The 114,299-nt window shown below is 59.3% G+C and carries 104 protein-coding genes; 58 read left to right on the top strand and 46 right to left on the bottom strand.

Annotated features, from left to right (window positions below; translation table 11 throughout):
• Positions 1-146: 146 nt before the first annotated feature.
• Genes hemL through JJD74_RS09295 form a run of 3 tightly spaced genes read right to left on the bottom strand, consistent with a single transcriptional unit; the run spans position 147 to position 2,887 of the window.
• On the bottom strand, positions 147-1,430 hold the full coding sequence (hemL, locus tag JJD74_RS09305; protein ID WP_200613207.1) for a glutamate-1-semialdehyde 2,1-aminomutase: 1,284 nt from the start codon (positions 1,428-1,430) through the stop codon (positions 147-149).
• Positions 1,431-1,447: 17 nt separating this feature from the next.
• The gene (gene thiE, locus JJD74_RS09300; protein ID WP_047303580.1) at positions 1,448-2,071 is read right to left on the bottom strand and encodes a thiamine phosphate synthase; all 624 of its coding nucleotides are present in this window, start codon (positions 2,069-2,071) and stop codon (positions 1,448-1,450) included.
• A gap of 18 nt (positions 2,072-2,089) precedes the next feature.
• Positions 2,090-2,887 (bottom strand): hydroxymethylpyrimidine/phosphomethylpyrimidine kinase, encoded by a 798-nt coding sequence (locus tag JJD74_RS09295; protein WP_200613205.1) that lies wholly within the window; start codon positions 2,885-2,887, stop codon positions 2,090-2,092.
• A gap of 313 nt (positions 2,888-3,200) precedes the next feature.
• Here JJD74_RS09295 and JJD74_RS09290 point away from each other — a divergent pair, with 313 nt between their 5' ends.
• The 4 genes from JJD74_RS09290 (at position 3,201) to JJD74_RS09275 (ending at position 9,690) form a co-directional block, all read left to right on the top strand.
• Complete coding sequence (locus JJD74_RS09290) at positions 3,201-5,555, top strand: hybrid sensor histidine kinase/response regulator (RefSeq protein ID WP_200613200.1); 2,355 nt, start codon at positions 3,201-3,203, stop codon at positions 5,553-5,555.
• Positions 5,556-5,649: 94 nt separating this feature from the next.
• On the top strand, positions 5,650-7,299 hold the full coding sequence (locus JJD74_RS09285) for an acyl-CoA dehydrogenase family protein (RefSeq protein ID WP_200613184.1): 1,650 nt from the start codon (positions 5,650-5,652) through the stop codon (positions 7,297-7,299).
• 183 nt (positions 7,300-7,482) lie between these two features.
• On the top strand, positions 7,483-8,982 hold the full coding sequence (amn, locus tag JJD74_RS09280) for an AMP nucleosidase (protein WP_200613181.1): 1,500 nt from the start codon (positions 7,483-7,485) through the stop codon (positions 8,980-8,982).
• A gap of 72 nt (positions 8,983-9,054) precedes the next feature.
• Positions 9,055-9,690: a pseudouridine synthase gene (locus tag JJD74_RS09275; RefSeq protein WP_234451697.1), complete on the top strand. Its 636-nt coding sequence runs from the start codon at positions 9,055-9,057 to the stop codon at positions 9,688-9,690.
• Here the strand turns inward: JJD74_RS09275 and JJD74_RS09270 are convergent.
• Together JJD74_RS09270 and JJD74_RS09265 are read right to left on the bottom strand one after the other, a co-directional pair.
• A complete protein-coding gene (locus tag JJD74_RS09270) occupies positions 9,685-9,894 on the bottom strand; it encodes a DUF2788 domain-containing protein (protein WP_042561226.1) in 210 nt (69 codons plus the stop codon). The genes JJD74_RS09275 and JJD74_RS09270 overlap by 6 nt on opposite strands.
• Before the next feature lie 197 nt (positions 9,895-10,091).
• The gene (locus JJD74_RS09265) at positions 10,092-10,571 is read right to left on the bottom strand and encodes an Lrp/AsnC family transcriptional regulator (protein WP_042561225.1); all 480 of its coding nucleotides are present in this window, start codon (positions 10,569-10,571) and stop codon (positions 10,092-10,094) included.
• Between the two features lie 454 nt (positions 10,572-11,025).
• Between JJD74_RS09265 and JJD74_RS09260 the strand changes: the two genes are divergently transcribed.
• The gene (locus JJD74_RS09260) at positions 11,026-12,027 is read left to right on the top strand and encodes a DUF6515 family protein (protein ID WP_200613178.1); all 1,002 of its coding nucleotides are present in this window, start codon (positions 11,026-11,028) and stop codon (positions 12,025-12,027) included.
• 48 nt (positions 12,028-12,075) lie between these two features.
• Here the strand turns inward: JJD74_RS09260 and JJD74_RS09255 are convergent, their stop codons facing one another.
• On the bottom strand, positions 12,076-12,963 hold the full coding sequence (locus JJD74_RS09255) for a cation diffusion facilitator family transporter (RefSeq protein ID WP_200613175.1): 888 nt from the start codon (positions 12,961-12,963) through the stop codon (positions 12,076-12,078).
• Between the two features lie 15 nt (positions 12,964-12,978).
• Positions 12,979-13,398 carry a hypothetical protein gene (locus JJD74_RS09250; protein ID WP_042561222.1) on the bottom strand — a complete coding sequence of 140 codons (420 nt, stop codon included), beginning with the start codon at positions 13,396-13,398 and terminating at the stop codon, positions 12,979-12,981.
• Positions 13,399-13,763: 365 nt separating this feature from the next.
• Here JJD74_RS09250 and hrpB point away from each other — a divergent pair, with 365 nt between their 5' ends.
• Positions 13,764-16,283, top strand: a complete 2,520-nt coding sequence (gene hrpB, locus JJD74_RS09245; RefSeq protein WP_200613172.1) for an ATP-dependent helicase HrpB — start codon at positions 13,764-13,766, stop codon at positions 16,281-16,283.
• Between the two features lie 56 nt (positions 16,284-16,339).
• Here hrpB and JJD74_RS09240 read toward each other — a convergent pair whose 3' ends face one another.
• From JJD74_RS09240 to JJD74_RS09230, 3 genes are all read right to left on the bottom strand, one after another.
• Positions 16,340-17,260 carry a hypothetical protein gene (locus JJD74_RS09240; protein WP_200613169.1) on the bottom strand — a complete coding sequence of 307 codons (921 nt, stop codon included), beginning with the start codon at positions 17,258-17,260 and terminating at the stop codon, positions 16,340-16,342.
• 66 nt (positions 17,261-17,326) lie between these two features.
• On the bottom strand, positions 17,327-18,406 hold the full coding sequence (locus JJD74_RS09235) for an endonuclease/exonuclease/phosphatase family protein (protein WP_200613166.1): 1,080 nt from the start codon (positions 18,404-18,406) through the stop codon (positions 17,327-17,329).
• A gap of 75 nt (positions 18,407-18,481) precedes the next feature.
• On the bottom strand, positions 18,482-19,156 hold the full coding sequence (locus JJD74_RS09230; RefSeq protein WP_042561202.1) for a YciC family protein: 675 nt from the start codon (positions 19,154-19,156) through the stop codon (positions 18,482-18,484).
• Positions 19,157-19,334: 178 nt separating this feature from the next.
• Between JJD74_RS09230 and JJD74_RS09225 the strand changes: the two genes are divergently transcribed.
• The 3 genes from JJD74_RS09225 to JJD74_RS09215 all read left to right on the top strand — a co-directional run bounded on the left by JJD74_RS09225 (position 19,335) and on the right by JJD74_RS09215 (position 21,337).
• On the top strand, positions 19,335-20,072 hold the full coding sequence (locus JJD74_RS09225) for a DUF2076 domain-containing protein (RefSeq protein ID WP_200613380.1): 738 nt from the start codon (positions 19,335-19,337) through the stop codon (positions 20,070-20,072).
• Between the two features lie 138 nt (positions 20,073-20,210).
• Positions 20,211-20,690, top strand: coding sequence for a LabA-like NYN domain-containing protein (locus JJD74_RS09220; RefSeq protein WP_042561201.1), 480 nt, complete (start codon positions 20,211-20,213; stop codon positions 20,688-20,690).
• A 41-nt stretch (positions 20,691-20,731) separates the two neighbouring features.
• Positions 20,732-21,337 carry a 3'-5' exonuclease gene (locus tag JJD74_RS09215; protein ID WP_042561200.1) on the top strand — a complete coding sequence of 202 codons (606 nt, stop codon included), beginning with the start codon at positions 20,732-20,734 and terminating at the stop codon, positions 21,335-21,337.
• A gap of 123 nt (positions 21,338-21,460) precedes the next feature.
• Here the strand turns inward: JJD74_RS09215 and JJD74_RS09210 are convergent, their stop codons facing one another.
• Complete coding sequence (locus JJD74_RS09210; RefSeq protein WP_200613163.1) at positions 21,461-21,913, bottom strand: Lrp/AsnC family transcriptional regulator; 453 nt, start codon at positions 21,911-21,913, stop codon at positions 21,461-21,463.
• 164 nt (positions 21,914-22,077) lie between these two features.
• Here JJD74_RS09210 and yedA point away from each other — a divergent pair, with 164 nt between their 5' ends.
• Together yedA and JJD74_RS09200 are read left to right on the top strand one after the other, a co-directional pair.
• Entirely contained in the window at positions 22,078-23,013 is a 936-nt protein-coding gene (gene yedA / locus JJD74_RS09205; protein ID WP_042561198.1) for a drug/metabolite exporter YedA, read from the top strand.
• Between the two features lie 65 nt (positions 23,014-23,078).
• Positions 23,079-24,416: a DEAD/DEAH box helicase gene (locus JJD74_RS09200; protein WP_042561197.1), complete on the top strand. Its 1,338-nt coding sequence runs from the start codon at positions 23,079-23,081 to the stop codon at positions 24,414-24,416.
• A gap of 69 nt (positions 24,417-24,485) precedes the next feature.
• Here the strand turns inward: JJD74_RS09200 and JJD74_RS09195 are convergent, their stop codons facing one another.
• Positions 24,486-25,733, bottom strand: a complete 1,248-nt coding sequence (locus JJD74_RS09195) for a TIGR03862 family flavoprotein (protein ID WP_200613160.1) — start codon at positions 25,731-25,733, stop codon at positions 24,486-24,488.
• Positions 25,734-26,028: 295 nt separating this feature from the next.
• On the bottom strand, positions 26,029-26,949 hold the full coding sequence (locus tag JJD74_RS09190) for a histone deacetylase family protein (protein WP_047303524.1): 921 nt from the start codon (positions 26,947-26,949) through the stop codon (positions 26,029-26,031).
• Positions 26,950-27,031: 82 nt separating this feature from the next.
• Here JJD74_RS09190 and JJD74_RS09185 point away from each other — a divergent pair, with 82 nt between their 5' ends.
• From JJD74_RS09185 to JJD74_RS09175, 3 genes are all read left to right on the top strand, one after another.
• Positions 27,032-27,601 (top strand): GNAT family N-acetyltransferase, encoded by a 570-nt coding sequence (locus JJD74_RS09185; protein ID WP_047303522.1) that lies wholly within the window; start codon positions 27,032-27,034, stop codon positions 27,599-27,601.
• Between the two features lie 109 nt (positions 27,602-27,710).
• Complete coding sequence (gene tesB / locus JJD74_RS09180; protein ID WP_047303520.1) at positions 27,711-28,580, top strand: acyl-CoA thioesterase II; 870 nt, start codon at positions 27,711-27,713, stop codon at positions 28,578-28,580.
• A complete protein-coding gene (locus JJD74_RS09175; protein ID WP_200613156.1) occupies positions 28,577-29,170 on the top strand; it encodes an HAD family hydrolase in 594 nt (197 codons plus the stop codon). The genes tesB and JJD74_RS09175 overlap by 4 nt, the downstream gene beginning before the upstream one ends.
• 137 nt (positions 29,171-29,307) lie before the next feature.
• Here the strand turns inward: JJD74_RS09175 and JJD74_RS09170 are convergent, their stop codons facing one another.
• Positions 29,308-30,258 (bottom strand): alpha/beta hydrolase family protein, encoded by a 951-nt coding sequence (locus tag JJD74_RS09170; RefSeq protein ID WP_042561191.1) that lies wholly within the window; start codon positions 30,256-30,258, stop codon positions 29,308-29,310.
• Positions 30,259-31,140 (bottom strand): KPN_02809 family neutral zinc metallopeptidase, encoded by an 882-nt coding sequence (ypfJ, locus tag JJD74_RS09165; RefSeq protein ID WP_200613153.1) that lies wholly within the window; start codon positions 31,138-31,140, stop codon positions 30,259-30,261. It lies immediately after the preceding gene.
• 294 nt (positions 31,141-31,434) lie between these two features.
• On the opposite strand from ypfJ, the gene JJD74_RS09160 reads away from it, so the two are divergent.
• Positions 31,435-32,313 (top strand): DMT family transporter, encoded by an 879-nt coding sequence (locus JJD74_RS09160; protein ID WP_047303516.1) that lies wholly within the window; start codon positions 31,435-31,437, stop codon positions 32,311-32,313.
• A gap of 101 nt (positions 32,314-32,414) precedes the next feature.
• Here JJD74_RS09160 and JJD74_RS09155 read toward each other — a convergent pair whose 3' ends face one another.
• On the bottom strand, positions 32,415-33,752 hold the full coding sequence (locus JJD74_RS09155; RefSeq protein WP_200613150.1) for an MFS transporter: 1,338 nt from the start codon (positions 33,750-33,752) through the stop codon (positions 32,415-32,417).
• A gap of 269 nt (positions 33,753-34,021) precedes the next feature.
• Here JJD74_RS09155 and quiC point away from each other — a divergent pair, with 269 nt between their 5' ends.
• A complete protein-coding gene (quiC, locus tag JJD74_RS09150) occupies positions 34,022-35,923 on the top strand; it encodes a 3-dehydroshikimate dehydratase QuiC (protein ID WP_047303351.1) in 1,902 nt (633 codons plus the stop codon).
• Between the two features lie 102 nt (positions 35,924-36,025).
• Positions 36,026-36,703 carry a TetR family transcriptional regulator gene (locus JJD74_RS09145; RefSeq protein ID WP_047303349.1) on the top strand — a complete coding sequence of 226 codons (678 nt, stop codon included), beginning with the start codon at positions 36,026-36,028 and terminating at the stop codon, positions 36,701-36,703.
• A gap of 76 nt (positions 36,704-36,779) precedes the next feature.
• Here JJD74_RS09145 and JJD74_RS09140 read toward each other — a convergent pair whose 3' ends face one another.
• The 4 genes from JJD74_RS09140 to JJD74_RS09125 form a co-directional block, all read right to left on the bottom strand.
• Positions 36,780-37,634, bottom strand: coding sequence for a shikimate dehydrogenase (locus JJD74_RS09140; protein ID WP_200613148.1), 855 nt, complete (start codon positions 37,632-37,634; stop codon positions 36,780-36,782).
• The gene (gene aroQ, locus JJD74_RS09135; protein ID WP_042561186.1) at positions 37,631-38,080 is read right to left on the bottom strand and encodes a type II 3-dehydroquinate dehydratase; all 450 of its coding nucleotides are present in this window, start codon (positions 38,078-38,080) and stop codon (positions 37,631-37,633) included. Before aroQ ends, JJD74_RS09140 begins: the two co-directional genes overlap by 4 nt.
• Positions 38,081-38,350: 270 nt before the next feature.
• The gene (trmA, locus tag JJD74_RS09130) at positions 38,351-39,430 is read right to left on the bottom strand and encodes a tRNA (uridine(54)-C5)-methyltransferase TrmA (RefSeq protein ID WP_200613145.1); all 1,080 of its coding nucleotides are present in this window, start codon (positions 39,428-39,430) and stop codon (positions 38,351-38,353) included.
• A complete protein-coding gene (locus tag JJD74_RS09125; protein WP_042561184.1) occupies positions 39,427-40,722 on the bottom strand; it encodes an NCS2 family permease in 1,296 nt (431 codons plus the stop codon). Before JJD74_RS09125 ends, trmA begins: the two co-directional genes overlap by 4 nt.
• A 222-nt stretch (positions 40,723-40,944) precedes the next feature.
• Between JJD74_RS09125 and JJD74_RS09120 the strand changes: the two genes are divergently transcribed.
• A complete protein-coding gene (locus JJD74_RS09120; RefSeq protein WP_047303491.1) occupies positions 40,945-41,394 on the top strand; it encodes a DUF4879 domain-containing protein in 450 nt (149 codons plus the stop codon).
• Between the two features lie 66 nt (positions 41,395-41,460).
• Positions 41,461-42,012, top strand: coding sequence for a DJ-1 family glyoxalase III (locus JJD74_RS09115; RefSeq protein WP_047303489.1), 552 nt, complete (start codon positions 41,461-41,463; stop codon positions 42,010-42,012).
• A gap of 5 nt (positions 42,013-42,017) precedes the next feature.
• On the opposite strand, the gene JJD74_RS09110 is transcribed toward JJD74_RS09115, so the two are convergent.
• The 3 genes from JJD74_RS09110 to JJD74_RS09100 all read right to left on the bottom strand — a co-directional run bounded on the left by JJD74_RS09110 (position 42,018) and on the right by JJD74_RS09100 (position 43,937).
• On the bottom strand, positions 42,018-42,305 hold the full coding sequence (locus JJD74_RS09110) for a HigA family addiction module antitoxin (RefSeq protein ID WP_047303344.1): 288 nt from the start codon (positions 42,303-42,305) through the stop codon (positions 42,018-42,020).
• 14 nt (positions 42,306-42,319) lie between these two features.
• The gene (locus JJD74_RS09105; protein WP_115146588.1) at positions 42,320-42,598 is read right to left on the bottom strand and encodes a type II toxin-antitoxin system RelE/ParE family toxin; all 279 of its coding nucleotides are present in this window, start codon (positions 42,596-42,598) and stop codon (positions 42,320-42,322) included.
• A 100-nt stretch (positions 42,599-42,698) separates the two neighbouring features.
• Positions 42,699-43,937, bottom strand: coding sequence for an MFS transporter (locus JJD74_RS09100; RefSeq protein WP_200613142.1), 1,239 nt, complete (start codon positions 43,935-43,937; stop codon positions 42,699-42,701).
• 407 nt (positions 43,938-44,344) lie between these two features.
• Between JJD74_RS09100 and JJD74_RS09095 the strand changes: the two genes are divergently transcribed.
• The 3 genes from JJD74_RS09095 (at position 44,345) to JJD74_RS09085 (ending at position 47,050) form a co-directional block, all read left to right on the top strand.
• Positions 44,345-45,790, top strand: coding sequence for a cytochrome ubiquinol oxidase subunit I (locus JJD74_RS09095; protein ID WP_042561181.1), 1,446 nt, complete (start codon positions 44,345-44,347; stop codon positions 45,788-45,790).
• 3 nt (positions 45,791-45,793) lie between these two features.
• Positions 45,794-46,801, top strand: coding sequence for a cytochrome d ubiquinol oxidase subunit II (cydB, locus tag JJD74_RS09090; RefSeq protein WP_042561180.1), 1,008 nt, complete (start codon positions 45,794-45,796; stop codon positions 46,799-46,801).
• 81 nt (positions 46,802-46,882) lie between these two features.
• Positions 46,883-47,050, top strand: coding sequence for a DUF2474 domain-containing protein (locus JJD74_RS09085; RefSeq protein ID WP_080896061.1), 168 nt, complete (start codon positions 46,883-46,885; stop codon positions 47,048-47,050).
• Positions 47,051-47,119: 69 nt separating this feature from the next.
• On the opposite strand, the gene JJD74_RS09080 is transcribed toward JJD74_RS09085, so the two are convergent.
• Together JJD74_RS09080 and JJD74_RS09075 are read right to left on the bottom strand one after the other, a co-directional pair.
• Positions 47,120-48,244 (bottom strand): methyltransferase, encoded by a 1,125-nt coding sequence (locus JJD74_RS09080; RefSeq protein ID WP_200613138.1) that lies wholly within the window; start codon positions 48,242-48,244, stop codon positions 47,120-47,122.
• A gap of 175 nt (positions 48,245-48,419) precedes the next feature.
• The gene (locus tag JJD74_RS09075) at positions 48,420-49,133 is read right to left on the bottom strand and encodes an autoinducer binding domain-containing protein (RefSeq protein ID WP_042561178.1); all 714 of its coding nucleotides are present in this window, start codon (positions 49,131-49,133) and stop codon (positions 48,420-48,422) included.
• Between the two features lie 318 nt (positions 49,134-49,451).
• On the opposite strand from JJD74_RS09075, the gene JJD74_RS09070 reads away from it, so the two are divergent.
• Positions 49,452-50,228: a ferredoxin--NADP reductase gene (locus JJD74_RS09070; protein WP_200613135.1), complete on the top strand. Its 777-nt coding sequence runs from the start codon at positions 49,452-49,454 to the stop codon at positions 50,226-50,228.
• 45 nt (positions 50,229-50,273) lie between these two features.
• On the opposite strand, the gene mscL is transcribed toward JJD74_RS09070, so the two are convergent.
• Positions 50,274-50,687: a large-conductance mechanosensitive channel protein MscL gene (gene mscL, locus JJD74_RS09065; RefSeq protein WP_042561176.1), complete on the bottom strand. Its 414-nt coding sequence runs from the start codon at positions 50,685-50,687 to the stop codon at positions 50,274-50,276.
• A gap of 285 nt (positions 50,688-50,972) precedes the next feature.
• Here mscL and JJD74_RS09060 point away from each other — a divergent pair, with 285 nt between their 5' ends.
• Genes JJD74_RS09060 through radA form a run of 3 tightly spaced genes read left to right on the top strand, consistent with a single transcriptional unit; the run spans position 50,973 to position 54,532 of the window.
• Positions 50,973-52,514, top strand: coding sequence for a catalase (locus JJD74_RS09060; protein WP_200613133.1), 1,542 nt, complete (start codon positions 50,973-50,975; stop codon positions 52,512-52,514).
• Between the two features lie 59 nt (positions 52,515-52,573).
• Complete coding sequence (locus tag JJD74_RS09055; protein ID WP_200613130.1) at positions 52,574-53,119, top strand: ankyrin repeat domain-containing protein; 546 nt, start codon at positions 52,574-52,576, stop codon at positions 53,117-53,119.
• 45 nt (positions 53,120-53,164) lie between these two features.
• A complete protein-coding gene (gene radA / locus JJD74_RS09050) occupies positions 53,165-54,532 on the top strand; it encodes a DNA repair protein RadA (protein WP_008084632.1) in 1,368 nt (455 codons plus the stop codon).
• A gap of 112 nt (positions 54,533-54,644) precedes the next feature.
• Here the strand turns inward: radA and JJD74_RS09045 are convergent, their stop codons facing one another.
• Entirely contained in the window at positions 54,645-55,013 is a 369-nt protein-coding gene (locus JJD74_RS09045) for a PilZ domain-containing protein (RefSeq protein WP_200613127.1), read from the bottom strand.
• Between the two features lie 159 nt (positions 55,014-55,172).
• On the opposite strand from JJD74_RS09045, the gene JJD74_RS09040 reads away from it, so the two are divergent.
• From JJD74_RS09040 to yjiA, 3 genes are all read left to right on the top strand, one after another.
• Positions 55,173-57,239: a carbon starvation CstA family protein gene (locus JJD74_RS09040; RefSeq protein ID WP_042561172.1), complete on the top strand. Its 2,067-nt coding sequence runs from the start codon at positions 55,173-55,175 to the stop codon at positions 57,237-57,239.
• Between the two features lie 15 nt (positions 57,240-57,254).
• Positions 57,255-57,452, top strand: a complete 198-nt coding sequence (locus JJD74_RS09035; RefSeq protein WP_042561171.1) for a YbdD/YjiX family protein — start codon at positions 57,255-57,257, stop codon at positions 57,450-57,452.
• 163 nt (positions 57,453-57,615) lie between these two features.
• On the top strand, positions 57,616-58,587 hold the full coding sequence (yjiA, locus tag JJD74_RS09030) for a GTPase (protein ID WP_042561170.1): 972 nt from the start codon (positions 57,616-57,618) through the stop codon (positions 58,585-58,587).
• 122 nt (positions 58,588-58,709) lie between these two features.
• Here the strand turns inward: yjiA and JJD74_RS09025 are convergent, their stop codons facing one another.
• The 5 genes from JJD74_RS09025 to morA form a co-directional block, all read right to left on the bottom strand.
• Positions 58,710-59,420 (bottom strand): GntR family transcriptional regulator, encoded by a 711-nt coding sequence (locus JJD74_RS09025; protein ID WP_200613123.1) that lies wholly within the window; start codon positions 59,418-59,420, stop codon positions 58,710-58,712.
• Between the two features lie 24 nt (positions 59,421-59,444).
• A complete protein-coding gene (locus tag JJD74_RS09020) occupies positions 59,445-60,149 on the bottom strand; it encodes a FadR/GntR family transcriptional regulator (protein ID WP_042561168.1) in 705 nt (234 codons plus the stop codon).
• Positions 60,150-60,233: 84 nt separating this feature from the next.
• A complete protein-coding gene (locus JJD74_RS09015) occupies positions 60,234-61,547 on the bottom strand; it encodes a C4-dicarboxylate transporter DctA (protein ID WP_200613120.1) in 1,314 nt (437 codons plus the stop codon).
• A 328-nt stretch (positions 61,548-61,875) separates the two neighbouring features.
• Complete coding sequence (glyA, locus tag JJD74_RS09010; protein WP_042561166.1) at positions 61,876-63,129, bottom strand: serine hydroxymethyltransferase; 1,254 nt, start codon at positions 63,127-63,129, stop codon at positions 61,876-61,878.
• A gap of 210 nt (positions 63,130-63,339) precedes the next feature.
• Entirely contained in the window at positions 63,340-67,188 is a 3,849-nt protein-coding gene (morA, locus tag JJD74_RS09005; protein WP_115146539.1) for a cyclic di-GMP receptor MorA, read from the bottom strand.
• 287 nt (positions 67,189-67,475) lie between these two features.
• Between morA and ettA the strand changes: the two genes are divergently transcribed.
• Both ettA and gdhA read left to right on the top strand, forming a co-directional pair.
• Positions 67,476-69,140, top strand: a complete 1,665-nt coding sequence (gene ettA / locus JJD74_RS09000) for an energy-dependent translational throttle protein EttA (protein WP_042561164.1) — start codon at positions 67,476-67,478, stop codon at positions 69,138-69,140.
• A gap of 346 nt (positions 69,141-69,486) precedes the next feature.
• Entirely contained in the window at positions 69,487-70,824 is a 1,338-nt protein-coding gene (gdhA, locus tag JJD74_RS08995; RefSeq protein ID WP_200613117.1) for an NADP-specific glutamate dehydrogenase, read from the top strand.
• Here the strand turns inward: gdhA and JJD74_RS08990 are convergent.
• The 4 genes from JJD74_RS08990 to JJD74_RS08975 form a co-directional block, all read right to left on the bottom strand.
• Complete coding sequence (locus JJD74_RS08990) at positions 70,809-71,315, bottom strand: GreA/GreB family elongation factor (RefSeq protein WP_047303327.1); 507 nt, start codon at positions 71,313-71,315, stop codon at positions 70,809-70,811. The two genes, gdhA and JJD74_RS08990, sit on opposite strands and share 16 nt — an antisense overlap.
• Before the next feature lie 70 nt (positions 71,316-71,385).
• Entirely contained in the window at positions 71,386-71,742 is a 357-nt protein-coding gene (locus tag JJD74_RS08985) for a hypothetical protein (protein ID WP_200613114.1), read from the bottom strand.
• A 155-nt stretch (positions 71,743-71,897) separates the two neighbouring features.
• The gene (locus JJD74_RS08980; RefSeq protein ID WP_200613111.1) at positions 71,898-73,751 is read right to left on the bottom strand and encodes an Lnb N-terminal periplasmic domain-containing protein; all 1,854 of its coding nucleotides are present in this window, start codon (positions 73,749-73,751) and stop codon (positions 71,898-71,900) included.
• Between the two features lie 96 nt (positions 73,752-73,847).
• Positions 73,848-74,336 (bottom strand): DUF3015 domain-containing protein, encoded by a 489-nt coding sequence (locus JJD74_RS08975; protein WP_042561159.1) that lies wholly within the window; start codon positions 74,334-74,336, stop codon positions 73,848-73,850.
• A 277-nt stretch (positions 74,337-74,613) separates the two neighbouring features.
• Between JJD74_RS08975 and JJD74_RS08970 the strand changes: the two genes are divergently transcribed.
• Both JJD74_RS08970 and JJD74_RS08965 read left to right on the top strand, forming a co-directional pair.
• On the top strand, positions 74,614-77,052 hold the full coding sequence (locus JJD74_RS08970; protein ID WP_047303324.1) for a Lon protease family protein: 2,439 nt from the start codon (positions 74,614-74,616) through the stop codon (positions 77,050-77,052).
• A 324-nt stretch (positions 77,053-77,376) separates the two neighbouring features.
• Entirely contained in the window at positions 77,377-77,697 is a 321-nt protein-coding gene (locus tag JJD74_RS08965) for a PA4575 family protein (RefSeq protein WP_042561157.1), read from the top strand.
• On the opposite strand, the gene JJD74_RS08960 is transcribed toward JJD74_RS08965, so the two are convergent.
• Positions 77,694-79,523 (bottom strand): hypothetical protein, encoded by a 1,830-nt coding sequence (locus JJD74_RS08960; RefSeq protein WP_200613108.1) that lies wholly within the window; start codon positions 79,521-79,523, stop codon positions 77,694-77,696. The genes JJD74_RS08965 and JJD74_RS08960 overlap by 4 nt on opposite strands.
• 163 nt (positions 79,524-79,686) lie before the next feature.
• Between JJD74_RS08960 and JJD74_RS08955 the strand changes: the two genes are divergently transcribed.
• The 3 genes from JJD74_RS08955 (at position 79,687) to JJD74_RS08945 (ending at position 81,353) form a co-directional block, all read left to right on the top strand.
• Positions 79,687-80,175, top strand: coding sequence for a TIGR00645 family protein (locus tag JJD74_RS08955; RefSeq protein WP_042561155.1), 489 nt, complete (start codon positions 79,687-79,689; stop codon positions 80,173-80,175).
• 131 nt (positions 80,176-80,306) lie between these two features.
• Entirely contained in the window at positions 80,307-80,612 is a 306-nt protein-coding gene (locus JJD74_RS08950) for a DUF6482 family protein (RefSeq protein ID WP_200613105.1), read from the top strand.
• 123 nt (positions 80,613-80,735) lie between these two features.
• On the top strand, positions 80,736-81,353 hold the full coding sequence (locus tag JJD74_RS08945) for an FKBP-type peptidyl-prolyl cis-trans isomerase (RefSeq protein WP_042561153.1): 618 nt from the start codon (positions 80,736-80,738) through the stop codon (positions 81,351-81,353).
• 130 nt (positions 81,354-81,483) lie between these two features.
• Here JJD74_RS08945 and JJD74_RS08940 read toward each other — a convergent pair whose 3' ends face one another.
• The 3 genes from JJD74_RS08940 to JJD74_RS08930 all read right to left on the bottom strand — a co-directional run bounded on the left by JJD74_RS08940 (position 81,484) and on the right by JJD74_RS08930 (position 83,401).
• Positions 81,484-81,741 (bottom strand): PA4570 family protein, encoded by a 258-nt coding sequence (locus JJD74_RS08940; protein ID WP_042561152.1) that lies wholly within the window; start codon positions 81,739-81,741, stop codon positions 81,484-81,486.
• Positions 81,742-81,946: 205 nt separating this feature from the next.
• Positions 81,947-82,288, bottom strand: a complete 342-nt coding sequence (locus JJD74_RS08935) for a zinc ribbon domain-containing protein YjdM (protein WP_042561151.1) — start codon at positions 82,286-82,288, stop codon at positions 81,947-81,949.
• A 144-nt stretch (positions 82,289-82,432) separates the two neighbouring features.
• Positions 82,433-83,401 carry a polyprenyl synthetase family protein gene (locus tag JJD74_RS08930; protein ID WP_007909817.1) on the bottom strand — a complete coding sequence of 323 codons (969 nt, stop codon included), beginning with the start codon at positions 83,399-83,401 and terminating at the stop codon, positions 82,433-82,435.
• 240 nt (positions 83,402-83,641) lie between these two features.
• Here JJD74_RS08930 and rplU point away from each other — a divergent pair, with 240 nt between their 5' ends.
• The 6 genes from rplU to JJD74_RS08900 all read left to right on the top strand — a co-directional run bounded on the left by rplU (position 83,642) and on the right by JJD74_RS08900 (position 89,569).
• Entirely contained in the window at positions 83,642-83,956 is a 315-nt protein-coding gene (gene rplU / locus JJD74_RS08925) for a 50S ribosomal protein L21 (RefSeq protein ID WP_003230856.1), read from the top strand.
• A 35-nt stretch (positions 83,957-83,991) separates the two neighbouring features.
• Complete coding sequence (gene rpmA, locus JJD74_RS08920; protein ID WP_003176049.1) at positions 83,992-84,249, top strand: 50S ribosomal protein L27; 258 nt, start codon at positions 83,992-83,994, stop codon at positions 84,247-84,249.
• A gap of 193 nt (positions 84,250-84,442) precedes the next feature.
• A complete protein-coding gene (gene cgtA / locus JJD74_RS08915) occupies positions 84,443-85,666 on the top strand; it encodes an Obg family GTPase CgtA (RefSeq protein ID WP_115146542.1) in 1,224 nt (407 codons plus the stop codon).
• Positions 85,667-85,803: 137 nt separating this feature from the next.
• Complete coding sequence (gene proB, locus JJD74_RS08910) at positions 85,804-86,922, top strand: glutamate 5-kinase (RefSeq protein ID WP_042561149.1); 1,119 nt, start codon at positions 85,804-85,806, stop codon at positions 86,920-86,922.
• Between the two features lie 10 nt (positions 86,923-86,932).
• The gene (locus tag JJD74_RS08905; protein ID WP_042561148.1) at positions 86,933-87,400 is read left to right on the top strand and encodes a CreA family protein; all 468 of its coding nucleotides are present in this window, start codon (positions 86,933-86,935) and stop codon (positions 87,398-87,400) included.
• A 129-nt stretch (positions 87,401-87,529) separates the two neighbouring features.
• Positions 87,530-89,569, top strand: coding sequence for a toxin-antitoxin system YwqK family antitoxin (locus JJD74_RS08900; protein ID WP_200613102.1), 2,040 nt, complete (start codon positions 87,530-87,532; stop codon positions 89,567-89,569).
• Between the two features lie 126 nt (positions 89,570-89,695).
• Here JJD74_RS08900 and rpsT read toward each other — a convergent pair whose 3' ends face one another.
• Positions 89,696-89,968: a 30S ribosomal protein S20 gene (gene rpsT / locus JJD74_RS08895; RefSeq protein ID WP_003228351.1), complete on the bottom strand. Its 273-nt coding sequence runs from the start codon at positions 89,966-89,968 to the stop codon at positions 89,696-89,698.
• A gap of 252 nt (positions 89,969-90,220) precedes the next feature.
• On the opposite strand from rpsT, the gene murJ reads away from it, so the two are divergent.
• From murJ to ispH, 6 genes are all read left to right on the top strand, one after another.
• On the top strand, positions 90,221-91,759 hold the full coding sequence (gene murJ / locus JJD74_RS08890; RefSeq protein ID WP_042561146.1) for a murein biosynthesis integral membrane protein MurJ: 1,539 nt from the start codon (positions 90,221-90,223) through the stop codon (positions 91,757-91,759).
• Positions 91,760-91,888: 129 nt separating this feature from the next.
• Positions 91,889-92,827 carry a bifunctional riboflavin kinase/FAD synthetase gene (ribF, locus tag JJD74_RS08885; protein ID WP_200613099.1) on the top strand — a complete coding sequence of 313 codons (939 nt, stop codon included), beginning with the start codon at positions 91,889-91,891 and terminating at the stop codon, positions 92,825-92,827.
• A 13-nt stretch (positions 92,828-92,840) separates the two neighbouring features.
• Positions 92,841-95,672, top strand: coding sequence for an isoleucine--tRNA ligase (gene ileS / locus JJD74_RS08880; protein WP_200613096.1), 2,832 nt, complete (start codon positions 92,841-92,843; stop codon positions 95,670-95,672).
• Positions 95,665-96,177, top strand: a complete 513-nt coding sequence (gene lspA / locus JJD74_RS08875) for a signal peptidase II (RefSeq protein ID WP_042561143.1) — start codon at positions 95,665-95,667, stop codon at positions 96,175-96,177. Before ileS ends, lspA begins: the two co-directional genes overlap by 8 nt.
• A 7-nt stretch (positions 96,178-96,184) precedes the next feature.
• The gene (gene fkpB, locus JJD74_RS08870; RefSeq protein WP_200613377.1) at positions 96,185-96,622 is read left to right on the top strand and encodes an FKBP-type peptidyl-prolyl cis-trans isomerase; all 438 of its coding nucleotides are present in this window, start codon (positions 96,185-96,187) and stop codon (positions 96,620-96,622) included.
• A 138-nt stretch (positions 96,623-96,760) separates the two neighbouring features.
• Positions 96,761-97,705 carry a 4-hydroxy-3-methylbut-2-enyl diphosphate reductase gene (gene ispH / locus JJD74_RS08865; RefSeq protein ID WP_042561141.1) on the top strand — a complete coding sequence of 315 codons (945 nt, stop codon included), beginning with the start codon at positions 96,761-96,763 and terminating at the stop codon, positions 97,703-97,705.
• Here ispH and JJD74_RS08860 read toward each other — a convergent pair.
• Entirely contained in the window at positions 97,677-98,231 is a 555-nt protein-coding gene (locus JJD74_RS08860; protein ID WP_047303304.1) for a GspH/FimT family pseudopilin, read from the bottom strand. The genes ispH and JJD74_RS08860 overlap by 29 nt on opposite strands.
• Positions 98,232-98,361: 130 nt before the next feature.
• Here JJD74_RS08860 and JJD74_RS08855 point away from each other — a divergent pair, with 130 nt between their 5' ends.
• The 7 genes from JJD74_RS08855 to thiO are packed head-to-tail and all read left to right on the top strand — an operon-like array spanning position 98,362 to position 105,133.
• A complete protein-coding gene (locus JJD74_RS08855; RefSeq protein WP_200613093.1) occupies positions 98,362-98,835 on the top strand; it encodes a GspH/FimT family pseudopilin in 474 nt (157 codons plus the stop codon).
• Complete coding sequence (gene pilV / locus JJD74_RS08850; RefSeq protein ID WP_200613089.1) at positions 98,832-99,281, top strand: type IV pilus modification protein PilV; 450 nt, start codon at positions 98,832-98,834, stop codon at positions 99,279-99,281. Before JJD74_RS08855 ends, pilV begins: the two co-directional genes overlap by 4 nt.
• Positions 99,278-99,991: a PilW family protein gene (locus JJD74_RS08845; RefSeq protein WP_200613069.1), complete on the top strand. Its 714-nt coding sequence runs from the start codon at positions 99,278-99,280 to the stop codon at positions 99,989-99,991. The genes pilV and JJD74_RS08845 overlap by 4 nt, the downstream gene beginning before the upstream one ends.
• Before the next feature lie 11 nt (positions 99,992-100,002).
• The gene (locus tag JJD74_RS08840; RefSeq protein WP_200613065.1) at positions 100,003-100,482 is read left to right on the top strand and encodes a pilus assembly PilX family protein; all 480 of its coding nucleotides are present in this window, start codon (positions 100,003-100,005) and stop codon (positions 100,480-100,482) included.
• Entirely contained in the window at positions 100,469-103,558 is a 3,090-nt protein-coding gene (locus JJD74_RS08835) for a pilus assembly protein (protein WP_200613058.1), read from the top strand. The genes JJD74_RS08840 and JJD74_RS08835 overlap by 14 nt, the downstream gene beginning before the upstream one ends.
• Positions 103,559-103,573: 15 nt before the next feature.
• On the top strand, positions 103,574-103,975 hold the full coding sequence (locus tag JJD74_RS08830; protein WP_047303296.1) for a type IV pilin protein: 402 nt from the start codon (positions 103,574-103,576) through the stop codon (positions 103,973-103,975).
• A 57-nt stretch (positions 103,976-104,032) separates the two neighbouring features.
• A complete protein-coding gene (gene thiO / locus JJD74_RS08825) occupies positions 104,033-105,133 on the top strand; it encodes a glycine oxidase ThiO (protein WP_047303294.1) in 1,101 nt (366 codons plus the stop codon).
• A gap of 91 nt (positions 105,134-105,224) precedes the next feature.
• Here thiO and JJD74_RS08820 read toward each other — a convergent pair whose 3' ends face one another.
• The 4 genes from JJD74_RS08820 to JJD74_RS08805 form a co-directional block, all read right to left on the bottom strand.
• Positions 105,225-106,571, bottom strand: coding sequence for a sigma-54-dependent transcriptional regulator (locus JJD74_RS08820; protein WP_200613054.1), 1,347 nt, complete (start codon positions 106,569-106,571; stop codon positions 105,225-105,227).
• Positions 106,568-108,157 (bottom strand): sensor histidine kinase, encoded by a 1,590-nt coding sequence (locus tag JJD74_RS08815; RefSeq protein ID WP_200613050.1) that lies wholly within the window; start codon positions 108,155-108,157, stop codon positions 106,568-106,570. Before JJD74_RS08815 ends, JJD74_RS08820 begins: the two co-directional genes overlap by 4 nt.
• Positions 108,147-108,380, bottom strand: coding sequence for a PP0621 family protein (locus JJD74_RS08810; protein WP_200613047.1), 234 nt, complete (start codon positions 108,378-108,380; stop codon positions 108,147-108,149). The genes JJD74_RS08815 and JJD74_RS08810 overlap by 11 nt, the downstream gene beginning before the upstream one ends.
• A 126-nt stretch (positions 108,381-108,506) precedes the next feature.
• Entirely contained in the window at positions 108,507-109,523 is a 1,017-nt protein-coding gene (locus tag JJD74_RS08805; RefSeq protein ID WP_042561129.1) for an outer membrane protein assembly factor BamD, read from the bottom strand.
• A gap of 151 nt (positions 109,524-109,674) precedes the next feature.
• Between JJD74_RS08805 and rluD the strand changes: the two genes are divergently transcribed.
• The 3 genes from rluD (at position 109,675) to clpB (ending at position 114,052) form a co-directional block, all read left to right on the top strand.
• A complete protein-coding gene (gene rluD, locus JJD74_RS08800) occupies positions 109,675-110,637 on the top strand; it encodes a 23S rRNA pseudouridine(1911/1915/1917) synthase RluD (RefSeq protein ID WP_042561128.1) in 963 nt (320 codons plus the stop codon).
• A complete protein-coding gene (pgeF, locus tag JJD74_RS08795) occupies positions 110,634-111,356 on the top strand; it encodes a peptidoglycan editing factor PgeF (RefSeq protein WP_042561127.1) in 723 nt (240 codons plus the stop codon). The genes rluD and pgeF overlap by 4 nt, the downstream gene beginning before the upstream one ends.
• A 131-nt stretch (positions 111,357-111,487) precedes the next feature.
• Positions 111,488-114,052: an ATP-dependent chaperone ClpB gene (clpB, locus tag JJD74_RS08790; protein WP_042561126.1), complete on the top strand. Its 2,565-nt coding sequence runs from the start codon at positions 111,488-111,490 to the stop codon at positions 114,050-114,052.
• Positions 114,053-114,299: the final 247 nt, after the last annotated feature.

Here is a 114,299-nt window from a genome sequence, read left to right as displayed (position 1 = left end):
ATCCTTACAAAGTCTTTACTCGTTTTTCTGCTGCGCGGGGAATATATCGCCCACTTCAGGCGGATATTTAGCAGAGGCGTCGGAAAAACAGCTCGGGTGTAGGTGAAAGCTGACGCTGGCAATGGCCAACGTCAGCGGTTCGGCGATTATTTCAGTTTGGCGAAGGCGCGCTCGGCTGCATCCAGAGTCAACTTCAACTCGGCTTCGCCGTGGGCGATAGAAGTGAAACCGGCTTCGAATGCACTCGGCGCTAGGTACACGCCGCCTTCCAGCATCAGGTGGAAGAAGCGACCGAACAAGGCAGCGTCACTGGCCATCACGTCTTCAAAGGTGACGATGTCGTCGGCACCGCTGAAGTACAGGCCGAACATGCCGCCGGCCTGAGTGGTCACGAACGGAATACCCGCTGCGTCAGCGCGTTGTTGCAGGCCGTCGAGCAGGCGCGTGGTGTAATCGGTCAGTTCGTCGTGGAAACCCGGACGGCTGATCAAGCGCAGAGTGGTCAAACCGGCAGCCATGGCCAGCGGGTTACCCGACAGCGTACCGGCCTGATACACCGGGCCCAGTGGCGCGATGCGTTCCATTATTTCGCGCTTGCCGCCGAAACAGCCGACCGGCATGCCGCCACCGATGATTTTGCCGAAGGTGGTCAGGTCTGGTTTCACGCCGTAGTAAGCCTGCGCCCCACCGAGGGCCACGCGGAAACCGGTCATCACTTCGTCGAAAATCAGCACAACGCCATGCTTGTCGCACAGCGAGCGCAGACCTTCGAGGAAGCCCGGCGCTGGCGGTACGCAGTTCATGTTGCCGGCCACTGGCTCAACGATGATGCAGGCGACTTCTTCACCGACTTCGGCGAGCATTTTTTCCACGGCGTCGATGTCGTTGAACGGCAGGGTCAGCGTGTGTTTGGCGAACGCGGCCGGTACACCTGCCGAGCTCGGAACGCCTTGGGTCAGTGCGCCGGAACCGGCCTTGACCAGCAGGCTGTCGGAGTGACCGTGGTAGCAGCCTTCGAATTTGATGATGCTGTCGCGGCCGGTGAAACCACGAGCCAAGCGGATGGCACTCATGGTCGCTTCGGTGCCGGAGCTGACCATGCGCACCATGTCCATCGACGGCACCAGCGAGCAGACCAGGTCGGCCATCTCGGTTTCCATCGAGGTCGGCGCACCATACGACAAGCCGTGCTGCAGTTGATTGCGCACCGCGTCCAGCACGTCCGGGTGGCTGTGGCCAAGAATCATCGGGCCCCACGAGCCAACGTAATCGACATAACGCTTGTCGTCTTCGTCAGTGACGTAGGCGCCTTCGGCGTGTTTGAAGAACAGCGGCGTGCCACCCACGCTCTTGAACGCGCGAACCGGTGAGTTCACGCCACCGGGAATGTGTTTCTGGGCATTGGCAAACAGGGTTTCGGAACGAGACATGATCGGGCTCTCAAAAATCAGGATTTGAACAATTCATTGAATGCGCGGGCGCGGCGGGTCACTTCGGCGGTGCTGTCGGCACCAAACAAGCCGTGGACCACAGCAAGCAAGTCGACACCGTGGGCCACCAGCGGCGCAGCGTTGTCGAGGGTGATGCCACCAATCGCGCAGATCGGTAGATGCAGCGCACGTTTGGCTTCGTCGAGCAGATCAAGGCTGCAGGTCGGTGCACCGGGTTTTGTGTTGGAATTGAAGAAACGACCGAAGGCGACGTAACTCGCGCCTTCCTTGGCAGCCTGTTGCGCCAGTTCGATTTGCGCGTGGCAAGTCGAGCCGATGATCGATTTCGAGCCGAGCAGGGCGCGGGTTGGTGACAGCGGGCCGTCGGTCTGGCCCAGGTGTACACCGACGTTCAGGCGCGCGGCCAGTTCGGCGTCGTCGTTGATGATTAGCTGCGTCTTGTAGCGTTCGCACAGATTGCGCAGCGCCTCGGCCTCGCGCAGACGACGGGCTTCGTCGCTGCTCTTGTCGCGGTATTGCAGCAGAGTGACGCCGCCTTCCAGCGCCGCCTCCACGTACGACAGGAACTTGCCGGCCAGCAACTGGCTGTCGGTAATGGCGTACAGGCCACGTAGTTTCATCAGGCAGACCTCACGACGTTACGAGCAGAAATCCAGCGGCAGGCGACGCGGGACAAACTGGCCTTTGCCCAGCTGTTCGGCATCGCGCAGGGTGCGCCAGGTGTAATCCAGTGCACTGCGCACGGCGCTGGCGAGGTTTTCACCTTGCGCCAGGCGACCGGCCAAGGCACTGGCGAGGGTGCAGCCAGAACCGTGATAACTGCCCGGCAAGCGCTGGCAGTAAAAGGTTTCACGCAGACCGTCGCGGTTGTACAGGCGATTGTGGATTTCAGTTTCGTCGCCGTGGCCACCGGTAATCAGCAGGTTCTTGACGAACGGCAGAAGTTTTTCAGCGCACTCGTCCGCGGTGCCTTCGGGCAGTTCGGCAAGGATGCGCGCTTCGGGAAGATTGGGGGTCGCGATGATCGACAGTGGCAGCAGGCGTTCGCGCATCGCATAGCCGACTTCGTCCTTGCCCAGACGTCCACCGCCGCCGGCGCGCAGTACCGGGTCACAGACCACCGGCAAATGCGGGTGCGCCGACAACAGTTCGACAACGGTGTCGACCATTTCCAGCGAACCGAGCATGCCCAGTTTGACCGCAGCGACTTCGGAGTCGTTGAGCACGGCGTTGGCCTGGGCCAATACCCACTCACGGTCGAGGACGCGAAAGTCAGTGACGTTGACGGTGTCTTGCACGGTCAGGGCGGTGACGGCCGGAGCCGCATGGCAACCCTGCGCGAGCAGGGCTTCGATATCTGCCTGCAAGCCGGCGCCACCACTGGGGTCGTGGCCGGAGAGACAGAGGACAACGGGGCGGGAGCTGTAGATATTCATGGTGCGCGAGCTTACCACCAAAGCTGATTTTCGGGTGTGGCTGGCGCAGCAAGATCAAAAGATCGTCCGATCGCGGCCCGAGTCGTTGGAGGATCTTTTGATCTACCTGACTAATCAAACAGCTCTAGCTCGCTGCTTTGCTCTGAAACGCCCGTTCTAGAGCCTTTATAGGAAAATTCCGATGGTGCTCAATGGCCATCAACAGCTATGCTAGTCTGGATCCAAACCAATAACAGGTAACACCGGTTTTACGTCTACTCACAAGGAATGGGGGGCTTCCTGACACAACCGGACGAGCCACGCTGGGGCTTCAATGCGCTATCTGCTGATGTTGCTGTTCTGCTTGCCCCTCATGGCGAGCGCCGTCGAATTCGACGAATTCACCCAGAGCCTCCCTCTGGGCCGGTCACTGCAAGTGTTCGAAGACCCGAGCGGTCAGGCGAGCATTGCCGATGTCCGCGCGCAGGCTGCTGCCGGCAATTTCAAAGCCCACGACAAAGCCACGCTCAATGCCGGGTACTCACGCTCGGCATTCTGGCTGAAGATCGACCTGCATTACCGCCCGAGCAATCCTGGCGCCCAGCGCACCTGGCTGCTGGAGTTGGCGTATCCGCCGCTCGACCATCTCGACCTGTATCTGCCCGACGCCCATGGCGACTTTCACCTGATCCGGCAAACCGGCGATGCCTTGCCGTTCGCCAGTCGTGAGATCCGCCAGAACAACTATCTGTTCGACCTGACGTTCGCGCCGGATCAACAGCAAACCGTGTACCTGCGACTCGCCAGCGAAGGCTCGATCCAGGCGCCGGTGACGTTGTGGTCGAGCACCGCGTATCTCGAAGACCAGCCGGTGCGCCTGTACGTGCTGGGCATCATTTATGGCGTGCTGCTGGGGATGGTGGTCTACAACCTGTTCATCTACCTGAGCGTGCGAGACACCAGTTACCTCTATTACATCTTCTACATTGCCTCGTTCGGGCTCTATCAGCTGTCGGTGAATGGTGCGGCGGTCGAGTATTTCTGGCCGAACAATCCGTGGTGGGCCAACGCCGCCACCCCGTTCTTCATCGGTTGTGCGGGGTTGTTCGGCAGCCAGTTCGCCCGCAGCTTTTTGCAGACCAGGACGCACAGCCGCTGGCTTGACCGCTTGCTGATCGCCTTGATCGCATTCGGCGCGCTGGTGGTTGGTCTGTCGTTGATGGCCAGTTACGCCTTGGCCCTGCGCCTGGCAACAACGTTGGCGCTGACCTTCACTGTGGTGATTTTCGCCGCCGGGATTCTGGCCTGGTGCCGCGGCCTGCGGGTGGCGCGCTACTTCATCATCGCCTGGTCGGCGTTTCTGCTCGGTGGCGTGATCAACACGCTGATGGTGCTGGGCTTGCTGCCGAACGTGTTCCTGACCATGTACGCCAGCCAGATCGGCTCGGCCATCGAAGTGGCGCTGCTGTCGCTGGCATTGGCCGATCGCATCAACGCGATGCGCGAGCAACAGGCGCAGACTCTGTTCGATGCCAGCCAGAAACTTGAAGTGCTCAACCAGCAACTGGCCCGCAGCAACAAGCTCAAGGATGAATTCCTCGCGACCCTGACCCACGAACTGCGCACGCCGATGAACGGTGTGATCGGCTCGCTGGAACTGATGCAGACCGTCGACCTCGACCCGGAACTTGAGCAATACCAGCAAACTGCTGCCGGTTCCGCCCGGGACATGATGCGCATGGTCAACGGCATCCTCACCCTTACCGAATTGCAGGCCGGCAAGCTCAAGGCGACACCGGGCAGCTTCAGCCTGCGCGGCGTGGTCGAGGCATTACGCGTGCAATTTGAAAGTAATGCGGCGAGCAAGTCGCTGGACTTCAAAGTCGACGTGCTGCCGACCCTGCCGGATCGCCTGAACGGCGACAGCACGAAACTGGCGCAATGCCTGGAATGCTTGCTGGATAACGCGATCAAGTTCACTCGCGTGGGCGGTCTGGCGCTACGTGTTAGCGGCAAACCGACGACGGACAATCGTATGGCGCTGTCGTTTGCGGTGATCGACACCGGTATCGGCTTCACTGATCTGGGCGAGGCGACGATGTATCAACGCTTCTTCCAGCTCGACGGGTCGATGACCCGTGAGTACGGCGGCTTGGGCGTGGGTCTGGCGATTTGCCGACAGTTGGTGGAATTGCTCGGCGGCAAGCTCACCCATCGTTCCGAACCCGGTCGCGGCAGCCGTTTCCAGCTGGACGTCGAGTTCGAATTGCCGGTGGTCGAACCTGCGCCAACAGCGGCGCCTGCCCGCGATTGCATACGCGCACCGCAGGATTGCACTGTGCTGTTGGTCGATAACAACAGCGTCAACCAGCTGGTGATGCGCGGCATGCTGCTCAAGCTCGGTTTTCGCGTGCGCGCCGCCGATAATAGTGCGGCAGCGCTCGATTACCTGCAGCGCGAGAGCTTCGACGCGGTACTGATCGATTGCCAGTCGCCTGCCCAGGACGGCGCGGCATTGTGCTGCCAGATACACACTCTGCCGGGTTGCGCGCATCTGCCGGTGTTCATGTTGGCGCTGAGTGCCGACCGCGAGATGTGCAGCCCTGGCGCGGTGATCGATTACCTGAACAAACCGGTTAAATTCGAAGATTTGCAGGCAGCGCTGGAGCGGCGCGTGCTCTGCTGCTGATAGGGTAAAAGCGCCGCAAAAACGGCTGATATGACACTTTGTTCGGCGTGGGGGCGGTGCTTAACTGACCTTCTCGCTGAAGAAGGAACCCGTCATGAACCTGCATCAGTTCGCCGAAACCCACGAAGTCACCAACCAGCCGCCGTCGCTGGACGGCAGCAACCTGTACCGCATTGATCTGCCGTTGCAGGAGTGGTCGCGCCGGTTTGGCGCCGGTTGGGCCGAATCGCGAATTGATGCCTACGGTGCTCTCGCTGGCGGGCCGCTGATGGAAGCCGGGTTCCTCGCCAATCAGAACAAACCGGTATTCGCCAGCCATGACCGCTACGGTCATCGCATCGATCTGGTGGAATTCCATCCCGCTTATCACGAGCTGATGCGCACGGCCATCGAGCATGGCCTGACTTCCTTGCCATGGGCCCACCCGCAGGACGGCGCCCACGTTGCCCGGGCCTCCATGAGTTACCTGCACAGCCAGGCCGAGGCCGGCAGTGGCTGCCCGTTGACCATGACGTTCGCCAGCGTTCCGGCCCTGCGTTTGCAGCCGAACCTGGCCGAGCAATGGCTGCCGAAAATCCTCGCCACCGAATACGATCCGCGCAATGTCGGCATGGCGCACAAGGCCGGGGTCACCATCGGCATGGCGATGACCGAGAAACAGGGCGGAACCGACGTGCGCGCCAATACCACCAAAGCCTATCCGGTCGGTGCCAGCGGGCCGGGCGAGGCCTATGAACTGGTCGGGCACAAGTGGTTCTGCTCGGCGCCGATGTGCGATGCGTTCCTCACGCTGGCGCAGACCGACAAAGGCCTGACCTGTTTTCTGCTGCCGCGCCATCGTCCCGATGACACGCGCAATCAGTTCTACATCCAGCGCCTGAAAAACAAACTCGGCAATCAGTCAAACGCCTCCAGCGAGGTGGAATTTCGCGGGGCGCTGGCGTGGATGGTCGGTGAAGAGGGGCGCGGCGTGCCGACCATCATCGAGATGGTGGCCATGACCCGTTTCGATTGCATGGTCGGCTCCAGCGCGCTGATGCGTCAGGCGCTGACCCAGGCCAGCCATCACTGCGCGCACCGCAAGGTCGGCGGCAAACTGCTGAGCGAACAGCCGTTGATGCAGAACGTGCTGGCCGATCTGGCGCTTGAAAGCGAGGCCGCACTGGCCCTGAGCCTGCGCATGGGCAAAGCGCTCGATCATCTGGATGATCGCCACGAAGCGCAATTCGCCCGGTTGGTGACGGCGGTGGGCAAATACTGGGTCTGCAAACGCGCGCCGGCCATGATCAACGAAGCCGCCGAATGCATGGGCGGTGCGGGTTATGTCGAAGACAGCATCCTGCCGCGACTGTACCGCGAGGCGCCGGTCAACTCGACGTGGGAAGGCTCGGGCAACGTGCAGTGCCTCGACGTGTTGCGCGCCTTGTCGAAAGAGCCGGGCGTGCTGGATGTGTTGTTCAGCGAACTGGGTGACGGCCATGGCGATAAACGTCTGGCCGCGCATATTCAGCAGTTGCAGGCGCAGTTCAAGGATACGAGCGACATTCAATACCGGGCGCGGCAGTTGACTGAGGATATTGCGCTGGGGCTACAGGCCAAACTGTTGCTGGAGGCGGGGAATTCGGCGGTCAGTGATGCATTTATTGCCAGTCGTCTGAGTGGTGGCGGACGAGTCTACGGCGCGCTGCCGCGTGGACTGGACGTTGAAGCCATCGTCGCCCGCTCGACCCCGCAACGTTTCTGACCCATAAAAAATTCCCCCTGTGGGAGCGAGCCTGCTCGCGAAAGCGGTGTATCAGTCGACATCTTTATTGAATGACCCACCGCATTCGCGAGCAGGCTCGCTCCCACATGGGATCTTCATTGATTTAAAGATTTCGGTACGCCCATTACGCCACTGTTCCCGTCACGCCACGATGCAGGCAAGATGAAGCTCTGCAAGCCAGAACACAGGAAGCTGATCGTGACCGAAGCGTTTATTGTCGTTCAAACCGCCGAACAAGCCGTGGATCGTCTGGCCGAGCTGCATGAGCGGGCCACCTCTGCGCTGAACTCGGCGCTCAAGCGGTACCTCAAGGATCGCGTCGAGCCCGACGCCGAGCAGCGTGCTCAGTTTCGTTATCCCGAACTGCGTTTGACCTATCACTGCCAGGGCGAAGTCCCGCAGACCACCCGCGCCTACGCCAAGGTGCAACTGCCGGGCACCTACAGCGTCACCGTCACCCACCCGGCGGCCTTTCGCAAATACCTGCTCGAACAACTTGTGCCGCTGATGCATGACTTCACCGTGACCGTGGAAGTCGGCGTCAGCCAGCAAAACATTCCGTATCCATACGTGGTTGAACAGGGCGACGAACTGGCCGGCTCCGGCGTGACGGCAGCGGTGCTGGCGCGCGTTTTCCCGAGTACCGATTTGTCTGCCGCCACCGATGGGATCGCCGACGGTCTCTACGATTGGGAAAATACCGATCCGCTGCCATTGGCGCTGTTTGATGCGGCGCGTGTGGATTTCTCGCTGCGCCGACTGGTGCATTACACCGGCAGCGACTGGCGTCATGTGCAGCCGTGGATCCTGCTGACCAACTATCACCGTTACGTCGACCAGTTCATCGTCCATGGTCTGGAGCAATTGCGCAGCGATCCGCGTTTCGTGCGCATGGTGTTGCCGGGCAACGTGATCATCGAAAAGAGCATGGATCACGGCGAAGCCTCGGCGATTGCTGCCGGTGTGGTCTGGCACCGCTACCAGATGCCGGCCTATCACCTGATCGCCAGCGATGGCCACGGCGTGACCTTGGTCAATATCGGTGTCGGCCCGTCCAACGCCAAGAACATCACCGACCATTTGGCGGTACTGCGTCCGCATTGCTGGCTGATGATCGGTCACTGCGGCGGCCTGCGTCAGTCGCAGACCATCGGCGATTACGTGCTGGCCCACGCCTACATGCGTCGCGACGGTATTCTCGATCGCGTCGTGCCGCCCAACATTCCGATCCCGGCACTGGCCGAAGTGCAAATGGCGCTGCAACAAGCGGCAGCCAATATCACGGGCGAGAAGGGCGATGATCTGAAAAAACGCCTGCGCACCGGCACCGTGCTGACCTACGACGACCGTAACTGGGAACTGCGCTGGGCCCAGGAGCGACCGTTGATCAACCTGTCCCGTGCCGTGGCGGTTGACATGGAAAGTGGCACGATTGCCGCGCAGGGTTATCGCTTGCGAGTGCCGTATGGCACGTTGCTGTGCGTTTCGGACAAACCGCTGCACAGTGAAATCAAGCTGCCGGGTTCGGCCAACGCCTTTTACGAACGCGCAGTCAGCCAGCACTTGAAGATCGGCATCGAAGCGGTCGATCTGCTGCGCACCGAACTCAACTCGCTGCACTCGCGCAAACTGCGCAGCTTCGACGAACCGCCGTTCCGTTAACGGTTAGTCGTGGTCATTTGGCGATCCGGGCACTAGCATTGTCAGCCCTGATCGCCAGATGTTGTTTTGCCCATGTCCCGTCCTCCGCGTCCACCTTCCCGCCGTCCCGGCGCGAAGCCTCCGTCTTCTGCCCCTCGCCGTGTCGCCAAGGCGCCGCCGACCGAGCCGAAGCTGATCCTGTTCAACAAACCGTTCGATGTGCTGACGCAATTCAGCGACGGTGAAGGGCGGGCGACGCTCAAGGATTACATCGACGTGCCGGGCATCTACCCGGCCGGGCGTCTGGACCGAGACAGCGAAGGTTTGCTGCTGCTGACTAACGATGGCCAGTTGCAGGCGCGGATCGCAGACCCGAAACACAAGCTGGCGAAAACCTATTGGGTGCAGGTCGAAGGCGAGCCGACGGACGAGCAGTTGCAGCGTCTGCGTGATGGCGTCGAGTTGAATGACGGCATGACCTTGCCCGCCGAGGCGCGCCAACTCGATGAGCCAGAGCTGTGGCCACGCAACCCGCCCGTGCGCTTTCGCAAGAGCGTGCCAACTAGTTGGCTGGAACTGGTGATTCGCGAGGGACGCAACCGTCAGGTACGGCGCATGACTGCCGCGGTCGGGCTGCCGACGCTGCGGTTGGTGCGGGTCAGGATTGGTGACTGGACGATCGACGGTCTCGATCAGGGCCAGTGGGCGGAGGTGCCGGCGCGCTTATAGAGCGCCGGATTCGATCAGGCCGATCACCACGCTCTTGATGATGAACGCGGCCACACCCAGGCCCAGCACGAAGAACAGAATGAGCGAGCCGAAGCGACCGGCCTTGGACTTCTTCGCCAGATCCCAGACGATGAAACCCATGAAAATGATCAGGATGCTGACCAGACCGGTCATCATCCACTCTTCGAGTAGTGCAGGATCCATCGGACATCTCCGGCGCGGGGCGGGGTAAAGGGCGGCGGCGATTATACGCCATGGGCAATTGCTGAATCATTGACCTGCGTCGGTGTGCCACACCTCTTCAGTCACCGCTCCCCCCTGTAGGAGCTGCCGAAGGCTGCGATCTTTTGATTCTGTTTTTAAAAGATCGCAGCCTTCGGCAGCTCCTACAGGGAGAGATTTCAGCTACGCAAATGAGTCAGCGGCAACTCGGTGCTGTTCAACACCTGATTCAGCACAAAGCTTGAGCGAACGCTTGTTACGCCGTCGATGCGGGTGAGGTGACCGAGCAACAGCTTCTGATAGTGATCCATATCTGGTACCACCACTTTCAACTGGTAATCAGCATCCACCCCCGTCACCAGGCTGCACTCCAGCACCTGCGGCAACGTGCGAATCGCCGCTTCGAAATTCTCGAAACGCTCTGGCGTGTGCCGGTCCATGCCGATCAGCACGTAAGCCGTCAGGCTCAGGCCGAGCATCTTGCGGTCCAGTAGCGCCACCTGACGCGAGATATAGCCGTCGTCTTCCAGCTGTTTGACCCGGCGCGAGCAAGGCGAGGGTGACAGACCGATGCGCTCGGCCAACTCCTGGTTGGAGATGCGGGCGTCGCGTTGCAATTCCGCCAAAATGCTCAGGTCGTAACGGTCGAGTTTGCTCATCAATCTGTCCTTGGTTGTAACTATTGCGGAGGATTATCTATCCAGGGTGAAAAATTGCGCAAGTGATGTTTATTTGAGCAATCTTCGCAATCCTCTGTCGCGGCCTCAGGCTTATTCTTATCACCAGAATCACTGCTCGGTAACACAGTCCACGCGGCCCGCCCAATCAGGCCTGCCGCGGCCGCCACCCCCACCGGGGTTGGGCCGGCCCCCGAGCTACGCACTGTCCACAAGACGGCGTGAGGTGAGCCGACGTCAAAAGCGTCGAGCCAGGACGAAGTTCTCTAAAGGGAGGCCGACGGGTCTCCCTTTTTTCTTGTGCGCGATTTACTGCTGCGCCGCTCAATAAATAAGTTGCGTGACTGATAACCTGTTGCAGAACCCGGTGTGTGTTTCCCCGGTCTTAGCTACAGGCCACTCCAATCAAGGTCTCTGAGCCGCAGTGAGGAATTTCATGAAGTCGCGCATCTGGCAGCTGGCCGGTGTTGGTTTGCTGTGTATGAGTGTCGGTGCGCAGGCACTGGCCGATGAGCCGCAAAATCGTGCCCCCGACGGCGGCGGTCGCGGGCCGGAACATCAGGGCAATAATCAGGGCCATGGCGGCGACAATCAGCAGCGCCCGCAGAACAACGAAATCATCCGTGGCGACAACAGCCGCCAGTTCGAGCACAACGGTCAGCAGAACAACGGCCAGAACCAGAACCGCCCGGCCTACAACCCCAACCCGGTGCGCCAGCCCCCTCCACCGCCGCAGCTACCGGCCAACAGCCTGCCGATCCAGCCGCGCCCCGACGCCGTGCGCCAGACCCAGGAACCGCGTCAGGGTTACTACCGCGATGAGCGTCCGCAAAACGGCTACAACAATCAGCATTGGCAGACCGGCAATCGGCCCAACGACAACCACTGGCCGGGACGTCCGGACGGTCACGGCACTGGTTGGGGACCCGGCCCGCAATATCGCCCGGGGCATGTGATCGATCGCTTCCCCGATCGTGACTATCGCGTGCCTTATCGCGGTCAGGACTACTTCTATTCCGGCGGCTATTGGTATCGCCCGCAAGGTCCGCGCTACATCGTCGTGCAACCGCCGCGCGGGATTCGTACGCAGTACTTGCCGGATTACGCCCGTGAAGTGTGGGTCGGTGGGTCGCTGCTGTTCCTCGCTGCCGGCTCGTACTACGCGTATCAGCAAGACACGCAGGATTACATCGTGGTCGCGCCGCCCGTGCAGCAGCAACAGCCGCAATCCCAGGGCTACGACGTCGAGGCCTATCCGGCCAATGGACAGTCGCCGCAGCAGGTGCAGCAGGACGGATACCAGTGTTATCAGTACGCGGTGCAGCAGAGCGGTTTCGATCCGCGCACCGCGACGTATCAACCGGCGCCCGAGGTGGTCCAGGCCTACCGTCAGGCCCAGGGCAATTGCCTGAGCAGTCGCGGTTATCAGGTCAGATAGAAGCCGCTACGCGCTGCAAGTTTCGAACTACAAGCTTGAAGCTTGAAGCTAGCGGCTTGTAGCTGCTTTGATCGGGTCTGCGTGCACCAGCACTTCGGCTCGCGGGTAGGCTTTGTGAATGGCATCGGCGGCCTGATCGCTGATGCCGTGCGCGACGGACAACGTCAGCTCCCCCGGCAATTCCAGATGCAATTGCACAAACCAGTGGTTGCCCGAGATCCGTGTGCGCAAGTCATGCGCGCCCAGCACCCCCGGCACACTGCACGCCAGTTCGAGCATGTGCTGGCTGACGTCCGTCGGTAGTTCCTCGTCCATCAACACTGAGAAACTTTCTCGGGCGATCTGCACCGCGCTCCACAGGATGTAGACAGCAATCCCCAGACCGAACCACGCATCCAGTTGCTCAAAACCAAACCCGGCCAGCACCAGCGCAATCAGAATGCTGCCGTTTAGCAGCATGTCCGAGCGGTAATGCAACGAATCGGCGCGCACGGCATTGGAGCCGGTCGCCTTGATCACCCGATGCTGCAACACCAGCAGCGCCAGCGTAAGCAGCAGGGAAAACACGATCACGCCGATGCTCAGCCAGGGCGCGCCCAGCGGCTGCGGATTGTTCAGCCGCTCATACGCCTGAAATGCGATCAACACCGCACTGCCACCAATGAACAGTGCCTGCGCCATGCCGGCCAGCGACTCCGCCTTGCCGTGGCCATAGCGGTGATCGTCGTCCGCCGGACGTAACGCGTAGTGCACTGCCAGCAGATTGAGCAACGACGTGACGCCGTCCAGCGCCGAGTCAGTGAGGCCGGCGAGCATGCTCACCGAACCGCTCAGCCACCAGGCGATGGCTTTGGCGACGATCAGCGTGCAGGCCACCGCCACCGAGGCGCGGGTGGCCAACCGCAGCAGGCGGGCGTGTTCGGGCTTGGAGATCATGGGCAGGGTGATTCCTTATGCGGCAGGTTGCAGGCCGAACATCGCCAGTTGCTGAGTGCTGCCCTTGTGCTGGATCAGGCGTGGATCGTCCAGCGGGAAGTTGCGCCCCAGTTCCGTTTCGAGAATAGCCTGCAACTTGTGGTTATCGACCTGACCGTCCGGGCCGACGGCTTGCTTGAGCTTGGCCGGATCGATTTGTGCAGTATGACCTGGCTCGAAATAGATCGCGCCAGTGGCGAAGTCGACAGCAAATGCGATCAGCCCGGGGATCACGTAGAACAGCAGCCCGACCGCATCGAGCACGGCAATCGCCGGGTCAATCTTGCCGTCGATCTGGCCGCGACGATCCGGATAGAAAATCGAGCCGCACGCGGTGATTTGAGTGAGCAGGGTGGCGACCAGCACGCCGCCGATCAGGCGAAAAGGTAAACGCATGGGAAATATCTCCTGAGTCATCTAATAACGAAGCGTCGTCGTGTGAAGTTAAGACCCTGACGAACGCCAAGCAGTTCGCCGTTATACTCGCCGCTGGCAGGGCGTGCCCACAGTAAATTGCGGCCTCGTCTCACCCCTACCGAAATATGTTGAGGATTGAAGTTGTTTTCTCCAGATCGACACCGCGTGAAGGCTGATGAGTCCTGTCGGGGTTCGGCCCTCCGGGCTAAAGCTGTGAGCGCGCCATGCTGCGTTGCGGGACTTGGCAAGGAAACGACCCTTACCTTCGTCCCGCGCCTTGCCTGGCACGCTCACATCTTTAACGTGACTCGCCATTTACTGTGGGCACGCCCTGGGGAGCCAGCATGATTTCTTTGCCGATCGATGAAGTTTTACCCGCCCTGCGTGAAGCGTTGGCGACACGCCACGAAGCCGTGCTCGAAGCACCGCCCGGCGCCGGTAAAACCACCCGCGTGCCCTTGGCGCTGCTCAATGAAGCCTGGCTCGATGGGCAAACCATCCTCATGCTTGAGCCTCGTCGTCTGGCGGCGCGTGCCGCAGCGGAACGACTGGCCAGTGAGTTGGGCGAGAAGGTCGGGGAGACCGTCGGGTATCGCATTCGTCTCGACAGCAAGGTTGGCCCCAATACCCGCATCGAAGTGGTCACCGAAGGCATTCTCACTCGCCGCTTGCAGGATGACCCGGCACTGGAAGGCGTGGGTCTGCTGATCTTTGACGAATTCCACGAGCGCAGCCTCGACGCCGATCTGGCATTGGCCCTGAGTTTGAACGGTCGAGAGCTGTTTCGCGCTGAACAGCCGCTGAAGATTTTGCTGATGTCCGCAACGCTGGAAGGCGAACGCCTGGCCGGTTTGCTCGACGACGCGCCGATCCTGCGCAGCGAGGGCCGCATGTACCCGGTGACAATGCGCTGGGGCCGGCCGTTTCAGCCTGGCGAATACATTGATCAACGCGTGACGCAGACGGTACTCGAAGCGCTCAATGATGAAACCGGCAGCGTGCTGGTGTTTCTGCCGGGGCAGGCGGAAATCCGTCGAGTCCATCAACAGCTGAGCGACGCCATCGGTGAGCGCAGCGACGTGTTGCTCTGTCCGTTACACGGTGAGCTTGATCTGAACGCGCAACGAGCCGCCATCGATCCGGCTCCACCCGGTCAGCGCAAAGTGGTGCTGGCGACCAACATCGCCGAAACCAGTTTGACCATCAACGGCGTGCGCGTGGTGATCGATGCCGGGCTGGCACGGGTGCCGCGTTTCGACCCGGGCAGCGGCATGACCCGCCTCGACACTCAACGCATTTCCAAAGCCAGTGCCACCCAACGCGCAGGCCGGGCAGGGCGACTGGAACCGGGTGTTTGTTATCGCTTGTGGTCGCAGGATCAACACGAGCAACTGGCGGCCTACGGCAGTGCGGAAATTCTCTCGGCAGATCTGGCCAGCCTTGCGTTGCAACTGGGGCGCTGGGGCGTGACACCGGCCGAACTGGTCTGGCTCGACGTGCCGCCGGCAGCGGCTTACGCACAGGCACAGGATTTGTTGCAGCGTCTGGGTGCGCTGGACGGCGAGGCGCTGACTGCGCACGGTCAGGCCATGGCCGAGCTGCCAGCGTATCCGCGTATCGGCCACTTATTGCTGCGCGGTCAGGCGTTGGGGCTGGCGACGATGGCTTGCGATGTCGCCGCGCTGCTGGGTGAACGCGATATCTTGCGCGGCGCCGGGGCCGACCTGCACAGCCGACTGGTCCTGCTTTCGGGCGAAGAGCGCGCAACCCGTGGCGCGCAGGGCGGCGTGCAGCGAGCGCGGCAACTGGCACGGCAATATCGCGGTTACCTGCGCGGTAAGGCGAGTGAGCCGGTCAACGATCCGGATCATCCGCGCTGGCTCGGCGCTTTGCTGGCGCTGGCCTATCCCGACCGTGTCGCCCAACAGCGCCGCGCCGGTGGCGCTGAATATCGCTTGGCCAATGGTCGCGCCGCGCTGTTCGCCGAAGCCGACAGCCTGATGAAAGAACCGTGGATCGTCATCGCCGACCTCGGCAGCCGTCAGGGCCAGCGCGAAGAACGGATTTATCTGGCGGCGGATTTTGATCCGGCGCTGTTCGATTCGGTGCTGGCCGAGCAGGTGCAGTGCGTCGATCAACTGGATTGGGACGAGCGCGAAGGTGTGTTGCGCGCCGAGCGTCAGCGCAAGGTCGGTGAGCTGATCCTCAGTCGTGAACCGTTGACCGGTCTCGATGAAAGCGCACGCAGTCAGGCACTGGTCAATCTGGTGCGGCGCAAGGGGCTTGAGTTGCTGCCATGGACACCGGAACTGCGTCAGTGGCAGGCGCGTGTCGCCCTGTTGCGGCAGTTGGATCTGCAGACTCAAGACGCAAGCCAATGGCCGGACGTCAGCGATGTCGCGCTGATGAAATCCCTTGAACACTGGCTGATGCCGTATCTGGGCAAAGTTTCGCGGCTCAGTCATTTCGCCAATCTGGATCTGTCGAGCATCGTCCGCAATCTGCTGCCGTGGCCTCTGCCGCAACGGCTGGATGAGCTGGCGCCACATCATCTGAGCGTGCCGTCGGGTTCGTCGATTCGCCTGGATTACAGCGAGTTTCCGCCGATTCTGGCGGTGCGTTTGCAGGAGTTGTTCGGGCTGGCCGAAACCCCGCGAGTCGCTGGCGGCAGGCAAGTGGTCAAGCTGCATCTGCTGTCACCCGCGCGGCGTCCGGTGCAGGTGACGCAGGATCTGGCCAACTTCTGGCGCAGCACTTATGCCGAGGTGAAGAAGGATTTGAAGGGACGGTATCCCAAGCATTATTGGCCGGATGATCCGTTGGTGGCCGAGGCCACTGCCCGGGCCAAACCTCGTGGCACCTGAAGAACAAAAGATCGCAGCCTGCGGCAGCTCCTACAGGATGTGAGTCGGCCAACAATTCATTGCTGCGAGAAAACGGTCTTTACCCAACCTTGCAGCGTGTATTTCTCATAGATGGGTGCAGGGATGTCCACGTACGGGGCTGTGATGAAGTGCTCCGGAATCACCGGGCCGTTTTCGTCGATGACCAGAATGTTTGCCGGATTGTAGAAGTCATAATCGACAACACTCTTGTTGGTCGTGATGACCTTTTTTCGCGAGGCCATGGCTTCAAAAAAGCGAAAGCTCAAACCGGTCTGACCCGGCTTGGAAATGTCCAGAATGATCCGCGAGCGCTTGACCAGCTCGCCCACAGATTCCAGCGACATTCGCTGCTCGAAGAACGTAATGCCCGGATGAGCCCCCGGGATCGGTTTGCACTGCACCAGAAACCTGTAATCGGTAATGCCGAGTCGATCGAACTCATTCGCCAGACCTTCAAGTGCCGGCACCCGGTCCTTGCCGGCCATCACCACAAACGCCGAGTAATCGCCGGGTGCACCGTCGGCAACATAGTCGTCGTAAATGAAATTGTGCAGTTTTTTCAGACCGTGGCTCTTGGCGTTTTCCGGATCAAATGAAAACACCTCGTCATAACTGGCCAGCTCTTCGCGGCTCATCGGCCAGCGACTGAAGCTGTCGTACAGATAAGCGATCTTGCGGTCTGAGGCGCGCAATCCTGTCGCCAACTGCTTCGGATCGATTTGCGCCGGGTTGATGATGAGGGCAACGTCGAATCGCCCGCCTGCACCTATGGCGCGTTTGACCTGGCGCAACTGGGTCCAGCGCTTGAGTGCGCGACGGATGATCTTGGGGGCTCGATCGAACGTGTTGGCCATCGCCGACGTATCAATGAAGCACACGTCGTTATCCTTCCTCAGATGGTCAGCCAGTTTACGGGCATAACCGCCGATGTCCTTGCACATCAACAAGATTTTCATGCGTCTTCCATGTTGTAAATTCGAAGGCCGAAGCCGTGTAATCGGGCCGTTGGAGCAATGCCGTTGCTATGGGGTGGCCGGGAGCAGAAAGCGGGCAATCACTGGCAAGTGATCGGAAATGCGCAAGGTATCGTCCTGGCGCACCATCGCTTCAACCCGTTTGATCTTCGGGCTGTAGAACAGATAGTCGACCGTGCGATCCGGGCCGTTGAGGCCGGGATCGTTGGGGTAGTGCGTCAGCCACTGGGCGCGATTGATGCCGCTGGCTTCATTGTTGGTCGGGATCATCGGGTATTTGTCCCACAGCAGATGTAACTCGCTGTCGGCGGCGTAGGGCGTGCGCTGCTCTGCGGGCAAACGGCGATATTGGCCGATCGGCAGCAGGTTGAAATCGCCGCCGACCAGCCACAGCAAACCCTGGCTTTCATACTTGTCGAGTACCTTGGCCATGGCCGTCACCTGCGCCTGCAAGGTGTCATTCGGTTGGCTGGCGCGTTCCAGATGCGTATTGAATACGGTCAGTTGCCCGCCATCGCTGAGCGGCAGACGGGTCGAGAGCAGGGCGTTTTTAGGCTGGAACTGGCGGCTGATGAAATTGCTCGAAGCCACCGGTAATTGCAGACGTTCGGCGTGTTCGATGCGGTAGCGGCTCAGGGTCGCCAGTTGCCGGCCGACGCTGCCAAAGATGTGGGGTTCGGGGACGAAGTCGGCTTTCCAGTCAAACGCGCTGACGCTGCACGGATACAGATCGGCGACCCGCTCCTGCAACAGCTTGAGCTGATCCTGATAGTCGCTGGCCTTGGCGCCGTCATCCAGTTCCTGCAACAGCACCACATCGGGTTGCTCGTCGCGGATCACCCGCGCCACTTCATCGAGACTGAAGGCCATGTCTTCCAGGGTCGGCGCTTCGTCATTGCCCTGGGCCAGATCATTCCAGAACACGTAACGCTTGCCGGCCAGGTACTGCACGTTCCAGGTCATGACTTTCAGCGCTTGCCCGGGCACCAGCGCAGGCGGGGTGCCGGTGCAACTGACCGGCAGGGTTTCCCGGGTGTCGGGGCGCCAGGTCAGGCTGAACAACAGCGCGCCGATCAGAGCGATGGCGAGCACAACAAGCAACAGGGTGTAGCGCAGCAGACGGGTCATGGCTCGGCTTATAGCGTTACAGAAAGTGGCCCCGAGCATACCCGAGTGCGCGCCCGTCGCCCAAGGCCAAAGCGATCAGACTGCGCCACTACGTTTGTCAGGCAGTTCGCTGATCAGCATGAACAGGCGAAACAGCACCACGCTGGTGAACAGTTGCAGGAAGCTGTGGGCACTGTCGATCAGTACGGCGATCACCGGGTTTTGCGGCTCTGGATAAACCGCCAGGCTCGCTCCTTTGAGCAACCACAGCGGTGTCATCACGCAGAGAATGCACAGCAGGATTCGCCAGAAATGCCCACGGGTCAGGCGCAGGCTTTCTTTCATGGCGTGCAATGGATTGAGGCCGCGCAGGACCAGCAGGTATTCGCCGAACGCCAGCATCACCATGAGGATCAGACCCGGCAGGAAATACAGCGAAATGCCCAGCAGGATCAGCAAGGTGTTCAGCGCCGTCAGCAAGGCGAAGCGCGGCCACAGGGTGGCAGCCATCGCCAGCAGGTCGCGGTTGCGCGGCGACTCGCCACGACTGCGGGCATCGAGAAACAGAATCAGCGCGGCGGTATACAACGGATAAATCACCAGGCCGACGATGATGCTGCTCGCCGCAAAGCTTTCCGGCCCGGTGGCGCGATCGACCACCTGTTGCAAAAAGGCTTCGACGATCACCAGCGGCAGGCACAGCTGCACGATGCTGACCAAATGGCGTTTGAAAAAAAACAGAGAGTCGCGCAGCACTTCGAAGGCATTCATCAGTCGGTATCGCAGGTCGAAAACAGTGGCTCACTTTAACCGATGATGTGCGGCGCGGCACAAACGTAAACATTCGGTAAAGGTCGTTGAAACGTCCTGTCACCGTCGCCATTACAGGTGAGCACCCCGTCCAGTGTGGACGAGGGCAATGTTTTCCCCGGCAATCTACGAGGTCGCCATGAACAGCGAAGAGCAAACCCTGATCGATGGATTGTTTTCCCGGCTGCAACAGGCCGAAACGGAAGCAGCCCCGCGCGATGCCCAGGCCGAGGCGCGGATCAAGGAACACCTGACACGCCAACCGGCGGCAGGTTATTTCATGACCCAGGCGATTCTGGTGCAAGAGGCAGCGCTCAAGAGCCTCGACGAACAGAACAAGCAACTGACCCGGCAAGTCCAGCAGTTGCAGGCCGAACTGCAATCGGCCAAGGCCCAAGGTGCGGCGCCGAGCGGTGGCGGTGGTTTTCTGTCGAGCATCTTTGGCGGCGGCACTTCGCGTCCGGCACCGGCCCAGAGCACTCCGGCATCCACTGGCGGCTGGCGTGAACCGGCACCGCAGCAGAACTTCAATACGCCCGCGCCGCAACAGAGCTTTGGCGCACAGTCGCCTAACTACGCGCAACAAGCGGCTCCGGCGGCAGGCAACAGCTTTCTCGGTGGCGCATTGAAAACCGCCGCTGGCGTGGCCGGTGGTGTGATGCTGGCGCAAGGCATCAGCAGCCTGTTTCATCACAATCAGCAGCCGGAAGAAATTGTTGAAGTGATCAAGGAAGAGCCGGCGCAGGTTGCAGATCAGAGCAACAGCGGTTGGGGCGATGACCAGCGCGTGGCCGGAAACGACCAGGGTGGGGTTGCCGATACCGACTACAGCGATGACAACTCATCGTTCTTCGATGACGACGATTCCTTCGTCTGACTCACCATTCGTCCGGAGCCCCTGAGGGCTCCGGACTGATTATTCGCGTCACCTTCCTTCGGGCTGGCATACTGAGCGCCATTTTCGGGCCTGGCGCCTGATCCCGCTTCGTGCGCTTGCGCGCTCACAGGAACTCCGGTGAAAAAAATCGCAGTGTTCGCCGACGTGCAGAACCTCTACTACACCGTGCGTCAGGCCTATGGTTGCCACTTCAACTACGCGGCGCTGTGGGCAGACATCAGCAAGGACGGGCAGATCGTCGAGGCCTACGCCTACGCGATCGACCGTGGCGACAGCAAGCAGCAGCAGTTCCAGCAGATCCTGCGCAACCTCGGCTTCATCGTGAAGCTCAAGCCTTACATCCAGCGCAGCGATGGCTCGGCCAAGGGCGACTGGGACGTGGGCATCACCCTCGACATCATGGACGCCGCCGACCACGTCGACGAAGTTGTCCTGGCCTCCGGTGATGGCGATTTCGACATGCTGCTGGAACGCATCATCAGCAAACACGGGGTTCAAGCGGTCGCTTACGGTGTTCCCGGCCTCACCGCCAACTCGCTGATCCGCGCCGCCAGCCGTTATGTGCCGATCGAAGGCGCACTGCTACTGAAGAATTGAGCGGTTACTGAAGAATTGATTTGTACGGAGTTGAACCCGGTTTGGAACGCATTGCAGTCATCGACTTTGAAACCACTGGCCTCTCGCCAAACAGCAGTTGTCGCGCCACGGAAATTGCCGTGGTCATGCTGGAAAACGGCCGCATCGTCGAGCGTTACCAGAGCCTGATGAACACGGGTGTACGCGTCCCCGCTTTCATCGAACAACTGACCGGCATCAGCAACGCCATGCTGCGCACCGCGCCGCCGGCGGAAAAAGTGATGAACGAGGTCAACGAGTTTGTCGGCTGCACGCCACTGGTCGCGCACAACGCTTCGTTCGACCAGAAGTTCTGGGACTTCGAGCTGGGGCGGATCAAGCGCACACGCCTGCAAAACTTCGCCTGTTCGCTGCTGTTGGCTCGTCGCTTGATGCCGGCAGCGCCGAACCACAAACTCGGCACCCTCACCACGTTCGCCCGCCTGCCCCACACGGGTCAGGCGCACAGGGCGATGGCGGATGCGGAGATGGCGGCGAACTTGATGGCGCACCTTGCGGATGAGTTGCGCAGCAAGCACGGCGTGCGCGAGTTATCCCATGACCTGCTGTGCAAACTGCAGAAAGTCCCGGCCGCCAAAGTCAGCGAACATCTGCAGCGCTATCGCTGATCCCAAAATCACCGAAGCTTGCCTTTAGGAGCTGTCGAGTGAAACGAGGCTGCGATCTTTTGATCTTGTTTTTAAGAGCAAGATCAAAAGATCGCAGCCTGCGGCAGCTCCTACAGGAGAGCTCTACTTGCCGTTGCTTTCGATGTGCCCGAGCGGCACGCGCTTTTCGATGGCGCTCGACAGCACAATCGACGTCTTGCTGAACCCGAACTTCGCCACACGATTGATCAACTCCTCCAGCTCTGGCATCGAGCCCACCGCGGCCTTCATGATCACGCACGGATCGCCCGTCACTCGAAAACACTCGGTCAGTTGGGGGATTTTCACCAGTTCGTCGTAGACCTTCTGACTGCCGTTCTGGTGCAGACGCAGTTCGATCACGCACTGAATCGGCAGGCCGATTTTCGCCAGATCGATTTTTGCCTCATAGCCGGTGATCACTCCCGCTGCTTCAAGCTTGGCCACACGCTCCGCCACGGCGGGGGCGGAGAGGTTCACTTTGCGCGCCAGGTCGGCGTAGGACGCTCGACCGTTTTCGAGTAGGGCGCTGAGCAGCATGCGGTCGTATTTGTCCAAGGGGTGAACTCCTGAAATCGGCAGACTTTCGAAATCGTGGTTTATGCCGTTGATCTCCGTGCTTTCCAAAGTGTACCGGCGCGATAAACAGGTTTTGTAACTTATTTTTGCCGGCTGGCCTTTCTAGAATATCCAGTCTCCTGACGCTGACTGTCGAGTTGCTCATGTCTGCCCTGCGCCGTTTTTCCTTGCCGCTGATCGCTGCTTTTTTTGCGTTGTATGTGATTTGGGGATCGACCTATCTGGTGATCCGCATCGGCGTCGAATATTGGCCGCCGCTGATGCTGGGCGGCGTGCGCTTTGTGATTGCCGGCGCGTTGATGTACGGCTTCCTGCGCTGGCGCGGGGCACCGGCGCCGACGTGGGCGCAGTGGAAAGCGGCGGGGATCATCGGGATTTTGTTGCTCAGCTTCGGTAACGGCGCGGTGAGTGTGGCCGAGCACTCGGGGGTGGCTTCGGGAGTTGCTGCGTTGGCGGTGGCGACGGTGCCGCTGTTCACGTTGCTCTGCGGTTATTTCTGGGGCGCGCGTAATACCCGTCTCGAGTGGGCCGGGGTGGGCTTGGGCATTGTCGGCATCGCCATGCTCAACATGGGCTCGAATCTGCAATCGAGTCCGCTGGGTGCGGCGTTGCTGATTTTTGCGGCGGCGGCGTGGGCATTTGGTTCGGTGTGGAGCCGGCATCTGCCGCTGCCGCAGGGTGCGATGGCCAGTGCCGTGGAAATGCTGGTCGGCGGTGTGGTGCTGCTGATCGGTAGCACGCTGAGCGGCGAACATCTGCAAGCGCTGCCGCCGATTGAAGGCTGGCTGGCGCTGGCGTATCTGATTTTCTTCGGCTCGATCATCGCCTTCAATTCCTACATGTACCTGCTCAAGCACGTGCGCCCGGCCGCAGCGACCAGTTATGCCTACGTCAACCCGGCGGTGGCGGTGTTGCTGGGGATCGTGTTTGTTGGCGAGACGATTGGTATCGAAGAGGCGCTGGCGATGTTGGTGATCATCAGCGCTGTGGTGTTGATTGGCTTGCCGCAGTGGCGCCGGCCAGTACTGCCGCCAGTCGCAGCGCCGACAGCCGTTCCCGCGGAACAGCGTACGAATTAGGGTAAACTGCGCGGCATTGCACACTCGTGTCGCACAATTGCGCTGAATTTTCCTACGGTACTCCCATGACTTTCGCCTCCCTTGGCCTGATCGAACCTTTGCTGCGCTCTCTCGAGAAGCTCGGCTACCAGACCCCGACGCCTGTGCAGGCGCAAGCCATACCGGCCGTTCTGGCCGGTCGCGACCTGATGGCTGCGGCCCAGACCGGCACTGGCAAAACGGCCGGTTTTGCCTTGCCGCTGTTGCAGTTGCTGGCCATGGAAGGCCCAAAAGTCACCGCGAACTCGGCGCGTGCGCTGATTCTGGTGCCGACCCGCGAGTTGGCCGAACAGGTTCATGAGTCTGTGCGCCAGTACGCCGAAAACCTGCCGCTGCGCACTTACGCGGTTTACGGCGGCGTCAGCATCAACCCGCAAATGATGAAGCTGCGCGGCGGCGTCGATGTGCTGGTCGCCACGCCTGGTCGCCTGATCGACCTGTTCCGCCAGAACGCGCTGAAACTCGATCAGTTGCAAACCCTGGTGCTGGATGAAGCCGATCGTATGCTCGACCTGGGCTTCTCCGAAGAACTGGCGAACATCTACCGCATGCTGCCGAAAAAGCGCCAGACCCTGCTGTTCTCCGCGACCTTCTCCGACGATATTCGCCTGCTGGCCGGGCAGATGCTCAACGACCCACTGAGCGTCGAAGTCAGCCCGCGCAACGTCGCCGCCAACACCGTCAAGCAGTGGGTGGTGACGGTGGACAAGAAGCGCAAGGCCGAACTGTTCGTGCATCTGATGCGCAAGAGCAAGTGGAAGCAAGTGCTGGTGTTCGCCAAGACCCGCAACGGCGTCGATGCGCTGGTGGAAAAACTCCAGGGCCTGGGCGTCAACGCGGACGGCATCCATGGTGATAAACCGCAGGCGACCCGTCAGCGTGCGCTGGATCGTTTCAAACTCAGCGAAGTGCAGATTCTGGTGGCCACCGATGTCGCGGCCCGTGGTCTGGACATCGAAGACCTGCCGCTGGTGGTCAACTTTGATCTGCCGATCGTGGCCGAGGATTACATTCACCGTATCGGCCGTACTGGCCGTGCCGGTGCGACGGGCGAAGCGATTTCGCTGGTATGTGCCGATGAAGTGAACATGCTGTCGGCGATCGAGATGCTCACGCGTCAGACGTTGAAGCGTCAGAACGAACCGGACTTCGAGCCTGAACACCGCGTGCCGGATACCGATGCCAGCGGTCAGGTGATCAAGAAGCCGAAGAAACCGAAAAAGCCGAAAACTTCCGGCGGTGGCGGCAAGCGCAACCTGGGTAAATGGGTCGACAGCGGCGAGACGCAGGCGCCAGAGCCTTCGATCAAACCTGTGCGCAAGGTGCCTGTGTTCAACACTGGGCCGCGCAAGCGCAAGCCGTAAAAGCAGCTTCGAGTGGATAGCTGCAAGCTGCAAGTTAAAAGCGCTGTGCTTTAGCTTGCAGCTTGTGGCTTAAAACCTGGCGCTGCTTTTAAGCCACTGCACAATCCCCAACCCCGCCGCCCGCCCACTGGCAAAACACCCCGTCAGCAAATAGCCGCCCGTTGGCGCTTCCCAGTCAAGCATCTCGCCCGCGCAGAACACCCCCGGCAACGCCTTGAGCATCAATTGCTCGTCCAGCGCTTCAAACGTCACGCCGCCAGCACTGCTGATTGCCTCATCCAAAGGACGGGTCTTCACGAGTGTCACCGGTAATGCCTTGATCGCCCGGGCCAACAACGCCGGATCAGCAAAGGTTGCAGCGTCAGTCAATTCACGCAGCAGCGCCGCTTTCACCCCATCAATCCCGACCTGACTGTGCAGATGCTTGGCCATCGACCGCGAACCGCGTGGCTTGCTCAACGCTGCCTGCAATTTATCCACAGGTCGGCCGGGCAACAGATCGATGTGAATGGCCGCTGAGCCGTGCGCGTTGATCGCCTCACGAATCGGCGCCGACAGCGCATAAATCAGACTGCCTTCAATGCCGGTCGCGGTGATCACGCATTCGCCCAAGCGCGGAATGTCGTCGTTCAAGCCGATGGCGATATTTTTCAGCGGCGCGCCGGCGAATTTGCTGACAAGCAATTCGCTCCAGGCCTGCACTTCGAAGCCGCAGTTACTTGGCTGCAATGGCGCCAGTCCTACACCACGCTGCTCAAGCGGCAACATCCACGCGCCGTCGGAACCGAGTCGCGACCAACTGCCGCCGCCGAGGGCGAGCAGCGTGGCGTCGGGTTTGAGGGTTTTCTCGCCTTCCGGGCTGTCGATGCGCAGCGCGCCGTGTTCATCCCAACCGAGCCAGCGATGGCGGGTGTGGATAACCACGCCGCTGTCGCGCAGACGCTTGAGCCAGGCGCGCAGCAACGGCGCGGCTTTCATGTCGGTGGGGAACACACGGCCGGAGCTGCCGATGAAGGTTTCGATGCCCAGATCGTGAATCCAGCGGCACAACGCGTCGGCATCGAAGCTGCGAAGCAACGGGGCGATCTGCGGTGCGCGTTCGGCGTAGCGCGAAAGGAACGCCGGGTAGGCTTCGGAATGGGTGATGTTCATGCCGCCGACGCCTGCCAGCAGAAACTTGCGGCCCACCGAGGGCATGCCGTCGTACAGATCGACGCGTACTCCCGCCTGGCTCAGCACTTCGGCGGCCATCAGGCCGGCAGGGCCACCGCCGATGATGGCGACGTGAGCGGGGGAGGAGGCGGTGTTCTGAGTCATGGCGTGCGCTGCGGTATGGCGAGATAAGGCGCGCATTCTAACAGCGCAGGCCAATGGGGGAGATCCCTGTGGGAGCGAGCCTGCTCGCGAAAGCGGTGGGTCAGTCACTTTTGATGTTGGAAGGACCGACTTCTTCGCGAGCAGGCTCGCTCTCACAGGGGATTTGTGGAGCAATTCAAATGTTGGTTAAAAAACAACCACCGCGTTGTACGCCATGTTCGCTGTGGCCTGTAGTCCCTTTCACTCAGGTTATCCACAGGCAGTTCCACAGCGATTGTGGGTAACGCAGCACAACTCAATGACAACCGTGTGACGTCCAGACGCGCTGCGCGCTGTGATGAAGAATGCCGTGGCGGCGGGCGAGGGCGTGGCGATCCTTGCTGTAACCACCGCCGATCACGCCGACCACCGGGATGTCGCGGCCCAGACAATGGCGCATCACGCTTTCATCGCGGGCGGCGACACCTTCGTCGGTCAGTTGCAGATAACCGAGGGCGTCGTCTTTGTGCACATCGACGCCGGCGTCATACAGCACCAAATCCGGTTGATACAGCGGCAGCAGATAGTTGAGCGTGTCGTCGACCACTTTCAAATAGTCGGCATCGCCCATGCCTTTGGGCAGCGGTATGTCCCAGTCACTTTCGGCTTTGCGTGCAGGAAAATTCTTCTCGCAGTGCAGGGACACGGTAATCGCCTCCGGGGTGTCATGCAGGATGCGCGCGGTGCCGTCGCCCTGATGCACGTCGCAATCGAAGATCAGCACGCGATTGACCCGGCCGCTTTGCAGCAGGTATTGGCTGATGATCGCCAGGTCATTGAAGATGCAGAACCCGGCCGGGTAGTCGTAATGCGCGTGATGGGTGCCGCCCGCCAGATGACAGGCCAGGCCATGCTCCAGGGCTTTTTCCGCGGCGAGGATTGAACCGCCGACCGCCCGCACCGTGCGCCGCGCCAGTGCTTCGTTCCACGGCAGGCCGAGGCGCCGCTGGTCTTCGCGGGACAACTCGCCGCTCATGTAGCGTTCGATATAGCTACGGTCATGGGCCAGCGCGAGGATGTCGTTGGGACAGATCTGCGGACGCAACAGATCGGCGTCACGGGTCAGGCCGCTGTCGACCAGGTGATCACGCAACAGACGAAACTTGTCCATGGGAAAGCGGTGATCCGCTGGGAACTCGGGGCTGTAGTCTTCGTGGTAGATCAGCGGCAATGGCATGGCTTTTTCGCGTGGGAACGTTGGAAAGAGTGAAGGATCCTACCAGCGATGTAGACTTGCGGCATGGAAACGGAGGGGCACGATGGAGCCGATACTGCAACTGGAAAGCGCACGCCTGCTGATGCGTCAGTGGCAGGACGAAGATTTGCCGGCATTTGCGGCGATGTGTGCCGATCCTCAGGTCATGCGCTACTTTCCGGCACCCTTGAGCCGACTGGAAAGTGCCGCGTTGATCGGCCGGGTACGCGGACATTTTGCCGAGCATGGCTATGGTTTGTGGGCGCTGGAGCGCAAGGACAGCGGCGAGTTCATCGGATTCACCGGGTTGGGTGTCGTCGGTTTCGACGCCTCATTCACGCCGGCAGTGGAAATCGGCTGGCGTCTGGCCAAGGAACATTGGGGCCTGGGTTACGCCAGTGAGGCGGCGTGGACCGCTCTGCGCTGCGGCTTTGATCGATTGGCCTTGAAAGAGGTCGTGTCTTTCACCGCACAAAGCAATCTGCCTTCGGAGAAAGTCATGCAGGCGATCGGCATGCATCACGCGCCGGCCGATGACTTTGATCATCCGAAACTCGCCGTCGATCACCCGTTAAGAAGGCATGTGCTGTATCGCATTACCCGGGAACAATGGCTGCAAACCTTGCATGGATAAGCCGACACGGACGTTTACAATGGCCGCCAAATTATTGGCCTGCGCCAGAATCTGAATCGACCGCCGTAGCCAAGACTGCGCGGTATAGCTTTGTGTGAGGAGAGCCTGAATGAGCCAAGTGTTGGAAGATCTGGTCGATTTGCTGACCCTGGAACCGATCGAAGAAAACCTCTTCCGCGGCCGTAGCCAGGACTTGGGTTTCCGTCAGTTGTTCGGTGGTCAGGTGCTCGGCCAGTCGCTGTCGGCGGCCAGTCAGACCGTTGAAGAAACCCGCCATGTGCATTCGATGCACGGTTATTTTCTGCGTCCGGGCGATGCCAAGTTGCCGGTGGTCTATTCGGTTGATCGCGTGCGCGATGGCGGCAGCTTCAGCACTCGTCGCGTGACGGCAATCCAGAAGGGCCATCCGATCTTCACGTGCAGCGCTTCGTTTCAGTACGACGAAGAAGGCTTCGAGCACCAGACCCCGATGCCGGTTGTGGTCGGCCCGGAAAACCTGCCGTCGGAGCTGGAGCTGACTCAGCAACGTGCGCACCTGATCCCCGAGCACATGCGCGAAAAACTGCTGTGTCCGAAGCCGATCGAAGTGCGCCCGGTCACCGAAAAAGACCCGTATAACCCGCAGCCAGCGGACCCGGTGAAATACGTGTGGTTTCGCGCCGACGGTGCGTTGGCCGACATTCCGGCGCTGCACAAATACCTGCTGGCCTATGCCTCGGACTTCGGTCTGCTGACCACCTCGATGTTGCCTCACGGAAAATCGGTCTGGCAGAAAGACATGCAGGTTGCCAGCCTTGATCACGCGCTGTGGTTCCACAATGACCTGCGTGCCGATGACTGGTTGCTCTACGCGATGGACAGTCCGTGGGCCGGCAACTCGCGTGGTTTCTCCCGTGGCAGCGTGTTCAATCGCGCTGGGCAACTGGTGGCTTCGGTCACCCAGGAAGGCCTGATTCGGCATCGCAAGGATTGGGCATGAGCCTGGCTGACGTCCGCCATTGGGTGTTCGACATGGACGGCACCCTGACCGTCGCGGTGCATGACTTCGCGGCGATTCGCGTGGCATTGGCGATTCCGCCCGAAGACGACATCCTCACCCATCTCGCCGCGTTGCCGGCCGATGAAGCGGCGGCCAAGCATGCGTGGCTGCTCGAACACGAGCGCGATCTGGCCTTGGGTTCGACCCCGGCGACGGGTGCAGTGGAGCTGGTGCGTGATCTGCACTCGCGCGGTTATCGCCTCGGCATTCTGACTCGCAACGCGCGCGAACTGGCGCATGTGACCCTGGAGGCAATCGGCCTGGCTGACTGCTTTGCCGTCGACGATGTGCTGGGCCGCGATGAAGCACCACCGAAGCCGCACCCGGGTGGTTTGCTGAAACTGGCCGAGGCCTGGAACGTGTCGGCCAGTGAGATGGTGATGGTCGGCGATTACCGCTTTGATCTGGACTGCGGCCGTGCGGCGGGCGCGCGCACGGTGCTGGTGAATCTGCCGGATAACCCGTGGCCGGAGCTGACGGATTGGCATGCGCAGGATTGTGTCGATTTGCGGCGGATGTTGTTCACCTGATATCCCGGTTGTTTGAACTGGCCTCATCGCTGGCAAGCCAGCTCCCACAGGGATTTTCAGTGGATGCAAAAATGTGTCTGACACAAACCACTGGGGGAGCTGGCTTGCCAGCGATGGCGCCAGATCATTTACAGGACTTATTCGAACAAAGCCTTCTGCCCCTCCGGCGACGTCAGCATCTCGTCGCCGTTATGCCCAACCCCCGGCACCTCAACCAAGCGCTGATTCACGCCTTCCGGATGGCGGCGCAGCAAGTAACCGAAAAACATCTTGCCTCGCTCCAGGCGATACGCCCCCTGCGCTTTTGCCGAGCAACTCTTGTCCAGCGCCGGATGCTGCGGGTCGATGTCCTGCTGCCCGAGCAGATAAATCACCTCGCGTTTGATGTAACTGCTTTCAAGCTGCAGCGCCGTTTGCCCACCGGCATACACCGGCATGTCTGACAGACCGTACTTCCAGCGATTGAAGCCCGGACATTGCGCGTGATCGAATGCCACGGGCCGCTGTTCATTGAAATAGGCGTACGAGGAAGGGTTCGCTACCACGTAACGCAGGCGAATGCCGTTGGCCTTGAGCGCAGGCTGATCCTTGGCGAGCAGGGCATAACGCTGCACCACCTGGCCTCCGCCTGAGTGGCCAAAAATCACGATCTGTTTGACGTCCGGAAACTGTTTGCGGTCGGTGATACGGGCGACGATTTCGTCCAGCGCCGCATAGGAACTCAATGGATTCGGACCTGTGGAAAAACCGCCGCCCATCCACTCGTTGCCTTTCCAGCGCAACACCGTCGCGGGCAATGAGTACAACGGCACGTCACTTTCATTGAGAAACTGCGGGGCGATCACCAGCGTGTGCGCGGTTTGCCCCGCCAGTTCTGCCGCGCTTTCGGCGCTCTTGCGATAGGTCTCGGCGTTGCGCAGGCGACCATGAATGACGATCAGCACGCGCTCGATTTTCTCCGGCGCAGGGCCGATACCCACCGCCATTTCCCCGGCCTTCAGTTGCAATCGCCCGGGGCTGATTGCGTCGACGCCAGCCGCCTGCGCGGTGCTGCCAACGATCAGCAAAGCCAAAAGCCATTTGTGCATTTACAGGTTTTTCGCCGCAAAGGTGTCGCACTGGCTTACCTGGCCCTGCGCGAATCCGGTTTTGAACCAGCGCACCCTTTGCGCCGACGTACCGTGAGTGAACGAGTCTGGCACCACACGACCCTGACCCTGTTGTTGCAAGCGATCATCACCGATGGCGTTGGCCGCATTCATGGCCTCTTCAATGTCGCCCGGTTCCAGCCAGTTCAGGCGCTTCTGCGCGCTGTAGGCCCAGACACCGGCCAGACAATCGGCCTGCAGTTCCTGACGCACCAGCAAGCCACCGTCGCCCTCCATCTGCCGACCTTGCTGGCGGGCTGTCTGAATTTTCGCCGAGACACCGAGAAGCGTCTGCACGTGATGTCCGACTTCGTGAGCGATCACGTACGCTTGTGCGAAGTCTCCGGACGCCTTGAAGCGTTGCGACATTTCCTGGAAGAACGCCATGTCCAGATAGACCTTCTGGTCTGCCGGGCAGTAGAACGGACCGGTAGCCGATGTGGCCATACCGCACGCGGAGTTGACCCGATTGCTGAACAGCACCAGGGTAGGATCTTTATATTGCCGCCCGGCCTGCTGGAAAATCGTGCCCCAGGTGTCTTCGGTATCGCCGAGGATCGAGCGGACGAACTCTGCCTGTTCATCGTTCGCCGGCGGTGCCTGGCGGGTCTGCGAAGTGGCTGCCGGTTGCTCGGACATTTGCCCGGTGAGCTGGCCGAGGATCTGCATCGGGTCTTGCCCGGTGATCCAGCCGATGCCGACGATCAGCAGAATTGCTCCAAGGCTCAGGCCCTTGCCGCCGCCAAAGCGCATGCCACCGCCGGCGTCATCACCACGGGCATCGACGACGTTGTCACTGCGTCGGCCTTTTTTCCATAGCATGTGGGAATCCTCTATTGAACGTGATGATGAGTGTTGCTGGTGCGTGAGTATGGCGCCAGTCCGGTCGTCAGACACCCGGGTTGGCCCGGCGGTTCTATTGGCGCGTGAATCCGGGTTCACGTGCAGGATCAGGACTATAACTTCGCGTCATCAAAAGTTCTGCTGTCTTGCTCGTTATCATTGAAGCCGGTGTTGAACCATTTGGTGCGCTGTTCGCCCACTATTATGAATATTCTCTGTGAGAGTCTGACGCCTGGCTCTAGATTGTTTGGCAGTGTTTACAAAGGAGTGCCCATGACCGTCAGTACACCGTTGTCCGGCGTCAACCAACCCTTCAAAGGGATCATGCTGATTGTCGTGGCGACTTTCCTGTTCTCCAGTCATGACGCATTGTCGAAATACCTCTCCGGGTTTTATCCGATCGTGATGGTGGTGTGGGCGCGCTACGTGGTGCACACCCTGCTGATGGCGGGCATTTTTCTGCCGCAATCCGGGTTGCGCGTCCTGCGCACCAAGAAGCCTTTGTGGCAGTTGATCCGCGCACTTTGCCTGCTCGGCACCAGTCTGTTCTTCACCACGGCGCTGATGTACATCCCGCTGGCGGAAGCCACGGCGGTGAACTTCCTGGCGCCGGTGCTGGTGACCGCGTTGTCGGTGCCACTGCTCAAGGAGCGAGTGACCCGTGGTCAATGGATCGCGGTGATTTGCGGTTTTATCGGCGTGCTGATCATCGTCCATCCCGGTGGCGAACTGTTCACGCCGGCTGTTTTGCTGCCGCTGTGCTCGGCGCTGTTTTTCTGCTTCTACCAATTGCTCACTCGCAAGCTCGCCGAAGTCGACAGCCCGACCACCAGCAATTTTTTCGCCGGGTTGTGCAACACGTTGGTGATGAGTGCGCTGGTGCCGTTCTTCTGGCAGGTGCCAACGTTGACCCATGCCGGGCTGATGCTGGCGCTGGGCAGTTGCGGGATGACCGCGCACTTGTTTCTGACCCAGGCGTTCCGCCATGCCGCGCCGGCGTTGCTGGCGCCGTTCGGGTATTGCCAGATTGTGTTTGCGGGGCTGTTGGGCTGGCTGTTGTTCAATCACACGCCGAGCGGGTTGACGGTGATCGGTATTGCGGTGATCTGTTGCAGCGGCCTGGCGGCGGCGTGGCAGCAGAGCCGCAAGTAGCGACACAACCCCCTGTAGGCGCTGCGGCACGCTGCGATCTTTTGATCTTTAACAACAAGATCAACAGATCGCAGCGTGCCGCAGTTCCTACAGGGGGTGTATCACTCGGTGATGGCTGGAATCTTGCGCGGCGCCATGAAGTACATCCACGTCAGCGCGAGGAAGTACATCGCCGGAATCAGCGTAAACAGCACGGTGTAGTTGTTGTTGGTGACGGTGAGGATGTGGCCGACGATCTGGGTCATGAACATCCCGCCGATCGCTGCGCACATGCCGCCGAAACCGAACACCGTACTCATCATGTGCTTGGGCGTGTAGTCCATCACCAGGCTCCAGATGTTCGCGGTCCAGGCCTGGTGCGCGCCGATGGCCAGCGAAATCGCCGCCACCGCGACCCACAAGTTGGCGGACCCGGCGGCCATGACCACCCCGATGATGCAGCAGGCGAACAGCAACATCGACAGCAACCGCGCCTTGATCGCGTTCATCCCGCGACCGATCAGGAACGAGGACAGAATGCCGCCACCGACACTGCCGAAGTCGGCGGTGACGTAGATGATGATCAACGGGATACCCATTTGGGTCACGTTGATGCCCAGGTTGTATTGCTGATTGAGAAACGGCGGCAACCAGTACAGGTAGAACCAGAACACCGGCGCGGTCAGCGAGTAGGCGAGGGCGAAGGCCCAGGTGCCGCGCATGCGCAGAATTTTCGAGAACGGCACGCGAGCCTGTTCCGGTTCGACTTCCTGCTGGATGTAGTCGAGTTCGGACTGTTTCACGCTCGGGTGATCTTCCGGGTTGAAGTACTTCAAACCCCAGAACAACAGCCAGATCCCGCCCAGTGCCGCCATGCACAGAAACGCCGCCTGCCAGCCCCATACGTGAAGGACCAGCGGCAACAGCATCGGCGTGAACATGGCGCCGACATTGGTGCCGGCATTGAAGATGCCGGTGGCGACGGCACGTTCACCAGCGGGAAACCACAGGCGCGTGGTTTTCACGCAGGCCGGGTAATTCGCCGCTTCCGTCAGGCCAAGGATAAACCGGCAGACCATGAAGCCGACCGCCGAAGTGGCCAGGCCGTGAGCGCCGGTGGCCAGGCTCCAGAGCAGCACGGCGCAGAAGAACACGCGCTTGACGCCGACCCGGTCTATCAACCGCCCTTGCAGGACAAAACCGATGGCGTAGCCGACCTGAAACCAGAAGTTGATGTTGGCGTAATCCATCGCCGTCCAGCTCATTTCCTTGGCGAGGATCGGCTGCATGACGCCGAGGGCGGCGCGGTCGATGTAGTTCAGGGTGGTGGCGAAAAATACCAGCGCCAGCATGCCCCAACGGGTTTTGCCGACCGCCATGGCGCCGCGGATCTTGTCGCCGATGCCACCGGTGGCAGTGCTCATGGCCGGGGCCATGCGGGAAGTCTTTGAAGGAATCATGTGTTCCACCCGTTTTTGGATTTTTTATTTGGTGTTCTTTTGTTGTCGAACACTGCGACCGGTGGTTCATGTCCGGACTCAATGTGCAGTCGATGTTGGGCAGTGGACGAAAAATCGTCAATTCGTCAAACCGCCATTGTGTTCGATAATCGCCCGCAAAACTAACCGGGTAGTACACTTTAAATTGCTGCGCGAGGGGATGCAGCCAATAATTTCACCACGATAAAAATGATCACCCGTCACAAACGGCGCAGTCCGGGAGTAGAAACATGCAGCGTTCCATTGCCACGGTTTCCTTGAGCGGCACCCTGCCGGAAAAACTCGAAGCCATCGCCGCCGCCGGGTTCGACGGGGTGGAAATCTTTGAAAACGACCTCCTGTACTACGACGGCAGTCCGCGGGAAATTAAACAGATGTGCGCCGATCTCGGCATCGCCATCACCCTGTTCCAGCCGTTCCGTGATTTCGAAGGCTGCCGCCGCGATCGGCTGGCGCGCAATCTGGAGCGGGCGGAGCGCAAGTTCGATCTGATGCAGGAATTGGGTACCGATCTGGTGCTGGTGTGCAGTAACGCCTCGGCCGACAGCGTTGGCGATCAGCAAATTCTTATAGATGACCTGCGGCTTCTGGCAGAGCGCGCCGGGGCACGCGGGTTACGCATCGGTTATGAAGCGCTGGCGTGGGGTCGACACGTAAACACTTATCAACAGGTCTGGGACATCGTGCGTCAGGCCGACCACCCAAGCCTTGGCGTGTTGCTCGACAGCTTCCATACCTTGTCGCTGAAAGGCGATCCGTCTGCCATCGCCGACATTCCTGGCGACAAGATCTTTTTCGTACAAATGGCTGACGCACCGATCCTGGCAATGGATGTGCTGGAGTGGAGCCGACATTTCCGCTGTTTTCCGGGGCAGGGTGAATTCGATCTGCCGGGCTTCCTCGCGCCGATCATCCAGAGCGGTTACACCGGGCCGCTGTCGCTGGAAATCTTCAACGATGGTTTCCGTGCCGCGCCGCCACGGGCTAACGCGGCCGACGGTTTGCGTTCATTGCTGTACCTGGAGGAGAAGACTCGGCTGCGCCTGGAGCAGGACGCGACCCCCGTTGCCAATCGCGAAATTCTCTTCGAAACGCCCAAGGCCAGCGAGTACAACGGCGTCGAGTTTCTTGAGTTCGCCGTCGATGAAAGCCTCGGCGCCAAGCTATCGAACTGGCTGGAACGACTCGGTTTCGTCAAGGCTGGACAGCACCGCTCCAAGAGTGTGAGCCTGCTGCGCCAAGGTGATATCAACCTGATCCTCAATTCTGAACCGTACTCGTTTGCCCACAGCTTCTTCGAGGCCCACGGCCCATCGCTGTGCGCCACCGCTGTGCGAGTCAAGGACAGCGCCAGCGCGCTGGCCCGTGCCGTTGCTTATAAAGGTCAGCCCTATCGCGGGTTGGTCGGGCCGAACGAGTTGGAATTGGCGGCGGTACGCGCGCCGGACGGCAGCCTGATTTATCTGGTGGATGAACAGGCGGATGTCTACGGCACCGACTTCAATCTGCTGCCCGACGCACCGGGACGTGGCGGCCTCAAGCGCATCGATCACATGGCCATGGCATTGCCGGCGGACAGCCTCGACAGTTGGGTGCTGTTTTATAAAAGCCTGCTGGATTTCGAGGCGGACGATGAAGTGGTCTTGCCCGACCCGTATGGTCTGGTGAAGAGCCGTGCGCTGCGCAGTCGCGATAGCTCGATCCGTTTGCCGTTGAATATTTCCGAGAACCGCAACACGGCGATCTCCCACGCACTGTCGAGCTATCGCGGCTCCGGTGTGCATCACATCGCCTTCGATTGTGATGACATCTTCGCCGAAGTCAGTCGAGCCAAAGAGGCGGGGGTGCCGTTGCTGGATATTCCGCTCAACTATTACGACGATCTCGCCGCGCGTTTTGATTTCGACGACGAATTCCTCAGTGAGCTGGCGTATTACAACGTGCTGTATGACCGCGACGCGCAGGGTGGCGAGCTTTTTCACGTCTACACCGAGCCGTTCGAAGGGCGCTTCTTCTTCGAGATCATCCAGCGCAAAAATGGCTATGCCGGGTATGGCGCGGCGAACGTTGCGGTGCGTTTGGCCGCGATGGCCAAATCACGCAGTGGCGCGGTGCGCCAGGCGAAGTTGTAGGAAATTCGTAAACGCGGGATTAAACACGGGTCGCGCGGCTTCCTTCACTGTGCGGCTCGGCCCATAATCGCCAGCCTGTGCAGTGAAGGCCGTGAGCCCGCAATGACAATAAATTCAGAACTTTCCGCAGCTCCCGTCGAGTCCGTCGCAGAGCCGCGCAAAAGTCGCAAGAACAACCCGGAAAAGACCCGTGAGAACATCTTGCAGGAGGCGATCGTCGAGTTCGTCCAGCAGGGATTGTCCGGTGCCCGCGTCGACGCGATTGCCGAGCGCATCCACACCTCCAAACGCATGATCTATTACTACTTCGGCAGCAAGGAGCAGTTGTACGTCGAGGTGCTGGAGAAACTTTACGGCGATATCCGCAACACCGAAAACCGCCTGCACCTGACTGAGTTGCCGCCCGTGGTGGCGATTCGGCGACTGGTCGAGTTCACCTTCGATCATCACGACCGCAACGTCGATTTCGTGCGCATCGTGTGCATCGAAAACATCCACAACGCGGAGTTCGTGAAGCGATCCGACGCGATCAAGGCGATGAACAACACCATCCTCGATTCACTGGGCGAGATACTGCGTCGGGGTGCCGAGGAGGGTGTATTCCGCGCCGGGCTCAATGCGCTGGATGTGCATTTGTTGATCAGTTCGTTCTGCTTCTATCGCGTGTCGAACCGCCACACGTTCAGTGAGATTTTTCAGATTGATCTGCCGGACGAAAGCATCAAGCAGCGTCATCGCGAGATGATTTGCGATTCGGTGTTGCGCTATCTGCAAGCCTGACACTTCAAAAGATCGCAGCCTTCGGCAGCTTCTGGAAACCCTGCAGGAGCTGCCGCAGGCTGCGATCTTTTGATCTCTAAATGTCCATACTTTGAAAATGCGCCAGCATCCGCTGCGCATCCGGCACCACGCCGCTGAACAACTCAAACGCCTTCACCGCTTGAAATACCGCCATGTTGCCGCCATCCAGCGTCCGGCAACCCAGTGCGCGGGCGTTACGCAACAATTCGGTTTCCAGCGGGAAATAGACGATTTCCGCCACCCACAATTCCTTGCGCAACAGCTCCACAGGCACCGGCATGCCCGGCAGTTTGGCCATGCCCATTGGCGTGGTATTCACCAGGCCGTCGGCCAGATTCAAGGAGCTCGACAGCTCATGCCCCGCCGCTGCTCGGCCCCCGCCGAAGTGCTGGTTGAGGTTGTTCGCCAGGTGCTCGGCGCGTTCACTGTCTACGTCGAAAATACTCAAGTGCCGTACGCCTTCGCTCAACAGCGCGTGGGCCACTGCCGCGCCAGCCCCACCGGCACCCATCTGGACCACCCGCTCGCGCGCAGCGTCCTTCAAGCCACGGCGAAAACCTTCGGCAAACCCGAGGCAATCGGTGTTGTGGCCGACACGTTTACCATCCTTCAGCACCACGGTATTCACCGCGCCGATGCCGCGCGCTTCGTCAGACAGTTCGTCGAGTAGCGGGATGATCGCTTGCTTGCACGGGAAGGTAATGTTCAACCCGGTGTAGTTCATCCGTTCGGCGGCCAGTAACAAGTCGGGAAGGGCGCTGCTATCCATGTGCAGTTGGTCGAGGTCGATCAACCGGTACAGATAACGCAGGCCCTGTGCGTCGCCTTCGTGCTCATGCAGCGCTGGCGTGCGCGAGGCCTGAATGCCGGCACCGATCAGTCCGGCCAGTATTACGTTTTTGCGAATCATGCCGCGCATCCCTTCAGCCGCTGGCTGAAATGTTCCAGGGCCAGACGATAGCCGTGGCTGCCAAACCCGCACATTACTGCCGTGGCGATGGCTGAAACGAAGGAGTGATGCCGGAATGCCTCGCGTGCGTGGACATTGGACAGGTGCACTTCGATCACCGGCAGTTCGCTGGCCACCAATGCATCACGAATCGCCACGGAGGTGTGCGTCCAGGCCGCTGGATTGATCACGATCCCGGCGCAACGGCCACGGGCGGCGTGAATCCAGTCGAGCAGTTCGCCTTCGTGATTGGTCTGGCGAAACTCCACGGTCAGGCCGAACTCTTCACCGGCACGACCGCACAAGGCAGAGATGTCAGCGAGGGTTTCGTGGCCGTAAGTTGCTGGCTCACGGGTGCCGAGCAGATTCAGGTTCGGGCCGTTGAGCACCAGAACGATAGGGGGCATGAGAGGAAACTCCACTTATTGTTTTTGGCTTTGGCCGAGGGTTTCAGCCTGTGGAGATAAAATGTACTAGATGGTTACATGGGTCAATTGAACGCTTGGGTGCTTTGGGTTTTTTGTTCGGTGATCGCACAGATCAAAAGATCGCAGCCTTCGGCAGCTCCTATATTTGGAACGCGCTCCCCCTGTAAGAGCTGCCGCAGGCTGAGATCTTTTAAGGCACCCACAAAAAAGCCGTCATCACGACGGCTTTTCTGTATCCAGCATCTGCAATCAACGCCGGGTCAACAGCACACCCGATTCCATGTGATGCGTCCACGGGAACTGGTCGAACAACGCGCACTGGGTAATACGGTGCGTGTCGTGCAACTGGGCGATGTTGGCCGCCAGGGTTTCCGGGTTGCAGGAGATATAAAGGATGTTGTCGAAACGCCGGGTCAGTTCACAGGTGTCCGGGTCCATGCCGGCGCGCGGTGGATCGACGAATACGCTACCGAACTCGTAGCTTTTCAGGTCGATACCGTGCAGGCGACGGAACGGACGCACTTCGTTGAGCGCTTCGGTCAGCTCTTCGGCGGACAAGCGCACCAGTGTGACGTTATCCACAGCGTTTTCGCTGAGGTTGCTCAACGCCGCGTTGACCGACGTCTTGCTGATTTCGGTGGCCAGTACTTTACGTACGCGGGTTGCCAGCGGCAGGGTGAAATTGCCGTTGCCGCAATACAGTTCGAGCAGATCGTCAGTGCGATCGCCCAGCGCTTCGTATGCCCAGTTCAACATCTTCTGGTTCACCGTGCCGTTAGGCTGGGTGAACGCGCCTTCCGGCTGGCGGTAGCTGAAAGTGCGGCCGCCGACTTCAAGTTGCTCGACCACATAATCCTGGCCGAGGACTTCGCGTTTGCCCTTGGAGCGACCGATGATGCTGACGCCCAGGTCCGCCGACAACTGGGTCGCTGCCGCGTGCCAATGCTCGTCCAGCGGACGGTGGTAGCACAGGGTGATCATCGCGTCGCCGGCCAGCGTGGTCAGGAACTCCACCTGAAACAGCTTGTGACTCAAAGCCGAGCTCGCCTGCCACGCCGCCTTCAACTGCGGCATCAACTGGTTGATGCGCAGGCTGGCAATCGGGAACTCTTCGATGAGGATCGGCGTGCGCTTGTCATCCTGGGAGAACATCGCGTAATGCCGCTCACCGCCCTCGCGCCACAGGCGGAACTCAGCGCGCAGGCGGAAGTTCGCAAGCGGCGAGTCGAACACGGTCGGCTCGGGCGCATCGAACGGCGCCAGCAGATCACGCAGGCGCGTGACCTTGGCTTCCAGTTGTTCGGCGTAAGCTTTGGAATCGAAAGTCATGCGTTGAACCAACCCAACTTGATCACGAACAGAATCGACAGAATCACCAGCGCCGGGTTCAGCTCACGAGCGCGGCCCGACAGCAGTTTGATCGCGGTCCAGGAGATGAAGCCAAACGCGATGCCGTTGGCGATCGAGTAAGTGAATGGCATGGCCAGCGCAGTCACGACGACCGGCGCGGCGACGGTGATGTCATCCCAGTCTATTTCCGCCAGGCCAGAAGTCATCAACACGGCGACGAACAGCAGCGCCGGTGCGGTGGCGAAAGCCGGAACGCTGGACGCCAGTGGCGAGAAGAACAACGCCAGCAGGAACAGAATCGCCACGACGATGGCCGTCAGACCGGTACGGCCACCAGCACTTACGCCAGCAGCGGATTCGATGTAACTGGTGGTGGTCGAAGTGCCCAGCAGCGAACCGGCCATGGCCGCGGTGCTGTCGGCGATCAGTGCGCGACCCATTTTCGGCATGTGGCCGTCCTTGCCCATCAGGCCGGCGCGCTTGGCAACGCCGATCAGGGTGCCGGAGTTGTCGAACAAGTCGACGAACAGGAAGGCGAAGATCACGCTGACCAGACCGATGTCCAGTGCGCCTTTGATGTCCAGTTGCAGAAAGGTCGGCGCCAGCGAAGGCGGCATCGAGGTAATGCCGCCGAACGGGGTGAAGCCCATGGCGATCGAGGTGAGGGTCACCGCCAGGATGCCGATCAGCACGGCGCCGCGCACTTTCAGCGCTTCGAGGGCGACGATCAGGGCGAAGCCGAGGGTGGCGAGGATTGGTGCAGGTTGTTTCAGGTCACCCAGGCCCACCATGGTCGCCGGGTTGCTGACCACGATGCCGGCGTTGTGCAGGGCGATCAGCGCCAGGAACAGGCCGATACCGGCAGCAATTGCCGAACGCAGGGGCAGCGGGATGCTGTTGATGATCCATTCGCGAATGCGGAAGATCGACAACAGGAAGAACAGCACTGCGGAAATGAACACCGCACCCAGCGCCACTTGCCAGGTGTGGCCCATGTGCAGGACGACGGTGTAGGTGAAGAAGGCGTTCAGACCCATGCCCGGTGCGAGGGCGATCGGGTAGTTGGCGATCAGACCCATCACCGCCGAGCCGATGGCGGCTGCCAGACAGGTGGCGACGAACAGCGCGCCCTTGTCCATACCGGTCTCCCCGAGAATGCTCGGGTTGACGAATAGAATGTAGGCCATGGCCAGGAAAGTCGTGATGCCCGCCAGAATCTCGGTCCGCACGTTGGTGTTGTGTGCCTTGAGTTGAAACAGCCTTTCCAGCATGTCCGCTCCCCGTGGCGCGCGTGGCGCCGTGAATGTATCGACCTCAACAGCAAAGCACAGACCGTCGCAAGCGCCTGGGAAATTGTGGTGGGCCGGAAAAAGCCGCGCATCATACCAGCAGCGTGAGGAATATGGCGGATGTTGGTGTCGATCGTCGGCGAAGTTTTGCGCTGTGGTCAACTGCGCCATACTGCGCGCAGTTTTTTGGTGACGGGGGGAAGCATGAGCAAGTGTCGGTTTAAAGCTTTTGGATTGATCGCAGGCCTGATGGTCGGGACGTCGGCAGTGTGGGCCGCCTCGGCGCCGCCCTTGTCGCAGGTCAAAGTCATCAAGGTGCAATCTTCGGCGTGCGGTCTTGAAGACATTACCGATGGTCAGGCGCAAACCCAGTGCAATCACAGCGGCGCGAGCATCAAGGTCTACGTGCTGGAAGTCGGTTATGGCCAGAACCAACCGCAGGCTGCGCTGGACGGTTTCGAAGTGAACGGCACTCGGGCCCCGGTCTGTGCCTTTGATACCGGCAATCTGACCGAATGCACGCCCGGCAGCAAAACCGTCGGTTCTCTTTATACCTTCGATCTGGCGGGCAAGCAGGAAGGCACCTTCACCTTCAGCAACACCTCGATCAACGCTCCGCGCAACACAATGTCGACGCAGCTTTACATCAAGTAACGGCTGTTGCTGCGCGATCCGGGCGAAGCTGACTACGCTTTGAAGATCACCCAGCGGAAAGTGCCCATGACCTTTAGAGCCCTGATTACCCTCGCCGAGGGCATCGATGATTTGCACAGTGTGACCCTGATCGACGTGCTGCGCCGCGCCGGCATCGAAGTGATGGCGGCCAGCATCGAGGGCCGCCGCATGCTGACCTGCGCCCGTGGCACGCGCCTGACCGCTGACGGCATGTTGGTTGATGTGCTGGCGCAGACCTTCGACCTGATCGTCCTGCCCGGCGGTGCCGTCGGTTCACAACACCTGGCGGCGCATCAACCGCTGCAACAATTGCTCAAAGATCAGGCCAGTGCCGGGCGCCTGTTCGCCGCCATCGCCGAAGCCCCGGCTGTCGCCCTGCAAGCCTTCGGTGTCTTACGCCAGCGACGCATGACCTGCCTGCCGAGCGCCAGCCATCAATTGTCGGGTTGCACGTTTGTTGATCAACCCGTTGTCGTCGACGGCAACTGCATCACCGCCCAAGGCTCCGGCGCCGCGCTGGAGTTCGCACTGACGCTGGTCGAGCAATTGGGCGGCAAGGCGTTACGGGTGAAAGTGGCGGGGGAGTTGGTGGTTTGAAGTGATCAGGCGTGGGCAGCGAGAGGTTCAATCGCTGGCTGCTCGCGATGTTCCGCCTGCCACAGATCGTAATCTGTTTGTACACCCAGCCACACGCGCGCCTTGCCAATGCCCGCTCGCTCCAGCCGTACCGCCAAGTCCGGACTAATGGGTGCATGGCCGTGCAATACGCGGGAGAGATGCGGGCGAGCGAAGCCAAGGTGTCGTGCCAGTTCAGTAACGCTGATGCCAAGTTCGGGCAAGACGTCCATCAACAATGTTTCACCGGGATGTGGCGGGTTGTGCATGGGCATGAGCCTGCCTCCTGTCAGTGGTAGTCCAGATAATCGACCAATTCGATATCCGAGCCGATAAATCGAAAGATCACTCGCCAGTTGCCTGAAACACTTAGCGACCAGTAATCCCAGAGCTCGCCCTTGAGAGGATGCAAGCGCCAACCCGGAAGATCCAGATCTCCCGGAAGTGTCGCGCGATCCATGAACTGCAGCATGCGAGCCAAGCGTTTTGCGTGGTCGGCGCGAATTCCGCGAGTTGAACCTGTTTCATAGAAGCCCCGAAGGCCTTTGTGCTGAAAGGATTTGATCATGGCGGCGAGTGTAAGGCGATACATTACACTCTGTGCGGTATCCATGTACCGCACCTTCGCGATTAATTTGTGCTCGTCGTGCTGAGTTCTAAAGCGAACGTCAAACCTTCACCTCTTCCACCGGCACATGCATCCGGTCGCGGTTAGCCAGCGTCGGGAACAGTTTGATCCACGTCCCGGTCACCACCAGCGTGCCGATGCCGCCCATGACCACCGCCGGCACGGTGCCAAACCAGTGGGCGGTGATGCCGGATTCGAATTCGCCCAACTGGTTCGAGGCGCCGATGAACAGGCCGTTGACCGCGCTGACCCGGCCGCGCATTTCGTCCGGGGTTTCCAGTTGCACGAAGGAGGCGCGGATCACCATGCTGATCATGTCCGCCGCGCCCAGCACCACCAGTACGGCCAGCGAGAACCAGAACGAGGTCGACAGGCCGAAGGCAATGGTCGCGACGCCGAAGATGCCCACCGCGGTGAACATCACGCGGCCGACGTTACGCTCCACGGCAAAGCGCGCGAGGAACAGCGACATCCCCAGCGCGCCGACTGCCGGCGCCGAACGCAGCAGGCCCAGGCCCCACGGGCCGGTCAGCAAAATATCCTTGGCGAACACCGGCAGCAGCGCCGTGGCGCCACCAAGCAGCACCGCGAACAGATCCAGAGAAATCGCACCGAGAATGTCCGGGCGGCTACGGATGAAGCGAATCCCCGCCAGCAGTGAATCCAGCGTGGCTTTGCCTTTGTTCAACGGTGTCTGACGGGCCGGCAGGTTGAGCATCAATGTGCAGGCAATCACGTACAGGAGCACGGTCGGGCCATAGACCCAGACGCTGCCAAACGCGTAGAGCAGGCCGCCAAGCGCCGGGGCAACGATGGTTGCCGACTGTTGTGCCGATTGCGCCGCTGCGACGGCCCGGGGGAACAGCGCACTGGGCACGATACTCGGCAACAGCGCCTGAGTGGTCGGCATCTCGAACGAGCGCGCCGCGCCGAGCAGGAAGGCGAGGATGAAGATCAATTCGCGGGTGACGTGATCGGTGGCACTGCCAATGGCCAGTGCCAGCGCGATCAACGCCTGCAACGACTGACAGATGGCCGCGACCTTGCGTCGATCGTAGCGGTCGGCGACGTGCCCGGTGTGCAGCATGAACAGTACGCGCGGGGCGAATTCGACCAGGCCGACCAGACCCAGATCGAGGACGTTGCCGGTCAGTTGATAGAGGTTCCAGCCGATGGCCACGGTGAGCATCTGGAAACCGCTGGCGGTGAAAATCCGTGCGAACCAGAACGCCAGGAACGGACGATGGTGACGTAACAGCAGGGGCTCTTGGCTGGGCATCTGAAGGCAGGTCTGGCTCGAGGGGAACCGCGAGATTATCACCAGTCTGTAACAGGAAGTTGCTATGACAAAAAATTTAGTTAGCCAGACATCGATCTTGACCCGCTGCCTGACGGCGTGTGGCGAGGGAAGGTGTGGCAAAGGGTTGCTGCGGCAGTGAGGCAACTTGTCACGCGGCAAACGACCACGCAGTTCTTCGTCGGAAATGGGACTACTCTTTCAACGTTGCTTGATCCAGATCAAGACCCTCCCGGGCCATGCTCTGGTGGCCCGTTGGCCAGACTCCCTGCGTTGCGATGGTTGTAAAAAAAGAACGAATCGGAATTCGCCGCACTCCATATCCGTGGGGGCAGTAGGTGCAGGGGCCACAAGCCCCGACGCCGGTATTACCTGACAGAGGAAGACTTATGTTCGGTTTAGAGGCACTCGATCTCGCCCGAATTCAGTTCGCGTTCACCATCTCGTTCCACATCCTGTTCCCGGCCATCACCATCGGCCTGGCGAGTTACCTCGCGGTGCTCGAAGGCTTGTGGCTGAAAACCCATAACGACACCTACCGTGACCTTTACCACTTCTGGTCGAAGATCTTTGCGGTCAACTTCGGCATGGGCGTGGTTTCCGGGCTGGTCATGGCCTATCAGTTCGGCACCAACTGGAGCCGCTTTTCGGACTTCGCCGGTGCTGTCACGGGACCGCTGCTGACCTATGAAGTGCTCACGGCATTCTTCCTTGAAGCCGGTTTCCTGGGCGTGATGCTGTTCGGCTGGAACAAGGTCGGCCGTGGCTTGCACTTCTTCTCCACGGTGATGGTGGCGGTCGGTACGTTGATTTCGACCTTCTGGATTCTGGCCTCCAACAGCTGGATGCAGACCCCGCAAGGTTTCGAAATCATCAACGGTCAGGTGATCCCCACTGACTGGTTTGCAATCATCTTCAACCCGTCATTCCCTTACCGTCTGATGCACATGGCGACTGCGGCGTTTGTTGCGACGGCATTTTTCGTCGGCTCCTCAGCGGCCTGGCACTTGCTGCGCGGCAAGGACAATCCGGCGATCCGCACCATGCTGTCGATGGCGATGTGGATGGCGCTGATTGTGGCGCCGATCCAGGCTGTCATCGGTGATTTCCACGGTCTCAACACCCTCAAGCATCAACCGGCAAAAATCGCCGCGATTGAAGGCCACTGGGAAAACAAGGGTGACGAAGCAACACCCCTGATCCTGTTCGGCTGGCCGGACATGAAGGAAGAGAGAACCAAGTTTGCCGTAGAGATTCCGTATCTCGGCAGCCTGATCCTCACGCACTCGCTGGATAAGCAAGTACCGGCGCTCAAGGACTTCCCGCCCGAAGACCGGCCGAATTCGACCATCGTGTTCTGGTCGTTCCGGATCATGGTTGGCCTTGGATTCCTGATGATTTTCACCGGCCTGTGGAGTCTGTGGCTGCGCAAGCGCGACACGCTCTACACCTCGCGTCCGTTTCTTTATCTGGCGCTGTGGATGGGGCCGTCCGGTCTGATTGCGATCCTCGCAGGCTGGTTTACCACTGAAATCGGCCGCCAGCCGTGGGTGGTTTACGGGCTGATGCGCACGGCTGATGCGTCTTCCAATCACAGCTTCGCGCAGATGAGCATCACGCTGATCATGTTTGTGGTGGTGTATTTCGCGCTGTTCGGTGCCGGTCTCGGCTACATGATGCGCCTGGTGCGCAAGGGGCCGAAGATCAGCGAGGGCCAGGAAACACCGGATGGTGGGCCTGGCAAGAAACGCACACCGGCCCGTCCGTTGTCCGCAGCCGACGATTCGTCCGATGCCGACCACGGCGACGACGTCACCCTGACCAAGGAGATTTGACTCATGGGTATTGATCTTCCGCTGATCTGGGCCGTGATCATCATCTTCGGCATCATGATGTACGTGGTCATGGACGGCTTCGACCTGGGCATCGGGATCCTCTTTCCGTTCATCCCGGGCAAGGTCGACCGTGACGTGATGATGAACACCGTCGCCCCGGTCTGGGACGGTAACGAAACCTGGCTGGTGCTCGGCGGTGCGGCGCTGTTTGGCGCCTTCCCGCTGGCGTATTCGGTGGTGTTGTCGGCGTTGTACCTGCCGCTGATCTTCATGCTGATCGGCTTGATTTTCCGCGGCGTGGCGTTCGAGTTTCGCTTCAAGGCCAAGGACGACAAGCGTCACCTGTGGGACAAGGCATTCATCGGTGGCTCGGTGGCCGCGACGTTCTTTCAAGGCGTGGCGCTCGGGGCGTTCATCGATGGATTGCCGGTGGTCAATCGGCAGTTTGCCGGTGGTTCACTGGATTGGCTGACGCCGTTCACGATGTTCTGCGGCGCGGCACTGGTGGTGGCTTACGCATTGCTCGGCTGTACGTGGCTGATCATGAAGACCGAAGGCAAGCTGCAAGAGCAGATGCATAACCTCGCGCGGCCACTGGCCTTCGTGCTGTTGGCGGTGATCGGTATTGTCAGTATCTGGACGCCGCTAGCCCACCCGGACATCGCGACGCGCTGGTTCAGCATGCCGAACGTGTTCTGGTTCATGCCGGTGCCGATTCTGGTGCTGGTGACGATGTACGGCTTGATCCGCGCCGTGGCGCGTAACGCCAACTACATGCCGTTCCTGCTGACGCTGGTGCTGATTTTCCTCGGCTACAGCGGTCTGGGCATCAGCCTGTGGCCGAACATCGTGCCGCCGTCGATATCGATCTGGGACGCCGCCGCACCGCCGCAAAGTCAGGGCTTCATGCTGGTCGGCACGCTGTTCATCATCCCGTTCATCCTGGGTTACACCTTCTGGAGCTACTACGTGTTCCGCGGCAAGGTTACCCATGAAGACGGTTATCACTAGAACTGTAGGAGCGGGCTTGTTCCGGGCGGCGTTCCGACGATGGCGTCGGCGGCGTTATTGAGCTAACGGAGGATCGATGCAATGACTGGCAAACATTCCCTGCACGACATTAAAGAAGCCGAAAAAAAGCCGCTGTGGCAGCGGCTCGGCTGGTTGGCCATGATCTGGATTGGTAGCGTCGGCGCACTGTTTATCGTTGCGAGCCTGATGCGCATGTTCATGAACGCCGCAGGTCTGACCACCCACTGAAACATCCCGTCGCCTTCAAGGCACGGTTTTGAAACCCTCCGAACGGAGGGTTTTTTTATGCCTGGCGTTTTACTTGCGGGCTTTGAGAATCACGAATTTCGGTGTGTTCGCCACTTGTTCGACACCGCGGAACAGTCGCGCCAGTTTACTGTGATAGCCCAGATGGCGGTTGCCGACGATGTACAACGCACCGCCTACCACCAACGCTTCGCGCGCTTGCTGGAACATGCGCCAGGCGAGGAAATCACCGACCACTTGCTGCTGATGGAACGGCGGATTACACAGCACCACGTCCAGCGATTGCGCTTCCTGACCGGCCAGACCATCGCCGGCACGCACGATCATGTCGCGATCACCAAGTGCTGCGCGCCAGTTCTCGGCAGCAGACTGCACCGCCATAAACGACTCGTCGACCAGCGTGTAGTGCGCATCGGGGTTTTGCAGGGCGCTGGCAATTGCCAGCACACCGTTGCCGCAGCCAAGGTCGGCCACCCGTGCACTGCCAAGGTTCTTGGGCAGATGCGGGAGAAAGGCACGGGTGCCGATGTCCAGGCCTTCTCGGCAGAATACGTTGGCGTGGTTGATCAGTTCGATGGCCGGCGCGTCGAGACGATAACGCGAAGGGTAGGGCGACACCGCCGGTTCTTTCGCTTCAGGGGTGGCAATCAACAGCCGTGCTTTTTTCACCGCCAGTGACGCATGTACCGGGCCGATGTAGCGTTCCAGCAAATCGCCTGCAGCGCGTGGCAGATGTTTAATCATGGCGGCGGCGATCACTTCTGCGCCGGGCGCCAGTTGCCCTTGCAGGCGAATCAGTTGTTCTTCCAGCAAGGCCAGGGTTTTCGGTACGCGGATCAGTACTCGGTCGAACGGCCCGACCAAGGGCTCGCTCGCCGGGATCCCCTGGATCGCATCGAAGGCCTGGCCATTGCGCAGCAGATTCTTTTCCAGGCCCTGAAAACCCAGAAATGAATCGCCGCTGCTGCTGACTTCAACCTTGCCCAGCAAACTGGCGGCCAACGCGCCGAAGCTGTCGTTGAGCACCAGTACCCGTGTGCCGGCCACCGGTTGCTGCGCCGCCAGGTAATTGAGCAAATATTCATCGGCCGCGTCGAAAGCTTGCAGCGGTTCATTTTGCTGTTCGGGCTGGCGAATCAGGTCGAGTTGGGCGAAGGGCGTGTCAAGCAAGGGCATGGGGCGGGGACTCAGGGTGGTCAAGGTGTGTTCCGCGGCTGGGTTACTTGCGGCGGAACCCGACCCAGTGGACAGCGACTCTGACAAACAGCGTCATCACTCGGGAAGGGCCTGAATGGTACGTTTTTTTCCAGTGCAATACCCGTAAGTTTTTGAAGGACGCCAAGCGGCGATGTCAGATAATGCCGGCTCTGGCAGCGGCGATAACCGCAGAAATCTTGTTGCAGACGTTGAGTTTCTCAATCACGTTTTGTACGTGATAATTAACGGTGCGCTCGCTCAGGCTGAGGATTTTTGAAATTTCATAGGCGGTTTTTCCGCCAGCCGACAATTGCAGAACCTCCAGTTCTCGTGGCGAAAGATGCGGCTGGTCGGGCTTCATCGACTGCTTTGGCAGCGTACGAGCAAACAATTCGCTCAAATGACTGGCTGCATAAAAGATGTAGCCAAAATGCTCATACAGTTCGAGTGGGCTGATCGGGCAGTGTTTGCGCGCCAGGCTGAGGATGCTGCACAAGCCGCTTTCCTTATGATGGAAAGATTGCGACCAGCCATGTTGCAGGCCTTGTTCCTGCAACGCTTGCCACACATGTGGAGCCTTCTCATACAGTGTTTCATTCCAGACAATCGGCATCATCGACTGATTGCAGTGTGCCGTTATCGGATCAATTGAACTGAATTTCCTTTGTTCATACTGCCTGTTCCATTCTTCGGGGTAGTTATTGATTTGCAAGGTTTTTATTGACGTAACCTGTTGCGGCATTGCAACGGTTACTGCACAAAAGTTAAAGCCAAGATTTTCGGCAAATCTGAGCAGTATCGGATACGCAGTATCGATGCCCTTGGCGAAAGTCAGCTGCTTCAACTGCGACTCCTTCCACGTTTCCATTAAAAATGCTCCGTGCAATTTCCGGGGTGCTTCTTGGATCCAATATGATCCGCACGAAAACGAGTGTAGGACGTTTCCCACGTGATGCTCCGATTATTTTGCTCTTGGAACGAGTGATTAATTGAATGGCCGGTTATTAAGTACAGAGTGTTTTATATGTGACTTATCATTGTTACGGAATTTTCCTCTCCCACACGTAATGGAAGAGTGCACGCACATTATCCCAAGGGCAGGCATCCTGATATCACTACAAATCAGAGGTATTTAAGCAGGCGACTTTGCGCGAGACTGTTGGTTAACCGTTGAAGGGAGTGCCCAATGACTGCCAGCACAGACAAATTCACCCATCAGACCTTGCTTGACGTGCAACCGTTGACGCCCAATCTGTTCACTATGCGTACCACCCGTGATGCGGGTTTTCGCTTTCGTGCCGGTCAGTTCGCGCGACTCGGTGTGATCAAGGCCGATGGCAGCACAGTGTGGCGCGCCTACTCCATGGTCTCTTCACCGTTTGACGAGTTTCTTGAGTTCTTTTCTATCGTGGTACCCGGGGGCGAGTTCACCAGTGAGCTGAGTCGGCTGGAGGTTGGCGATACCTTGATGGTTGAACGTCAGGCCTATGGCTATCTGACCCTTGATCGTTTCGTCGACGGACGCGATTTGTGGCTGTTGTCGACAGGTACTGGGGTGGCACCTTTCCTGTCGATCCTTCAGGATTTCGAGGTCTGGGAAAAATTCGACAGGATCATTCTTGTGTACAGCGTCAGGGAAGCGCGCGAACTGGCTTACCAGTCGTTGATCGCCGAACTGGAACAGCGTGATTATCTGGCGGAGCACATCCACAAGCTGCAGTACATTCCCACTGTCACTCGCCAGACGCATCCCGGTGCGCTGAACGGGCGGATCACGACGCTGATCGAGAACGGTGAGCTGGAACGCGCCGCGGGTGTGGAACTGTCTGCCGAACACTCGCGCGTCATGCTGTGTGGCAATCCGCAGATGATCGACGACACGCGTGCCTTGCTCAAACAGCGGCACATGAGCCTGAGCCTTGCTCGGCGGCCTGGCCAGGTGGCGGTGGAAAACTACTGGTAAACAAACGGCGCCTCGCAGGCGCCGTTTTTTTTGGGTGTGGCTGATTCAGGGCTGATTGTTTTGAGCCTTGAGCAAATCGCGGATCTCGCCCAGCAATTCCTCTTCTTTGGTCGGAACCGGCGGCAGGCTAGGCGCAACGGCTTCTTCGCGCTTCAGACGGTTGATGGCTTTGACACCCATGAAAATCGCGAAAGCAACGATCACGAAGTCCAAAACGGTTTGGAGGAACTTGCCGTACGCGAGCATCACCGCAGGCGCATCGCCCTGCGCCGCTTTCAACGTAATGGCCAGATCACTGAAGTCCACTCCGCCGATCAGCAGACCGATTGGCGGCATGATTACGTCACCGACAAAGGATGAAACGATTTTGCCGAAGGCGGCACCGATGATGATACCGACGGCCATGTCGACCACATTGCCTTTGACCGCGAAGGCCTTGAACTCGTTAAGCACGCCCATAGGTTATTTCCTTGTTACAGATGAGTTTGGTGTTGGCAGTGTAAATCAGTAAAACGCTTACTGCGCGAAACACCTTCTTACAATGTACGTTTTTATCGACACATGAATAGACGATTAGTTTTCAAAGTGCCACTAATCGCGCGCGATTTACGCCATAACCACATGACTTGGAAGGAATTTTTTTCAATCATTGCGTTACGTTCTTTCTATTTATGTTCAGCGTTGCGGGCCTCTAGCCTTGTGTTGGCGCACCTGGATGCGCTCAAAAAAACAGAGGATCCTGATATGAATTCCGCTATTGGATTAGGGGCTTTTCCCCATCGCCGCACGCTTGGGGTCATCACCGCCAGCCTGCTCACCTTTTCCGTACATGCCGCCCCGCTGACTCGCGACAACGGTGCCGCGGTAGGTGACAACCAGAACTCGCAGACTGCAGGAGCCAATGGCCCGGTGCTGTTGCAGGATGTGCAACTGATCCAGAAACTGCAGCGCTTTGACCGCGAGCGCATTCCCGAGCGCGTGGTACATGCACGGGGCACCGGCGCCCACGGCACCTTTACGGTGACCAACGATCTCAGCGACTTGAGCAAGGCCAAGGTGTTCGCTGCCGGCCAGACTACCCCGGTATTTGTGCGTTTCTCCGCTGTGGTTCACGGTAATCACTCCCCGGAAACCCTGCGTGATCCGCGCGGTTTCGCCACCAAGTTCTACACGGCTGACGGTAACTGGGACCTGGTTGGCAACAACTTCCCGACCTTCTTCATCCGCGATGCAATCAAATTCCCGGACATGGTGCACGCGTTCAAGCCTGACCCACGCACCAACCTTGACGACGATTCGCGCCGGTTCGATTTCTTCTCCCATGTACCGGAAGCCACGCGTACGCTGACCGAGTTGTATTCCAACTCGGGTACTCCAGCCAGTTATCGAGAGATGGATGGCAACGGTGTGCATGCTTATAAGTTGGTCAATGCCAAAGGCGAAGTGCATTACGTCAAGTTTCACTGGAAGAGTTTGCAGGGCATCAACAATCTGACGCCCAAGCAAGTCGGCAAAGTCCAGGGCCAAGACTACAGTCACCTGACTAACGATTTGGTTACGAATATAAACAAGGGCAACTTCCCGAAGTGGGACTTGTACATTCAAGTGCTAAAACCACAAGATTTGTCCAAGTTTGATTTTGATCCATTGGATGCAACGAAGATCTGGCCAGGTATTGCGGAGCGAAAAGTTGGACAAATGGTCCTTAATCGTAATCCGGCAAATGTGTTTCAGGAAACTGAACAAGTAGCCATGGCGCCGGCCAATATTGTTCCTGGTATCGAGCCTTCGGAAGACCGCTTGTTGCAAGGTCGAGTGTTCTCTTATGCCGATACACAAATGTATCGCCTCGGTGCCAATGCCCTGCAATTGCCGATCAACGCACCGAAAGTTGCGGTGAACAATGGCAACCAGGATGGTGCGATGAACTTCGGTGCCAGCGCTTCCGGAGTGAATTATCAACCGAGCCGTCTGCAGCCGCGTGAAGAAACACAAACCGCGCGCTACAGCCAGATGGCGCTGTCGGGCAGCACGCAGCAGGCGAAGATCCAGCGTGAGCAGAACTTCAAGCAGGCAGGCGATCTTTACCGCTCGTTCAGCAAGAAAGAGCGTCGGGATCTGATCGACAGCTTTGGCGGCTCGCTGGCCACCACCGATGACGAGAGCAAGCACATCATCCTGTCCTTCCTTTATAAGGCTGATGCCGAGTACGGCACTGGTGTCACCGAAGTGGCCAAGGGTGACTTGAGCCGCGTCAAGGCACTGGCAGCCAAACTGGTCGACTGATTCCACACAACGTAACGCGGGGCCTGAGTCAGGCCCCGTTTCGCTGAGGGAGACTGCTGATGCGTGTCTATCTGTTTCTATTGTTCGGGTTTATGTCCTGTGGTGCGCTGGCAGCACCGGCCGTGCAAAGCCCTGACGCGATCAAAGAACAGCTACAGGATTACTATTTCGACGCCGCCCGGCGCGGTGATGTACCAATGCTCGATACCTTTATCGAATCCGGTTATTCACTCGACACTCGCGACGGCAAGGGTTACACGGCGCTGATTCTGGCGGCTTATCACGGTCAGGCACCCGCAGTGGAGCGCTTGCTCGCCGCTGGTGCGGATGCCTGTGCCCAGGACCAGCGCGGCAACACGGCGTTGATGGGCGCGATCTTCAAGGGTGAGTTACAGATCGCCCGTCGGTTAATGGCCACCGATTGCAGCCCCGATCAACGTAACGGTGCCGGTCAGACGGCGGCGATGTACGCGGGTTTGTTCAAACGCCTTGAATTGCTCGACGCGCTGAAAGCCAAAGGCGCCGACCTGAATGCCGAAGATCCGCTGGGTAACAGCGCCGCACGTCTGGCCAGCGGCGAGATCCGTACCGCGGCGCCGCGCTGATCGGCGGCGCGTGCGTTATCATCGCGGTTTTTGTCGGGGGTTCTGATGGCCAAGGCCAAGCGCATGTACGGCTGCACCGAGTGCGGCGCAACCTTTCCCAAGTGGGCCGGCCAGTGTGGCGAGTGCGGTGCCTGGAATACGCTGACCGAAACCATGATCGAGAGCGGCGGCGCGACGGCGCCCTCCGGACGCACCGGTTGGACCGGGCAGCAGGCGCAGATCAAAACCCTGGCCGAAGTCAGCGTCGAAGAGATTCCACGGTTTTCCACAGCCTCCAGTGAGCTGGATCGTGTACTGGGCGGAGGCTTGGTCGATGGCTCGGTGGTGTTGATCGGCGGCGACCCGGGTATCGGCAAGTCGACGATTCTGTTGCAGACCCTGTGCAACCTCGCCAAGAGCATGCCGGCGCTGTACGTCACCGGCGAGGAATCCCAGCAGCAAGTGGCCATGCGCGCCCGCCGCCTCGGTTTGCCTCAGGATCAGCTGCGGGTGATGACCGAAACCTGCATCGAGACCATCATCGCCACGGCACGTCAGGAAAAGCCTAAGGTGATGGTGATCGACTCGATCCAGACGATCTTCACCGAACAACTGCAATCGGCGCCCGGCGGCGTGTCTCAGGTGCGCGAGAGTGCGGCGTTGCTGGTGCGCTATGCCAAGCAAAGCGGCACGGCGATTTTCCTCGTTGGCCACGTGACCAAGGAAGGCGCACTGGCCGGCCCGCGCGTGCTTGAGCACATGGTCGACACCGTGCTGTATTTCGAAGGCGAATCCGATGGTCGACTGCGTTTGCTGCGGGCGGTGAAGAACCGCTTCGGCGCCGTCAACGAGTTGGGTGTGTTCGGCATGACCGACAAGGGTTTGAAAGAGGTCTCCAACCCTTCGGCGATTTTTCTCACGCGCGCTCAGGAAGAAGTCCCGGGCAGTGTCGTGATGGCGACGTGGGAAGGCACCCGCCCGATGCTGGTGGAAGTGCAGGCGCTGGTCGATGACAGTCATCTGGCCAACCCGCGCCGTGTGACGTTGGGGCTGGATCAGAACCGATTGGCGATGCTACTGGCCGTTTTGCATCGCCATGGCGGCATACCGACTCACGATCAGGATGTGTTCCTCAACGTGGTCGGCGGGGTGAAGGTGCTGGAAACCGCATCCGACCTGGCGCTGATGGCGGCCGTGATGTCGAGCCTGCGCAATCGGCCGTTGCCCCATGACCTGCTGGTGTTTGGCGAAGTCGGGTTGTCCGGCGAAGTGCGCCCGGTGCCAAGCGGTCAGGAGCGGTTGAAGGAAGCGGCCAAGCATGGCTTCAAACGCGCCATTGTGCCGAAGGGCAATGCGCCGAAGGAATCACCACCGGGGCTGCAGATCATTGCCGTGACCCGACTGGAACAGGCCCTCGACGCGCTTTTCGAATAACTACCAACCCGCTGTAGGAGCTGCCGAAGGCTGCGATCTTTTGATCCTGATCTTTTAAAAAGCAAGATCAAAAGATCGCAGCCTTCGGCAGCTCCTGCACGGCCAGGCTTTATCAGATTTCGATCAGTGCGCCCAACTCCCGCTCCAGCTCCTGTGGATCGCCCAGATTGAACTCAATCAAACGCCGCAGGCGTTCGATCGACTCCAGGCTGATGTGCTTGCAGACAAAGCCCAGTTGGCCGCGGTCATCGTGGGTCAGTTGCACATCCATCTTGATGCCGACCTCATCATCGAGATGAATCTCCACGAGGAAATGCCGTTCCCGATCACCCAGCCACGGCTCGGGTTTTTCGATCAACAGCCCCTTGAGCGAGAGATCGATCAACTTGACCTGCCAGATGTACTCGCCCTGACTCAATTCAGTTCGGGCATCGAACGCGATACGTTTGAATCGGCGACGCTCTGCTGGGTGCTCGCTCATGGCGCAATCCTCTCGAAGGTTTGCTGACTATAGACCCGACCAGCCGGGTGCAGCCAACGATCAAGGCGTCTAGACCTATGTCGGGGTATGGCCTTTGTCGTCGTAAGCGCTAAACTCGGGGTGGCTGTCTTTCTTGTCCACCCTGGCTGGAATAATAAAATGAAAAACAATAATAGCCTGCTACGCCACTTACCCTGGCTAGTGCTGGCAATCGTAGGAGCGTGCGCCCTGGGCGTAGTGGCATTGCGCCGAGGCGAGGCCATTAACGCCTTGTGGATTGTGGTCGCTGCCGTGGCCATTTATCTGGTTGCGTATCGTTACTACAGCCTGTTCATCGCAACCCATGTGATGCAACTCGATCCGCGTCGGGCCACCCCCGCCGTGCTCAACAACGATGGTCTGGACTTTGTTCCAACCAACAAACACATTCTTTTCGGTCACCACTTCGCGGCGATTGCTGGCGCGGGGCCTCTGGTCGGCCCGGTGCTGGCGGCGCAGATGGGGTATCTGCCCGGCACACTCTGGCTGATTGCCGGTGTGGTGCTGGCGGGCGCGGTGCAGGACTTCATGGTTCTGTTCATGTCGACCCGACGCAACGGCCGTTCCCTGGGCGACATGGTGCGTGAAGAAATGGGCCGTGTTCCCGGCACCATTGCACTGTTCGGCTGCTTCCTGATCATGATCATCATCCTTGCGGTGCTGGCGCTGATCGTGGTGAAGGCACTCGCCGAAAGCCCGTGGGGCATTTTCACCGTGATGGCGACCATCCCGATCGCGATGTTCATGGGCATCTACATGCGCTACATCCGCCCGGGCCGCATCGGCGAAATCTCCGTGGTCGGCGTGTTGCTGCTGCTGGGCTCGATCTGGCTGGGTGGGCAGATTGCCGCCGATCCGGTGTGGGCCAAGGCGTTCACCTTCACGGGTGTGCAGATTACCTGGATGCTGGTCGGCTACGGTTTTGTCGCTGCTTCGCTACCGGTCTGGCTGATTCTGGCGCCGCGTGACTACCTCTCCACTTTCCTCAAGATCGGTACCATCGTCGCGTTGGCGATTGGCATTCTGGTGACCATGCCCGAGCTGAAAATGCCGGCGCTGACCCAGTTCGTCGACGGCACCGGCCCGGTGTGGAAGGGCGGTCTGTTCCCGTTCCTGTTCATCACCATTGCTTGCGGTGCGGTCTCCGGTTTCCACGCGCTGATTTCTTCGGGCACCACGCCCAAGCTGCTGGATAACGAAACCAACGCCCGTTACATCGGTTACGGCGGCATGCTGATGGAGTCATTCGTGGCGATCATGGCCATGGTCGCTGCATCGGTGATCGAGCCAGGCGTGTACTTCGCCATGAACAGCCCGGCGGCCGTCGTCGGCAGTGACGTGGTGTCGGTTGCGCAAGTGGTCACCAGTTGGGGTTTTGCGATCACGCCTGAGGCGCTGCAAGCCGTGGCGAATGACATTGGCGAAACGACCATCCTCGCCCGTGCCGGCGGTGCACCGACCCTGGCGGTGGGTATTGCGCAGATCCTGCACAGTGTCCTGCCGGGTGAAAACACCATGGCGTTCTGGTACCACTTCGCGATCCTGTTCGAAGCGCTGTTCATCCTGACCGCAGTCGACGCCGGTACTCGTGCCGGGCGTTTCATGCTGCAGGATCTGCTTGGCTCCTTCGTTCCGGCGCTCAAGCGTACCGAATCCTGGACCGCCAACCTGATCGCCACTGCCGGTTGTGTGGCGATGTGGGGCTGGTTGCTGTATCAGGGCGTGATCGATCCACTGGGCGGCATCAACACCTTGTGGCCGCTGTTCGGTATCTCCAACCAGATGCTGGCCGGTATCGCGCTGATGCTCGGCACAGTGGTCCTGATCAAGATGAAGCGTCAGCGCTATATCTGGGTCACGCTGCTGCCGGCAACATGGCTGTTGATCTGCACCACGACCGCAGGCTTCATCAAGCTGTTCGACGCCAACCCGGCGATCGGCTTCCTGTCGCTGGCCAGGAAGTACAGCGATGCACTGGCCAATGGTCAGGTGCTTGCTCCCGCGAAAAGCGTCGAGCAGATGCAGCACGTGATCTTCAACGCTTACACCAACGCCACGCTGACTGTGCTGTTCCTGTTCGTGGTATTCAGCATCCTGTTCTATGCGCTCAAGGTCGGCATCGCTGCCTGGGGCAAAAAAGAGCGTACGGATAAAGAATCGCCATTCCAGGCCCTGCCGGATGCGTAACCAGAGGATTGCAGCATGTTCAATGACCTGAGTCGCCTCGGTAAATACCTCGGTCAGGCCGCGCGCCTGATGGTCGGCATGCCCGACTACGACACTTACGTCGAGCACATGCAAAACAAACACCCGGACAAACCGGTGATGAGCTACGAGATGTTCTTTCGCGAACGTCAGGAAGCCCGTTACGGTGGCAAGGGTGGGCCGAAGTGCTGTTGATCTGACAGCCTGAGGTTGAAGCAAGCCCCCGGTGGGAGCGAGCTTTCTCGCGAGTGCGGAGTATCAGTCGATGAATAATTTGACTGACACACCGCTATCGCGAGCAGGCTCGCTCCCACATTTGTTTTTGTGTTGTTCATTCATTTTGTGAAGGAGAAAGCGTTTGTCCTCTCCCATTCCTGTCACGGTGCTCAGCGGTTTCCTCGGCGCCGGCAAAACCACGTTGCTGCGCCATATCCTGAAAGCCGAGCACGGCCTGAAAATCGCCGTCATCGAGAACGAATTCAGCGATGCCGGTATCGACACCCAGTTGCTGGGCGACGAGCCGGTGCAGGTCATGACCCTGGCCAACGGCTGCGTCTGCTGCACCATCCACACTGATCTGACCAAGGCTCTGTACCTGCTGCTTGAACGCCTGGACAGCGGCGAGATCGCCTTCGATCGTCTGGTCATCGAGTGCACCGGTCTGGCCGATCCGGCACCGGTCGCGCAGACCTTTTTCATCGACGAGGAATTGCGCGAGCGTTACCTGCTCGACGGCATCATCACCCTGGTCGACGCGGCTCACGCCGACGTGCACCTGACCCAGACCATCGCCCAGGCGCAAATCGGTTTTGCCGACCGTTTGTTGGTGAGCAAGACCGATCTGGTGGACGAAGCCACATTCACCGCGCTGAGCGAACGTCTGACCCGAATCAACCGGCGTGCGCCGATCCGCGTGGTCGAGCATGGCAACATCGATCTGGCCGAACTGCTGGATGTGCGCGGCTTCAACCTCAATGCCGATCTCGGTGGCGGCCTGAGTCTGCGTCCGGTGAGCAAGGCACCTTCGATCGATCGCATCTCAAGCCTGGTACTGCGCACCGATCAGCCGCTGGATATCGACCAGCTCAGCGAGTTCATGAATGAACTGCTGGAAGAACATGGCAAGCAATTGCTGCGTTACAAAGGCGTGCTGAACATTGCCGGGGAAGATCGCCGCTTGGTGTTTCAGGGCGTGCTGAAACTCTACGGTTTCGACTGGGACACCGAATGGGGCGAGGGTGAGAAACGCGAGAGTGTGATTGTGTTTATTGCCGATGATTTGCCGGAAGAGAAGATTCGGGCGGGGTTTGCCAACGTGGTGGCGAGCTGATGGATCTTCAGCGTCAGTGATGACGCTATCGCGGGCAAGCCCGCTCCTACAGATCAAGCGTCGGTCATGAATGCTGTCGGCATCTTGACCACTGTGGGAGCGGGCTTGCCCGCGATGGCGATCTAGCCGACGACGCAGCGGTCATTGACGGAATACAGGAGGGTGTCCTCCAGATGATCCAGATGTTGATTCATCAGCATGCTGGCTCTGCAAGCATCCCCACACTCCACCGCATCAACCAGTGCCAAATGCTCCTGCCACGCGCAACAGTTGTGCGTAGTCCCGCCACACCGCGCAATGGCCAGTGACGTCAGCGGCACCAGAGTGCCAAGAAAATGCGCCAACGGTGCATTCCCCGCCATCCGCGCCAATTGCAGATGAAACTCCCCGGACAACCGAATCGCCGCGCCCCGCTGATCCTGCTCTACAGCCTGCCGCTCACGCTCGATCAGCGCTCGTAGACGTTTCAAGCCGTCAGCCTGTGGGCGCTGGCACGCCAGGCGCACCAGCGTGTTTTCAGCCAGTCGCCGCGCATGCAACGTCTGTCGATTCTGTTCCGCATCCGGCTCGGCCACCCGTGGCCGATGATTGGTGCGCAATACGATGACGTGTTCGTTGCACAGCTGCGTCAGCACCCGGCGAACATCTGCGCGGCTGGCGCCGAACATCTGCTTGAGACTGTCTTCGGTGAAGCGGCTGCTCGGGTCGATGCGCTGCTCCAGAATCGCGTCGAACAGTCGCGGATACAGATCATCATCCGGCGCGCGCAGGCGGGAGAAGGGCAGGGCGGCTGACATCTGGCGAGGGTGCGACGGCGAGGCAAGGCTGTTCATGGCCGGTCTCCAGTGTGAAATATTTCAGTTGCTCAAGTGGTCGTCCGGAATGTTCATCTCGATGCCCATCCGCTGCGCCTCACGCAGAATGTGCCGGCGCATTTCAGCGCTGGCCTGGGCGCTGTTCTTGCTGCGGATCGCACGGACCACGGCTTCGTTTTCTTCCAGCCGTTCGGCCAGATGTTCCGGGGAGTTGCGCAGCACTTCGGCGCTTTGCTTGAGGGCGTTGCTGGTCTGCTGCACCACACTCTGGAAAATCGGGTTTGAAGTCAGCGTGAACAGCTCTTCATGGAAGGCAACGTAGGCGCTGACTCCGGCTTCGCTGTCGCCGGCTTCAAGGGCTTCGCGCATGTCCATCAGCGTCAGGCGCAACTGGCCGACTTCCTTGCTGCTGATCGACTGCGCCACCAGGCCGACAATGAACGGTTCAAGGGTGTAGCGCAGTTGCAGCACGTCTTCGAGGCTGGCGCCGGCCACCGCGCTGTCGTGGCGCTGGCTGTCGCTGAGTTGCGCGTCGAGCACCACCACACCTTTGCCGGGCATTGAGCGGACGAGGCCAAGGGTTTCCAGGACGATCACCGCTTCGCGCAGGCTTGGGCGGCTGATACCCAGTTGTTCGGCCAGTTCGCGCTGGCCCGGCAACATGTCGCCGGAGCGCCACTGACCACGGGCCAGTGCGGCGCGAAGTTTTTCTACGACTGAGTTGACGACGGTAGATGTGGTAATCACTTGTCTTGCTCCATGTGCCTGTGAGGGCGGCCGCAGACGACGAACAAAGGATCGACGCCTGCTGCACCTCCCACAGGGTTGAAATCAGAACTCCTGCTGGTGCGCCGGAGTTGCTGTTTTACGCGGTTGAAAGGTGTAGCCCTGCTGACCGCTGAGTACTTTATTGGCTCGCTGCACATCAATGTCCTTTTCCCAACGGGCAATGGCCACGGTGGCGACGCAATTGCCGATCAGGTTGGTCAGCGCGCGTCCGATGCCCATGAACCAGTCCACCGCAAGCACCAACACCAGGCCGACCACCGGAATTGCCGGGATTGCCGTCAGCGTCGCCGCGAGAATCACCAAGGCCGAACCGGGAATACCGTGGGCGCCTTTGGAGGTAATCAGCGACACCAGCAGAATCGTCAGCAAATCAGTCATGGCCAAAGGCGTGCCGGTGGCGTTGGCGATGAAGACGATGGCCAGCGTCAGGTAGATCGAGAAGCCGTCGAGGTTGAACGAATAGCCGGTGGGGATCACCAGTCCGACGGTCGAGCTGCCGATGCCCAGGTGTTCAAGTTTGCGCATGATCTGTGGCAACACGGCATCCGAGGACGCGGTGCCCATGACGATCAGCAGTTCTTCACGCAGGTACTTGAGCATCGGCCACATCCGCAGGCCGGACGCACGCATCACCAGGCCCAGAATCACGCTGACGAACGCGATACAGGTCAGGTAGAACAAGCCGACCAGGCTGCCCAGATGTTGCAGGGAATCGATGCCGTATTTGCTGGTGGTGAAGGCGATGGCGCCGAACACGCCGATCGGCGCCAGACGCACGATCATGCCCATGATCCGGAAGATCACATGGCTCAGTTCGTTGATCAGTCGCGAGATACCGGAGGCCGCTTCGCCGACCAGATTCAAAGCACTGCCGAACAGTACCGAGAACAGCAACACTTGCAGAATGTTGTTCTCGGCAAAGGCGCCGATCACCGATGTCGGGATCAGGTCCATGAGGAACTGCGTGGTGGTATGCATGTGCTGGCCGCGCTCGGCCAGATCGCCCATGTCGGCCGTGGACAATTGCTCCAGGTGGATATTCGCACCGCTGCCGATGCCGGTGCTGAAGGCGAATACCAGGCCGATCACCAGCGCGATAGTGGTCAGCACTTCAAAGTAGATAACCGACTTGAGGCCAATCCGGCCGACCTTCTTCAAGTCGCCCGCGCCACTGATGCCGCTGACCACTACGCAGAACACGATCAGGCCGATGAGCATCTTGATCAGTTTGATGAAACCGTCGCCGAGCGGTTTGAGCTGGGCCGAGTATTCCGGAAGGGTCAGCCCACAGACGATGCCGAGCACCAGTCCGAGAACCACTTGGAGGAAGATTGAACGCGAGCACCATTTGAGCATGGGAGAAATCCTGGTCGGTGTCCTGGCTGCCGTACGCGGGGCGTATCAGATTCAGGACTTAATTATTGTGGTCTTACCGGTATGTCCAGTGCGGGTGCAGTCTAGGCTCGGTTTTTTTGAAATGACAAGTGAAAATAGTGAAATTGGCATGACCGGTCTGACCAGTGGCCAAAGATCAAAAGATCGCAGCCTTCGGCAGCTCCTGCACGGAAACGCGAATCCCAATGTAGGAGCTGCCGAAGGCTGCGATCTTTTGATCTTCCTTCAGGCGAAAAAAAACCGGCCAATCACTTGGCCGGTTTTTCATGCTGCGGGTTTAGCGTCGCAATTAAGCGCCGTATACCGGCAGTTTCTTGCAAATGGCTTTGACTTTCTCGCGAACGGCGTCGATCACCGCTTCATTGGAAAGATCTGCCAGGATGTCGCAGATCCAGCCGGCCAGCTCTTTGCACTCTGCTTCCTTGAAGCCACGAGTGGTCACAGCCGGAGTACCGAAGCGCAGGCCGGAAGTCACGAACGGCGAGCGTGGATCGTTAGGCACGGAGTTCTTGTTCACGGTGATGAACGCTTTGCCCAGGGCGGCGTCGGCGTCTTTACCGGAGATTTCCTGCTTGATCAGCGACAGCAGGAACAGGTGGTTTTGAGTACCGCCGGAAACCACGTCGAAACCGCGCTCGATGAACACGCTGGCCATGGCCTGGGCGTTTTTCACCACTTGTTGCTGGTAAGTCTTGAACTCAGGCTGCAGCGCTTCCTTGAAGCAGATCGCTTTGGCGGCGATCACGTGCTCCAGCGGGCCACCCTGGGCGCCCGGGAATACGGCGGAGTTGAGCTTCTTCTCGATGTCGGCGTTGGCGCGAGCCAGGATCAGGCCGCCACGTGGACCGCGCAGGGTCTTGTGCGTGGTGGTGGTCACGACGTCAGCGAAAGGCACCGGGTTCGGGTAAACGCCTGCGGCAACCAGACCGGCCACGTGAGCCATGTCGACGAACAGGTAAGCGCCAACCTTGTCAGCGATTTCGCGGAAACGCGGGAAGTCCAGGATCTGCGAGTAGGCAGAGAAACCGGCCACGATCATTTTCGGCTTGTGCTCAACCGCCAGACGCTCGACTTCGTCGTAGTCGATCAGGCCGTTGGCGTCGATGCCGTACTGGATCGCGTTGTACAGCTTGCCGGAGGAGGAAACGCTGGCGCCGTGGGTCAGGTGACCACCGTGGGCCAGGCTCATACCCAGAATGGTGTCACCGGCCGACAGCAGGGCCAGGTAAACGGCGCTGTTGGCTTGCGAGCCGGCGTGCGGCTGAACGTTGGCGTAGTCGGCACCGAACAGTTCTTTGGCACGGTCGATGGCCAGTTGCTCAACGATATCGACGTACTCGCAACCACCGTAGTAGCGCTTGCCCGGATAACCTTCGGCGTACTTGTTGGTCAATACCGAGCCTTGAGCTTCCATCACCGCTGGGCTGGTGTAGTTTTCCGAAGCGATCAGCTCGATGTGCTCTTCCTGGCGCACGGCTTCTTGCTCCATGGCGGCAAAGAGATCGGCGTCGTACTTGGCAATAGTCAAATCACGGCTGAACATGGCGGTCCTCAAGGATCGGGGGCAGAAAAGGGGGGCATTCTAACCCAACCGCTTTTAGAAGGGCTATGAAACACAATCAGGTTGTGGATAAGCGGGCTTCAAGCTGCAAGCCAAAAGCTGCAAGTAAAAGCCGATTCGCTCTTGCTTGTCGCTCGCTGCTTGAAGCTTGCAGCTTTCTTCATGTTTGATTGATCGGAGCTGTCAGCTCCATCAATCAAACATGAAGAGCGCATCATTGCTGAACTGCGCCTCAAACCGTCCCGCCGGCATCGGCCGTCCGAACAGATACCCCTGAACCTCATCGCAGCCATGCTCACGCAGGAAGTCCAGTTGTTCGTGGGTTTCCACGCCCTCGGCAATCACCGCCAGATTTAGGCTGTGAGCCATGGCGATGATCGCTCGGGCGATCTGCGCGTCTTGCTCGCCGGACGGCAGGCCATCGACGAAGGTACGGTCGATTTTCAGCACGTCGATCGGGAACTGCTTGAGGTAGTTCAGCGATGAATAACCGGTGCCGAAGTCATCGACCGCGATGCTCAGGCCGAGATTCTTCAGGCCGGCGAGGATCTGCATCGCTTCGCTGACCTCACGCATCAGGATGCTTTCGGTCAGTTCCAGCTCCAGACAGGCCGGTGGCAGACCGGTTTCGCGCAGGATCGTGGCGATCCGCGTACCGAGCTGGCCGTCGGAGAACTGCCGCGCCGAGATGTTCACCGACACCTTCGGCACGCGCACACGGTTCTGGTGCCAGGTCTTGAGCTGACGGCACGCCTCGCTGATCACCCAGTCGCCGACATCGACCACCAGCCCGAGCTCTTCCAGCACCGGAATGAAATCTCCCGGCGGCACCAGTCCGCGACGCGGATGACGCCAGCGCAGCAGGGCTTCGGCACCGGTCAGCCGTTTGCCGTCGCCGCTGAATTGCGGTTGGTAATACAGGACAAATTCGTCTTGTTCCAAGGCATGGCGCAGGTCGCTTTCCAGCTCCAGACGCTCCAGTGCACTGGCGTTCATGTCGGCCTGATAGAACTGGAAGTTGTTTTTGCCACGCTCCTTGGCGTGGTACATCGCGGTGTCGGCGTTCTTCATCAACTGGCTCAGTTCGTTGCCGTCCTGCGGGCTGAGGGCGATGCCGATACTGGCGGTGACAAAGAACTCACGACCTTCGAGCACGAACGGCCGCACCAGACTGGCGAGAATCTGCTCGGCGACATGAATCGCCCGGTTCAGCGCCAGTTCGCGGCTGGAACGATGTTGCAGCAGCAAGGTGAATTCATCGCCGCCCATGCGCGCCACGGTGTCGTCATCGTCGACGCAGGCCAGCAGACGTGTGGCCATGTCTTTCAGCATGCGGTCGCCGGCCGCGTGGCCGAGGGAGTCGTTGATCGGTTTGAAACGGTCGAGGTCGAGGAACATCAGCACCACCCACGACTTCTGCCGGTCGGCCGATTGCAGCGCGGTGTGCAGACGATCCTGGAACAGCGTGCGGTTCGGCAGGTGGGTCAGGGCGTCGTAGTAGGCGAGGCGGTGAATCCGCTGCTCGCTGGCCTTGCGCTCGCTAATGTCACTGAAGAAGCACACGTAACTGGCCAGATCACCCTCGTCATCGAGCACCGCGGTGATGCCGACCCACGCCGGGTAATGCTCGCCGTTTCGGCGCTTGAGCCAGACCTCGCCTTCCCACGTGCTGTGCTGATGCAATTGCTTGAGCACGTAACGCAGGTGTGCGTCCTGTTGTTCGTCGACGGTGAGCATGTTCGGCAACTGGTCGAGGACTTCGGCCACCGCGTAACCGCTGACCCGGCTGAAGGCTTCGTTGGCCTGGACGATGTAACCGGCCGGATCGGTGATCAGGATCGCCGAAGTCGAATGTTCGAAAACCGTGGCGGCCATGCGCAGGTCTTTTTCGGCGCGGCGCTGCTGGCTGATGTCGCGTCCTACGCCAAGCACGCCTTCGAACGCACCGTGTTCGTCCCACACCAGCACCAGGCGCAACTCGATCGGGATCTTGCGGCCGTCGGCGCGCAGGCAGTCGAACAGGAACAGCTGGGTCTGGACCTGGTTGCGCAACAGCGCCAGTTGCTCGGGTTTGTCCAAAGCCTTGCTGACCCGATCCATCAGGGCGTGGATGCCATTCAGTTGCTGCGGGTTGGCGATGGTCGATTGCCAGCCGTTCTGAAAAATCCACTCGACGTCATAACCCAGGACCGCTTGCACCGAGGGGCTGACGTAGTTCAGCGACAGCTTGCTGTCGGTGGAGAAGATCACGTCGCTGATGCTTTCGGCGAGCATGCGATAGCGCTGCTCGCTGTCGCGCAGGGATTCGCTGGCCTCGATCTGCTCGGTGATGTCCTTGGCCACGCCGATGATCCGCGTGACCTGATCGTGCTTGTCGCGGGCCAGTGCCTGTTCACGGATATCGAAGCGCCGCCATTCGCCGTCGCGATGGCGGAAGCGCAACTGACATTGCAGCAGCTGGCTGTAACCGGCGTGGCGCTGCATCTGCCGCGAGCGGTGGTAATAGTCGGCATCTTCGGGGTGCAGCAGGATTTCCCAGAAATACTCGCCCATCTGATGCAGTTCGCTGCGGTTGTAACCGAGTGTCTGGCCGAGGTGGTGGTTGCTGAAAATCATCCGCTGGCTGATCACATCCTGCACGTACAGGTGATCCGGCACGGTACGCACCACGTCGGACCAGAAACCTTCGCGCTCCAGCAGCGACAGTTCGATCAGTTTGCGGCTGGTGATGTCGTTGATGCTGAGGATCACGGCTTTGTAGTCATGCTGCTCGGTCGGCAGGCGCAGCACCATCCACAGATGCTGGTCACGACCATTGATGTCGGGCAGTTTGATTTCCAGTTCCAGCTGCTTTTGCTGCTGCAGCACGGCGTCCAGAATCTGATGGCCGATCGCGCAGTGACGGTGCGGATGGCCGTCGATCAACAGTTGCCAGGCGTCGTCACAGGAATTGACGTTGAGCAGTTGCAGCGCCACCTGATTGACCTCGGTGACGCGCAGTTCCTGGAGCAATTGCTGGCGCTGTTGCGGCTGATCGAGCCAGGCCTTGAGCTGGTCGCTGGTCTGGATCTGCACCTTGTCGAAAAATTGCTTGAGACCGGACAGGTCGAGCACGCAGAGGGCCACGCCGGTGCCCTCGAAAATATCCTGATAGCGGCGACGACCCTCATGCAGTTGGCGCTGACGGCGGCGCATGTTCAGCAGCGCAATCACCGGCAGCATCGAGAAGGCCAGGCCCAGCAGGCATTTGCCGATGAACGCCGGCAGCAACTCTTCAAGCACACGTCGACGGTCGAACAGGCCGCGCAACTGCCAGTCGCTGCTGCTCAGCGGCACAGTGAGCACGGTGTTGGCCAGATCATCCGGGCTCAGCACGCCAGGCCTGGCCGACGACGGTGCCTCATCGCGGCTGATGATCTGATGGTTGAGACGGTTTTCCACCAGCCACAGTGGACGCAGGCCGGTTTCACTTTGTTTGGTCAGCGAGTCGAAGAAGATCGGCGCCAGGCGCAAGACCCAGTAGCCGCGCGTGTTGCCGCTGGCCTGATGCAGCAGCAAATGCACCAGAGAACCGTCGTCCGCGTTGCTGAAGTAATGCGCCTGGGAGCGGCTTCGGCGCACCAGTTCAGTCAGGTAGTCGGCGTCGGAACTGTCCGCTGCGCTGTCACTGATGATTCTGCCGGACGGACTGAGCAGCGCCATGCTGCGCAGACCGGGCAACGATTGCTGGAGCTTGCGCAGCAATGCCTGCTGTTCGTCGGCTGACTGCGGCTGTTCGACGATCGGTAGCAGATTGAGCGCGATTTGCGCGTTCAGCGCCATGTTCAGGCTAACCTGCGAGGCGAGGTCGGCGGTGTAATCGATGGTGTACTGGCGCTGGTTTTTCTGGGTTTCGCGCAATTGGTCGAGCAATTGCCAGAACAGCAATGCCAACAGCAAAAGCACGAGTGTCGCCAGCGCACCCTTTAATGTTCCGCGCAGGGGTGAGCCTGGCGCCGGTTGGGTGCTGCTCACAGAGGCTGGCGGAGTGACATTGGACAAGCTGTAATCCTGCGGTCTGGCTGGACTGGCGCGACATGCACTATAAGCCGGACGCCCGAAGGGCGGCTAGCATGCCTTGAGTTGTGGCGAAGTGCCAGCCCCCTAACGGGTGGACTGCCTTCTATCATTAAGGTAGCTTTGCCGGTTACGCGGGAGCGTTCCAGCTCCTACAATCAGACTTTTTCTGCGCGCACGCATTGATGACTATCAAGTGAACGACGCGCATCGGTCTGGCCGGGCATCGCCTGCGCTCCAATCATTCATCTGTCACTGACCCAAGGTTCTCCATGGCTCAATACGTCTTCACCATGCATCGGCTGGGCAAAGTTGTTCCGCCGAAGCGGGAAATCCTCAAAAACATTTCGCTGTCCTTCTTCCCCGGCGCCAAGATCGGCGTGCTCGGCCTCAACGGTTCGGGTAAGTCCACGCTGCTGAAAATCATGGCAGGCGTCGACACCGAGTTTGAAGGCGAAGCCCGTCCGATGCCGGACCTGAACATCGGTTATCTGCCGCAAGAGCCGCAACTTGATCCGACCAAGACCGTGCGTGAAGTGGTCGAGGAAGCGGTCAGCGTGATCAAGAACGCCCAGGCACGCCTGGACGAGGTCTACGCGGCTTACGCTGAAGAAGATGCCGACTTCGACAAACTGGCTGCCGAACAGGCCAAGCTCGAAGCGATCCTGCAAGCCAGCGACGGCCATAACCTGGACCGTCAACTGGAAGTCGCCGCCGACGCGCTGCGTCTGCCGGCCTGGGACGCCAAGGTCGAATTCCTCTCCGGTGGTGAAAAACGTCGTGTGGCCCTGTGCCGTCTGCTGCTGTCCGCTCCGGACATGCTGCTGCTCGACGAACCGACCAACCACCTGGACGCTGACTCCGTGGCGTGGCTGGAGCACTTCCTGCACGACTTCCCGGGTACCGTGGTTGCGATCACGCACGACCGTTACTTCCTGGACAACGTTGCTGGCTGGATTCTGGAACTCGACCGCGGCGCGGGCATTCCATACGAAGGCAACTATTCGGGTTGGCTTGAAGCCAAGTCCGATCGTCTGGCTGCCGAATCCAAGCAGCAGTCGGCTCACGAAAAAGCCATGAAAGAAGAACTGGAGTGGGTGCGCAAAGGCGCCAAGGCCCGCCAGTCGAAATCCAAGGCTCGTCTGCAACGCTTTGAAGAAATGCAATCGCAGGAATTCCAGAAGCGTTCGGAAACCAACGAGATCTACATCCCGGCCGGCCCGCGTCTGGGCGACAAGGTCATCGAATTCAAGAACGTTTCCAAGGGCTACGGCGATCGCGTGTTGATCGACAACCTGTCGTTCTCGATGCCGAAGGGCGCCATTGTCGGCGTAATCGGCGGTAACGGTGCCGGTAAATCGACCCTGTTCCGCATGCTGATGGGCAAGGAAACACCGGATTCGGGCAGCATCGAAGTCGGCGAAACCGTGCAACTGGCGTGCGTCGACCAGAGCCGCGAAGACCTCGATGGCAGCAAAACCGTGTTCCAGCAGATCTCCGACGGTTCTGACCAGATCCGCATCGGCAACTACGAGATCCCGTCGCGTACCTACGTCGGTCGCTTCAACTTCAAGGGTGGCGATCAGCAGAAGTTCGTCAAGGACCTGTCCGGTGGTGAGCGTGGTCGCCTGCACCTGGCGCTGACTCTGAAAGAGGGCGGCAACGTTCTGCTGCTCGACGAACCGTCCAACGACCTCGACGTTGAAACCCTGCGTTCGCTGGAAGAGGCCCTGCTGGACTTCCCGGGCGCCGCGATTGTGATCTCTCACGATCGGTGGTTCCTTGACCGCGTCGCGACCCACATCCTGGCGTACGAAGACGACTCGCAAGCGATCTTCTTCGAAGGTAACTACACCGAGTACGAAGCCGACCGCAAAAAGCGCCTCGGCGAAGCAGCGGCCCAGCCACACCGGGTACGCCACAAAAAACTGGCCTGATTCGGGTTGGTTACATGAAAAAGCGGAGCCTTCGGGCTCCGTTTTTTTTGCCTTTTTCTAAAGTGAAACCGAGTCGCGGCATTCGCGAGCAGGCTCGCTCCCACAGGGGAATGTATTTCAAATGTGGGAGCGAGCCTGCTCGCGAATACGGTGTAACTGTTGGTGCATCACTTGGATTTCGCCTCCCCATTCGGGGGCAAAAACGCTTCAAAAACACTCTGATTTATATCCTGTGCACCATTTAATTTCATATCTGCGACATCTTGCGCTGTTCCTGTGCGCATTTCGTTTGCTACAGTCCGGCTCAATTTCTTCCAACGATAATAAATTTGCCGAGACTTTTTCCATGATCGAATCCGTCGAATCCTTCCTCGCACGCCTGAAACAACGCGACCCGGATCAACCCGAATTCCACCAGGCTGTCGAAGAAGTCCTGCGCAGTCTGTGGCCGTTTCTTGAGGCCAATCCGCGTTACCTCACCTCGGGGATTCTGGAGCGCATCTGTGAGCCGGAGCGGGCGGTGGTGTTTCGCGTGTCGTGGGTCGACGATCAGGGCAAGATCCAGGTCAATCGCGGTTTCCGTATCCAGATGAACAGCGCCATCGGACCGTACAAGGGTGGCTTGCGTTTCCACCCATCGGTGAACATGGGCGTGCTGAAGTTTCTCGCCTTCGAGCAGACTTTCAAAAACTCGCTCACCTCGTTGCCAATGGGCGGCGGCAAGGGCGGCTCGGACTTCGATCCGAAGGGCAAGAGCGACGCCGAAGTCATGCGGTTCTGCCAGGCGTTCATGAGCGAGCTGTATCGCCATATCGGTGCTGATGTTGACGTGCCGGCCGGCGACATCGGCGTCGGCGCGCGGGAGATCGGTTTCCTGTTCGGTCAGTACAAGCGCCTGAGCAACCAGTTCACCAGCGTGCTGACCGGTAAGGGCATGACGTACGGCGGCAGCCTGATTCGCCCGGAAGCCACCGGTTTTGGCTGCGTGTATTTCGCTGAAGAGATGCTCAAGCGCCGCCAGCAGACCGTTGAAGGCAAACGCGTGGCGATCTCCGGTTCCGGCAACGTTGCGCAATACGCCGCGCGCAAGGTCATGGATCTGGGCGGCAAGGTGATTTCCCTGTCCGACTCCGAAGGCACGTTGTATTGCGAAGCCGGGTTGAGCGAAGAACAGTGGCTGGCGCTGCTGGAACTGAAAAACGTCAAGCGCGGACGGATCAGCGAATTGGCGGCAGCCTACAACCTGGAGTTCCGCGCCGGTCAGTTGCCTTGGTCGCTGGCCTGCGACATAGCGCTACCGTGCGCCACGCAAAACGAACTCGACGCCGAATCCGCCCGCGTGCTGCTGCGCAACGGCTGCGTGTGTGTGGCCGAAGGCGCGAACATGCCGACCACTCTGGAGGCTGTGGATATCTTCATCGAGGCGGGGATTCTGTTCGCGCCGGGCAAGGCATCCAATGCGGGCGGCGTGGCCGTCAGCGGTCTGGAAATGTCGCAGAACGCCATGCGCCTGTTGTGGACGGCGGGCGAGGTGGACAGCAAGTTGCACGCGATCATGCAGTCGATCCACCACGCCTGTGTGCATTACGGCGAAGAGAACGGGCGGATCAACTACGTCAAAGGCGCGAACATCGCAGGCTTCGTCAAAGTCGCCGACGCGATGCTTGCTCAGGGTGTGGTCTGATTCGGCTCGATGCGAATCACTTCAATCATTTGATCGCCGGCGGGGCGCTGCCATAGCACCTCGTCGTTGAGCCGGGCGCCAAGCAAGGCCCGGCCCAGCGGGGAGCCCCAATTGATCAGGCCTTTGGCTGCGTCGGCCTGATCCTCACCGACCAGTTGCACGCGGCGTTCGGTGTCGTGTTCGTCGGCGTAGGTCACCCAACTGCCGATTTGCACTTTGTCTGTAGACGTCGCGGCGACGGCGACTTGTGCGCTGCCGAGGCGCTGATTGAAATAACGCAAATCCCGTTCGAGATCGGCCTGACGTTGTTTGTCGGCCTGTTCACCTTTTGCCGTTTGCTCGGCGTGCAAGGCTTGCAGCTCGGCGACTTTCGCCTGCAACTGTTGCAGACCTTGTTGTGTGACGTAATTGGGCTGCGCGCTGACCTGCCGTTCGACTGGCTGATCGGCTTGCGCGGCGGCGTTGTCTTCGTTGACGAAAGCACGGCTCATGGTGTCCTCCCCGTTAATGGGTTGGGCCATGCTCGCAGGGATTTGGTTTCATCGGATGTCTGCAAACGACCTATTGCGAGCGATAGGCCCGCGCGGCGCCCTGATCCTTCTGCTGCTGCCAGGCGCGCTCGCGCTCGTCCCAGTGCTCGTTGCGATAGTCGTTGCGATCCTTGTTTTCCAGCATCGCCTGACACTGGCGGAAACCGTCGGTCCAGCCCTCGGCGTATTGCTTGTCCTTGAGATAGCGCGGCACATTCTTGCGAAACTCGCCGCTGATCGATCCGGCGGCTTGTCGGCCGCTGACGCAACCGTCATCAAACCCGTCGGCAAAGGCCGGTGGATAACCCTTGGCGATCAAATCCTCGTGAGTGGTCTGGCAACCGCTCAGCATTAGCAAAACACCCAGCGAAACCACACACCGCCACATCGCACTCTCCCGAGCCGTCACACGGCTTATGGGGTGAGTCTAGAAGGGGATTCGTTGATGGGGTGTGAAAGAAAGATCAAAAGATCGCAGCCTGCGGCAGCTCCTACACTTGGAATGCATTTGCCCCTGTAGGAGCTGCCGCAGGCTGCGATCTTTTAGTAGTGATACCACTTCACCTCAAGCATCACTTCAGTCTCAGGTGTTGCCACATGACTGAACTCGCGCTGCGCACTCAGGCGTAAACCCAGGTTACGCGACAGCTCCCACTGTTGATTCAGGCTGAGGCTGCGACGCACTTCGCCATTGATGAAGTAATCACCCTTGGCCTCCAGACTCAGGTTGCCCAGCGGGTTTTTCCACAGTACGCCGGTATTGAAACCGCCGGCGGGGGAAACGAACTCGGCGAAGTCATTGTTGTGTTCGACGCGCACCGTGCCGAGGGCAAAACCGAGCACATCTTCACCCAATTGCCACGTACCGCCACCGCCGCCATTGACGTGGCTGACCAGGGTTTCGTCATCATGCTTGCCCGGCACGCGCTCAAGTCCGCCCGTGACTTGCCACGACAGCGGCTGCAGCAACTCGTTACGTGGCGTCAGTGAGCGAATGGTCGCCAGATCCAGTTGCTGGAACTGCCAGTGATTGCCTTCGTACTGGCGCAGCTTCATCTGCAGGATTTCGATTTGTGCACCGAGCGGGAAACTTTCGGCGTTGTCGTTGAGGTCGTGATACGCCATGCGCAAGCCGTACTCGGCGAACGCACGGTCGCCGCGAGTACCGAGGCCGGCCTGCCAGGTGCGCGACTCGTGGCCATCCTCCGGCAGACCGGGACGAGGAATTTCCAGCTCCGGTGCCGGGTTCTTGTTGATCGCCCGAAGCAGTTCAAAGCTGCGCTGCGCCCGTTGCGGATCACGTTCCTGACCGTTGGCGCGGTAGCGCTCAAGCCGATACGCGGCGTCGATGATCAGCGCTTGCCGGGCGCGGGGCAGGGCCTTGAAGGCCGGTTCCTGCAACACCTGCTGCTCGGCGCTGACTTTCAGCACCCATTGCTGTTCTTCGTCAGTCAACGGTTCGGCGCGGCTGAGCAATTCGCGTTCACGAGACGGGCGGTATTCGATGTTTTCCACCAGCCCCGCTTCTTTAACGGCTTTGACCGTGTCAGTAGGGATTGCGGTCAGCGGGAATTGTTCGGTCAGGCGCAGGCTCGGCCGGGCCACTTGCAGCAGTTCGAGCAGACGGTAGGAGCAGTTTTCGTCGAAGAAGAAATAGTCGAACTGGATCTGCTTCAACTCCCACACATGCTCGACCATGCGTGCGGTTTCTTCTTGCGTCAGGTTGAGCCGGTACTCCCACAAGTCGCGGTTTTCCAGGCTGCGGTATTCGGAGAGTTTTTCCTGATACGGCACCAGCGCAAACAGCCCCGGATAGCCGCCCATCAAGCCTTTCCAGGCGTAAAGAATGCTGTTGTCCGAACCTTCGATGTAGGCGCCGAAGTTGATCGCGTAACTGAGCAGCGAGGTCTTGTCGCTTTGCACGTCAGCCTGATCGATACGCAGCAGGGTGTGGCCGAACATCGACGACGGACTGTTGAGATACGCTGCCGGAAAGATCATCACCGCGCTGTGCGGCGAGACGTCCTTGAACCACTTTTTGTATTCGGCGCACGCCGGCATCGGCAGGTCGGTCAGGTTGAGCTGCGTTTTCAACCAACGGGTGCGGGCCGGATAAACGCATTGCGCGTGCTGCTCACCGAGACTGGCCGGGGCGTACAACGCCTGCACGGTGGCGGCCAGCTCACGGTCGGGGTGTTCATTGCCATCGGGCGCGAGAAAGAATTTCTTGTCGCTGACATAGCTGCGCCAGCCGCCAAGCTTGGCGGTTTCGTAATGACCGAGGGAAATCCAGAAGCGGTCATTGGCCAGTTGCTGCAAACGTTGAGGGTCAATGTTTGGCGCGGCGGACAGCGGGGCGCAGACACAGAGCGCCAGCCAGGCAAGGCGTTTGAGCATAGTCGGCAACTTAAACAGGAAAAAAACAAAAGCCCAAGGAGGGACGGGCCGAAAAAATAAAAACCCGCTCCCCGAAGGAAGCGGGCAGGGTCGAGCTTAAGCCTGCGTTGCGTACTTGGCCAGACGTGGGTCTGATTTCAGCACGGACAGGGTGTTGGTATGCACGTCTTCAGCGGTCACGTCAGCCTTGCTGAAGATCTGCTGGAAGTGCTCGTGAGTCACAGCAGCGAAGTGCGCACGGTCTTCCGGCGCCACGCCCAGTACCACGGCATAGGTCGTCAGCGCTTCGCCGTTGCCCTTGGCCATGTCTTCAGACAGCTCGTTCATCATGCCATTCATGGCAAACCAGGATTTGCCGCCATAGGTCAGCGACGCGTTGGTCGAGCAACCGTTGGTGCCGGAGGTCATACCAAACGTGGCGTTACCGGAAGTGCCGTTGGTGGTGGATGCCAGGAAGTGAGCCGGGGTGCCACGCTGACCTTCGAACAGCATGTTGCCCCAACCGCAATCCGGGCCGCCTGGAGCTTGCGCCATTGCGTTGATGGATACAGCGGTGAAGAGAGTACCGAGAAGAATCCGTTTCATAGCTTTTATCTCTTTATGTGCATACCAATGGACAGGGTTCTGGCTCCTGACGGTGCCAGTGGGCCGGTATTAGTTCCAGCCGCGCAGTTTGGAGTTTAGGCACGTTCCTGGGGTTCCGTGAGTTTTTGCAAAATATTTGGAATAAACCCCGGTTTCAAGGGGGCGGGTCACGGGACGGGCGTTTGTCTATGCTTTGTCACATGGCGCGCCTTGCCAGTGGGGTACGGGCAGCGCCAGAATGCCGCTATCTGCCCCGCCTGATTGTTAAGGAAGCCCGATGCCTGATCCTGTTGCTGCCAGCTTGCGTCTAGCGCCCGAAGCGCTGACCCGTCCGTTTTCCGCTGAACAGTTCAGCTTCACTACCACCAATGATCTGGAGCCCTTTCGCGGTGTGCTCGGCCAGGAACGTGCGGTCGAAGCCTTGCAGTTCGGTGTGGCGATGCCACGCCCCGGTTACAACGTCTTTGTCATGGGCGAGCCCGGTACCGGTCGCTTCTCGTTCGTCAAACGCTACCTGAAAGCCGAAGGCAAGCGCCTGCAGACCCCGGCGGACTGGGTCTATGTGAATAATTTCGATGAACCGCGCGAACCGCGCGCACTGGAGTTGCCATCGGGCACGGCCGGCGCGTTCATCGGTGACATCAACGGCTTGATCGACAACCTGCTGGCGACTTTTCCGGCGGTCTTCGAGCACCCGTCCTACCAGCAAAAGAAAAGCGCCATCGACCGCGCCTTCAACCAGCGCTACGACAAGGCCCTCGACATCATCGAGCGTCTGGCCCTGGAAAAAGACGTTGCCCTGTATCGCGACAGCAGCAACATCGCCTTCACACCGATGCTCGACGGCAAGGCGCTGGATGAAGCTGAATTCGCCCAGTTGCCGGAAGCCGATCGCGAGCGTTTCCACGAAGACATTTCCGGTCTCGAAGAGCGCCTGAACGAAGAACTCGCCAGCCTGCCGCAGTGGAAGCGCGAGTCGAACAATCAGCTGCGTTCGCTCAATGAAGAAACCATCACCCTGGCCTTGCAGCCATTGCTGTCGCCGTTGTCCGAGAAGTACGCGGAGAACGCAGCGGTCTGCGGTTACCTGCAAGCGATGCAGGTGTACCTGCTGAAAACCGTGGTCGAGCAACTGGTCGACGACAGCAAGACCGACGCCGTCGCCCGCAAGCTGCTGGAAGAACAATACGCGCCGAGTCTGGTTGTCGGTCATCCGGTCAGCGGTGGCGCGCCCGTGGTTTTCGAGCCGCACCCGACGTACGAAAACCTGTTCGGTCGCATCGAATACACCACTGATCAAGGCGCGCTTTACACCACCTATCGCCAGTTGCGTCCGGGTGCCTTGCACCGCGCCAACGGTGGTTTCCTGATTCTTGAAGCGGAAAAAATGCTCAGCGAGCCGTTCGTGTGGGATGCGCTCAAACGCGCCCTGCAATCGCGCAAGCTTAAAATGGAATCGCCGCTGGGCGAGATGGGCCGCTTCGCCACCGTGACCCTCAACCCGCAGCACATCCCGTTGCAGGTCAAAGTCATCATCATCGGCGCGCGGTCGCTGTACTACACGCTGCAGGACCTTGATCCGGACTTCCAGGAGATGTTCCGCGTTCTGGTCGACTTCGATGAAGACATCCCGATGGTCGACGAAAGCCTGGAGCAATTCGCCCAGCTCCTGAAAACCCGAACTTCCGAAGAAGGCATGGCGCCGCTGACGGCCGATGCGGTCGCGCGTCTGGCAACTTACAGCGCACGTCTGGCCGAACACCAGGGACGTTTGTCGGCGCGCATCGGTGATCTGTTCCAACTGGTCAGCGAGGCTGATTTCATCCGGCATCTGGCCGGTGATGAAATGACCGATGCCGGTCACATCGAGCGAGCCCTCAAAGCCAAGGCCACCCGCACCGGGCGCGTGTCGGCGCGGATTCTCGATGACATGCTCGCCGGGATCATCCTGATCGACACCGATGGCGCGGCGGTCGGCAAATGCAACGGGCTGACCGTGCTTGAAGTCGGTGACTCGGCATTCGGTGTGCCGGCGCGGATTTCCGCCACGGTGTACCCGGGCGGCAGCGGTATCGTCGACATTGAGCGTGAGGTCAACCTTGGCCAGCCGATCCACTCCAAAGGCGTGATGATCCTCACCGGGTATCTGGGCAGCCGTTACGCCCAGGAATTCCCGCTGGCGATTTCCGCGAGCATCGCACTGGAGCAATCCTATGGTTACGTCGACGGCGACAGTGCGTCGCTGGGCGAGGCGTGCACGCTGATTTCGGCGTTGTCGAAAACCCCGCTCAAGCAATGCTTCGCGATCACCGGTTCGATCAACCAGTTCGGTGAAGTGCAGGCGGTGGGCGGGGTCAACGAGAAGATCGAAGGCTTCTTCCGCCTCTGCGAAGCGCGCGGCCTGACCGGCGAGCAGGGCGCGATCATTCCGCAGGCCAACGTCGCTACGTTGATGCTCGATGAGAAAGTGCTGGCGGCAGTGCGCGCAGGGCAATTCCACGTGTACGCGGTGCGTCAGGCCGACGAAGCGTTGAGCCTGCTGGTCGGTGAGCCGGCCGGTGAGCCGAATGCCGATGGTGAATTCCCGGAGGGCAGCATCAATGCGCGAGTAGTGGAACGCCTGCGCGATATTGCCGAGATGATCAGCGAAGACGACCTCAAGGAAGCCGAGAAGGAATTGGCGCAGGAGGCATTGGTAGAAGCCAAGCCTGCCTGAGCCTTCATGCAGTAAATCTGTGGGAGGGAGCCTGCTCGCGAAAGCGCTTTATCAGACGACGATTAAGTTGCCTGACACTTCGCATTCGCGAGCGGGCTCGCTCCCACAGTGTTTTTCCAGATTGATTTTTGCGCTGATCTTCGTGAAAAGTGCCATCACTCTGACGCCAATATTCACACAATGACCATTCGGCGCATTCTGGTTTCATATGGCTTGCGCGGCGGACTTTTCTTCTATTCTCAGCTCAAGGATATCGACAGTATCACTGGATCGAGCCAGTCCTCCCGAGAGGGCTGAATACCGGCTTCACCGAGGGTCGCCGCCATGTCGCGCAACCTCTGCCTCACCCGTCAATGCCTGGGTCTCGTGACCCGTATCGAATGTGCCATCAAACCGTTGGCCGGCGATAACGGCATGTGGACGCTGCTCTTCGCTGCCGGCATGGCCGGCGAACAACCTTCCGCCATCAAAGCCCAGGGTCCGTTCCACGGCCCGATTGCCGCCGAGTCGATTCTCGACACCATCGTTGAAAGTCTGACGTTGCACGGCTATGAACTGGCCGACGACCCGCAGATCTGGAGCCTGCACCTGCAAGCCCAGCTTCGGCAGATCAACGGCGGGCGCGGCCGTAGCCTCAACGGTTAGGGCGCGGTGTCAGGCATCTGCGCCTTGTCGAGCTTGACCTCAAAGCCGTATTGCACGGTGGCGAGGTTGGTCCGCTGATAGGTTTCCACGTGGGTAGGACGGCCATAGAAGTAGTGCACGCCAAACAGCGCCGGGCCTTCTGCGCTCGCATCGTGGCTGACCGAGAGAATCTGCTTGAGGTATTTGCCGCTGTCGTCCTTGACGAAGAACCGCCATTCATCGGCAGGAAATAGCTTCAAGTCGACCACCAGCGTGTTGTTCCTGATCTCCAGACCTTTGGGCAAAGACTTGGCGTCATAGGTTTTTTTCTCGACCGAGGCTAGAAACAGCGGCATTGAGCCGACGGCAATCGCCGGCGTATCCGGGAACAGGTTCAAATCGTAGGTGATCGTCGCTCGCAGTGGATCGACCTGATAAGCCTCGGGCGGTAGCTCGATCGGTTCATCAAGTTTGCCGCTGCGCTTCTCGGTGAAGAACGTCACCGGGCTGACCCCAGGGCTGAAGTCGTCCCCGAGCAGTTCGTCGTTGAAGGTGCGGCGGTGAGAAAACTCGATGCGCGCAGCGCTCGAGTCCTCCACCGATTGTTGAATACGCACGCCTGCCTTCAACTGATCCTCGGTCAGGCTCGCGCCTTTGAGCCAGTTCGCGGCCAGATCGTCATACACCACAATCGGCAAGTCCAATGGCTGGATTGTTTTTTCCATAGTGTGTGGGCTGAAGGTGCGAATTGGCAGATCCAGCGCTTTGCGTGTCACGGTTACCGAGGAAAAATCCAGCAGGCTGACTTCCAGCGTCTCGATCGGGCCATTGAAGTAGACCTTGTTGTAGCGGCGCGGGTGTTGTTGCTCGAACGCCAGTTGGTCGGCACTGAGCTGCTTTTCCAGCGCGTCGCTCCAGGTTTTTTGCTGTTGCAGGTGCGTCAGTTGCTTTTGGTAAAAGTTAACCTGCTCCGGACTTTCGTTGATCGAACCGGCACGCACCAGGTATTGACCAGTGCCATCACGCGCTTGAACGATCAGCGGATTGAGCTGGGCGTCAGCGACTTCCGGGGCCAGGGGCAGGTTGTTGCTGAATTCGACTTCGGCGTAGTTCTTTTCAAGCTTGAGCAGTTTGACGCTGAGATTGTCGTTGGTGCGGGTCTGACCGACATCTTTCTGCGTCAGGTCGAAACTGTACAAGCGGCGCGGCGCGATGACTTCGACCTGGCCTTGCAGGCTCACCGGTTGCGGCAAGGTCTTTTTGTCCACCCCAAGACCATCGATGAACGGGTAGGTCACGGTCAGGTCATCGGGATTGGTAACGTTGGAGCTGGACGGGCTGAGCTGGATGCCCGGATCGGTTTCCGACCATTCCGGCTGATAAGCAATGACGCGCTTGTTGCTCAACGTTACCGACTGCCATTCCACGCCATGCGGGAACAGGAAACCACCGGGGATGTTCAGGTTGAAAGGAAAAACCGGTTGCAGATCGGTGAGGTAATCGGAGCTGGCATCTTTGTGCAGCACGAACAGACCCTTGATGAACGTATCAACCAGCGCTTGCGGGGTAGGGTAGTGCTTGAGCACGCCGAGGGCGTCTTCGCCGTATTCGGTTTGTGCCGGATTGCTGTCGAGCTTGAGCTGTGCGCGTTCGAGCAACAGTAGCGAACCGCCGAGTTCGGTGACGGCGTCCTTGAGCTTCGGATCGGTGATGGCGTCCAGTGACTGTTCGAATTTTGCGGTTTTTTCTTCAAGGCTGACGGTGCGCTTTTCGTCACCTTGCGAGCAACCGCCAAGGAGCAGGGTGAAGCAAATTCCGGCAATCGTTATCGGCAATCGCACATCCATTTCCACTTTTCCTGTCCGCTTTCGCTGGGCCGTCAATGGTTTGGACACTAGCAGAAAAAATTGCAGCACACGTGCGCTGGTGGCGGATTTTCAGGCGGTTTCTGGCTGTCACAGCGGGCTGGTATACTCGCCCCCCATTACAACCCCCCTTGTGTGAGATTCAATGGAACGCTTTATCGAAAATGCAATGTATGCCACGCGCTGGCTGCTGGCGCCGATCTACATCGGGCTGTCTCTCGGACTCCTGGCGTTGGCACTGAAATTTTTCCAGGAAGTTTTCCACATCCTCCCCAACGTCTTCTCGATGGCCGAGTCGGATCTGATTCTGGTCCTGCTGTCGCTGATCGACATGGCGCTGGTCGGCGGCCTGCTGGTGATGGTGATGATTTCCGGCTACGAGAACTTCGTCTCGCAACTGGACATCGACGAGGGCAAAGAGAAGCTCAGCTGGCTGGGCACCATGGACTCCTCGTCGCTGAAGATGAAAGTGGCGGCCTCGATCGTGGCGATTTCCTCGATCCACTTGCTGCGCATTTTCATGGACGCCAAGAACGTCGATCCCGAGCACCTGATGTGGTACGTGATCATCCACATGACGTTTGTGATTTCGGCATTTGCCATGGGTTATCTGGATAAGCTCACCAAGCACTGATCATTCCTTGATTGCTGCAAAACCGCCCGTCTGTTGCGAAACAGACGGGCGGTGTCGTTTGTGGCTTGTGCTTTTTTGCCCGCAGGCATATCCCTGTAGACCTACTGGCTCGCCCTGCGTGAGGTGTGTTCATGAACCTGCAAGAGTTGAACGCGTATGCCATCGCCGGCAAGGTCGATGAGCTGAACCTGATCTCCATGGAAGGTGGCATTTACCTGCTCGAAGCGCGTATGCGTGGAGCGGCGTATCCGCTCAGCAATCCTCAAGGGCAGATGTTGACGCTACGCTCGGTCGAACATGCCCGGGATGTGCTGCATAGCTTCCCGGTGTTGCCATTCAACCTCGTACACACCTCGGTACATGATGAAATGTGTGGCCTCGGCGCCAGTGGCGAGGAAAGTCTGAAAGTGCCGCTCGTCTGGCGGTCCGCACTGTAGCCCCGGCGCCCCAAACGCCAAGGCATCTGTGCTAGTCTGCTCGCCCTTTTGGTTCCGGGCGCGCCGGGACGCGCTGTGTACGCACGGCACGTCTGTTGGTCGTCCGCACAGCGGAGCAGTGTCATGTCCGAAGTAAATCTGTCCACCGACGAAACTCGCGTCAGCTACGGTATCGGCCGTCAGCTGGGTGACCAGCTGCGCGACAACCCGCCACCGGGTGTCAGCCTTGACGCCATTCTGGCCGGTCTGACCGACGCTTTCGCCGGTAAGGAAAGCCGTGTGGGTCAGGAAGAAATGTCCGCCAGCTTCAAAGTGATCCGCGAGATCATGCAAGCCGAAGCGGCTGCCAAGGCTGAAGCTGCAGCAGGCGAAGGCCTGGCTTTCCTGGCTGAAAACGCCAAGCGTGACGGTATCACCACTCTGGCTTCCGGCCTGCAATTCGAAGTGCTGACGCAGGGCGAAGGCGCCAAGCCAAGCCGTGAAGATCAAGTGCGTACTCACTACCACGGCACCCTGATTGACGGCACTGTGTTCGACAGCTCCTACGAGCGTGGCCAGCCAGCAGAATTCCCGGTTGGCGGCGTAATCGCTGGCTGGACCGAAGCCCTGCAACTGATGAATGCCGGCAGCAAATGGCGTCTGTACGTGCCGAGCGAACTGGCTTACGGCGCTCAAGGCGTTGGCAGCATCCCGCCGCACAGCGTTCTGGTATTCGACGTCGAGCTGCTGGACGTTCTGTAAGACCTGGCCTGTCTGCATGACAGGCTAATGTGGGAGCCAGCCTGCTGGCGAAAGGGTCGAGCGGTTTTTGTTCAAGACCGCTTTGATGCCATCGCCAGCAGGCTGGCTCCCACAGTTTTTTCCGTGACTTTCATAGTTCTATCTTGTGATGCAGTTCATTCGTCGGGCGCAAGGCCCGGGCGTAGCAGAACAGGAACAGATTGCGCACCAGCTCCTTGAGCACCAGCGGCTCGCTGGAATTCAGGCTGTTCACATCCAGATCACCCTGATCCTGCAGCTCATGCAGGGCTTCTTCTTCAAGCACCGCACAGACTTCCCCGGTTTCACGATGCAGGATTCTGAGGTAGGGGTGTGGGCGATCCAGCCAGGCGTCGATCAAATAAGTCATGGTTCTCATCTCCATTGAAAGGGTTTCAATGAGAATAATTCTTATTCATCAAATAGCAAGCGCCTATTGGCGGATTGCAGATTTTTCAGGGTAAAGATTGCGTAAGGTCAAGACGGCTGGCGCTTGGCTATTGCGTGGATGTACCGAGGGAGCAGGGGAGGGGAAGCTCCATCCCACGGCGGGCGTGGGATGGATGACAGCAGGTTCAGACTTTTCTGACGAACTCGGATTTGAGCTTCATCGGGCCGATGCCGTCGATCTTGCAGTCGATGTCGTGGTCGCCATCGCACAGGCGGATGTTCTTGACCTTGGTGCCGACCTTGACCACCAGCGACGTGCCTTTGACCTTGAGGTCCTTGATCACGGTGATGGTGTCGCCGTCCTGCAGGACGTTGCCGACCGAATCTTTCTTCACGGCGTCATCGGAGGCAGCTTCGGCTTCGCCATTGGCAGACCACTCGTGGGCGCACTCCGGGCACACCAGTTGGGTGCCGTCTTCGTAGCTGTATTCGGAATTGCATTTCGGGCAGGGTGGCAACGTGCTCACTAGGGCTCCTTGAGAGTGGATCGCTAAAAGTCGCACATTGTATAGGGTTTCTCCGCTGATGGCGCCAAAAGCAAAAAATCGCAGCTCCGACAGCTCTGTAGGAGCTGCCGAAAACTGCGATTTTTTGATTTTTTTTCAGCGATTTCAGTGTGTGCGGGCGACCGCAAACTCACTCAATTCAACCAGTGCATCACGGTATTCGCTGGCCGGCAGCGCTTCGAGGCACTTGATCGCACGGGCCACATAGTCGCGAGCCAATTGCGCGGTGTACTCAAGCGAACCGGAAGCTTCCACGGCGATGCGGATGCTTTCCAGGTCTTCGATCCCGCCTTTCTGGATCGCCTGACGCACCAGTGCAGCCTGTTCAGGCGTGCCTTCGCGCATGGTGTAGATCAGCGGCAGGGTCGGCTTGCCTTCGGCCAGATCGTCACCGACGTTCTTGCCCAGGGTTTCAGCGTCGCCCTTGTAGTCGAGCAGATCGTCGACCAATTGGAATGCCACGCCCAGGTGATCGCCAAAGGTGCGCAGGGCTTCGCTCTGCTCGGCGGTTGCACCGGCCAGCGCGGCGGCGCTGTGGGTCGAGGCTTCGAAGAGCATCGCGGTCTTGCCGCGGATGACTTCCATGTAGGTTTCTTCGGTGGTGCTCGCGTCACGGACCTTGGACAGTTGCAGCACTTCGCCTTCAGCGATGATGCGCGTGGCCTGCGAGAGAATCTTCATCACCGGCATCGAGCCCAGTTCGACCATCATTTCGAACGAGCGCGAGTACAGGAAATCGCCCACCAGCACACTTGGCGCGTTGCCCCACATGGCGTTGGCAGTCGAACGGCCACGGCGCATGCCTGACATGTCGACCACGTCGTCATGCAGCAAAGTCGCGGTGTGCAGGAATTCGATGGTGGCGGCGAGCAGGCGCATGTCATCGCCTTCGCGACCCAGGGCCTTGCCACACAGCAACACTAATAAAGGACGCAGGCGTTTGCCGCCGGCCGAGGTGATGTAATCGCCGATTTTCGATACCAGCGGCACTCGGGAAGTCAGCTGCTTCTTGATGATGCCGTCGACGGCGCTAAAATCGTCCGCCACCGCGCGGTAGAAAGCTTGGGGTTGCATCAGCGAGAGTCGCTCCAGAAGGGTTGCGCGGCATGCTAGGACCCCCGTCCAGACCTGTCAAGGCGCGATGGACGGCTACTTGCAAGCCTGCGATAGCTTGCGTACAATCGCGCACCCTGAACTTCCTGGGCAGCACCTGCCTTACGCAATTGCTAGCGGGCCTTCCAGCCCCATGCAGCCATGCCAGCCAATACCTCTTCTTATAAAGAGCTGGGTGAGCAGGATTATCGGAGAAACACCATGTCTTATGCAGTAATCGTTACTGGCGGCAAGCAGTACAAAGTCGCCCCAGGTGAATACCTGAAGATCGAAAAACTGGAAATCGCTACCGGCGAATCCGTTACCTTTGATCGCGTTCTGTTGGTTGCCAATGGCGACGACGTAAACATCGGCGCTCCAGTTGTTGCTGGCGCTACTGTTGTGGCTGAAGTGATCTCCCAAGGTCGTCACGATAAAATCCGCATCATCAAGTTCCGTCGTCGTAAGCACCACATGAAGCGTATGGGCCACCGCCAGTGGTACACCGAGATCAAAATCACCGGTATTCAGGCTTAATTTCAGCCTAATTCCTCACTAGGAGAATTGAACTCATGGCACACAAAAAAGCTGGTGGTAGTACCCGTAACGGTCGCGACTCAGAAGCCAAACGCCTTGGCGTGAAGATGTATGGCGGCCAGAAGATCATTCCGGGCAACATCATCGTGCGTCAGCGCGGCACCCAATTCCACGCTGGTTACGGCGTTGGCATGGGTAAAGATCACACCCTCTTCGCGAAAATCGAAGGCGTGATCAAGTTTGAAGTAAAAGGCGCGTTCAACCGCCGTTACGTGAGCGTTGTCGCGGCTTAATCGCGAGATCGCTGGAAGAGCCCTGTCTTGCGACGGGGCTTTTTCGTTTGTGGGGTGAGTCTCTTGCAAAACTGTTTGTATGGGCTGTCGGCGTGCGATACAGGTCGTGTTTTGGGGTCGCTGCGCTCATTTTTGCAAGAGTCTTATGTCTTGATTGTTTTTCGGCTCGTCCGTATGGCGAGAGGCGTTGGTTATGAAGTTTGTTGATGAAGTATCGATTCGAGTAAAAGCTGGTGATGGCGGCAATGGCGCCATGAGTTTCCGTCGGGAAAAATTCATCGAGAACGGTGGCCCGAACGGTGGTGATGGCGGTGACGGCGGTTCCATCTACATGATGGCCGACGAAAACCTCAACACCCTGGTCGACTACCGTTACACCAGGCACTTCGATGCCGAGCGCGGTTCCAACGGCGGCAGCACCGACTGCACCGGTAAAAAAGGTGAAGACCTGATCCTGCGCGTTCCAGTCGGCACCACCGTGATCGACTCCGCTACTCAGGAAGTCATTGGTGACCTGACCAAGGCTGGTCAGAAACTGATGGTAGTGCAGGGCGGCTGGCACGGTCTGGGTAACACCCGTTTCAAATCCAGTACCAACCGTGCGCCGCGCCAGACCACTCCGGGTAAGCCGGGTGAGCAGCGCGACCTGAAACTGGAAATGAAAGTGCTCGCCGACGTAGGTCTGCTGGGCTTGCCGAACGCCGGTAAAAGTACCTTTATCCGTTCGGTCTCGGCAGCCAAGCCGAAAGTTGCCGATTACCCGTTCACCACGCTGGTGCCAAACCTGGGTGTGGTCAGCGTCGATCGCTGGAAGAGCTTCGTCGTTGCCGATATTCCGGGCCTGATCGAAGGTGCTTCCGATGGCGCCGGCCTGGGTATCCGCTTCCTCAAGCACCTGGCGCGTACGCGTCTGCTGCTGCACCTCGTCGACATGGCGCCGCTGGATGACGCCAGCGCGCCGGATGCCGCTGAAGTGATCGTCAATGAACTCATCAAGTTCAGCCCGTCCCTGGCTGAGCGCGATCGTTGGCTGGTGCTGAACAAGTGCGACCAGATCCTTGAAGAAGAGCACGAGGAGCGCGTCAAGGAGATCGTTGATCGCCTGGAGTGGACTGGTCCGGTCTACGTGATCTCGGCCATCTCCAAGCTGGGTACCGAGCGTCTGTGCCACGACATCATGCGTTACATGGAAGATCGTGCCGACCGCCTGGCCAACGACCCTGCCTACAAGGAAGAGCTGGCTGATCTCGATCAGCGCATCGAAGACGAAGCGCGTGCGCAACTGCAGGCGCTGGATGACAAGCGTGCCCTGCGTCGCAGTGGCGTGAAGTCGGTCCACGACATCGGCGACGATGATTGGGACGAAGAAGATGTGGATGACGAAGACGGTCCGGAAATCATTTACGTGCGTGACTGATCCGTTGCGATAAACTTGAACGCCGCTCAATCGAGCGGCGTTTTAGTATCTGGAAATCAGTAGTTGGTCAGGAATAGCCACGATTAACGTCACGGGTGGTGCCAGGTCGCGCCGCCCTCAAGCTAAGGTTGAAAATGATGCGGAGCAAGGTGACAGGTGCGCAGCGTTGGGTCGTGAAGATCGGCAGCGCTTTGCTGACGGCTGATGGCAAAGGGCTGGATCGTGCGGCAATGAGTGTCTGGGTCGAGCAGATGGTGGCCTTGCATGAGGCTGGCGTCGAGTTGGTGCTGGTGTCCTCCGGAGCGGTTGCGGCCGGCATGAGTCGCTTGGGCTGGACCGCACGACCCAGTGCGATGCACGAACTTCAGGCTGCCGCCGCTATCGGTCAGATGGGTCTGGTGCAAGCCTGGGAATCAAGCTTCGCCGAGCATGGCCGGCACACCGCGCAGATTCTCCTGACCCACGACGACCTGTCCGATCGCAAGCGCTACCTGAATGCCCGCAGCACCCTGCGAGCGCTGGTCGAGCTGAAAGTAATCCCGGTGATCAACGAAAACGACACGGTGGTTACCGACGAAATTCGTTTCGGCGACAACGACACGCTGGCGGCGCTGGTGGCCAACTTGGTTGAGGCTGATCTGCTGGTGATCCTGACGGATCGCGACGGTATGTTCGATGCCGATCCGCGCAACAATCCAGAAGCGCAGCTGATTTATGAGGCGCGCGCCGATGATCCGAGCCTGGATGCGGTGGCGGGTGGCACCGGTGGTGCGCTGGGGCGCGGCGGCATGCAAACCAAGTTGCGCGCAGCGCGGCTGGCGGCGCGCTCCGGTGCGCACACCATCATTGTGGGTGGTCGTCTCGAGCGTGTGCTGGATCGGCTGAAAGCGGGCGAGCGTATCGGTACGTTGCTGTCGCCCGAGCGCGGCATGTTGGCGGCGCGCAAGCAGTGGCTGGCAGGGCATCTGCAAACCCGTGGCACGCTGGTGTTGGATGATGGTGCTGTGTCGGCGCTGTCTCAAGGTAACAAGAGCCTGCTGCCGGTTGGCGTCAAGCTGGTGCAAGGCAGTTTCCGTCGTGGTGAAATGGTGGTCTGTGTGGCGCCGGACGGTCGTGAAATTGCTCGCGGCCTGGCCAACTACAGCGCGCTGGAAGCTCAAAAAATCATCGGTCAGTCGTCGGATGCGATTGTCGGTTTGCTGGGTTACATGGCTGAGCCGGAACTGGTTCACCGTGACAACCTGATTCTGGTGTAAGGAAAATTCAATGCGCGTAGCAAAAGGATTGTTGGGTCTGTTGATGGCGCTGCCATTGCTGGCCTCGGCCGAGGAAATCGGTCAGGTGTCGACGGTGTTCAAATTTGTCGGTCCGAACGACCGGATCGTGGTCGAGGCGTTCGACGACCCCAAAGTCGAAGGTGTGACCTGCTACCTTTCGCGTGCCAAAACGGGTGGCGTAAAGGGGAGTCTGGGGTTGGCGGAAGATCGCGCCGAAGCTTCGATTGCCTGCCGTCAGGTCGGTCCGATCAAGTTCAGGGGCGAGCTGAAGGACGGCGACGAGGTGTTCAAGGAGCGCACATCGTTGGTGTTCAAGACCATGCAGGTGGTGCGTTTCCTCGACAAGAAACGCAATACGCTGGTGTATCTGGTCTATAGCGATCGCGTGATCGAGGGTAGTCCACAGAATGCGGTGACGGCCATTCCGATTTTGCCGTGGGTGCCGGTTCAGCCATAAGGCTGGAAACCATTACAGGGTCGGGTTTGTTTCCAGACCCATTGGTTGAATGATTGAGGGCGAGCCGTTCGGCTCGCCTTTTTGTTTCTCCTTGTTGAATTGATGTGCTTTAGGCGCGAAGGGATTCGTATGCGTTCTTTTTTTATGTCGCTGATGGTGTGTTGCTCGCTGTCCATGCAAGTGCAGGCCGAACCGTTTTATGCTGGAAAGTCATTGGCGCACCCGGTGATCCAGTCTCAGGAGAGTGGCGCGACGTTGGCGTTTGTTCGCGAGCCGTCGGGCGTTGTGGGGTATGCGTGCATGTGTGATGCGCCGACAGCGGTGCCGCAGATGCTCGACAATTTCGGTGATTCGAGCATCGAGTCAGTGTTCTACGCCAGTCTCGATAGCGATATACAGACCTTGATTGTCCTGTCCCGAGCGGGTGGGCGAAATGGGCTCCATGGCTATCGATTCAGTGAGCGATCGGGCAAATATCGCAAGCTGAACAGTCTGCAGCCGGTTCTTGATCGCATTGCGAGCAATCAGAAGAAGCTCAATGCCGCACGGGTAGTGAGCGAGCTGAACAAGTTGCTGCCCTATGACTACGGTTATGAGATGGCGACAACTGGGATCCCCGAGTTCGATGCGCTCGATCCCACGGCTGGCACGTTAGTGGGCGAATTCGGTGTTGGTGGCGTTCCGGCCTCGGAGGGCGGTGAGCCGTCAGAAGATGGTGTCTATGACGCCTACAAGAAAACCTTTCTGCAGCGCGAAGGGCGTTGGTTGACGCTGACCTACGAGCGCACGCCGATGGAGGAGGGTGAGCTCGCTCCGGCCTTTCGTGTAACGCAAATGGCGTGGGAGTCTGACCCGAAACGGTATGTGGGTTCGGAGGACGGCCCTCTCGTTAAGTTGTGGGGTGATCGTGTGCTGGAGCGAGGTGTGATGGTTCGGGGCAAGAAGACGGGTGACTGGATCGAGTTTGATGCAGCGGTCTCCGAGGCCTCGGGAGCTTATGCGAATGGTTTGAGGCGGGGCGCCTGGGTGATCAACGAGCGCCATAGTGTTTCCGAGGGTTTGTTCGTCGATGGTTTGCGTGAGGGGCGCTGGACGATCACTGCGTACGATAAAGACGAAGATATTTCCGGGTTCGATACGTATAAGCACGATGTTCTGGACGGTCCGACAGAGCGAGTCAGGGGAAGTGAGGTTGTCTCGCGCGGCGAGTACCGGAATGGTCGGCAGAGCGGTCATTGGCTCAGTGGTGAGGGTGAGGGCGGTTACGTGTCAGGTGCCAGGGAGGGCGCCTGGACTCTCAAAGTGGACGGAGACCGCATTCAAACCTTGTCGTTTGTCGCGGGTAAAAAGGATGGAGAGCTGCGCGAGGTTGATGCTACGGGTGTGCTGCGACTGCTTGAGCACTACAAGGCTGGTGCGCTTGATGGCTTGAGAGAGACTTACGCTGCGAACGGCAAGCTGACCTATTCGGCGACCTACGTGGCGGGGCAGATCATGGGGCGTGCGCTGACCTATACCGATGATGGTTCGGTACTGCTGTCTGACATCACCTGGCTTCATGGAAACAGAGAGGGGCCCTTTCGTACCTATCACTCAAATGGTCGGTTAGACCGAGTGGCTATTTATGAGGCGGATGAGCCCATCGGCAACGATCAGTCGTTTAATGAGGCTGGGGCATTGGTTTCAGACAGAAATTACTGCCATGTGGTCGATGGCAAGTACACAAGAATCAAGCCGTGTGGCCTGCAGCGTAGTTTTCGCGGTGATGGGGTAGCCTACTTCGAGGCCGATTACCTGTTCGGGGTCAGGCAAAGTGTGCGTCACGAGTCTTACGAAGGGCGAAAGGTCGAGGAGGTGCTGTTGGGTGCGGATGATCGTGTGATTCACAACGATTACTACCCCAATGGGCAATTGAAGTGCTCCGAGCCCATGCAGGGATATCGTCTGATCACCGTTGAGGGGCGGGAATACAAAGACTATTCCTATGCGAAGCGTGAAGGTGAAATGGTCTGCTACTACTCGACCGGCATCGTTGAGCGTCGCTTCAACTTTAAGGGTGGCGAGCTGGTCGGCTGTTACACCGGGTACGATGAGTCGGGCGTGCAGAACTTTCCGCCGCCAGAGGGGTGTCCTCCACCGAAGCCGGTCATGTTCAATTTTGGTGAGTAGACTCGGTGAGTCGGGTGCGACCCTTGATCGGGTGCGTGCCTGTTTGCGGGGTTGTGATGAGAGGGGCGCCAAATCGCAGGCAATAAAAAACCGACCCGAAGGTCGGTTTTCTAATGACTACGTCGCTTAGGCAGCTTCTTTCAGTGCCTTGACGTGGCCATTCAGACGGCTCTTATGACGAGCAGCCTTGTTCTTGTGGATGATGCCTTTATCGGCCATACGGTCGATAACTGGCACAGCCAGAACGTATGCAGCTTGAGCTTTTTCAGCGTCTTTTGCGTCGATGGCCTTAACTACATTCTTGATGTAGGTACGAACCATGGAACGCAGGCTGGCGTTGTGGCTGCGACGCTTCTCAGCCTGTTTTGCACGTTTTTTGGCGGAAGGTGAGTTGGCCACCGTCGAGCTCCTCGAAAGACTTTTTAGGAAATAGCAAACAAAATAGGCCGCGAATCATGCCGATGAAGAGAAGTCTTGTCAAGGGCACTTGAATCGTTCCGCTAAGTGGTAGGTATAAAGAGGCGGGATATTTATTTCCGGCGCTTGACCTGTAAACTCGCGAGCTTTGGCTCTGTGCTGCTGCGGCGCGGAGTATCGCACAAGTAGGCGCTTTATTCGCCTGCTGTTTATCGACAGGCACAAACTCCTTCAATGAATCTGCTCAAATCGTTGGCCGCCGTCAGCTCTATCACGATGATTTCCCGGGTTCTCGGGTTTGTTCGCGATACGCTGATTGCTCGAATATTCGGCGCCGGAATGGCGACAGATGCCTTCTTTATCGCCTTCAAATTGCCCAATCTGTTGCGGCGGATCTTCGCCGAAGGGGCTTTTTCCCAAGCGTTCGTGCCCATTCTTGCGGAATACAAAAGCCAGAAGGGCGAAGAAGCTACCCGCACTTTTATCGCCTATGTATCGGGTTTGCTGACGCTGGTGCTGGCGCTGGTCACCGCGCTGGGCATGATCGCCGCGCCGTGGGTCATCTGGGCCACCGCCCCGGGGTTCACCGATACCCCGGAAAAATTCCAGCTCACCTCTGACCTCTTGCGGGTGACGTTCCCTTATATATTGCTGATCTCCCTGTCCTCGCTGGCCGGTGCGATCCTCAATACCTGGAACCGCTTCTCGGTGCCGGCATTTGTGCCGACCTTGCTCAACGTCAGCATGATCGTGTTTTCGCTGTTCCTCACGCCGTACTTCGATCCGCCGGTCATGGCGCTCGGCTGGGCGGTATTGGTCGGGGGGCTGGCGCAGTTGCTGTTTCAACTGCCGCACCTGAAAAAGATTGGCATGCTGGTGCTGCCGCGCCTGAATCTGCGTGATACCGGTGTATGGCGGGTGATGAAACAGATGCTGCCAGCGATCCTTGGCGTATCGGTCAGCCAGATTTCGCTGATCATCAACACCATTTTTGCTTCGTTTCTGGTTGCCGGATCAGTGTCCTGGATGTATTACGCCGACCGTTTGATGGAATTGCCATCGGGGGTGCTGGGCGTGGCGTTGGGCACAATTCTGCTGCCGACGCTGGCCAAAACCTACGCCAGCAAGGATCGCCACGAATATTCGCGGATTCTCGACTGGGGCCTGCGCCTGTGCTTTGTGCTGGTGTTGCCGTGCTCGTTGGCGCTGGGGATCCTCGCCGAGCCGTTGACCGTTTCGTTGTTCCAGTATGGTCAGTTCACTGGCTTCGATGCCGAAATGACTCAGCGAGCATTGATTGCCTATTCTGTCGGTCTGCTCGGGATTATCGTGATCAAAGTGCTCGCGCCGGGGTTCTATGCGCAACAGAACATCCGTACGCCGGTAAAAATCGCAATCTTCACGCTGGTATGTACTCAGTTGTTCAACCTGGTATTGATTGGTCCGCTCGCCCACGCCGGCCTGGCCCTGGCGATCAGTGCCGGTGCGTGCCTCAACGCCGGGCTGCTGTTCTATCAGTTGCGCAAACAGCAGATGTACCAGCCGCAACCGGGTTGGGCCAAGTTCGGTTTCAAGCTGATCGTGGCAGTGGCGGTGATGTCGGTGGTGTTGCTGATCGGCATGCATTTCATGCCGGCGTGGGATCAAGGCCACATGCTTGAGCGCTTCCTGCGTCTGGGGGCATTGGTGGTGGCTGGCGTGGTTGCGTATTTCGGCATGTTGCTGCTGCTCGGTTTCCGTCTGCGCGACTTCAATCGCAAGGCCTTGAGCTGAGGTTTTATCCTTTATGAATGGGCGCGGGCCGGCAGTTTTGTCGGCTCGATCACTTTGCGTTACGGTGTTGCCTGTCGTCGACCGTCGGGTGTGGTTATAATCGACCACTTTATGAGCAAGAAGCGCGTTATGCAGCTGGTTCGAGGCCTCCACAACTTGCGCCCCCAGCATCGGGGCTGCGTCGCCACTATTGGCAACTTTGACGGTGTTCACCGTGGTCACCAGGCTATCCTGGCCCGACTGCGTGAGCGTGCGCTCGAGTTGGGCGTACCCAGCTGCGTGGTGATTTTCGAGCCGCAGCCACGGGAGTTTTTCGCCCCCGAGACCGCGCCGGCACGTCTGGCCCGGTTGCGCGACAAACTGCAGCTACTGGCCGCCGAAGGTGTCGACCGGGTCCTGTGCCTGGCCTTCAATCAGCGTCTGAGCAAGCTCAGCGCCAGTGAGTTCGTCGACACCATCCTGGTGGTCGGGCTCGGCGTGCAGCATCTGGAAGTCGGTGACGATTTCCGCTTTGGCTGCGACCGCCTCGGCGATTTCGATTTCCTGTTGCAGGCCGGGCAGGTTCACGGGTTTACCGTCGAAGCCGCGCAAACCGTCGAGCTGGATGGCATTCGCGTCAGCAGCACTCAGGTGCGTAACGCCTTGGCCGCCGCCGATTTTGCCCTGGCCGAACGTTTGCTCGGTCGCCCGTACCGCATCGCCGGTCGTGTGCTGCATGGCCAGAAGCTGGCTCGGCAATTGGGTACGCCCACTGCCAATATTCAACTCAAGCGTCGTCGCGTGCCGTTTACCGGGGTGTATCTGGTGGATGTCGACATCGACGGCAAGACCTGGCCCGGCGTCGCCAATATTGGCGTACGGCCCACGGTGCAAGGTGATGGCAAAGCTCACCTTGAAGTCCATCTTTTAGATTTTGCCGGCGATCTGTATGACCGGCGTTTGACGGTGGTTTTCCACCAGAAGCTGCGTGAAGAGCAGCGATTTGCCTCTCTGGAGGCGCTGAAAACGGCGATCAATGCGGATGTCGCCACCGCCCGTGCACTAGCCGCACCTAGCGCCCATCGCTAATGAAGAGCCTTAAATGACCGACTATAAAGCCACGTTAAACCTTCCGGACACCGCCTTCCCAATGAAGGCCGGCCTGCCACAGCGCGAACCGCAGATTCTGCAGCGCTGGGACAGTATTGGCCTGTACGGAAAGTTGCGCGAGATTGGCAAGGATCGTCCGAAGTTCGTCCTGCACGACGGCCCTCCGTACGCCAACGGCACGATCCACATCGGTCACGCTCTGAACAAGATTCTCAAGGACATGATCATCCGCTCGAAAACCCTGTCGGGTTTCGATGCGCCGTACGTGCCTGGCTGGGACTGCCACGGCCTGCCGATCGAGCACAAGGTTGAAGTGACCCACGGCAAGAACCTGGGCGCGGACAAGACCCGCGAATTGTGCCGTGCCTACGCCACCGAGCAGATCGAAGGGCAGAAGTCCGAATTCATCCGCCTCGGCGTGCTGGGCGACTTCGCCAACCCGTACAAGACCATGAATTTCCAGAACGAGGCCGGTGAAATCCGCGCTCTCGCCGAAATCGTCAAGGGCGGTTTCGTGTTCAAGGGCCTCAAGCCTGTGAACTGGTGCTTCGACTGTGGTTCGGCTTTGGCCGAGGCGGAAGTCGAGTACGAAAACAAGAAGTCGTCGACCATCGACGTGGCCTTCCCGATCGCTGACGAAGCCAAACTGGCTGCCGCGTTCGGCTTGCCGTCGCTGGCCAAGCCTGCCTCGATCGTGATCTGGACCACCACCCCGTGGACCATCCCGGCCAACCAGGCGCTGAACGTTCACCCGGAATTCAACTACGCGCTGGTTGATGTCGGCGACAAGTTGCTGGTGCTGGCTGAAGAGTTGGTCGAAGCCTGTCTGGCTCGTTACAGCCTGGAAGGTTCGGTGGTTGCGACCACCACCGGTAAAGAACTGGAGCTGATCAACTTCCGTCACCCGTTCTATGACCGTCTGTCGCCGGTATATCTGGCCGACTACGTCGAACTGGGCGCTGGCACCGGTGTGGTTCACTCCGCCCCGGCTTATGGCGTAGACGACTTCGTGACCTGCAAGAAGTACGGCATGGTCAACGATGACATCCTCAACCCGGTTCAGAGCAACGGCGTTTACGTGCCGACGCTGGAATACTTCGGCGGCCAGTTCATCTGGAAGGCCAACCCGGCCATCGTCGAAAAACTGAGCGAAGTCGGTGCGCTGATGCACACCACCGTTATCGAACACAGCTACATGCACTGCTGGCGTCACAAGACTCCGCTGATCTACCGCGCTACTGCGCAGTGGTTCATCGGCATGGACAAAGAGCCGGTCAGCGGCGACACCCTGCGTATTCGCTCGCTCAAAGCCATCGAAGAAACCAGGTTCGTTCCGGCCTGGGGCCAGGCGCGCCTGCATTCGATGATCGCCAACCGTCCCGACTGGTGCATCTCGCGTCAGCGCAACTGGGGCGTGCCGATCCCGTTCTTCCTCAACAAGGAAAGCGGCGAGCTGCACCCACGCACCGTCGAACTGATGGAAGAAGTGGCCAAGCGCGTTGAAGTCGAAGGCATCGAAGCCTGGTTCAAGATGGACGCCGCCGAACTGCTGGGTGATGAAGCGCCGCAGTACGACAAGATCAGCGACACCCTCGACGTCTGGTTCGATTCGGGTACCACGCACTGGCACGTCCTGCGCGGTTCGCACCCTATGGGCCACGAGACCGGCCCGCGTGCCGACCTGTACCTGGAAGGTTCCGACCAACACCGTGGCTGGTTCCACTCCTCCTTGCTGACCGGTTGCGCCATCGACAACCACGCGCCGTACCGCGAACTGCTGACCCACGGCTTCACTGTCGACGAAGCGGGCCGCAAGATGTCCAAATCTCTGGGCAACGTGATCGCACCGCAGAAAGTCAACGACACCCTGGGCGCCGACATCATGCGTCTGTGGGTGGCTTCGACCGACTACTCCGGCGAAATCGCCGTGTCCGAGCAGATCCTGGCTCGCAGTGCCGATGCCTACCGCCGGATCCGTAACACCGCGCGCTTCCTGCTTTCCAACCTGACCGGTTTCAACCCGGCCACCGACATCCTGCCGGCTGAAGAAATGCTCGCGCTGGATCGTTGGGCGGTGGATCGCACCTTGCTGCTGCAACGCGAGCTGCAAGAGAACTATGGTGAATACCGTTTCTGGAACGTCTACTCCAAGATCCACAACTTCTGCGTGCAGGAGCTGGGTGGTTTCTACCTCGATATCATCAAGGATCGCCAGTACACCACCGGCGCCGACAGCAAGGCACGTCGCTCGTGCCAGACTGCGCTGTTCCATATCTCTGAAGCGCTGGTGCGCTGGATCGCGCCGATCCTCGCTTTCACTGCCGACGAACTGTGGCAATACCTGCCGGGCGAGCGTAACGAATCCGTCATGCTCAACACCTGGTACGAAGGTCTGACCGAACTGCCGGAAGGCTTCGAGCTGGGCCGTGAGTACTGGGATCGCATCATGGAAGTGAAAGTCGCGGTCAACAAAGAGATGGAAATCCAGCGTGCAGCGAAAGCTGTCGGTGGCAACCTGCAAGCCGAAGTGACGCTGTTTGCCGAAGAGGCTCTGACTGCCGACCTGGCCAAGCTGAGCAACGAACTGCGCTTTGTATTGATCACTTCGACCGCCAGCGTTGCACCATTCGTACAGGCTCCGGCCGACGCGGTGGCTACCGAAGTCAGCGGCCTGAAGCTGAAGATCGTCAAATCGGCATTCGCCAAGTGCGCTCGCTGCTGGCACTGCCGCGAAGACGTCGGCGTGAACCCGGAGCATCCGGAAATCTGCGGTCGTTGCGTCGACAACATCAGCGGCGCTGGCGAGGTTCGTCACTATGCCTAATGCCATTGGCCGTTTCGGACGGTTGGGCTGGCTCTGGTTGAGCTTGCTGGTGCTGGTCATCGACCAGGCCAGCAAGTTCTACTTTGAAAACAAGCTCGAAATGTTCCAGCAGATCGTGATCATCCCCGATTACTTCAGTTGGACCCTGGCGTACAACACCGGCGCTGCCTTCAGCTTTTTGGCTGACAGCTCCGGCTGGCAGCGCTGGCTGTTCGCCCTGATCGCGATTGTGGTCAGTGCGGTGCTGGTGGTCTGGCTCAAGCGTCTGGGTCGCAACGAAACCTGGCTGGCCATCGCCTTGGCGCTGGTGCTGGGTGGTGCGTTGGGCAATCTGTATGACCGCGTGGCCCTGGGCCATGTAATCGATTTCATTCTGGTGCACTGGCAGAACCGCTGGTACTTCCCGGCGTTCAATATCGCCGACAGCGCTATCAGCGTTGGCGCGGTGATGCTGGCACTGGATATGTTCAAATCCAAGAAAACCGAAGAGGCCGCTCATGACTGAACAAGTATTGGCTGAGCAACGCATTGGCCAGAACACGGAAGTCACTTTGCACTTTGCATTGCGCCTGGAGAACGGCGACACCGTTGACAGCACGTTCGACAAGGCTCCGGCGACCTTCAAGGTCGGCGACGGCAACTTGCTGCCGGGTTTTGAAGCGGCGCTGTTCGGCTTCAAGGCGGGTGACAAGCGCACCCTGACCGTCGAGCCGGAAAACGCTTTCGGTCAACCGAACCCGCAGAACGTGCAGATCATCCCGCGCTCGCAGTTTGCCGACATGGAACTGTCTCCCGGTTTGCTGGTGATCTTCAACGATGCGGCCAATACTGAGCTGCCGGGCGTGGTGAAAGAGTTCGATGACGCGCAAGTGACCATCGACTTCAACCACCCGCTGGCGGGCAAGACGTTGACCTTTGACGTGGAAATCATTTTCGTCAAAGCGCTGTAAAAATGTGGGAGCGAGCCTGCTCGCGAAAGCGGTGTGTCAGGCGACATCGATGTTGAATGTCAGTCAGCTTTCGCGAGCAGGCTCGCTCCCACCCAGTTGGTAATTCATTGTTTTCGCGCGCAAGACACGAGGCATAGCATGCAAATCAAACTCGCCAATCCCCGTGGCTTCTGCGCCGGTGTGGACCGGGCGATCGAAATCGTCAACCGCGCCCTGGAAGTCTTCGGGCCACCGATCTACGTGCGTCATGAAGTGGTGCACAACAAGTTCGTCGTCGAAGACCTGCGCAGCCGTGGTGCGATCTTCGTTGAAGAACTGGATCAGGTGCCGGACGACGTCATCGTGATCTTCAGTGCTCACGGCGTATCGCAGGCCGTGCGTACCGAAGCCGCTGGTCGTGGCCTGAAAGTGTTCGACGCTACCTGCCCGCTGGTCACCAAGGTGCACATCGAAGTCGCGAAATACAGTCGCGACGGTCGTGAATGCATCCTGATCGGCCACGCCGGTCACCCGGAAGTCGAAGGCACCATGGGTCAGTACGACGGCAGCAATGGCGGCGCGATCTACCTCGTCGAAGACGAAAAAGACGTCGCCGAATTGCAAGTGCACAACCCGGAGAAACTGGCCTTCGTCACCCAGACAACCTTGTCGATGGACGACACCAGTCGTGTCATCGATGCGCTGCGTACGCGCTTCCCGGCCATCGGTGGGCCGCGCAAGGACGACATCTGCTACGCCACACAAAACCGTCAGGACGCCGTCAAACAACTGGCTGACGAGTGTGACGTGGTGCTGGTAGTCGGCAGCCCGAACAGCTCCAACTCCAACCGCTTGCGTGAACTGGCTGAACGCATGGCCACCCCGGCCTACCTGATCGACGGCGCCGAAGACCTGCAAAAGAGCTGGTTCGATGGCGTCGAGCGTATCGGCATCACCGCCGGTGCTTCGGCGCCGGAAGTGCTGGTGCGCGGCGTGATTCAGCAGTTGCACGCCTGGGGCGCTACCGGCGCCGATGAGCTGGCCGGGCGCGAAGAGAACATCACCTTCTCCATGCCTAAAGAGCTGCGCGTCCGCTCGATCTGACGCTTTTGGCTTTTTGACACAGCGCCTGTTCAGTCTTTTTGCTGCTCAGGCGCACGCGACCGGTCGCTGCCAGCACTATCTGGCGCTGGCTGACCGCCTCGCGAGTCGAGCAGATATGTAACGTCCCGGCCTGAAATTTGCGCCCGGGCATCAGCGGTTGCCCCAGATTGCTGAACCGCACATAACGATTCACCAGCCAATTGCCGACAATCGGCACCTTCGCATCGCTCGCATGCTCCATCAGCAGCGGGTTGTTGCTGTCCTCCGCGCCCTTGCCGCTGATATCCAGAATGATCCGCCAACCCTGACTCCAATCGCCGTTGATGCCATGAATCACCGTGGTCTGATTGCGCGTGATGGCTGTTGTGCGGGCGTTACGAATACCCTCGATCAATGACTGCGCTGCCTGGTCGCGCTGGTTCGATTCGGTGAGCGTGGCAAACGCCGGACTGACCAGCAGCAGAACAATTGCGCCAATCGCCAGTCCCATAAGCAGTTCGATCAGGCTGTAGCCTTGTTGCGACATGAAAACGCCCTCCCTGGAGTGTGATCAGCGACGCGTTCCCTGCGCCGCTGCGAGTAAATCAACCGACATGTATCGATTGAATGTTCTAGCGTGTAGAAGCAGGTATAGCCGACGGCAACGGAGGGCATCGATGGATCATCGTACAAAAGGTTTCACGCTGATCGAGTTGCTGGTCGCCATCGCGATTTTTTTGGTCCTGATCACACTGGCGGTGCCCGCTTTCACCCGATCGATACAAAGCAGCAAGGCCGATACCGAAATGGGCGATCTGCAGCGGGCGATCAATTTCGCCAGGCTCGAAGCGATTGACCGCGGCGCGACGTTGCGTCTGCGTCCGACCGCCGGGGGCAGCGTCTGGACCGGTGAGTTGGCTGTCTACGACAGTACTGGCACTGCGGCCAATGTGTTGCGGGTTGTTCCGGCGATGAGCAGCGGCGCAACTCTGACGCTAACCTCAGGAGTGACCGCGCTGGATTTCAACAACCTCGGCGGTCTGGCCGCACCCTCAACGGCAGTGGTCATCAGTTACACGCTGGGAACGCAGAGCAGGACGCTTAACGTGTGTTTGAACGGACGAATTCAATTGGGTGGAAGTTGCGGATGAGGGCAGGGAGCAAAGGCGTACAGCAGGGCATGACGCTGATCGAAGTGTTGGTCGCGTTGCTGATTCTGACGGTCGGGCTGCTAGGGGCGGCGGCGGTGCAAATCAATGCACTGAAATACACCGACAGTTCACGCATGACCAGTCAGGCCAGTTTCATCGCCTACGACATGATGGACCGCATCCGTGCCAACTCCGGTGCGAATTACACCGTTACGCCACCGACCTCGGCCAACCCTGGCAACGCCCGGGATCAGGATCTCTTCGATTTCACCACCAGTATCGTCAACTTCGGCGGGCCGACCGCGACGGGCAGCATCACCCTCAACCAGCGGGTTTACACCATCACCATCACCTGGAGTGACGCCCGGGCCGCCAACACGGCCAACGCTCAACGCAGTTTCGTCCTGAGCAGTCGCGCCGCCGTTGATCCGGTGGTCATGCCATGAAGCGCCAAAATCGCGGTTTCGGTCTTATCGAATTACTGGTCGCTTTGGCGCTGGGGCTGATCGTGGTGTTGGGCGTGGTGCAGATTTTCATCGCCGCAAAAAACACCTATATCAGCCAGAACAGCGCTGCTGCCATGCAGGAAGACGCGCGCTTCGTGTTGAGCAAGATGATCCAGGAAATCCGCATGGTCGGAATGTTCGGCTGCCTTGGCACCATCACCGATTCAAGCAATGCCGGGGACTTCAATGCGGCGCAGATCACGCCGATCAATTGGGATAACGCCAATCTCAAGTTGACGCTGGTCACGGCGGATATTGGCGGTGGCGGCGGCACACCCACCTGGACGGTGCTATCCGATTGCCGCAACAGCGCGACGGCCTATACCGGGTTGCGAAGCCCGGCGACCGGGCAAATATCTTTTCCTGTCAGACGTTTGATCTACAGCTTCAGCAATAACCAGATATTGATGGGTACTGGCAGCGGCAATCCGGCGCAACAGGTGCTGGTGAATAACGTCAGTGCTTTCAACGTGACATTTGGTGTGGCGAGTTCTGCGACGGATGTCGCAGCCTCGACCTACAGCACCAATCCGGGCGATCCGGCACTTATTCGCAGCGTGCGCCTGAGCCTGACCCTCGCCGACCCCAACAACCGGGTGCGCAATCAAACCTTCAACGTGGTTGCCGCTTTGCGCAACCGCTTGCAGTGAGGGTCAGGGCGATGAGGATTTTTCTCCATCAGCGTCAGGCGCAGAGGGGCATGGTGCTGCTGGTCAGTCTGGTGTTTCTGTTGCTGATGACGATGATCGGCCTGTCATCGATGCAGAGTGCCAACCTGCAGGAAAAAATGGCTGGGAGCGTAGGCCTGCGCAATCAATCATTTCAGACCGCCGAAGCAGCGTTGCGTGTGGGCGAGAGCGCGGTGCAACTGGACAGTTTCGCGTTGGCAGTGTGCAGCGGCACCACGCAATGTGCGCCGCCAGCCGAGTCGTCGGTGGTGAGTACGGCGGGGCTCAATTCAACCTCGGGGGTGCTCTGGATTGCCGCAGGTAACGGCTTCTATGGCGTGCAGAACATCGGTACGACGCTGACCGCCGTGAATGTGCCGAGCAACACCTCGGCGACGCTTTATCGGGTGACCGCTGTCGGCATCGCCGGTACTTCGCGTAGCGTTGTGGAGAGCATCTATGCGAAGTTTTGAACGCTGCGTATCTCTGCTGATCGGCATGCTGCTGACTTTCTATTTGGCCGCGCCGGCTTATGCGTTCACGCCGTCTGACTCGCCATTGCTGAGTGCGGCGGCGGTGCCACCGAACGTTATGTTGCTGATCGACGATTCGGGGAGCATGAACAGCATCATCTATGCGGCGGGATTCGATCCGACGCTCAACCGCACGCCCGCCCGGGAGTGCAATGCGTTTCTGGGGTTGTGCTCAGGCCTGAATGCGCCAGCGATTACGGGCGATACAGTGTTCTTGTCGAGTCTGCCGACCTCAGGTTGCTCTGGCGGTGCCTATGCGTTTTACAACAACAGCCTTGCGCCGCTTTGCCTGAAACTGCCAGACCCGGTGGGTGGCGGTAATACCCGCTACTCAGCGGATTACATTTCGTACGTGGTCGGTCTTGCCATCAACAATGGCACCCGCGACTTCACCACCGGGGCGATCCCCAACGATTACCGAATCAACGTCGCACGCAACGTATCCACGGCACTGGTCAGCAGTAACCGCACTTTGCGCATGGGCCTGTCGACGTTCAACCCGGCGACCAGCAGCAACTCTGGCAATGGAGGTTACATTGCCCGTTCCATTGCTGATCTGTCTCCGGTCGCCGGCAGCGTGACCCAAGCCCAGGCTGACTCCAATTACAACGTGTTGATCTCCTCGATCAATAACTTGAGCGCCGTGGCCAACACGCCGTTGGCGGAAACCTATTACGAAGTCACTCGCTACATGCGCGGCATGGCGCCGTTCTATAACAGTACGCCGACTACCTACACCAGCCCGATCCAGTACCGCTGCCAGAAAAATTACGGCGTGGTGATTACTGACGGCTTGCCGACTTTCGACCGTACCTTCCCGACCAATGATCCGCTGGGTACAAACCGTTTGCCGAACTGGGATGGCGTCAACAATGACGGCGACAACCTTAACGGCGACGGTGAGGGCGACACGTTGTATCTGGATGACATCGCCAAATTTGCCTACGACATCGACATGCGCTCCACCGGCACCGACGCGGCAGGCAAGAGCTGGAACGCAGTGGATTTCCCCAGGCAGAACATGAACACCTACACCGTGGGCTTCGCCGCTGACAACGACATGCTCTCGGACGCAGCGAGTTACGGGCAGGGCCGGTACTATCAGGCAACCGACAGCGCTGGCCTCAATGCTGCGTTGTCGTCGGCGCTGAGCGACATCACCTCCAAGGCCGGTTCGGGCGGTGCTGGTGCCGTTAGCGGAGCCACCCTCAGCAGTAACAGCAGTTTCTATCAAACCACCTATGACCCCAAGGACTGGCGCGGCACGATCAAGGCATTCGGCTTCACATCGGCCGGAACCGTTAATACCTCAACGGCACTCTGGAACACCGACACAACAATTGTCCCCGGGGCCACGGCGCCGACTTACCAATCATGGAACACCTCCAGTAACGCCGCCGTCACGCTGGCCTACGGTAATTTTTCCGCCGGGCAGCAGACGACACTCAGCCAGGGCCTGCCCACCGGTATCACCGGCATTGATCTGGTGGAGTGGAGCAAGGGCACCAACAAGAGCGGGCTCAAGGTGCGCAGCGTATTGCTCGGCGACATCATCAACTCGCCATTGGTGCTGGCCTCGCCTGCGGACAAAACCGCCTCCGACCTGTCGGGCGACACCACTTACAGCACTTACCTGACGACCAAAGCGGCGAACATGAGCGCCAGCCTGGTGGTGAATGCCAACGATGGTTTCGTCAACGTCATCAATTCGGCCAATGGCACCCGGCGTTACGCATACATGCCATCCAGTGTGTTGCCGTCGTTGCGCTTGATCGCCGACCCGAACTACATCAATGGCGTCAGCCACAAGTTTCTGGTCGACGGCCAGGTCGGCGTGTATGACGCGCCACTCAACAACGCCTGGAAAACCCTGGCCATTGGCGGCACCGGAGCGGGTGGCAAAACCTTTTACGCGCTGCAACTGTTCGATGCTTCCGCAGGCAACGTCATGCGTGCGTTGTGGGAAGTCAGCGCACCGACCATCGCCAACACCGGCAACGCTTTTAATGATTTGGGTTATGCCTATGCGCGACCGGAAGTGGCACGCTTGGCCGATGGTCGCTGGGCGGCGTTTATCTCCAATGGTTATGGCAGCAATTCGGGGCTGGCAGCGCTGTATGTGCTGGATGTACGCGACGGTTCGCTGATCAAAAAGATCGTTGTCGACAGTACGGATACCAGTAACGGTTTGTCCTCGGTGAAGCTCAAGGTCAACTCGCAAAATGTGGTGCAGGCTGCCTATGGCGGTGACTTGAAAGGGCGGTTGTGGAAATTCGACCTCAGCGCCACTGCGCCCGACAGCTGGGGCGTGGCGTTTTCCGGCAAGCCGCTGTTCACCACGGCGGGCGGGGCGACGCAGCCGATCACGGCGCAGCCTTTGCTGGCGGACAACGCATCGGGCGGTAAGCAGATCTTCGTCGGTACCGGTAAATTCAACGAAACCGCCGACAAGACCAACAAGGATTTGCAGGCGTTCTATTCAGTGTGGGATGCCGATGGCGGGTCCGGGCAGCTCACTGTCAGCAACTTGCAGCCGCAGGCGATTACCGGCTCGTTCTCTGGCAGTTCCGGTCAATTCCTGACCACCACGCAGAACGACACGACGTATCCGGGGGAGAAGGGCTGGTACTTGCCGCTGGTGTATAACAACGTGCTGACCGGCGAGCGAGTCATCAATCAAGCGAGTATCGTGCTGGGCCGTATCGTCTTCACCACGGCCAGCGTCGACACCACCGATCCCTGTGCGAGTTTCGGTACCGGCAAACTGGTCGAACTCGATGCGTTCAGCGGTAAGATGCTCAACTATGCCGTGCTCGACACCAATTCCGACAACCTGGTCGACAGCAATGACACGATCTCCAGTGGCGTGATATTCACTGGCGGCATTCCGACGCTGAACTTCATCTCCAGTGACGGCAAACGCAAAGGCATGACCGACACCAGCGGCACCATCACCATCATTGTTGAAAAGGGCGGCGGCGGCAGTCGTCGTATCATGTGGCGACAAATACAGTAAGTGAGAGTTTGAGGCATGCGCAGATCCAACCGAGGTTTCACCCTGATCGAAATCATGATCGTGATTGCGATCATCGGGATTGTGCTCACCATCAGCATTCCAAGTTACAACGAATACGTGAAGAAAGGCCGCCGCGCCGAAGTGGTGTCGCTGCTCTCGGAGCAGGCACAGAGCCTCGAACGTTTCTACACCAAGAACAATGTCTATACCGGTATCACCGGTTTGAGCGCGGGCAATGATTTCTACACCCTTACGCCGACGATCACAGATCAGACCTTCCTGCTGACGGCCGCCCGTAAGACGGGCACGGCCATGGCCACCGACAAGTGCGGGGATTTTACCCTGACCAATACCGGTGTCAGAAGCATGAACAACGCGACCACCGGGCTGACCACCAAGGATTGCTGGGGCCGCTGAGGCGCTTATCTTCGGGCGCCTTTTGCGCCCACTGTCTTTTTTACGGTTGGATCAAACATGACCAGGCAACAGCAAGTGGTGATTGTCGGTGGCGGGGTGATTGGCCTGCTGACCGCCTACAATCTCGCCTCCGAAGTGCGCAGCGTGGTGCTGCTGGACCGCTCGAATGTCGGCCGGGAATCGTCCTGGGCGGGCGGCGGTATCGTTTCTCCGCTGTATCCGTGGCGCTATAGCCCGGCGGTCACCGCCCTGGCGCATTGGTCTCAGGATTTTTATCCACAGCTCGGCGAGCGTTTGTTTGCCGACACCGGCGTTGATCCTGAAGTCCACACCACGGGTTTGTACTGGCTGGATCTGGACGACGAAGCCGACGCGCTGGCGTGGGCTGAGCGGGAAAACCGTCCGTTGCGGGCTGTGGATATCTCGGCTGCGCATGATGCAGTGCCGGTGCTCGGTGCTGGATTCTCGCGGGCTATCTACATGGCCGATGTGGCCAACGTAAGAAATCCACGCCTGGTGAAATCCCTCAAAGCAGCCTTGCTGGCGCTGCCGAACGTGACTATTCACGAGCAGTGCGAAGTCAGCGGTTTTGTTCGAGAGGGCGAGCGGGTTGTTGGCGTGCAGACTTCCACTGGCGTGATCACTGGGGATCAGGTCGTGCTGACGGCTGGCGCGTGGAGCGGTGATCTGCTTAAGACGCTGGATCTGACGCTGCCCGTCGAGCCAGTCAAAGGCCAGATGATTCTCTACAAGTGTGCGGCTGACTTTCTGCCGAGCATGGTGCTGGCCAAGGGGCGCTATGCGATTCCGCGTCGTGACGGGCACATACTGATTGGCAGCACGCTGGAACATGAAGGCTTCGATAAGACCCCGACCGATGTGGCGCTGCAAAGCCTCAAGGCTTCGGCGGTTGAGCTGTTGCCGGCACTGGCGGATGCCGAAGTGGTGGGGCATTGGGCAGGGTTGCGTCCGGGGTCGCCGGAGGGGATTCCCTACATTGGCCGAGTGCCAGGGTTTGAGGGTTTGTGGCTCAATTGCGGGCATTACCGCAACGGTTTGGTGTTGGCGCCGGCGTCGTGTCAGTTGTTTGCCGATGTGATGCTGGGGCGAGCGCCGATTATCGATCCGGCGGCGTATGCACCGGCCGGGCGGATTTAAAGCCAGGGTCAAAAGATCGCAGCCTTCGGCAGCTCCTACATTGGACTGCGTTTCCTGTAGGAGCTGCCGAAGGCTGCGATCTTGTAAAGGATCAGTCCAGACCGAGTTTTTTCAGTCTGTAACGCATCGACCTGAATGAAAGACTCAACCGCTGCGCCGCCGCAGTCCGATTCCAGCGGGTCTCCTCCAGCGCCTGCAAAATCAGTTTCCGTTCGACGTTCTCCAGATAATCCTCCAGATTGTCGATCTGCGTCAGATCGGCAATCGCGCCATCCGCTGCACAGTTGCCTTCGCTCAAGCGCAAATCTTCAGCCTCGATCGTACGGTTCTCGCACAAGGTATGCGCCCGTTCGAGCACGTTCTCCAGTTCCCGCACATTCCCCGGAAACCGATAGTTTTTCAGAGCCTCCAAAGCGTGCAGATGCAGGCATGCCGCTGGTTGGCCGGTGTCTTTGGCCAGGCGCTGAAGCATGTGCGCCGCCAGCACTTCAATGTCATCCCGTCGCTCGCGCAGGGGCGGCACACGCAATTCGATCACGTTTAGCCGGTAATAAAGATCCTGACGAAAGCGTTCGGCGGCGACTTCTGCGTCGAGGTCCTTGTGCGTCGCGCAGAGAATGCGCACATCGACCACGGTTTCCTGCTGACCGCCGACACTGCGTACGGCTTTTTCCTGAATCGCCCGCAGCAGCTTCACCTGCATCGACAGTGGCAAGTCCGCCACTTCATCGAGAAACAATGTCCCGCCCTGTGCTGCTTGGAACAGGCCCGGTTTGTCCTCGACCGCGCCGGTAAAACTGCCTTTGCGATGGCCGAAAAACTCGCTTTCCATCAGTTCCGAGGGTATTGCCCCGCAGTTCACCGGCACGAACGGCTTGCCGGCGCGAGGCCCTTGTTCGTGGATCAGTCGTGCGACCAGCTCTTTGCCGCTGCCGGATTCGCCGCTGATGTACACCGGAGCCTGGCTGCGAGCGAGCTTGTCGACTTGTTTGCGCAGGTTGCGCATCGGCGGCGAATCACCCAGCAAGCGTCGATCAATTGAGGTGCTTGCGTCGCCAGCGGCGGGCATGCGCAGTGCTGTCGCGACCAATTCCCGCAGTCGGGTGAGATCTACCGGTTTGGTCAGAAAGTCGAAAGCTCCCGCCTTCAACGCATTGATTGCCGTTTCCAGGCTGCCGTACGCGGTGATCATCGCCACCGGCAGTTGTGGATAACGTTGCTGAATATGCTGCACCAGTTCCAGCCCCGTGCCATCGGGCAGGCGCATGTCGGTCAGGCACAGGTCGAAGGTCTCGCGCTGCAACAGCGCCTGGGCCTCACCCAGATTGCGTGCGCTGTAGCTGTTGAGTTTCATCCGTCCCAGAGTGATTTCCAGGAGTTCGCGGATATCGGGTTCGTTGTCGACGATGAGGATTTTTTGCCGTGGGCTCGTGTTCAACTTTGTTTCCGTCCGTGAGCAAAGGTGATGCGAAAGCAGCCGCCGCCTTGGCGTGGATTGAAGTCTAGGCGCGCTTGGTTGCTTTCGCACAGCTCACGGGACAGATAAAGCCCAAGTCCGGTGCCTTGGCTGCTGGTGGTGAAGAACGGTTCGAACAGATGCGCTTGCTGATCAAGCGGTACGCCGGGGCCGTTGTCCTGAACCTCGAGCACCGCCAGTTGGCTCTCGGGTTCGATGAACAGGGCCAGCCAGACCTCGGCCTGATCATGCAGCATGGCGCTGTGACGCCAGCCGTTGCGTAAAAGATTGTCGAGAATTTGTGTGAGCTGGTTGGGATCCATCAAGGTGGCGAAGTCGCCCGAGTTGATGCGCAGATGAATCTTCTGCCGCTCGTTAGCCTGTATGCGGCTCTCAGTGACGAAGTTTTCCAGCCACGGCTTGAGGTCCAGCCGTTGTGGAGCGCTCTGTTGACGGCGGGACAGTTGCAGGACGTTTTCGATAACTCGGTTCATGCGCTGGGAGTGGTCTTGAATAATCTGCGTCAGACGCCGATCCGCGCTATCGAGTTCCTCGGACTCCCCCAACAACTGCGCGGCATGACTGATGGCGCCCAGCGGATTGCGAATCTCGTGGGAAATGCCGGCCGTCAAACGCCCGAGCGCGGCAAGTTTCAGTTGCTGGGCTTGTTGAGCGATCTGCGCGAGGTCTTCGAGAAACACCAGGGTTTGCTGATTGGGGCTTTGTTCGAGGGCGATGAAGCTAGGCTGCAGTTCCAGACCGTTGCCGGGGATTTTCAGACTTTGTGGGCGCAGTGTCGGGTTGTTCAGCCACAGTTGCAGGCGTTCGACCAGCGCGGTCGAATAATCGTCGATCAAATGGCCCTGAAGGTGCGATTGCGCGAGCAGGGTCTGCGCGCTGTGATTGGCCAGTTGTACCCGGCGTTGTTCGTCGAGCACCAGGATCCCGGTGCGCATGCGTTGCAGGATCAGCGCATTGAGAGCCTCCAGACCGACCACTTTGCTGGCGGTTTGCTCGGCCAGGGTTTCGCTGACCTCCAGCCGCCGGACCAGCCCCTGCACCAGCAACGACGCGGCAAAACACAACGCGCCGAGGGTGCCGGCCTGCAGGTATTCGTTGGCGCTCAGGGGATGGCTGAAACTCAGCAGAAAGCTTAAACCGACAATGCCGATGGCGCCGATGGCGGCGATCAGCAGACCGATGCGGCGGCGCAGCAAGGTATTGCTGATCGCCACAGAAACGATCAGCAAGTTGCCGAGCGCACTGGCCACGCCGCCAGCCGCGTAGAACAAGCCGCACAGCATCAGAACGTCGACCAGCGCCAGGCTGAACAATTGCGCGGGGCGTCGGGTGTTCTCCAGGAACACCACCAGCAAAATGTTCAGCACCAGGTACAGCCAGCTGCCGTTGCGCAGCAGGTCGTCGTTGGCCGACGTCAGCAGGCGGTTGTCCATGTTGCTGGAGATCAGCAGCACCAAGGTGATGCCGATACTTAAACGGTAAAGATGATAAAGGCGCAGCAGACGCTGAGCCTGTTTGCTGTCGGCGTGGGAGGCCTCAGCGATCACTGGAACCTGGGCCTTGCTCGAGATGAGTCTGGCTGCAATACCACTGTTGTTGAAGGCTCAGCGCGCGGTCGCGGGGCAGATGCACGCCGCAATGGGCGCAGCGCACCATCGGCGCAGCATCTTGCTCGCGAGGAGACTGGGCGGACGAAGCAGGGGCCTTGAACTTGCGCCACAACCAAATCGCGGCAAATATCAGGGCAATCCAGAACAATAAACGAAGCATGATGAGCGGCTTTTCGACGGATGATTCGGCAGTTTAGCCAAGGTCCTGACAAGCGCACAGCGCTATTAAGGGCGGTAATGAAAAAGGGAGATCCGAAGATCTCCCTTTTCTGTGCATCCGGTGTGATCAGTCGAACACGCCGAAAGTCATGTAGCTGAACCACGAGCGGTCGGTATCGGCAGATTCCGGCTCCGGCTCTTCGATCACGTCGCCGTTCTCGTCTTTAGGCTTGAGCTCGTTCGGGATCGAGTCTTTCGCGTCCTGGTACTGCTTCTGCACGTCCTGGTTGGCGCGGGTCTCTCCCGGCGGCAGTGGCGGACGCGACTCGATCAGACCGAGGGTCGCCTTGCTCAGGAACGAACGGTTGTCGGCTTCTGCAACCCTTGGCACGAACTGGCCGTCTTGCAGGGTCGGGTGATCCGGGTAGTTGAGCTTCAGGGTTTCCAGGCTGGTGTTGGCCAGTTCGTCCAGGTGCAGACGCTGGTAAGCCTCGGTCATCACCGCCAGGCCGTCGCCGACCGATGGGGTTTCCTGGAAGTTTTCCACTACATAACGGCCACGGTTGGCGGCGGCGACGTAAGCCTGACGGGTCAGGTAATAGTCGGCTACGTGGATTTCGTAGGCGGCCAGCAGGTTGCGCAGGTAAATCATGCGCTGCTTGGCGTCCGGCGCGTAGCGGCTGTTCGGGTAGCGGCTGGTCAGCTGCGCGAACTCGTTGTAAGAGTCGCGGGCAGCGCCCGGGTCACGCTTGGTCATGTCCAGCGGCAGGAAGCGCGCCAGCAGGCCGACGTCCTGGTCAAAGGAAGTCAGACCCTTGAGGTAATACGCGTAATCCACGTTCGGATGCTGCGGATGCAAACGAATGAAACGCTCGGCGGCAGACTTTGCAGCCTCCGGCTCAGCGTTCTTGTAGTTGGCGTAGATCAGTTCGAGTTGTGCCTGATCAGCGTAGCGACCGAACGGATAACGCGACTCCAGGGCCTTCAGCTTGGCTGTGGCGCTGGTGTAGCTATTGTTGTCCAGGTCCTGCTGAGCCTGCTGATACAGCTCGGCTTCACTCAGGTTTTCGTCTACGACTTCCTTCGATGAGCAAGCAGCGGTCAATGCGAGGATGGCGATCAGCAGCAGGTGTTTCACTTGCATGGCGGCTTGCGTCCCTATGACGGCCGCTGTCTTGGGCGGGGCCGTCCTGTTATGATGAGCGCCCCGTTGAAAAGCCTCGGGGCAAAAGACGCCGTATTTAACCACAAGCGCGCAGCCGAAACCAAAAGCTGTGCCGACGCACAGTCAGAGCATGTCCGATAAAATTGAACTTCGCGCAGAGGTGCCGTCCGAATTGGGCGGCCAACGCCTCGATCAAGTCGCTGCCCAACTCTTCGCTGAGCACTCACGCTCGCGCCTTTCCGCCTGGATCAAAGAAGGTCGCCTGACTGTGGACGGGGCGGTCATCCGCCCGCGCGACATCGTTCACGGCGGTGCCATCCTTGAACTGACTGCCGAGCAGGAAGCTCAGGGTGAGTGGATCGCCCAGGACATCGAACTCGATATCGTCTACGAAGATGACGACATCCTGGTGATCAACAAGCCTGCGGGCCTGGTGGTGCACCCGGCTGCCGGTCACGCTGATGGCACGCTGCTCAACGCCTTGCTGCACCATGTGCCGGACATCATCAATGTCCCGCGCGCCGGTATCGTGCATCGTCTGGACAAGGACACCACCGGTCTGATGGTGGTGGCCAAGACCATTCAGGCGCAGACAAAGCTTGTTACTCAATTGCAGAGTCGCAGCGTCAGCCGGATCTACGAGTGCATCGTGATTGGCGTGGTCACCGCCGGGGGCAAGATCAACGCCCCGATCGGTCGTCACGGCCAGCAGCGCCAGCGCATGGCGGTGATGGAGGGCGGCAAGCCTGCCGTCAGCCACTATCGCGTGCTGGAGCGTTTCCGTTCCCACACTCACGTGCGGGTCAAACTGGAAACCGGTCGTACTCACCAGATTCGCGTGCACATGGCGCACATCAACTTCCCGTTGGTCGGCGATCCGGCGTACGGCGGTCGCTTCCGCATTCCGCCAGCCGCGAACGTGAACATGGTCGAAACCCTCAAGCAGTTCCCGCGTCAGGCACTGCACGCGCGTTTCCTTGAGCTGGATCATCCGACGACCGGTCAGCGCATGAGCTGGGAATCGCCGTTGCCGGAAGATTTCGTCTGGCTGCTGACCCTGCTCAAACAGGATCGCGAGGCGTTCATCGGATGAACTGGCTGACGCCGGACTGGCCTGCGCCGGCCAGCGTCAGGGCCTGTGTCACTACCCGCGAGGGAGGTGTCAGCGAGGCGCCGTTCGACAGCCTCAATCTGGGTGATCATGTTGATGATCGTCCCGAGGCTGTTGCCGAGAATCGTCGGCGACTGACCGATCACTTCTCTATAAAGCCTGCCTGGTTGCAGCAAGTTCACGGGATTGCCGTGGCACAGGCTGACCCAGGCATTGTGGCGACTGCCGATGCCAGCTGGACTGCAACGCCCGGTATCGCCTGCGCTGCGATGACGGCAGACTGTTTGCCGGCATTGTTCTGCGATCGTGCCGGCACGCGTGTCGCGGCCGCTCATGCCGGTTGGCGTGGTCTGGCGGCAGGCGTGCTTGAGGCAACTCTCGACAGCCTCGATGTTCCGGCTGCAGAGGTGCTGGTCTGGCTCGGTCCGGCCATTGGCCCCAAAGCCTTTGAAGTTGGTCCGGAAGTACGGGAAGTCTTCATCAATCAACTGCCTGAAGCAGCAGAAGCGTTCGTACCGAGCGACAATGCCGGCAAGTTCATGGCTGACATCTATCTGCTGGCGCGCCTGCGTCTGGCTGAACGGGGTGTCACGGCTGTTTATGGTGGCGGTTTCTGCACCGTGACCGATCCGCGCTTCTTTTCTTACCGCCGTGCGTCGCGCACCGGTCGTTTCGCCTCCCTTGTTTGGCTCACCCGCTAAACTCTCTGATCTGCATCAACTCACCGACGCTTGAATCTCCCAGAATCGACCGCATCTACAGTGGTATCTGGCAGGTTTCTTTATTCAGGATGGTTTCTTAGGTCCGGCCTGCTCAAAAGGAAGGTGACCCCATGCGTATAGACCGTTTAACCAGCAAATTACAGTTGGCCTTGTCCGACGCCCAGTCGTTGGCTGTAGGCCACGATCATCCGGCCATCGAGCCGGCGCACTTGATGCAGGCCATGCTTGAACAGCAGGGTGGTTCGATCAAACCTCTGCTGATGCAAGTAGGCTTTGACGTCAACAGTCTGCGAAAAGAGCTGACCAAAGAGCTCGATCAATTACCAAAAATCCAGAACCCGACTGGCGACGTGAATATGTCGCAGGATCTGGCGCGCCTGCTCAACCAGGCTGATCGTCTGGCCCAGCAGAAGGGCGATCAGTTCATTTCCAGCGAACTGGTGTTGCTCGCTGCGATGGACGAAAACAGCAAGCTCGGCAAGCTGTTGCTCGGCCAGGGCGTGAGCAAGAAAGCTCTGGAAAACGCGATCAACAACCTGCGCGGTGGCGAAGCCGTTAACGACGCCAACCACGAAGAGTCGCGTCAGGCGCTGGATAAGTACACCGTCGACCTGACCAAGCGCGCCGAAGACGGCAAGCTTGATCCGGTGATCGGCCGTGACGACGAAATCCGTCGCACCATCCAGGTTCTGCAGCGTCGCACCAAGAACAACCCGGTATTGATCGGTGAGCCTGGCGTGGGTAAAACCGCGATTGCCGAAGGTCTGGCCCAGCGCATCATCAACGGCGAAGTGCCGGATGGTCTCAAGGGCAAGCGTCTGCTGTCCCTCGATATGGGCGCACTGATTGCCGGTGCCAAGTATCGCGGTGAGTTCGAAGAGCGCCTGAAATCCCTGCTCAATGAGCTGTCGAAGCAGGAAGGGCAGATCATTCTGTTCATTGACGAACTGCACACCATGGTCGGCGCCGGTAAGGGCGAAGGCTCCATGGATGCGGGCAACATGCTCAAGCCTGCGCTGGCTCGCGGCGAGTTGCATTGCGTTGGCGCAACCACGCTTAACGAGTACCGCCAATATATAGAGAAGGATGCGGCCCTCGAACGGCGCTTCCAGAAAGTTTTGGTGGAAGAGCCAAGCGAAGAAGACACCATCGCGATCCTGCGTGGCCTCAAAGAGCGTTACGAGGTTCACCATAAAGTCGCGATCACCGACGGCGCGATCATTGCGGCGGCAAAGCTCAGCCACCGTTACATCACTGATCGGCAGTTGCCGGACAAGGCCATCGACCTGATCGACGAGGCCGCCAGCCGCATCCGCATGGAGATCGATTCCAAGCCGGAAGTGCTGGATCGTCTGGAGCGCCGTTTGATTCAGCTGAAAGTTGAATCTCAGGCACTGAAGAAAGAAAGCGATGAAGCGGCGATGAAGCGCCTGGAAAAACTTCAGGAAGAAATCGTCCGTCTTGAGCGCGAGTACTCGGACCTGGAAGAAATCTGGAACTCGGAAAAAGCCGAGGTGCAGGGTTCTGCACAGATTCAGCAGAAGATCGAACAGTCCCGTCAGGAACTGGAAGCCGCGCGCCGCAAAGGCGATCTGAACCGCATGGCGGAGTTGCAGTACGGGGTCATCCCGGATCTGGAGCGCAGCCTGCAAATGGTCGATCAGCACGGCAAGAGCGAAAACCAGTTGCTGCGCAGCAAGGTGACTGAGGAAGAAATCGCGGAAGTCGTGTCGAAGTGGACCGGCATCCCGGTGTCGAAAATGCTCGAAGGCGAGCGCGACAAGCTGATGAAGATGGAAAGCCTGTTGCACAAGCGCGTGATCGGTCAGGAAGAGGCGGTCGTGGCGGTCTCCAATGCGGTGCGTCGTTCGCGTGCCGGGTTGTCCGACCCGAATCGTCCGAGCGGCTCGTTCATGTTCCTCGGCCCGACCGGTGTTGGTAAAACCGAGCTGTGCAAGGCTCTCGCCGAGTTCCTCTTTGATACTGAAGAGGCGATGGTGCGGATCGACATGTCCGAGTTCATGGAGAAGCATTCCGTGGCACGGCTGATCGGTGCGCCACCGGGATACGTCGGTTACGAAGAGGGCGGTTATCTGACCGAAGCGGTACGGCGCAAGCCTTACTCGGTGATCCTCTTGGACGAAGTCGAGAAGGCGCATCCGGATGTGTTCAACATTCTGCTGCAAGTGCTTGAGGATGGCCGTCTGACCGACAGTCATGGCCGTACGGTCGATTTCCGTAATACCGTGATTGTCATGACCTCTAACCTCGGCTCGTCGCAGATCCAGGAGCTGGTCGGTGATCATGAGGCACAACGTGCGGCCGTCATGGACGCGCTGACTTCCCACTTCCGTCCGGAGTTCATCAACCGGGTCGACGAGGTGGTGATCTTCGAGCCTTTGGCGCGGGATCAGATCGCGGGTATCACCGAGATCCAGTTGGGCCGCCTGCGCAGCCGTCTGGCCGAGCGCGAGCTGAAGCTGGAACTGAGTCCGGAGGCGATGGACAAGCTGATTGCCGTCGGCTACGACCCGGTCTATGGCGCACGTCCTTTGAAGCGGGCGATCCAGCGCTGGATCGAAAACCCGTTGGCGCAACTGATCCTGTCGGGGCATTTCCTGCCTGGCGCGACAGCAACAGGTGCAGTGGAGAACGACGAAATCGTTTTCAACTGATCCGCAGCGTCAATAAAATAAGGAAGGCCTCGCATTGCGAGGCCTTTTTTTCGCCAGGCTGTTGAACTGAAAGGAAAAGGCTTGTAAAGTGCGCCCCGCAGTCAGTCACCCACAAGGGTTTCAGCTCACTGAGCGGAAATCTGAAATAAGTTGCAAATCATTAACTTGAAAGCGATTTAGGGGGTTGACAGAGGTGTTCTAGGTTGTAGAATAGCGCGCCTCAGACACACGAACGCAGCGATGCGAA

Source organism: Pseudomonas sp. MF6776, from assembly GCF_016613125.1.
Taxonomy (GTDB): Bacteria; Pseudomonadota; Gammaproteobacteria; order Pseudomonadales; family Pseudomonadaceae; genus Aquipseudomonas; species Aquipseudomonas iridis.
The sequence above is the reverse complement of the archived record's forward strand: the minus strand, read 5'-3'. Positions and strand labels throughout refer to the sequence as shown.

Coding starts and splice junctions, on each gene's coding strand:
- lspA (WP_042561143.1), top strand. CDS start 95,665: ATGCCTAATGCCATTGGCCGTTTCGGACGGTTGGGCTGGCTCTGGTTG.
- JJD74_RS08970 (WP_047303324.1), top strand. CDS start 74,614: ATGCCTGATCCTGTTGCTGCCAGCTTGCGTCTAGCGCCCGAAGCGCTG.
- rluD (WP_042561128.1), top strand. CDS start 109,675: ATGTCCGATAAAATTGAACTTCGCGCAGAGGTGCCGTCCGAATTGGGC.
- JJD74_RS09270 (WP_042561226.1), bottom strand. CDS start 9,894: ATGGATCCTGCACTACTCGAAGAGTGGATGATGACCGGTCTGGTCAGC.
- JJD74_RS08940 (WP_042561152.1), bottom strand. CDS start 81,741: ATGACTTATTTGATCGACGCCTGGCTGGATCGCCCACACCCCTACCTC.
- amn (WP_200613181.1), top strand. CDS start 7,483: ATGAAGCTCTGCAAGCCAGAACACAGGAAGCTGATCGTGACCGAAGCG.
- JJD74_RS09240 (WP_200613169.1), bottom strand. CDS start 17,260: ATGAAAATCTTGTTGATGTGCAAGGACATCGGCGGTTATGCCCGTAAA.
- JJD74_RS09060 (WP_200613133.1), top strand. CDS start 50,973: ATGAATTCCGCTATTGGATTAGGGGCTTTTCCCCATCGCCGCACGCTT.
- JJD74_RS09070 (WP_200613135.1), top strand. CDS start 49,452: ATGACTGCCAGCACAGACAAATTCACCCATCAGACCTTGCTTGACGTG.
- JJD74_RS09155 (WP_200613150.1), bottom strand. CDS start 33,752: ATGATTCCTTCAAAGACTTCCCGCATGGCCCCGGCCATGAGCACTGCC.
- JJD74_RS09190 (WP_047303524.1), bottom strand. CDS start 26,949: ATGCCATTGCCGCTGATCTACCACGAAGACTACAGCCCCGAGTTCCCA.
- JJD74_RS08805 (WP_042561129.1), bottom strand. CDS start 109,523: ATGCAAGTGAAACACCTGCTGCTGATCGCCATCCTCGCATTGACCGCT.
- JJD74_RS08900 (WP_200613102.1), top strand. CDS start 87,530: ATGCGTTCTTTTTTTATGTCGCTGATGGTGTGTTGCTCGCTGTCCATG.
- JJD74_RS08980 (WP_200613111.1), bottom strand. CDS start 73,751: ATGCTCAAACGCCTTGCCTGGCTGGCGCTCTGTGTCTGCGCCCCGCTG.
- JJD74_RS08810 (WP_200613047.1), bottom strand. CDS start 108,380: ATGCTTCGTTTATTGTTCTGGATTGCCCTGATATTTGCCGCGATTTGG.
- JJD74_RS08950 (WP_200613105.1), top strand. CDS start 80,307: ATGAACCTGCAAGAGTTGAACGCGTATGCCATCGCCGGCAAGGTCGAT.
- JJD74_RS09200 (WP_042561197.1), top strand. CDS start 23,079: ATGACTTTCGCCTCCCTTGGCCTGATCGAACCTTTGCTGCGCTCTCTC.
- JJD74_RS09040 (WP_042561172.1), top strand. CDS start 55,173: ATGAAAAACAATAATAGCCTGCTACGCCACTTACCCTGGCTAGTGCTG.
- JJD74_RS08840 (WP_200613065.1), top strand. CDS start 100,003: ATGAGGATTTTTCTCCATCAGCGTCAGGCGCAGAGGGGCATGGTGCTG.
- hemL (WP_200613207.1), bottom strand. CDS start 1,430: ATGTCTCGTTCCGAAACCCTGTTTGCCAATGCCCAGAAACACATTCCC.
- JJD74_RS08955 (WP_042561155.1), top strand. CDS start 79,687: ATGGAACGCTTTATCGAAAATGCAATGTATGCCACGCGCTGGCTGCTG.
- JJD74_RS08845 (WP_200613069.1), top strand. CDS start 99,278: ATGAAGCGCCAAAATCGCGGTTTCGGTCTTATCGAATTACTGGTCGCT.
- JJD74_RS08960 (WP_200613108.1), bottom strand. CDS start 79,523: ATGGATGTGCGATTGCCGATAACGATTGCCGGAATTTGCTTCACCCTG.
- JJD74_RS09260 (WP_200613178.1), top strand. CDS start 11,026: ATGAAGTCGCGCATCTGGCAGCTGGCCGGTGTTGGTTTGCTGTGTATG.
- JJD74_RS09185 (WP_047303522.1), top strand. CDS start 27,032: ATGGAGCCGATACTGCAACTGGAAAGCGCACGCCTGCTGATGCGTCAG.
- glyA (WP_042561166.1), bottom strand. CDS start 63,129: ATGTTCAGCCGTGATTTGACTATTGCCAAGTACGACGCCGATCTCTTT.
- quiC (WP_047303351.1), top strand. CDS start 34,022: ATGCAGCGTTCCATTGCCACGGTTTCCTTGAGCGGCACCCTGCCGGAA.
- thiE (WP_047303580.1), bottom strand. CDS start 2,071: ATGAAACTACGTGGCCTGTACGCCATTACCGACAGCCAGTTGCTGGCC.
- rpmA (WP_003176049.1), top strand. CDS start 83,992: ATGGCACACAAAAAAGCTGGTGGTAGTACCCGTAACGGTCGCGACTCA.
- JJD74_RS09085 (WP_080896061.1), top strand. CDS start 46,883: ATGACTGGCAAACATTCCCTGCACGACATTAAAGAAGCCGAAAAAAAG.
- pilV (WP_200613089.1), top strand. CDS start 98,832: ATGAGGGCAGGGAGCAAAGGCGTACAGCAGGGCATGACGCTGATCGAA.
- rplU (WP_003230856.1), top strand. CDS start 83,642: ATGTCTTATGCAGTAATCGTTACTGGCGGCAAGCAGTACAAAGTCGCC.
- JJD74_RS09170 (WP_042561191.1), bottom strand. CDS start 30,258: ATGCACAAATGGCTTTTGGCTTTGCTGATCGTTGGCAGCACCGCGCAG.
- JJD74_RS08930 (WP_007909817.1), bottom strand. CDS start 83,401: ATGCAACCCCAAGCTTTCTACCGCGCGGTGGCGGACGATTTTAGCGCC.
- ileS (WP_200613096.1), top strand. CDS start 92,841: ATGACCGACTATAAAGCCACGTTAAACCTTCCGGACACCGCCTTCCCA.
- cydB (WP_042561180.1), top strand. CDS start 45,794: ATGGGTATTGATCTTCCGCTGATCTGGGCCGTGATCATCATCTTCGGC.
- JJD74_RS09195 (WP_200613160.1), bottom strand. CDS start 25,733: ATGACTCAGAACACCGCCTCCTCCCCCGCTCACGTCGCCATCATCGGC.
- JJD74_RS08990 (WP_047303327.1), bottom strand. CDS start 71,315: ATGAGCCGTGCTTTCGTCAACGAAGACAACGCCGCCGCGCAAGCCGAT.
- ettA (WP_042561164.1), top strand. CDS start 67,476: ATGGCTCAATACGTCTTCACCATGCATCGGCTGGGCAAAGTTGTTCCG.
- radA (WP_008084632.1), top strand. CDS start 53,165: ATGGCCAAGGCCAAGCGCATGTACGGCTGCACCGAGTGCGGCGCAACC.
- JJD74_RS09075 (WP_042561178.1), bottom strand. CDS start 49,133: ATGGAAACGTGGAAGGAGTCGCAGTTGAAGCAGCTGACTTTCGCCAAG.
- JJD74_RS09265 (WP_042561225.1), bottom strand. CDS start 10,571: ATGAGCAAACTCGACCGTTACGACCTGAGCATTTTGGCGGAATTGCAA.
- JJD74_RS08830 (WP_047303296.1), top strand. CDS start 103,574: ATGCGCAGATCCAACCGAGGTTTCACCCTGATCGAAATCATGATCGTG.
- ypfJ (WP_200613153.1), bottom strand. CDS start 31,140: ATGCTATGGAAAAAAGGCCGACGCAGTGACAACGTCGTCGATGCCCGT.
- yedA (WP_042561198.1), top strand. CDS start 22,078: ATGTCTGCCCTGCGCCGTTTTTCCTTGCCGCTGATCGCTGCTTTTTTT.
- gdhA (WP_200613117.1), top strand. CDS start 69,487: ATGATCGAATCCGTCGAATCCTTCCTCGCACGCCTGAAACAACGCGAC.
- JJD74_RS09045 (WP_200613127.1), bottom strand. CDS start 55,013: ATGAGCGAGCACCCAGCAGAGCGTCGCCGATTCAAACGTATCGCGTTC.
- JJD74_RS08835 (WP_200613058.1), top strand. CDS start 100,469: ATGCGAAGTTTTGAACGCTGCGTATCTCTGCTGATCGGCATGCTGCTG.
- ispH (WP_042561141.1), top strand. CDS start 96,761: ATGCAAATCAAACTCGCCAATCCCCGTGGCTTCTGCGCCGGTGTGGAC.
- JJD74_RS09235 (WP_200613166.1), bottom strand. CDS start 18,406: ATGACCCGTCTGCTGCGCTACACCCTGTTGCTTGTTGTGCTCGCCATC.
- JJD74_RS09110 (WP_047303344.1), bottom strand. CDS start 42,305: ATGCCCATGCACAACCCGCCACATCCCGGTGAAACATTGTTGATGGAC.
- aroQ (WP_042561186.1), bottom strand. CDS start 38,080: ATGCCCCCTATCGTTCTGGTGCTCAACGGCCCGAACCTGAATCTGCTC.
- JJD74_RS09125 (WP_042561184.1), bottom strand. CDS start 40,722: ATGCTGGAAAGGCTGTTTCAACTCAAGGCACACAACACCAACGTGCGG.
- JJD74_RS08985 (WP_200613114.1), bottom strand. CDS start 71,742: ATGTGGCGGTGTGTGGTTTCGCTGGGTGTTTTGCTAATGCTGAGCGGT.
- JJD74_RS09290 (WP_200613200.1), top strand. CDS start 3,201: ATGCGCTATCTGCTGATGTTGCTGTTCTGCTTGCCCCTCATGGCGAGC.
- JJD74_RS08965 (WP_042561157.1), top strand. CDS start 77,377: ATGTCGCGCAACCTCTGCCTCACCCGTCAATGCCTGGGTCTCGTGACC.
- mscL (WP_042561176.1), bottom strand. CDS start 50,687: ATGGGCGTGCTTAACGAGTTCAAGGCCTTCGCGGTCAAAGGCAATGTG.
- clpB (WP_042561126.1), top strand. CDS start 111,488: ATGCGTATAGACCGTTTAACCAGCAAATTACAGTTGGCCTTGTCCGAC.
- murJ (WP_042561146.1), top strand. CDS start 90,221: ATGAATCTGCTCAAATCGTTGGCCGCCGTCAGCTCTATCACGATGATT.
- JJD74_RS09105 (WP_115146588.1), bottom strand. CDS start 42,598: ATGATCAAATCCTTTCAGCACAAAGGCCTTCGGGGCTTCTATGAAACA.
- JJD74_RS08860 (WP_047303304.1), bottom strand. CDS start 98,231: ATGTCGCAACAAGGCTACAGCCTGATCGAACTGCTTATGGGACTGGCG.
- JJD74_RS08905 (WP_042561148.1), top strand. CDS start 86,933: ATGCGCGTAGCAAAAGGATTGTTGGGTCTGTTGATGGCGCTGCCATTG.
- JJD74_RS09175 (WP_200613156.1), top strand. CDS start 28,577: ATGAGCCTGGCTGACGTCCGCCATTGGGTGTTCGACATGGACGGCACC.
- JJD74_RS09095 (WP_042561181.1), top strand. CDS start 44,345: ATGTTCGGTTTAGAGGCACTCGATCTCGCCCGAATTCAGTTCGCGTTC.
- JJD74_RS09080 (WP_200613138.1), bottom strand. CDS start 48,244: ATGCCCTTGCTTGACACGCCCTTCGCCCAACTCGACCTGATTCGCCAG.
- ribF (WP_200613099.1), top strand. CDS start 91,889: ATGCAGCTGGTTCGAGGCCTCCACAACTTGCGCCCCCAGCATCGGGGC.
- JJD74_RS09255 (WP_200613175.1), bottom strand. CDS start 12,963: ATGATCTCCAAGCCCGAACACGCCCGCCTGCTGCGGTTGGCCACCCGC.
- trmA (WP_200613145.1), bottom strand. CDS start 39,430: ATGACTTTCGATTCCAAAGCTTACGCCGAACAACTGGAAGCCAAGGTC.
- JJD74_RS09230 (WP_042561202.1), bottom strand. CDS start 19,156: ATGAATGCCTTCGAAGTGCTGCGCGACTCTCTGTTTTTTTTCAAACGC.
- JJD74_RS09140 (WP_200613148.1), bottom strand. CDS start 37,634: ATGATTCGCAAAAACGTAATACTGGCCGGACTGATCGGTGCCGGCATT.
- JJD74_RS09160 (WP_047303516.1), top strand. CDS start 31,435: ATGACCGTCAGTACACCGTTGTCCGGCGTCAACCAACCCTTCAAAGGG.
- tesB (WP_047303520.1), top strand. CDS start 27,711: ATGAGCCAAGTGTTGGAAGATCTGGTCGATTTGCTGACCCTGGAACCG.
- JJD74_RS09015 (WP_200613120.1), bottom strand. CDS start 61,547: ATGCTCAAATGGTGCTCGCGTTCAATCTTCCTCCAAGTGGTTCTCGGA.
- JJD74_RS08945 (WP_042561153.1), top strand. CDS start 80,736: ATGTCCGAAGTAAATCTGTCCACCGACGAAACTCGCGTCAGCTACGGT.
- JJD74_RS08855 (WP_200613093.1), top strand. CDS start 98,362: ATGGATCATCGTACAAAAGGTTTCACGCTGATCGAGTTGCTGGTCGCC.
- JJD74_RS09225 (WP_200613380.1), top strand. CDS start 19,335: ATGAACAGCGAAGAGCAAACCCTGATCGATGGATTGTTTTCCCGGCTG.
- JJD74_RS09115 (WP_047303489.1), top strand. CDS start 41,461: ATGACCTTTAGAGCCCTGATTACCCTCGCCGAGGGCATCGATGATTTG.
- JJD74_RS09295 (WP_200613205.1), bottom strand. CDS start 2,887: ATGAATATCTACAGCTCCCGCCCCGTTGTCCTCTGTCTCTCCGGCCAC.
- JJD74_RS09120 (WP_047303491.1), top strand. CDS start 40,945: ATGAGCAAGTGTCGGTTTAAAGCTTTTGGATTGATCGCAGGCCTGATG.
- JJD74_RS09275 (WP_234451697.1), top strand. CDS start 9,055: ATGTCCCGTCCTCCGCGTCCACCTTCCCGCCGTCCCGGCGCGAAGCCT.
- thiO (WP_047303294.1), top strand. CDS start 104,033: ATGACCAGGCAACAGCAAGTGGTGATTGTCGGTGGCGGGGTGATTGGC.
- JJD74_RS09035 (WP_042561171.1), top strand. CDS start 57,255: ATGTTCAATGACCTGAGTCGCCTCGGTAAATACCTCGGTCAGGCCGCG.
- JJD74_RS09250 (WP_042561222.1), bottom strand. CDS start 13,398: ATGCGTTTACCTTTTCGCCTGATCGGCGGCGTGCTGGTCGCCACCCTG.
- JJD74_RS09285 (WP_200613184.1), top strand. CDS start 5,650: ATGAACCTGCATCAGTTCGCCGAAACCCACGAAGTCACCAACCAGCCG.
- hrpB (WP_200613172.1), top strand. CDS start 13,764: ATGATTTCTTTGCCGATCGATGAAGTTTTACCCGCCCTGCGTGAAGCG.
- JJD74_RS09145 (WP_047303349.1), top strand. CDS start 36,026: ATGACAATAAATTCAGAACTTTCCGCAGCTCCCGTCGAGTCCGTCGCA.
- JJD74_RS09025 (WP_200613123.1), bottom strand. CDS start 59,420: ATGAACAGCCTTGCCTCGCCGTCGCACCCTCGCCAGATGTCAGCCGCC.
- pgeF (WP_042561127.1), top strand. CDS start 110,634: ATGAACTGGCTGACGCCGGACTGGCCTGCGCCGGCCAGCGTCAGGGCC.
- cgtA (WP_115146542.1), top strand. CDS start 84,443: ATGAAGTTTGTTGATGAAGTATCGATTCGAGTAAAAGCTGGTGATGGC.
- JJD74_RS08975 (WP_042561159.1), bottom strand. CDS start 74,336: ATGAAACGGATTCTTCTCGGTACTCTCTTCACCGCTGTATCCATCAAC.
- proB (WP_042561149.1), top strand. CDS start 85,804: ATGCGGAGCAAGGTGACAGGTGCGCAGCGTTGGGTCGTGAAGATCGGC.
- JJD74_RS09055 (WP_200613130.1), top strand. CDS start 52,574: ATGCGTGTCTATCTGTTTCTATTGTTCGGGTTTATGTCCTGTGGTGCG.
- JJD74_RS09100 (WP_200613142.1), bottom strand. CDS start 43,937: ATGCCCAGCCAAGAGCCCCTGCTGTTACGTCACCATCGTCCGTTCCTG.